We start from the raw sequence: 94991 nt of genomic DNA, 5'->3' as shown, positions 1-94991 counted from the left end.
TCCACCAAAATATGCTGTGTCAAAAGTGGTAGGATATATCAAGGGTAAGAGTGCCATATTAATAGCCAGGCAGTATGGAAACAAAGTAAGAAATTTTAAAGGAGAGAGATTTTGGGCGAGGGGCTACTTTGTATCAACGGTTGGTTTGGATGAAAAGCTGGTGAGGGAATATATTCGAAATCAAGATAGTAGGGATAAATATTTTGACCAGATGAACTTGTCGCTTTAGCGACTCATATATAGCCCCTTTGAGGGGCTCACCCGTATAAGCCACCGGCTTTGCCGGTGGTAATTTAACTGTACTGTGAGCAGTTTCATCAAAATGATGGTTGCAATATAAAAAGTGCCATGCCACAGTGAGTTATTAACCACTCTGGCTTAACTACTAGTGTCTTATTTGACGGTCAAATTATGAGTTTTCCTGTGTCACTTCAGCGTCCCCAAAAAAAGTCTATGGGTTCTACAGGCTTTTTCAAAACTATCCTACTATTGTCGCTATTCTTGCCACTTTCTGCAACACATGCCAAATTGCTTTCACTACAGGGAGATAGGACACAAGGTAGCTTATTATTGGGAAAAGTGACGCAAGGCAGTCAGGTTAAATACCAGGAAAAGCTGATCTCTGTGAATGATGGGGGGTATTTTGTCATTGGTTTTGGGCGTGATGCTGTATTGGATCAGCAGTTTATTGTTATAAGCCCTGATGGTAAGCCACAATCTCATAAACTTAAGTTAAAAAAACGCAAGTATAATATCCAGCGTATTAAGGGGGTGCCACAAAAAATGGTAACGCCTCCTGAGTCTTTTCTCAAACGAATAAGAAGAGAAAGTAAACTGGTCGCAAATTCAAGAGCAGTGGAAACTGATTATTCTTATTTTGCGCAGCCCTTTATTTGGCCACTCACGGGACGTATTAGTGGTGTTTATGGCAGCCAGCGGGTTTTTAATGGAGAGCCACGCCGTCCACACTTTGGTGTTGATGTTGCTGCACCTGTTGGTGCTAAGGTGGTTGCGCCTGCTGGTGGTACTGTTGTATTGGCTGAACCTGACTTATACTTCTCTGGCGGAACACTGATTATTGACCATGGGCATGGGGTTTTCTCAAGCTTTTTACACCTTAGTAAAGTGTTGGTTAACGTTGGAACTAAAGTTAAGCAAGGGGATGTTATTGCTAAGGTAGGCGCAACTGGTCGAGTAACTGGACCTCATTTAGATTGGCGTATGAACTGGTTTACAACCCGCGTTGACCCAGCACTTTGGGTTGGGCCAATGCCAAAAAAATAAGATATATCATGCCCGTTCTGGGTAAAGTAGCTTGCCATATTAAGTGCAAAATGAGTGCTTGATTTTTACACCGCAAGAAAAGTTGCATTTAGCTGGTGAGTTTGTATCATTGGGCCTCTTCAAAGGCTTTAAGTCCCTGTAGCTCAGTAGGATAGAGCAAGCGCCTCCTAAGCGCTAGGTCGGAGGTTCGATTCCTCTCAGGGACGCTCTTCTCATTTAATGATCTGCAATATACCACTGTTTTAATCTAAAAATGCTTAAAGGTGTCCTTTGCAGTCACATCACTGTGCAATTATTCGTTGCTCTACTCGGTCTCTATAGTTGATATGTTTTGCACCCTGGCTAGAGCCATGTCTTTAACAAAAGGCATACCGTTTAGGGTGAAGCAATGCGAGTGTTATGTGAGTGATATATTGAAATAAGACATCTCCAAGGAAAGTGGTAGGGTGTGTACAAGTGAAATTATCAATTATTGTACCTACATTAAACGAAGCAAAAGGAATTCAACCATTCCTAAGAGCTTTACAGCCTTTACGTCATCGAGGGCATGAAGTTATTTTGATTGATGGTGGGAGCCAGGATAAAACAGTAGATTATGCGAGATCGATGGTGGACTGTTTAACTTCTTGTGCACCTGGGCGAGCAATACAGATGCAGTATGGCGCTGAGTTGGCAACAGGTGATGTATTATTGTTTTTACATGCAGATACAGTCTTGCCTGATCTTGCTGATGAGCTGATTAAGCAGGTCTTCAGTTGCAGTAAAAATGATTGGGGGCGTTTTGATGTTCGTCTTTCTGGACAACATTGGCTTCTTCATTGTATTGCTTTCATGATGAATAAGCGTTCGCAACTCACAGGTATTGCAACAGGTGATCAGGCTATTTTTGTCAGGCGGGATTTTTTTGAAGCCATCGGTGGTTTCTTGGCTATTCCGCTTATGGAAGATATCGATTTATGCAATCGTCTACGACAACAAAGTAAACCTGTCTGTATTCATAGCCCAGTGACTACCTCCAGCCGACGCTGGGAGCAGGATGGTATTTTTCGCACGGTGTTATTAATGTGGTGGATTCGGTGTTGTTTTTATTTTGGTGTTGCGCCAGAAAAGCTGTGGCGAAAATATTATATTAGAGACAGTCATGATATAAAAATCAGTGATTACTCAACCAAAAATAATATTTCCCATAATAATGAGCATTAACGATTAATATGCAACAACTGGTTATATTATTTACCAAACCACCTCGAGCGGGTGCAGTGAAAACTCGCTTGATTCCTGCACTAGGAGAACAGAGAGCATTATCGGTTCATCAATGGTTGCTAGATCGAACATTGATGATGATGCAACAGCTACCAGTATCCATTAAAGTTCAACTTTGCCTGACAGAACCATTAATAGCATCTGATAAGCTCAGTCGTTATTATTCTGAGCAATGGCCACTATGTTTACAACAGGGGAATGACTTAGGCGAACGTTTGGCAAATGCATTAAAGTTAAACCTAACCCAGGCGAATCATGTTTTAATTATTGGCAGTGATTGCCCTGTCCTTACTTCAGACTATATTTTACGAGCGTTTAGTGCGTTAGAGCATAAGAGTGACGCGGTAATTGGCCCTGCGGCAGATGGTGGTTACGTATTACTTGGTTTAAGCCGCTTTATTCCCGAACTCTTCTTTAATATGCCCTGGAGTACTCCTCAGCTACTTAGTAATACATTGGTTAAGTTAAACCGTTTACAAGTGTCTTACCAGTTATTGCCTGAGTTATGGGATGTTGATGTGCCTGCTGATGTTAAGCGTCTGGAACGATTTCATCTTCGCGATTAGCCCAGCGCTGTAATTGATTGACATAAAGTTGTAGATAACGCTGATTAAGACCGGATAGCTGTAAAAACATTATGCCGATATTAATATGCTGTTGATCTTTAATGCTGACTTGCCGAATTTCTCCCTGACAATCAATGGGGTGATCTGTTGGGGTAATAAATTGTACATGATCGAATATATCACCGACGGCAAGTGCTGGATGTTCAGCAGGTGTTGTTATCAGTTGTAGTTGGCAGCCCGTTATTGATAAGTCCAGTAATTGACCACTTAAAAAAGTGGGTTTCGGTTGTTGAGCGATAAGGGTTACGCGTATAAATGTGTGAGCGGGAATGACAGCACGGTAAGCACTACGTCGTTGTAAATAGCGGACCCTTTCAGGAAATGGAATAATTACATCATGGGGGGCGGCTGTTGTAGTGTCTGCCATAATCGAGGAAGATAAAGCCGATAATTTTTGACAGATGACCTCAATACCCTGATAAATACATTGTAAATTAAATGACATATTCTTTTTTATCAGGCCTTCACCATGAGCAGGTGTAATATCAGACAACGTAAAGTGACACGCATCATCATTAACTGCAGTGATTGTTGCAGAAAATGTGCTGTTTTCTGATGGGAAATCAAGGCGAACTCGTTTCTTACTTTCACAGATTGCAAGTAGTTGACGATATATTTCTTGAGGTGTTTGTAGGACTTGATACTTCTCACTTGAATCCCAATCTGAAAAACTGATCATACCACCCACATCCCTGAATATTTTAATTATTAAAATAAGTTTTAAAGTAAACTAAAAGTATTTCTTTTTTATATCGTTGATTAACAGGTTACTTATTTCTCATGGCTTAATTATAAAGGTATCCCTAAAAAAGTGCATTTTTAGAGATGCTCATAAATAAATATATCTCGGTCATAATTTATGAACGACTGGCAGGAATTGATCAGTGGTAGGTATAAACTAGAGCTGGTGAATAAGCCAGCTCCCAAGTATCTATCTCTAAAATGTTAACAGACCCTAAGCAGTACCAATTAACCTTCCAGTTGCATCATTAATCGTTTGCCCTTGCTTGGCATATAGCGCTTTTTGCGTTAAAGGCTGGCCTCGATAAATACGGAGAAAACGTTCCACTACCAACTGTGTACGGCTAATGATTCGGTGATTGGTTTCATTGCAGTGTTTGCTTTCTTTCAACTTACTTTGTAAAGCATTCCAAAGTGACTCCAGGTGCTCTTTTTGGGCTTTATCACAAAAGGTGAGGAGTTGCTGAAAACCCGTGGCATCTGGGATTAAGCCGAGCGAAGCAAATAACTTGGATCGTTGATTTGCATTTTGGCTAATGGATGTTAGATATGACTGCTTTCGACTAATGTGAGCCTCAAGGTTGGAATAATCACGCTCTTTTAGTGCTTGACGTTCAGCCTTGAGGGTTAAAATTAAATGGTCAAAAAGCTGTAAGTCTGCAAGTAGTAATGTTTCAAACTGTTTGAGTGAGTGGGTAGTGGGCATAATGGTCATTCCAGTTGTCTAGCTTAACGTGAGGTTAAAACCCTTCAAAGTCTATGAGCTTATTAGCAACTTGCTCTGCATTAACCTGATAGCGTCCTGCAGCAATATCAGCTTTAAGCTGCTGGACACGCTCTGAGTCAACGCCGTCCTGCTGAGCAACTTGGTCCTGCAATTTCTTTAAGTCCTGAGCTTGTTGACTAAGCTCCACAGAAACAGGCTTTTTATCGGCACTAGCCTGTTCCCCAACGGACTGGTTGGAGGATTGCTCTAAAGACGTATTTTCGGGCCCACTGACCCGTTGCTGGGCTCGCTTTTGGGCGCCTATTAGGTCTGATGAAGACGTATTGGGACCATTGATATCATTAACCATGATGACTACCTTACCCTTAGAATGACCACTCACTATGAATAATAGCGGCCATCATTGAAATTACTTTAATAGCCATTTTGCAAAAAAATTCAGAACAAAACCTGTACTGTGTTGCTATCCTTGACGATGCCTTCGACCACGCGTTTGCTTCTGTTATTACGCACCTTTATTCGCTCACCAGGTTTACCATCGGAGAGTGCTATTCCAAATGATCTAACGGCAAAATGTGCTGCTGAAGCAATTATCGCAACTTTTGTGCCTTTAGTGATTATAGTCGCTGTGTCAATATGTCGACGACTAATCACTTGTCCTAATGTAATTGTTTTGGTTGCTATTTTACCGATAACAGGCGCTTGCTCGGTGAAATAGCCATGGCGTAATCTGCTGATATCAACGGTCTGCCACATTAAGTCTGCGTCAGTGATTTGTCGTTTTTTTGGAATGGTACGTCTGCTGGCAAGTACTTGCCGGAAAATGCTCACCTCTGAAGTGACATAAACTTGCCAGATATTTGGGCAGTCAATGGCCAGTGTAATTCGTCCATAGGACTTACTGTGTCTATTTTGGCTGACCAAAAGAGGTGCCTGGCATAAGGCTAACCTTAATCGCTGATCCAGCGGATTAATACGAATTTTATAGGTTATTGAAGGCGATTGCGCTAGTAGTGGCTGCAGCTTGTTTAGCAGGTATCGATGGGCTGCCTGTTGCACTTGGTCATTGAGTGGACTGGCTAAGCAGGTATATGAATATAGGTAGAGCAACAAGCCCAATGCAAAATACTGACGTATGAGACTAAATTGTCCTATGCTATTTGTATAGTTCATAAGCAGCAATAGGCCTTAGTGAAAATCGTAGATATGCAGCGGTTTATTAATTTAAAGCAACTGCTATGCCGGTTTCAGGCTTAAAGTGTTTGTTAATCATGTAGGAGTGGTTTCATGGCTGGTGTATTAGACAGTGTTAACCAGCGAACTCAACTGGTAGGGCAGAACCGACTTGAATTACTGTTGTTTAGACTGAATGGTGGTCAGTTATACGGCATCAATGTATTTAAAGTTAAGGAAGTATTGCAGTGCCCTAAGATGACGATTATGCCGAAAAGCAGTCCTATTGTAAGAGGTGTTGCCAATATCAGAGGAGGCACAATTCCTATATTGGATATGAATATGGCAACTGGTCGAAGTGCTCTGGAAGATGTTGAAAACTGTTTTGTGATCATTACTGAGTACAACATGAAAGTTCAGGGCTTTTTGGTGCGAATGGTCGATCGCATTGTCAATATGAATTGGGAAGAAATACATCCCCCACCCAAGGGAACAGGGCGAGATCATTACTTAACCGCAGTAACTAAGGTGGATGATAAGCTGGTTGAGATCATTGATGTTGAAAAGATTCTTGCGGAAGTTTCTCCAATGAATGAAGAACTTTCAGAGGATGTTGTTCGTCATGAGCCAACCGATGACTTAGCGAATAAGAAAATATTAATTGTTGATGACTCAGCAATAGCGCGCAAACAAGTACAACGTTGTATAGAGTCGTTGGGCATTGAGGTTGTGGCCAAAAATGATGGTCGTGAGGCTTTAGAATACCTTATGGACTTGATTGACAGTGGTACTAGTCCTACAGATGAACTCCTTATGATTGTTTCTGATATAGAAATGCCTGAAATGGATGGTTACACGTTAACCTCTGCTATTAGGAATGATCCGCGTATTAATGATATGCATATCGTGCTGCATACATCATTGAGTGGTGTATTTAATAAAGCCATGGTGGAAAAAGTGGGGGCGAATGATTTTATTGCCAAGTTTAATCCCGACTTATTAGCGGGGGCGGTCATGGAACGAATCCAAATATTAACGGGTTAATTACAGGTTAGCATCGAAATGGGGTAATTTCTGTGGCTGAATTTGGTTCTCAACCGAAGCGAACGGTCCCTACGAATGATTTCGAAGTGTTTAGTCTTTTTTTGGAAAAAAGTAGTGGCATTGTTTTAGGTAAAAATAAAGAATATTTAGTAAAAAGTCGTTTAAGAAAAATTTTAGCGGAAAATAATATCAACTCTCTCACAGAGTTGGTTTCGCAGATTGAAAAAAATCCTCGAGGCGATTTGCGTGGCAAAGTTATTGATGCGATGACCACCAATGAGACATTATGGTTTCGGGATAATTACCCTTATGATGTGTTAAAAAACAGAATATTGCCTGAACTTGTCAAGGAGCGACGTCAACAGAATATTCGTATTTGGTCAGCCGCTTGTTCTACAGGACAAGAACCTTATTCAATAGCAATGGCCATTGATGAGTTTGAGCGTAATAATTTAGGTATGTTAAAAGGCGATGTAAAAATTGTCGCAACTGACTTATCAAGTAAAGTCATGGCTGAAGCGATGGCTGGAGAATATGACTCTCTTGCATTGGGTCGAGGGTTGTCTGATGAGCGTCTGAATCGTTACTTTACCGCATTACAAGGAAAGCGTTGGGTAGTTAAACCCCATATAAAAGAGCGTGTTGAGTTTCGTATTATTAATCTGCAAGAAAGTTATACAAGTTTAGGCCGCTTTGACATTGTCTTTTGCCGGAACGTATTGATTTACTTTTCTGCTGAGCTAAAGCTGGATATTTTAAGCCGAATTTATAAGACATTAAAGCCTGGAGGCTTTCTATTTTTGGGGGCGTCTGAAGCTTTAAATGGCTTGTCTGATTTATATGAAATGGTACAGTGCCGGCCAGGTATAATGTACATGGCAAAATCTGATAAAACAGATGTATTTGCGCGTGCTGAAAAAACCACAAGCCGCATACAGTCCTCCTCTTCTGAGGCCAAACGGTCTACCACAAGAGCAACAGCTTCGGTTAAAGATCCGACAACAACACGAACTCGAACAATGACTACCTCTACCACAAAACCAACTTCCTCAATAAAACCTTCCTCGAATAAACCAGAGCCTTTTAAGCGGTAACGCTTCGTCTTGAATCGAAGGAAATGAGTTGCCGTTTGCCTGGTTACAGTGTGACAGATAGAGATTAACTGTCTGATAATCAAAGAAAAAAATTAGTGGCATGGGCTTTGCGTTTAGACCAAGTAGAAAATTACTCGGTTTGTTTGGCAAGGGAGTATTTATGGCTATCAGTTTTGATAATGCATTAGGTGTGCACCCTTATGCGCTACAAATTCGTGCAGCAAGAGCAGAAATCATCGCTAATAATTTTGCCAATGCAGATACCCCAGGTTTTAAAGCCAGAGATATAGACTTTAAGCAAGCTCTTAAACAAGCTGTCGATGGTTCACCCAGTGGCAATCAATTGCCGCTTAATACGACAAACGAGCATCACTTACAAACAGTACCTACAGAATATAGTGGACCTGAAGTACTTTTTCGAACGCCAATTCAACCTGCGATAGATGGTAATACAGTGGATACTCAACAAGAACACTCGCTATTTGCCCGTAATGCAATGGATTTTCAGGCCGGTTTTGAGTTTTTAAATGGTAGCTTTAAATCATTAAAAACAGCAATTAAGGGTAACTAGTTATGTCTTTAACCAATATATTCAATATTTCCGGAAGTGGTATGTCGGCTCAGTCTGTGCGTTTAAATACCATTGCCAGTAATGTTGCCAATGCAGAAACAGCCAGCAGTAGTATTAATGAAGTGTATCAAGGACGCAAACCATTTTTTAAAATCATGCAAACACGCGTTAATGAAGATCCATTTTGGCAAGGCTCTGTCTTTGATGATGAAAATACGTTGTACCAGCAGCAGGGACGAGGTGTGATGGTGCAAGCGATTGTTGAGAGTAAGGCAACGCCTCAGGCACGTTATGAACCTGATCATCCTAAGGCCGATGAAAAGGGGTATGTGTACTATCCAAACATTAATGTGGTTGAAGAAATGACAGATATGATTTCAGCGTCCCGTTCATTTCAAGTCAATGTTGAAATTATGAATACAGCGAAAACGATGTTGCAAAAGGTTCTGACGTTAGGTCAGTAATATGGCTGATCGTTTTGTGGTTAGCACTAAGGTGAGCGAGGTGCTCTCATGAGTACAATTAATCAGACCCAAAATACGACAGCTAACGCTGTTGTTGATAAATATACACTAGAGAATCCTTCATCGGCTAAAGGCAATAAGGAGCTGGGTCAGGATCAATTTTTAACATTAATGATTGAACAGTTAAAAAATCAGGATCCATTAAACCCGCAAAAAAATGAAGATTTTATCGCTCAGCTGGCGCAGTTTAGTACAGTGGAAGGGATTACTAATTTAAATCAAACTGTGACCAATATGTCTTCAGCGTTCACTTCCAGCCAGGCATTACAAGCGTCCGCGTTAGTAGGTCGTTCTGTTTTGGTTCAGACATCTCGCACACAACTAAATGCTGGGAGTGATGTACAAGGTGTTGTTGATTTACCTGCCTCAAGTCCTGTGAGAGTCGATGTTTTTAATAGCTCGGGTGTGTTAGTCAGACAGGTCGATTTAGGCTTACAGCCGGCAGGTGCAGTGGATTTTACATGGGATGGCAAAGACAGTAATGGTCAGGCTATGCCATCTGGAGTGTACAGCTTTAGAGCATCTGGCGTGTTAGATAATCAAGGAATTGCGTTATCAACAATGATGAGTACGAATGTGGATAGCGTAACCCTGGGTACATTTAATGATTTAACATTGAATTTAGCGGGTGTTGGCTCGGTTAAGTTAAGTGATGTTAAGCGGATACTTTAAATATGACGAAAGCTTATTGGTTATATTATTCGTTATTTATTTTGGAGTGGTGATTTTTTATGACAATAAAAAATCGTGCGAAAAATATCTAATTAAATAAAAAATAAATGAGTTGTTATCCTTTTTAGTCGGTGTTTTTTAAAAGGTTGCCAATTGCTGGGAAGAAAATTGGAGCAGCTTTGCTAACCCGTTAGGATTAGCGCTAGGGAGAGTGCGCATAACATGACGCATAAAAAATTAATGTTTCTTGCAAGATTCATTATGCATCCTTGACGGAATTAATGAATAAAGGAGCGCAATATGGCGTTTAATACTGGCTTAAGTGGGCTTAAAGCCGCTTCCACTGATCTGGATGTAATTGGTAATAACATTGCGAATTCTGCAACAATCGGCTTTAAAGCTTCACGCGCTGAATTTCATGATGTTTATGCACGTGAAATATTAGGCGGAAGTAGTCGCTCTCCTGGTAATGGTGTGTTAGTGCAAACTATTGCTCAACAGTTTAATCAGGGTAATATTAAGCCGACGGAAAGAAACCTGGATTTAGCCATTGATGGCACTGGTTTTTTTATTATGCGGGATAATACCGGGCAAACCTATACACGCCAGGGCATTATTGGCATCGATAAAAACGGTAACCTGATTAATAATCGCGGAGCATTTTTGCAAGGTTTTGCGGCAGATAGGCAAGGCAATATTATTCCAGGTATTTTATCGGACCTGCAAGTAGGGGATCAATTTCAGGACCCAAGGCAGACCAGTAATATTGATATTAGTTTTAATGTCGATTCGCGCGAGGCTGTTTTGGAGCGAAGAGGAAGCACCAGTGCTGCCAATGGGGCCATTATTGGCAATGCTCAAGCAGGTACGGCCAATGGCTATACTGCCGGTTCTTTGGATATTCAGGATATATCGACAACACCAGCTACCACTATATCGACAGTCGCTATTCCTTCTGCTGCTAATCGGTCTGCTCGAGCAATTGCAGCAGAGTTAAGCAACTTATCTCAAGTTATTACTGCCAGTGCCAGTACCAGAGTAAAAATTGACGTAAGCACTTTACCCTATGGAGGTGCAGCACCAGCGGGGGCTTCCATTACGATTAATGGTCAGGCGGTAAGTCTGGCCAGTGTGAATGATGCCAGTGAGCTTGCAACTGCTATTGCTAACTTGACAGATATTAGTGCTTCATTTGTTGCTCCTAGTGAAATCAGGGTCTTTAATAATTTAGGTGATGATATTTCTGTTGCAATTAGTAGTACCGGAACTAATGTCTCGGTACAAGGTGCTACAGGAACAACCTTTACTAATGCAGGTGCAGCTGTGGTCGTAGCAGATGGTGGAGCAGCTACAGTAGGAGGGGAAGTTGATTTTCAGGTTGAAGAAAGTTTTCAGCTAGTGACCCCAACAGCACCTGCAACAGCTTCTAATATTTTCAACTTTCCATTGGCTTATGTGCCATTTATAGAAAACTCTTTTGATCCCATTGATCCGGACACATACAACCATGCAACACAAGTAGAGGTGTTTGATAGCCTGGGTAATTCACATAACGCGACACTTTATTATGTAAAAGAGCGTGCCAGTACCGTCAACCCTAATGTGTCAGAGTGGAGCCTGTATGTGCAAGTGGATGGTCAGGATGTGGGTGACCCTGTGGTGCCAGGGGGGGCAGCAACCCGTGCTAGGTATTCTGTCCAGTTTGACCGAGAAGGTAACTTAATTGATCCGCCACCCAGTATTGTGATTACAAACTGGACTCCCCTTGATGCAGACGGTAATCCAATTACAGCGTTAGGACCGATAAATACCTCAGCAGGTGGTGATGTCTTGCCGTTACCTGATCCTCCGACCAGTTCCAACTTTGTGATTGATATTGAAAACTCCACTCAGTTTGGTAATGCCTTTGCGGTAGACAGTCTAACTCAAAATGGTTTTGCGGTAGGCAATATTACTGAGCTGGATGTCGATGATGAGGGGATAGTATTTGCCCGATACAGTAATGGACAAACATCATTGTTGGGTCAGGTTGCGCTAGCTAACTTTGCCAATAATCAAGGTCTTACGCCAATTGGTAATACCTCATGGGCACAGTCTTTTGCTTCGGGGGAGCCGGTCATAGGCTCGCCACAAGCTGGTGTGTTTGGAGGGATTCGTTCTGGTACTTTGGAAGAAGCAAATGTTGATATTGCTGAACAGCTGGTGAACTTAATTATTGCTCAACGAAACTATCAAGCTAATGCGAAAACCATTGAAACAGAAGATGCTATTACACAAACTATTATCAACCTCCGCTAATTCAGCCTTTAAGCAGAGTGTATCTAACGCTGCTTTTTAAGGCTCTTTTGCAAGCAAGGATGAGGCATGGTTTTGCCTCATCTGTCCTGCTTTACAGGATTTAATTTGTCCGTTTAACCCTTTCCCCTTTCTATCATTAGTTGTTAGAAGCTAGGCATGTCCCTTGCAGGTAATCGATATATATGAATTAAAGTGAAGCAAGTTGCCGCGGGAGGAGCCAATGGATAAAGCCCTTTATGTATCCATGACTGGAGCAGTACAAAATATGCTTGGTCAACGGATACATGCTAATAACCTCGCCAATATTACGACAACAGGTTTTCGCAGAGATTTTGAGCAGGCGCGCTCTATGCCTGTGTTTGGTGAGTTTTACCCAAGTCGAGCTTATGCCATGACTGAAAGCCCTGGTCAATCATTTGACCAGGGACCATTGATGGAAACAGGTAATGATCTGGATGTGGCTATTGGTGGCGATGGCTGGATTGCTGTGCAAGGGGCTGATGGCGAAGAGCGTTATACCCGTGCCGGGAATTTGACCATAGGTACTAACGGTGAATTATTTACAGGGTCAGGGTTGCCTGTACTAGGGGAAAACGGACCCATTGTCATACCAGAATTTGAAAAAATCGAGTTGGGGTTGGATGGTACGATTAGTATCCGTCCAGTAGGACAGCTCCCTAATGAGCTTGCTGAAGTCAACCGAATTAAGTTGGTCAATCCTGATGTTACCCAACTAATCAAAGGCACTGATGGTCTTTTTAAGTTTAAGGAAAATGAGGTTGCGCCTGCAGATGCTAATGTACGGTTAGTGCCGGGCTTTCTTGAAGGTAGCAATGTTAATGGAGTAGCAGAAATGATCAGCTTGCTGGCATTAACTCGTCAGTATGAAGTCAACGTTAAAATGATGCGTTCGTTAGAGGAAAACAGTGAATCGATGGAAAGTGTATTACGCATTAATTAAAAAAATTAGCGCTGTTGTAATTTATCGAGTGTGGAGGTTGTTATGCATCCAGGGTTATGGGTTGGAAAAACGGGGATGAGTGCCCAAGATCACCAGCTAACCGTTATCGCCAATAATTTAGCAAATGTTGCTACTGTTGGTTTTAAACGTGATCGTGCTGAATTTGAAGATTTATTTTATCAAATAAAACGTCAGCCCGGCGGGCAAGCAACACAAGATAATGTATTACCTTCTGGTTTACAGTTGGGCACAGGGGTGCGTGTGCACAGTACACAAAAAGTCTTTACTACAACGGGTTTCCAAACAACAGAACAGCCGTTAGATGTTGCCATTAATGGTCGGGGTTTTTTTCAAATATTATTGCCGGATGGCACTATTTCTTACACCCGTAATGGAGAGTTTCATTTAAATGCCGACGGTGATGTGGTCAATGGTAATGGTTTACCCTTAGAGCCTGCAATTAATGTTCCTCAGGATGCAACGTCTATTACGATTGGCGAGGATGGCACTGTCAGTGTAACAATTGCAGGACAAGCAGACCCTCAACAACAAGGACAAATTACGTTAGTGGATTTTATTAATCCTCCAGGGCTTCAAGCTATTGGAGGAAATTTATTTTTAGCCACGGGCGCCAGTGGTGATCCTGTTGAAGGTAATGCTGGTGAAGATGGCCTGGGATTTATAAAACAGCACACGTTGGAAAGCTCTAATGTGAGTATTGTGGAAGAAATGGTAAATATGATAACCACCCAACGTGCTTATGAAATGAATTCTAAGGTGATTTCCACTGCAGACCAAATGCTGCAATTTGTGACGCAGAATTTATAGACAGCAAGAGGTGTAAGGTCATGAATGTATTACGATTAGGCCTGATAACCCCGGTTTTTTTTGTTTATAGTTTTTTATCGGGCTGTGTATCATTACCGGCAGAGCCTAATGACCCGGCTTATGCGCCGGTATATCCACCCACACCAGTACCAACAGAGTTTACCAATGGTGCTATTTATCAAGAAAACTTTGCCATAAGTTTATACGAAGACCGTCGAGCACATAGAGTAGGTGACATCTTAACGGTTAGGCTTGATGAACAGACTAAAGCCAAAAAAGAAGCTGACACTGAAATTGATAAAAACAGTAATTCCACAATTGCGGACCCAACAATTTTGGGGAAAACCGTTAAGGGATTATTTGGCAATGATTTAAGTTTAAATACGCAAATTTCGTCAACCCGAAGTTTTGATGGTGAAGCAGAAACTAATCAGAGTAATAGCCTCTCTGGTATTATCACCGTAACTGTGGCAGAAGTGCTACCTAACGGTGTTATGAAAGTCCGTGGAGAAAAATGGTTAACATTGAATACTGGTGATGAATATATTCGGATAACAGGGTTAGTTCGGCCGGAAGATATCACTCCAGATAATATGGTTTCATCTCAAAAGTTAGCTGATGCACGTATTACATACAGTGGTCGAGGTGAGGTGGCTGATGCAAGTAAAGCAGGATGGATTGTCCGGTTTTTACTGAGTACCTTTTTCCCTCTTTAAATCAGGAATGACCAAAGCATCAGTATAAGGAGTATGTTATGTTAACGCTTCGATTCCTGCTGTTAGGCTGCTTAATATCATTAGGTATTTTAAGTCATGCGGAACGTTTAAAAGATCTTGCAACAATTTCTGGTGTTCGTAGCAACCAGTTAGTTGGATATGGACTAGTGGTTGGGCTTGATGGTACCGGAGATAAAACCAGTCAAACCAATTTTACGATTCAGTCATTTAACAGTATGTTAAAGCAGTTTGGTATTAATTTACCGCCAGGCGCTGATCCTAAATTAAAAAATATTGCCGCTGTAGCGATTCATGGTGAATTACCGCCGTTTGCTAAACCGGGTCAAACTATTGATATTACCGTGTCATCCATTGGAAATGCGAAAAGTTTAAGGGGAGGGAGTTTATTAATTACGCCGTTAAAAGGTTTGGATGGACGTGTTTATGCGATAGCCCAAGGTAATTTAGTCGTGGGTGGTTTGGGGGTGGAAGGTTTGGATGGCTCGAAAATTACGATTAATGTACCCAGCGTTGGGCGTATACCAAATGGGGCCATGGTCGAGCGGGCTGCTCCTAGTGGTTTTAATCACAGTAATAAAATTGTCTTGAATTTAAACCGTTTTGATTTTACTACCGCGAAGCGGGTAACGGATACCATTAATCAAGTACTGGGACCAGATATTGCGCAAGCTGTAGATGGTGGCACCATTGAAATTCAAGCACCTCTCCGTAGTAGCCAGCGTGTTACTTATATGTCTGTTCTAGAAAATTTAGAGATTGCACCTGGTGAAGCACCAGCACGTGTCGTGATTAACTCTCGTACTGGCACGATTGTGATTGGTAAAAATGTACGTGTTTCTCCAGCTGCAGTGACTCATGGCAATTTAGTTGTCTCAATTTCTGAAAATACTGAAGTCAGTCAACCTAATGAATTTGGTGCTGGAGACACAGTACAAGTACCGCAAAGTGATATCGATGTTACTCAAGAAAAAAATAAAATGTTTTTGTTTTCTCCAGGGGTAACGCTGGATGAAATTGTGCAAGCAGTCAATCAAGTGGGTGCTGCTCCGGGTGATCTGATGGCTATTTTAGAAGCTTTAAAACAAGCTGGGGCGTTAAATGCTGAACTGGTTGTCATTTAGTAAGGAGTTAAGTGATGAAAGCAGATCTATCGTCGGCACAGTTTTATACCCAGTTAGATGGCCTTGGTAAAATAAAAGCGCAGGCGAATAAAAACCCTCACCAGGCATTAACTGAAGCCGCAAAGCAGTTTGAGTCTTTGTTTTTAAACATGATGCTCAAAAATATGCGAAAAGCGAATGATATGATTGCGGAAGGTAATTATTTAAACAGTCGAGAGGAAAAATTTTTTAGGGATATGCTGGATAGTCAGCTGGCCATTGAAATGGCTCAAAGTAAAGGTATTGGTTTGGCTGACCAGATCATTAAACAAATGAAACCTTTGCTTCAAGCCCAAACAGATTCAGAAGCAGTATCAGAGCTACCTGAAGAAAAACGATTAGACACTATAAATAACGCTGAAATTATTAATCCATCTAATACTTCACGCGAAGATAATCCCGCTGTAAAAAGCCAAAAAAGCGAAGACGTTGTGAGTGGCTCACAGGCGCTGAATAGCATTTTAGGGAAAGAAGAAAGTGTAGAAAAAGCAGCTATATCCGCCAAGCCAATATCAATTCCAGAAATTTTTGATTCTCCCGCGACTTTTATTAAGTCGTTATATCCTATTGCAGAAAAAGTCGCCTCAGCGGTAGGGATTGACCCTCGATTTATGTTAGCGCAAGCAGCGTTGGAAACCGGATGGGGCAAACACATGATTCGTCAGGCGGACGGTAGTAATAGCCATAATTTATTTGGAATTAAAGCGCATAAACGGTGGCAAGGTGATAAAGCGAATATCGCAACGACTGAATTCCGGCAAGGAGTTGCCGTTCGCGAACGAGCCGATTTTCGTGCTTATGACTCCTATGAAGCGAGTATGCAGGATTATGTTGATTTTCTACAACAAAATCCACGTTATAAACAAGCTCTGTCGGTAAAACAAAATCCGGAACAGTTTTTGCTCGAGTTACAGAAAGCTGGTTATGCGACTGACCCGCGTTATGCAAAGAAAATTATCAATATTGCGAATAGCCAGGTGATGAGTCAGGCTTCACTTCAAGGATGATGGCTGTTGGCACGAGGAATGAAGGTCAACCACAATGGCAGGCAATTTACTACAAATTGGTACCAGTGGCTTACAGGCATATCAACGCGCGTTGAATACCACTGGACATAATATTGCCAATGTAAATACCCCCGGATACTCCCGGCAAGAGGCTGTTTTTACGACAGCACAGGAACAGCGAATAGCTAACTATTATCAAGGGAGTGGTGTTTTTGTTGAAGATATTCGTCGGTTTGCCAGTCAATTTGTCATTAATCAATTACGTCAAGATACGTCTACTCATTCCCAGTTAAGTTCCTTTGACCTTAATATACGACAGCTTGACTCATTATTAGCCGATGAAACGACAGGATTAAATGTTGGGCTAGATAAATTCTTTAACGCGCTTCAAGCAGCTTCCGAAAATCCAACATCTATTCCTGCTCGACAGTTAGTGCTTACAGAAGCCAGTGGATTAGCCAGTCGCTTTACGACAGTACAAAGCACGATGGAATCGCAAAATAGAGCAATAAACCAGGAAATTGAAGCACTGGTTGAGCAAGTTAATTCGTTGGCGGCAGGCGTTGCTGAATTAAACCGGCAAATTGTAACCCAGCAAGGCAGTGGTGGAGATCCTAACGACTTGCTGGATAAACGGGATGAATTAATAAGACAGTTATCAGAAATTGTTTCTGTTCAGGTCATTGAACAGGATGACAATACTCTGAATGTCTTTATTGGTAAAGGTCAGTCGTTGGTTGTTGGGGTAAGTGCAAATAACCTATCGACATTACCTGCAAAAACAGAAAGTGCTGGAGTGAATATAGTTTTACAAGGGACAGAGCAAGTACTGGATAATCAGATAACAGGTGGCATGTTAGGTGGCTTGTTGGATTATCGGGATAATATTTTGCAGCCAGCCTTTAATAATTTAGGACTGGTTGCGCTAGCTGTTGGTAAAACGGTAAATGACCAGCAACGCATGGGGCTGGATTTATCCAGTAGTTTTGGTGGAAGAATATTTAATGATGTTAATGATCGACAGGCGACATTGGATCGAGTGACGGCAAGTCCTAATAATACGCCACCTGTTGATCGAGTGATTAGCATTAGCATTGATGATGTTCAGAGCTTAAAAGCGACTAATTATACGGTAGAATTTATTGATAACTCGACATTTACGATACGGCGTGATAGCGATAACTCAATTGCACTGCAAGCTTCTTTAAGTGGTTTATTTCCTGAAACTGTTGAAGTGGATGGTATGCGCATTGCTTTCGAAGCAGGAAGCTTTCAGCGGGGGGATGAGTTTTTTTTAGAACCTACGCGGAATGCAGCCAGTGAGTTTGAGGTTGAAATGAACGATCCTCGTGAATTGGCCTTTGCTGCTGCGATCAGAACTCAGACATCGACCACGAATCAAGGCACAGGTTCTATTTCTCAAGGTGATGTATTCCAGGTGTATGATGCAGAGACTGGTAATTTTTTACCTGCATTTGCAACAAGCGGTCAATTAACGCCACCCTTGATTATTCGATTTACCACACCTACGACTTATGATGTATTAGATAACTCAGACCCCAGTAACCCAAAACAACTGGATCCACCGATTCGTAATCAGGTGTTTATTCCTGGCTCGCCTAAAGATGTTTTTACCCTGGACCAAGGGCAGACTATTGCGACCAGTCAAGCTCGGGGAACAGGTGATGTGGGATTAGTGAGTGCACCTGTAACAGTGGCACTGCCTGCTGTACCAAATCCAGTAAATGGTTATTCTGCGCAAACGATTACAGTGTCTAATCGTGACCCTGATACAGGAATAGTAACTACCTCTACAGTCAATACGTTGGCTAATGCCACGGCTCAGGAAATTGCAAACCAGTTGAGCCAGGTTGACGGAGTTTCCGCTAATGCGTTTAACCAAGTTGAGATCACCAATATTATTGGTGGTTCTGGCACGGCGATTGAGTTAAGCATTAATGGAGAAAGTCTCACCAATTCAGCATTAGGCACAGTGCCTGTGCCGGATGTAGACCCTTTAAAAAATGAGGATTATATCCAAGTCTTGGCAGACCGCATTAATAATAATGGTAATTTAACCAATCAGGGCATTTACGCGGTTGTTTCAGAAACACCTGGAGCACCTCCTGTACCTACCTTAAAAATCTATGCTACTACAGGTGTCGACTTAGATGTGCAAATGACGGCCGATGCTGCGGACAGCTTTGTGGTGAGTAATGGTCAAACAGGCGCAGCGTTGTCGACGCAAACTTTAACGGGGTCAGGCCCAGCTAATGCAACAGCTGTCACCATTGGTGGCAGTTTAGATGTGACTATGACAGAGGGTGTATCTTTCAGGACAACACCTTTTGTGAGTAGCATTTTTGGTGATACCTCAAGCTTTAGCTTTGCAAAGTCTTCATTCAAAGGGTTTCAGGTAACGTTACAAGGACGGCCAGAAGCGAATGATACATTTACTATTGATTTTAATGAAAATGGTACTTCAGATAATCGCAACGGTTTTAAAATGGCGAACCTGGCAACCCAAAAAACTATTTTGGGAGGTACTGCCAGTTACTCAGAAGGTTATGGTCAACTCGTTGAGTTTATTGGCGTTAATGCCAGCCAAGCTCGTATTGATTTGGATGCCAGTGAAGCCTTACTAAACCAGACAGTTAGTCTGCGTAATTCGGATTCTGGTGTGAATATGGATGAGGAAGCGGCGAACTTAATTCGATTTCAGCAGGCTTATAATGCTTCTGCGCAGGTGATTAATGTAGCACGAGAAATATTTGACACTTTGTTAAATGCATTTTAGACATTAAAACCTTTCGTTTTAGTTAACGTAAATGGTCTAAGCGTGAGAGTAAGACAATGCGAATTTCAAATATTGATATTTTTAAAGCAGGCTTGGATCAAATTATAAAAAACAATGAGCGGGTTGTTAATACCCAACAACAAGTTGCTTCGGGACGTCGCATTGTAAGTCCTGGAGATGATCCTGTTGCCACGACAAAAGTTTTAGCGGTTAATCAGGAGTTAGCAATACTCGATCAATATAAACGTAATTTGGGTGGCGCTGAAAATAATTTAAAACTGGAAGAAGCGGTATTAACGGGTGTCGTTAATATTATGCAGCGATTAAGAGAGTTAACTATACAAGCAGGAGATGGCATTTTAACGGAACAGGATAAACAGGCAATAGCGGATGAGGTTGAAGTGCGCTTGCAGGAGTTGCAAGACAGTTTAAACCGAAAAGATGCAGCAGGTGTTTATATTTTCGCAGGTTTTCAGGCAGACCAGCCTCCTTTTATTGAAAAAACGGGAGGAGGGTTTGAATTTACGGGTGATGAAGGACAGCGTTTCTTACAAATAGCCGCGAGCACTACGGTAGCTATTAATGATTCGGGCAAAGGGATTTTTGTGGATATACCGAGTGCGCAAAAAACCTTTTTAACTTCTGCAAGTGACTCAAATACTGCAAACCCTCCTGCAAGAATCAGTGTTGGTCAGATCGTTGATCAAACTGAGTTAGATGCATTTTACCCTGAAGATATCATCATTACTTTCAACCCAGAAACGGCAGTTGTACCGAATGGACCAAATTATACCGTTAAAACGGCCAATGGCGGGATAACATTGGTCTCCAATCAGCCATTTGCATCAGGTGATAGTATTACAATCAAGGGAATGACGGTAGACATTGATGGCGTTCCTAATCAAGGAGATAGTTTTTTTCTGAAAACCAGTGATAAGCAAGATGTTTTAACGACCACAAAACGACTGCAAGATGCTCTGAATAACTCAGCGAATGATGAACAAGGACGACAGTTACTTGCTCAGCTTGTTTCAGATACGCTGATCAATATTGATAATACCATTGAGAGTATTACTGATACGCAGGCTAAAATTGGAGGACGTTTAAATACAGTTGAGTCGACACGCAACTTACAAGAAGATGTTGAAATTGTCAGTGAAGAGCTGCTTGCAGAGTTACTCTATGTCGATGAGGCTGAAGCTATTAGTAGACTCTCATTTGAAAACTACTTATTACAAGCAGCACAACAGAGCTATGTAGCCATTACTAATTTGTCGCTATTTAATCAGTTATAAAAGTATTTTCTTGGCAGAAGGTTATATCATAAAAGTGCAATTTAAGAGGCGAAAAACCTAAATACCGTCTATTCTGATGAAGGGTATATATATTTGTTGTGAGTTGGCTGAGAGGGATTCAATAATATGATCAATGTAACACGATCACACCTTCCTTCCAGAGAAAAACTCGAAGCTTATATAAACCAATTATATGATACAGCGTATTTAACAAACTTTGGTCCCTTAGAGCAACAGTTAACCTCTGCGTTAGAACAATATCTCAATATTAATCACCTTGTACTCATGGCCAATGGTACACTTGCTTTAATGTTATTAATGCGAGGATTAGGGTTAAAAGGTGAAATAATCACGACCAGTTATACCTTTCCAGCGACTGCTGCGGCCATTCGATGGAGTGGTTTAGAACCAAAATTTGCAGATATTAATTTAGCAGATTGGACAATTGATCCTAATAAAGTTGAAGACTTAATTACCCCTCAAACTTCAGCGATTCTGGCGACACATGTTTATGGTAATCCTTGTAATATAGAAGCGTTAGCAACCCTGGGTGAACAATATAAACTACCGGTTTTGTATGACGGTGCCCATGGCTTTGGTATTCAGTATGGGGAGCAAAGCCTGTTAGGTATGGGCATGGGCACAGCTGTAAGTTTTCATGCGACAAAACTCTTTCACACGGTAGAAGGAGGGGGCGTTATTGTTGGTGACCCTGATTTAGCTGCGCGCTTGAAACGTTTAATCAACTTCGGTATTGCAGGGCCAGAACAGGTAGCAGACGTTGGCATTAATGCAAAAATGTCTGAATTACACGCAGCGGTAGGGCTTGCTAATTTGCAGGAAATTGATGATTGCATCCGGCTGCGGAAAAGTCACTTGCAGTACTACCAGCAGCGATTGGATCACTCTGGTATTAAATGGCAGCAATGGTGTATGAATGCTTCTACAAATGGTGCTTATGCACCAGTGAATCTATCAAGTGAGCACAGCTTACTTAATGTCAAGCAACAACTTGAAGCAAAAAATATTTTTCCGCGCCGTTATTTTTATCCGAGCCTGGATGTTTTGCCCTGTCATGGCGCTCCTAATAACACACCTAATGCACAACAGGTTGCTGCTACCACATTGTGCTTACCTTTATATGCGGAGTTAACGCAAAACCAGCTAGATTTAATTTGTGAAACTGTGTTGTCATCAATTTAACAACTCTACTATTTAAAGTGTCTTTGTTATTGACTACTCGCGGAACGTTGTAATAAATAATATGGATAACCTAGACTTAGATAAATTGACAGAGAATAATCAAGAGCGAGATTATTTTTATCAGTTTGACCGTCAAATGCATCAGTTTATGGTGCGTAAGTTTTTGCCATACTTTTCTGATAAGCCAAATACAGCATTAGAGTTGGGCTGTTTTGAAGGTGCTTTTTCCACGTTAATACAGCCATACTTTAGTCAGTTAACATTAGTTGAAGGTGCAGAAAAAGCTGCAGAAAAAACCCGTCACTTATTTTCTTCATATTCATTAGCGGCGACTGAGTCTATTGAGGTTATTTGCGAGCGGTTTGAGAATTTACAACTGAATCAGCAGTTTGATGCGGTCTTTTTGCTTCATGTTTTAGAGCATATTGAAGTACCCAGTGAACTCTTCCAACGTATAAAACAATGGTTAGCACCACAGGGAAGACTATTTATCGCTTGTCCTAATGCCATGGCTGCATCTCGACAAATTGCTGTAAAAATGGGTTTAATCTCGGAGCCAGAGGCTGTTACTGACGGTGAGCGGTTGCATGGGCATTATCGGACGTATGCTTTGCATACTCTCTCTGATGAAGTTGACAGGGTGGGACTAACCATTATCGAAAGTGGTGGTATTTGCTTTAAACCGTTAGCTAACTTTCAATTAGACAAAGCCTATGAGCAAAAAATAATTGATGATGCTTTTCTGGAAGGGTGTTTCAAATTAGGGGATGAGTATCCAGCACTGTGTGCTTCGATTTTTGTGGTTGCCACATTACCGAATTAAATATATTCAGCTATCAGGGCAACCATTGCCGTTATCCTTATAAAGGGGGAACTTTAACTGCGTAGAGTAAACAGTCTTCCACTGCAATAGTGGGATTTCGAGTTATCATAAATAGTTTTAAGCTTTGTGTTGGATAAAGGGTATGTTCTTTAATACAGAAGTATTCTTCAAAGGCATTCTTGCCTGCCGCATTTAGCAGTTGAAAAATACCTCGACTGTTATGCTTTGTCCAACCCAGTGGCATTTCTGGGGTAATAACACCAAAGTTAAACAGCTCAATATCTTCGCGTAATGTTAAGTCAGTATAAGAGCAATATTGACTTGCATAGTTGATGATCGTGTTTTCCTTCACCTGTAAACGGACAGGGTGGTACATGATTTCCAGTGCTTTGGGGATAACTGTACTATAAAGGTTTTCTTCCTGTAGATAGCGAATTAACCCTTGATAGGCAACAGCATGAGATGTATTACAATTTGCGCCACCACATTCTATGGTAACAGAAGGGACACTCCGCTCGCTTAATTCCATTAGTGCCCCTAGTTTTATTTCAGTAATAATCATTTGGTTAGTGAAGAGGGAAACAAGTTGTTGATGCTGCTGATCTGCAGAAATAGAAACAGAAAAATCAGGTCCTTTACCAGAGGTATTATGTATATCAATAATAGCTTCCGGTTGATAATGATCTAAGTGGGTTAAAATGCTTTCAGCTAAAAAGCCTGCTAAGTCATCGTAGGGACCATTAAAACAGCGATTCAGATCCCTTATATGAGGTAAGTGGCGGTAGCTAAATCGTGGTGATGTAAGTGCTGTTTGTACCGCGGCAATAATAATGATGGTATTCACTGCCGGGGTAAAGAACGAGTGGGTCAACCATTTGTGAATGGCAATCAGTCCAGAGGGTTCATTCCCATGAAGCAATGTCACAATTGCTCGATGACGTGAAGTATCTTTACCCTGAATCCAAAAAAGGGTGGGATAAGACAACTGCTCCAAAAATAATTCAGGTGTTGTTGGCCACTGTTGTAACTGTGGATTTTCAATAACATGTAATAGACGACGGTTTACTGGCATGGTTGTTCAGGCCACTCTACGATAGAAGCATAATTATTAAAGTTTTGGATATAGTGTTCAGTTAAGTACTTTAAGGCATCAGTCGTGTGATATTTGCGTTTGAGCTGGTTGAGCATTTTTAATTGCCATGAGGCGCCATTAATCTTTTGCTCTAACCTTTGCTCAATATTACCCAGTAACCAGCGTACTTCATCTTCCGCAATGCCTATTTGGTAAAGGCCTTTTTCGGCAATGGGTAGTAACTCAGTTGCTAAATTGACGACGGATATTTCCTTTAATTGATGATTTTTGGTATCGGGCCAAATCAATGCCGCATCGAGTCCTTGTTTAGCAGCTTCGTAAAAATTGTATTTAGCATAATTGAAGGGTAAACCGATGATAAGTTGTTCTATCGTATCATTCAATCCCTCGGCTATACCGATTAAAAATGCGGCATTGGCTACCATATCATCAATTGTCGGTCCTGCAGGAAGGGCGCGCATTTCAATGCGTAAATGGCCGTTTGCCGCTGGATCATAAACGGGACGGTTCCAAGGCCATACCGAGCTTTGATGCAATCGTAGTTCATCAAGGGCAGGTGTTATACCCTGGTTTAACTGTTCTTGGCTGTTATGATGACTGGTAATAGGTAATATGGGAGCATATAGATAGACGGCTTCTGCAAATAATTCAAATGCGCCTTCCCTAACCCAGCCAGTACCAAAATTGACACGTGCTGGATGATGCCACTTATGATGATTTCTGTTTTCAACGGAGTGTTTAAATAACGCAATACGGGTTTCTTGCCATAGAGCATGTCCAAAGAGTGTAGGAGAATTTGCCCCAAGCGCTAAAACAATAGGTGTCACCAGTTGTATAGCGTTAAAACGCCTCGCAAAATGTTCAGGTGATACTCGGTAGTGAATCTGGAAGGAGGTGTTAGCACCTTCCATTGTAATATCTGGACTTAGCATTTGCAGGGGGTGAGAACCATCAATGTTGATTTGAAATGGCATATCACCGATTGAGCGCAAAGCTTTGGATAACGCATGATAACGAGGGATATCTGTCATTGCTTCAGCACTGATATCCTTTTTTTCGAGCGTTGGTAAGATTCCAATAGGTAAAATTCGGGCATTTAGCGTTTGGCTGCAAAGATTAAGACGCTTTACTACACAGTTTATTTCTTTGGCTATATGTCTGAAGGGTTGATGCGTTATCTGAACCGGAGAAAGGTTATATTCAAGATTAAACTGATTAAGCTCTAAGGTAAGTTGAGGGTCGTTAATCAGGTTAGCAATGCGTTGATTAAGGTGGGTTGGACGACATTCATCATCAACTATATACATCTCCAGCTCTGCGCCAATGGAGCCTGGCCCTTGTCCAAAGTCTGGGTTTTGAAGCAGTTTTTGCAGTGTGGATAGGTTAGCGTGCAACCTTTCTGTGAAAAGAAGGTAGTCATTTGCAGTAAAATGATCATGGCTGATAGATAGTCCCATGAGATGATTTCCATATAATATTATTGTGATTTTAATGGCTCTACTGCTGTTAACCTAAGTATATACTGATTTGTTATGGATTTTTAACTAGGTTCTGTGTTATGGCGCCTTTTTTCCTTTAAATGGCAGGAAAAATTGCTGTATTTCCAAAAGATCTCTTTCAAAATCTCCTGTTGGCCAGATTAATGGGCCAAACCCTCCTCGTTTATTGGGGAAGTCTAAATAAGCTAGTTGTAAAGGGACTTTAGCACCTACAGCGATATAGTAGAAGCCTGACTTCCAGTGGGACACTTGAGAGCGAGTGCCTTCAGGCGCGATAGTAAGAATGAAGTTTTCTGAATGATGGAAAAGAGTCACAAGCTGTTGAACGCGATTATTGCGCTGGGTACGGTCGATAGGGATACCACCAAGCCAACGCATAATTGGACCAAGAGGTCCTTTAAATAAAGAGTGCTTACCAAGCCAATGTACTTTGGCACGATACAGGAAGGCCATTGCAATGAAGTAGAAAAAGTCCCAGTTACTGGTATGGGGGGCACCTATGAGTACATATTTAGCTAGCTGGGGAGGCTGGCCTTCGAACCTCCAGCCAGTTAGTCGTAATATAAGTTTGAAGAGCCAGTGAAAAAACCAGCTTAAAACAGGCGTGTCAAATATTGTAAAATGGTTCAATGCTTGTTACTACTTTAATAAAGGTTGCTACGAGTTATTAAAATGCTACCACCGTGCATCTTAAGTAACAATGCATATTAATAATGGTAGCGATCAGTATTTAACCTGCAAACAGATAAAAATGATTAAGCATGTTCAAATATACTTCTTGAAATTGTGTGTTCGTATTTTATTTATAAGTGATTATTGTTAAGACGGCTATTTATTTTGTATCTAACAACCCGATTAAGCTTATAAAAAGGGCACATCTAAAAATGCCTTTTTTGAAATCTTTATCAGTGCTGTCCTCGGTTCCCCATAAACTCTTTTATACAAATACACTATGGTTTTCCAGGCTGCGGTTAGTTATGCATAAGAAATCACTATTATTTAATAGGTGCCCTAAAGTCTAACATACGTTTATTTTAATTAGTTGATTAAAGTTGGGTCTAGCTTATGTGTTTGGATAAATGTATTTGCAATACTTCTCCCATTTATACTTTTTGCATACATTGAGGGTCTGATTTATGACCTGAATAAATCATTTAGTGTGCTAGCTATCTATACCTTTCAATTCTTATGATTTACTTTGGAAAGGTAGTACTAAAGTAAAAACAGTGTTTTATATTCTAATTAGTTATATTAAATATAAAACATGTTACATTAATTTATTTAAAAGTGTGATTCAATTAACATTTGTGTGCTAGCCGTTAGGGGTAGAAATGTGAAAAAATATGAACAAATGTACGATTTGAAGGCAGCCCACCTATGCAGCAGTATCATGTACTTGTAGTCGAAGATGAGCCTGTTACAAGGGCTAAACTCGTTGATTATTTCCTTCAAGAAGGTTATCGCATTAGCGAAGCTGCTGATGGAAATGAAATGCGGTCTATTCTTCAGAACGAAAAAATTGATCTCATTATGCTGGATATTAACTTACCAGGAGAAGATGGGCTTTTATTAACCCGTGATATTCGTAGCACCTCTGATGTCGGCATTATCCTTGTTACGGGACGAACAGACCGCGTTGACCGAATTGTCGGCTTGGAGATGGGGGCTGATGACTATGTGACAAAACCTTTTGAACTGCGTGAGTTGAGGGTTCGGGTAAAGAACTTACTATGGCGTATTAGTAAAGTTGATCAAGTTAAGCAGCAGTTACGACAAGAGTTTTCTGAAGAAAAACAAGCTGATCGCGGCGTGTTGTTTGGTCCTTGGACTTTTGATATTCCACGACGCATGCTTTCTAAAGGTGATTCTCCGGTTAAATTGACAAAAGCGGAGTATGAAGTATTACTGGCATTTGTAACTAATCCAAACAGTGTATTGGGGCGGGATCAGTTGTTGAGTTTAATAAGCCACCGCGTTGAGCAACCCAATGACAGAACCATAGATGTATTAGTACGCCGGTTACGGAGTAAAATCGAAGATAATCCTCGCAACCCCCGTTATTTTGTTACAATTCATGGTGAAGGTTATTTGTTTGCCGGTGATATTGAACAATAGTTGAATGCTTGTAGTTTAGTATTGTTAGTGGATAATGGTACTAAATTACACTCATTAATGAAGGCCTTTTCTGAAAAATAGCTTTACGCTTGATAAGAATCTAAGTACAAGTAATAATAAGCTTTTGTATTTTGAACCCTACCTACTTAAGTCTGGAATTTTCTTAATTATACTGACATCTATATATCCGGTCGCATGACGCGAATACCCTAAATTAGCTACCCTACAGGTTTGGCCTGTTTATTCACGAAAACTTATGAAGCAACAAAGCAGTATAGGCGTTCAATTATGGTGGGCTTTTGGCTGTATGATAACCTTATTGGTGTTAGCAGCCACCATAAGTTTTTATGGATTTTATAGAGTTAGTAAGCATGAGCATATTGTTATAGAGCATTCGTTGCCTACCATGACCGCGATGCATCAGCTCGCCCAGTCAACCTCACGCTTAGTCTTTGCCGCAAGTACCTTATCAGAAGTAACAGATCAACAAGACTGGCAAGAGCAAACAGATAACTTATTTCAGCAGGCTGAAGAACTCAACATCCTGCTTTTAAAATTACTAGATGTAATGTCTGAATCAGATGAGCTAAGGCAGGTACAAGAAAAAGTTGCAGAGATTGTCATTAATATGGAGCAGCAAAGTCAGTGGGTTGCTGCAAGACTAAATTTAACGAATTTAGTCAATAAAAATCAGGGACAGTTGATGAGTATTGCCAGGGAGATTGGCGATATAGCTTCTGAAAAAGTAAGTGATACCTCGCTTAAAGCATCTAATGATATTTTGTCACTATATGATCAGGTCGCGCAAAATAAATCGAAGCAACAGGTCTACTTATCTCTGGATAAGCTCCTTAAAGAGGACCTTAAGCAATTGAATCTGATGAGCGAGTTGCGTCTACAAGAGGTTCAATTAAGCCGATTATTAATTAAATTAGAACTCAGTACTGATCAAGATGAAGTATCATCACTTGAGAATCAATTTAAGGAAATTTTATCTTCCATTAAACAAATATTATTGAGCTTACAAGACCCTAAATACCATAATATGCTTGCTAAGCATATAGAAAAGCTTGAAGCTTCTAATAATTTATTTGCGCGGTATCGACAATTATTAAAAGTAAGAAACCATATTGATGAGCTAACGCTTAATAATATGGTGTTGTCAGGTGTCTTGGCGATGTTAGTCGCGGACTTGGTTGATGAAGCATCTGAGGCACAAGAAAACTCAATTCAACAAGTTAAAGATTCACTTCAAATTAGCCGGCTTATGCTGCTCATTGTGACTCTATTGGGAAGTATTATCTTAAGCTGGGTGATGTGGCGGATTGTTTATGGTCGTATTGTATGGCGTATCAACCAGCATATAGGGGCGTTGAAGGCTCTGGCGGCTGGTGATTTAAATATCCAGTTAACACCACAGGGAAATGACGAGCTTGCAGTAATGGCTCATGCGATCAATATTTTTAAGGATCAGGCGATTGAAAGAAATCGCTTGGCTGCGGCTGAGCAGGTAGCGAAAGAAGAATTGGAAAAGCATAAAAATAATCTTGAGTTATTGGTGGCTGATCGAACTGAACAGCTAACCAAAGCTAATCAGCAGTTGAATCAGGCAGTACAAAACCATGCTCGTGCTCGTCAGGATGCTGAAGCGGCTAACCGCGCTAAAACGGTATTTTTAGCAACAATGAGCCATGAAATTCGAACACCGATGAATGGTATTTTGGGTACCTTGCAGCTTTTATCTGATACACCTTTAAATGATCATCAGCAACACTATATAGCGGTTTTAAGTCGAAGCAGTGAAACATTACTGGCGATTTTAAATGATATTCTGGACTACTCTAAAATTGAAGCAGGACATATTGAACTTAATCCACAGCATTTTTATTTGCCTGATTTAATCTCATCAGTTATCGATTTATTACAAGTAAAAATTTCAGAAAAAAAATTAAATGTAAGTATTGATATAGCAAAAAAATGTTGTTGTTGGTATTTTGCAGATTTGGGAAAAATACGACAAGTTTTAATTAACCTATTAGCAAATGCTGTAAAATTTACAACACATGGTTCAGTCACTATTCAAATAGTTTATTTAGAAGAAGATACCCGACGTAAAACGAATAAAGTACGTTTTAATATTATTGATTCTGGGGTTGGGGTGCCTCTATTTAAGCAAGCTGAGCTATTTTCTCCCTTCAAGCAAGTTCATGACTCCGCTGGGGGAACGGGTTTAGGTCTAGCAATAAGCAAGCGGCTTGTTGAGGCTATGTCAGGTACGATCGGAGTCGCTAGTGAGCCAGGGCAAGGTAGTTGTTTCTGGTTTGAAATGGAACTTGCAACAGGTAAAGAAGTGAGGGCTTTGGTTAAAGCACAGCAAACACCAGTAGCGCCGCAACCCATTTTATTGGTAGAAGATAATGAAATTAATCGTATGGTGGCGGAAGAGTTGCTACAGAAACTGGGGCATCACGTAACCACTGCACGTGATGGTAAACAGGCTGAGCAGGTTGTAAGACAAAAAAAGTTTTCCATTGCGCTGGTAGATATTAATCTTCCTGATACTGAGGGCACGGCTTTAGCAAAACGTTTGAAAAGTATTACCCAGCTATTTCATCAGCAATCTTTATATACTATTGCCGTTTCTGCTCATGTTTTTAGAGAAGAAGTGTCTCATTACTTGTCTGCAGGCATGAATGACTTTGTCGCTAAACCATTAAAATTGACTGATTTACAGCTTGCCATTGCTCGTTTCGTTGAGTATGACGAAAATAAAACCGAAGTTAAGATGGCTTCAATGGTGAAAGAGGAGCCTGTTTCTGATGCGCTAAAAGAGTATCCGGTATTTTCTTTAGCCAGCATTCAAGAAGATATTGAGGTACTGGGGGTTGGCACATTGGAACGTATGGCGAGTATATTTTTGACTGCTTCAGTTGAAACGTGGGAGCAACTCATTGAGGCTGTTCAGCAGCATAAAATATCTCAAGTCACCCAACTATCTCATCGGTTAAAAGGTAGTGCACAAAGTTTAGGTTTACTTCGCCTTGCAACTACCTGTGAGCATTTAGAAATACAGAGCCGGAAACAAAAAGAGACGGATTACTCCTTAACATGTTTACAAAAAGTTTGGGATGAGAGCATTAGTGCACTTGAAAAGATAGATTGGCAGGAAATGGTTGAGCCAGGTTCTTCGCAATAACGAAACAGTGATTAGGATGCCACGAAAAAGGCTGCAAAAGCAGCCTATTAATGGGTATGGTATTGCTATCATGGGTAGTAAAAAATAGGTTCTCGATAGGGCATACCTCCAATCACCATCCATCCAGAGCACTTATCAGCTTGCCAGTTTTTATGTCTGGCATAGGCTGGATCCCAAGTACAGAAGTCTGCTACAAGCTGATCGACATGCTGACCATTTGTATTAATACGAAAATGTGCTTTATAGATTTTCGTTGTATCGCTCATCGAAGGGTCAAGAAGTTGTTCATTGTCGATAAGCACTTCATGATAGGGAAAGTTGGCATTAACATGTGTCCCATGATGGGGTTTATTGAATGTATATACCAGTAAACCATTTTTGTAATCATAGCAGGCGTGAAAAATAACACCACCTTCCGCGAAATCAAGACAATTATTCTCTTCTTCCGCGAAAACATAATTACCTGAAAGTGCAAAAACTAAGATAAGAAATCGTACGTTAACCATCGTCGCCTACTCCTACACTGCGAAATATTCTTAGTGTAGAATTAGGTGAATGAATATCAAATAAATAAACCGTTCATTTTTAATTAAATATTAGTTTTTTTATTGATATTGGTAGTTAATGACGAGGCTTATTATAGACAGTGATTGTTATTGGTGTATGTTATACTTTGGGGCTAGTATACCCCTCACGAATCATTTTTATGTGCGCTATCGATAGCGCTCACCCTAACGGGCCAGCGAAGCTGTTCTAATGTGTTCCCGACACATTAGTAGGGTTTGTTGACAGTGCTCTTGGCCACCAAGGATGGTGAGAATGCAGTTTATGCAGGAGCATTTAACGGCCACCCCAGTCACTTATTAATATAACCGCCCAGCAGCGCTGTTATATCAATTAAAGTGGCTACCGCAATTTTCACAGCAGTAAACTTGCCCAGGGGCTTCATCGCTTGATGGCCCAGCTAGCACCATTGAAAAACTGTTGATGCTATCGCTAGTCTTAACAGACCAGACTAGCCCCACTAAAAACCCTTCGTTTTGGGTATATTACTGTCTATTATTTAATACTGGATCAAGATGTTTTTTGAGTAAACTCTCTAAAATACTTTTAGATTTTAGGTTTTTAAGCGCTCTATTAAAAAAGTCTCTTAGTTTTTTACCTTGACTTGTCTTGGGGAAAAGCATATGAAATGACATCGGTTTTACATTAGGCAGTGGTGCATACAGTATTTCGTTATTCCCTAATAGATTTTCTCCAATGGCTGCGAAACCGGCAATGATTTCTATTCTTTCTAGATGAAGGTCTGCTCGGTTATGGAGTAGCATATAGAAAATTTTTTGTTGACTATTTTTATAGATGCTGATATCTGATTCTTTCAGACCATAGATAGCATAGTTATAGCCTTTCATACCTGCTAATCGATATTGTTTTAATTCTTTTAGTGAAGAAATGCTGATTCCTTTAGGATGGTGCGCTTTAGCATAAAAATAGTAGGTATGTGTGTCATAGTACTTATCGGTGTAGAAAAAATTTTTTTTACGCTGTTCATTTAATGAGGCATCAACCAACATATGATACCTTTTACTGTGCATGACATCATATTTACAACGATTCCAGTTTATCATATCGATTTTGTAGGGTTGGTTGATAGGGGTTAAGATGGCAGACAATACGTCAACTGAATACCCTTTAAGTTTAGATTTTTCACCAGCGACTCTTGAAAAGTAGGTGAAGGGCGGCCACTCTGCATCATCATTGCAGATATGTAAAGAGGAGGGAAGCTCTCGTGGCTCTTCAGCCAAAGCAATGGTTGAGGATATACAGGAATAAGCCAAATAGGTCAAAATTATATGCTTATTCATTACCCGTGTTTTCCAATATATTATTTGCTTATTCTTATCTTTCGCGACAGTCTATTTATATAAGGAAACGCTATACTGTCTGTCTATACCTAAAACTCGATTCCGAAGTTTTTAATGCTTGCAAAACTAAAAGCTCCAAGGATCAGTGTATACATAGTTAGTAAACACTTGTTGTTACATGGCAGCCTATTTCTATAACTTATTGATTTATTCAGCAATAAAAAAGTCAAGAAGAAAAAACTTCGGAATCGAGTAAAACGAAGGACTTTTAGGGGGGCAATTAAATACTCCTCAGTAATTGCTTCTGCATTGCTCTACTATATGGCATCCGTGTCACTATGAAACTGCATTGACACCATCCTTGGTGGTTGTAAAGAATGCCGATAACTAACCCTAAAATTGATTCGTGGAGAGTATAGTGAAAGATGTTCTGTAGTAAGTGTAGCCTGATATTAGACTACACTGTGAGATTATCCGATTATAATAGAGTCGAAGCCTTTATGTAGTTTTCAGGGCAGGGTATATTTTGCTACGGGTGTTGTTAAATATTCTCTGTTTCAACTAACTTGCTTTATACAGTGCCATGATTTTTTTTACATAATTAAGTGTTTCTTTAAACGGGGGGACTTTATAACCATATTTTTGAACATTACCATAGCCTGCATTATAGGCTGCAAGTGCTAATGGTACATTGCCGTTAATTCCACGTCGCGTCAGCATTTTTTTCAAATAACCTGAACCACCTTTAATATTCTCTCTAGGATTAAATACATTGCCTACACCCATTTCTTTTGCAGTGGCAGGCATTAACTGCATTAATCCTTTTGCGCCCACATGAGAGACAGCTCTGGGGTTGTAGTTTGACTCGGTTTTAACAACGGCATGAATAAGCACTGGGTTCAGTTTACGTTCTGCAGCTGCTTTACCAATGATTTTACGGAATGGCACCTTATATTTTTTTTCGGCATAGGTTGTGGATTTGAGCAGCTTTTGGGGTAAGGTGTAGTTGCCAGTCGCAAATGGGTTGGGTCCATTGCCAGCAAGCTTAACCAATTGCTGGTAATGACGGTAAGCCTTCTTTTGTGATGACTGTTTAGGAGGAGCATGGGTTGACCATTGAACAGGTTCCCATTCGTGAGGTGCTAAACGACAACTTGTGCCAAACTGTTTGGGTTGTGGTTTACCATTAATCTCTAGTCGAGTGAAGTAGTCACGACAAACCTGGTTAGCTTGCGAATATGTAATAAAGACTGCTAAGTAGCGTTCAATATTAGGTTCATCCTTATCGTGCCAGTTGGCAATTTTCCCATCTAACAGTTGTTCTTCTAACAAGCTATTTACATCTGATGTGAGGCGTTGCTCTTTAGTAAGTGGGATACAGCCTACTACTAGCAGGTAAAGGCTCATGACTAAAGTGTGCTTAAACACAAGTATGTCCTCGCTGCTTATTAAGTTTTGAGCTGCCTTTTTTACGACCATAAATGATGTAATCACGACAAACTTGATTGCCTTGCTTACTCTTATTGAGAGGCTTGATGGTAAAGCGGTTACCTGTTCTACTGTTTGTCCAGTTATAGTTTTTCTTATTAGGCGTTGAGCGAAGACCTTTTACGGCTCTATCTTGGTCTGAAGAGTCCATATAGGAGCCAATGTAACCGCCAATAATACCACCAATGATGCCTCCACCAATCATGCAAGCATTACGTTTGCTGGATTTTTTATCTTTACAGGCTGCATACCCTAGTCCTGCGCCAACTCCTGCACCGGCAACAGCTCCCCAGAAGCTGTTTGACTGATAGTAGCCATCATTACAGCCTGTGGTAAGAATCATCATTAATACTAAGGTACAATATCGCCAACATGTAGACACAGAGGCAGCCTCCTTAAAAGCGTTTGATTACATTCTTGAGGTGGTAAATTATGTTATCAGGCTGAAGATGAGGGTTACTTTTCACCACCACTCACTAACTTTGCTATACCCTAGTGTTATCGATATACACAACGTAATGTATACCCTTCACGAATGATTTCTAGGTTTTGTTATCTTCACTCCTCACCCCAATCACTTATTAATACAGGCTCATGGGTAATATAGGCTCATGTGGTTTCGTCACTCGATGGCCGCACCTAAAAACCATTCGTATTGGGTATATACCCTTCGCTTTGTGTATATTAATGGGTAATGAAACTCATGGTGTGGTGTGTTTTTACCTGTAAAGAGGGTGTTTTAAAAGGGTTTACATATTGCAAATGCAATCAATGTCTCTTTTAGTAGGTTGTAATTATTTATTTTTTTTGAGTGTGTAACAGGCTAACTGTAGTTTAATTCACATGACTATGGGCACTATTTGAAGGGCTTGATGTCTATTAATGCATTGCCATAATGTGAAATAATTGGCATTGAGTGTGTTTTACTTAACATGTCACTCGTTTTGGATCTATATGAGTGGACGTAGTAGCGTTTAACCTTTTACTAAAAATAGTATTGATTCGTAACACAGGGTTTGTAGGAGGTCATTGAATGAAAGTAAAGTGTTGGCAGTCGCTCATGGTAATCATAGCAGCCGTACTTATGTTGCCTACTGTATCGGCAGCAGCTTTACCTGCCAAGGATAGCCAGGGACAGCAGTTGCCTACGTTAGCACCACTGGTTAAAACAGTAACACCTGCTGTCGTCAATATTTCAACTTATGCTAAAACAACAGTACAAAACCCATTGTTGAGTGATCCGTTCTTTCGACATTTTTTTAATATGCCACCCTCTCAGCCCAGACAGCAACGGCAAACGCAAAGTGCTGGATCCGGCGTCATCATAAATGCTGAAGAAGGTACTGTAATTACCAATTACCATGTTATTAAAGGCGCTGATGAAGTCAGAGTGACCTTAGAGGATGGGCGTACCATTAAAGCTGAAGTTGTGGGTAGTGACCCTGATGTAGATATCGCTGTACTTGATATCAATGCGGACAACCTTAAGGCGCTGCCATTAGCTGATTCTGATAAATTAGCTGTGGGTGACTTTGTGATTGCTGTTGGTAATCCTTTCGGCTTAGGTCAAACGGTAACGACAGGTGTCGTCAGTGCTTTAGGGCGTTCAGGGTTAGGAATTGAGGGGTATGAAAACTTTATCCAGACGGATGCCTCTATTAACCCAGGTAACTCTGGTGGTGCACTGGTTAATTTGCGTGGTGAGTTAGTGGGTGTGAACACGGCTATTTTGGCACCTTCAGGGGGAAATGTTGGTATTGGTTTTGCCATCCCCACCAATATGGCTAAAGCAAGTGTTCAGCAAATACTTGACCATGGTGAAGTGAAAAGAGGGCAAATTGGCGTTTATATTCAGGATCTAACAGCGGATCTAGCTGAAGCATTTAATCTGGATGAGCAACAACGTGGTGTACTGATTAATGATGTACAGCCAGGTTCAACAGCTGAAAAAGCTGGACTGCGTGATGGTGATATAATTATTGCTGTTGAAGGAAAGTCGGTTGGAAATGCTGCACAGCTTCGTAATGAAATTGGACTGAGACGCATTGGTGATGAAGTCAAAGTGACCATTTTACGAGATAAAAAAGTAAAAGATCTTAATATTAAAATAGGTGGAGAAAAACTTACCGGAGCCAGCAAAGTACATAAAATTTTTGAAGGCGCAATTTTGCAAAACTCACAAAGTGAAGATGGTGTGCTTGTTCGAGATATTCAGGCTGGAAGTGCTGCAGCATATACTGGATTGAGACCTGGAGATCGTATTATTGCGGCTAATCGTCATTCAGTGAAAAACTTGCGAGATTTACAACAAGCATTAAGCAAACGTAGTAATAAAGTATTATTGAGAATAATACGTGGCAATGCTGCGTTATTCCTTGTTATCCAGTAATTCTATAATAATCTAGTTCTTTTGAGGTTTGCTGATTAGGTGTTAACTAGCAGCAAGCCTTTTCCTGCTTATTGGCTAGGCCTGGTAATTAAAGGTGTTATTTTCGAAAACTTATCCTTAATGGCTCCGCCAATGTCGTTTTTTTCAAAACTACTTTGATCAGATAAACTTCGTGTATCAAGTCTATGTAGGTGTAAATAGGGCGTTTTTGCTGCAAACTCCCGTAAATCACCATTGACCAATACGGGCAGGAACTCAATACCAATTTTTTTTTGATAAATACGGTTTAAAAAGTTTATTGCTGTTGTAAAGCTAAGATGACGCATGCGTTGTTCGTGACCAAGAGGAATACCAATAAAAAGACCTTTTTGATTAATGGCTGCTCCAGGGTAAAGTATTACACCTGTTTTTTTGATTGCTGCTTCATTTATATGATTAAATGTGTCGTGAAATGCATAAGGATCAGGTAGTACAATGATCCCTTCTCGTCCTGAACCGGCTAATAGTACTTCAAAATTGGAATATATTTTTTTTACAGTTGGACTATAGACGCAAAAAGCTCTTGCAACGCGCTTGAAAAACTCGGCTGCTTTATTTTTGTTGATAATTGATGATAAATCCCAAAACAGGTCTGGGTTATCTGGGTAGTCAGCAAGCTTTATTGGTGTTTTCACGCAATAACCTTTCAAAATTTTGTTGTTGGTTATTTCATTCCAATAGTATTAACAGGTCCTAACATGTTGCCATTCATGAATGTGCTTAGGCTCAGTTATAAAATATGTCAGTAAAATCGAAAAAATAATTGAATAAAAAATGTCGTAAAACTTAAACTTATAGTGAATGATTATTATGGACTTTAAGTTGTTATAGGCAGGCGATGCACTTCTGTCAATGGAGAAAATTTGGCTGTGTTTAAAGTTAAGGATGAGAGTTTGCTGTTTGATGGAGTTTAAGAGGAACGATATCCATGACAGTTTTATAGCCCATTTGAAAGAGGCATATTTTGTCATCATTCGTTAAGTTAAATTCGACGGGGGAATAACTACCAGTATTGACAATGACTGTCGATTGCCAGAATGAGTCGTTTATATACTCTCTTGACAATGTTGTCATGAACGTTCTAATAAGCATTGATAAGTAGTCTTTTATCGGTAGAAAAGAGGGGTTGCTGGAAATCTTCTTATGGTAGGTTTGGCTTCTTAAGCGAAAACATACGACAGGTGTACCGTCACCAGCCCAATCGCGATAGAGAGCATCTTCTGAGAGAATACTGCCATCAACCAAAATATGTTGATCAAAGTGTTGAAAGCTAAAGATAAGGGGGATGGATATTGAAAATAATACAGCCTTGGATACTTTTAAGTCAGGAGTTGTTTGAGCATTAAAAATGACAGGTTGAGATGTCACTACGTCTGTGGCAACGATATGTAAATCAACGGTTAGGTCTTTAAAGTAAACACCACCTAACTCGTTATCGAGCCACTTTTCAAAGATTGAACCATTTGACAGTCCTCCTGAGCGAATGAGGTTCATCAGTGACTGCCCTTTGAACTGTTGAAAGTCAACAGCCAGTACCAGCTTTTTTAATTCACTGACTGACTTACCCAAGGCATATAAAGCTGCAACAATACTTCCACCAGAAACACCAACAATACTAGTGAAACTAAGCCCTAACTCGTTAAGCCCAGTAAGAATTCCTACATGAGCAGGCAGACGGGTACCACCACCGGCTAGAATGGGTACGATCTTTCCCTCCTGGGTTGAAGGTGGCAAAGGGGCTGGCTCAGCCATTAGCGTCATGATAGTTAAATAGTTTAGTCATAATAGATTAGTGTAAAAGAATAATAGGACTTTGTTATTTTCAAAAACTATTAGTTTGTATTTGTTGATTATCTATAGTTATTGTCGTAATCGATATCCTTAAAAACGCCCTTGCAAATTGTTACTAAATCAGAGAGAATGCGCACCACGCTTGATACGGGGCATACCCGTAACCTGTAATGGAGGCCCTTGTTGGTCCCCTCGCAATGAATATCTGCGAACCCCGCCAGGCCCGGAAGGGAGCAACGGTAGTAGTGACTTCATGTGCCGAGGTGTGGCTGATGAGGGCCGCCGCCATTCCGAGTTCACTTCTTTTTACACGTCTAAAAAACGCAGTATCCCTTTATATGACAAACATTTCAAATGTGGTTTGGTTAATGGGTTACAGCTATTTCCACGTAAATCGTTTCTAAACTTATTTCACAGCATTTCAATACTCGACCAAGTTATTTGATTAATGACTATGAGTTTGGAAACAGAGGTTTTTATGGTAGGCAGAACTGAGCAGAACCGCATCCGTGCGGCAAAACAGAGAACGCTATTCCGTTTAAAAACTATACAGTTTTTGTTGGCTTAGTTGTTATTTTTCTCGGTACTTATCGATGATTGCTTCAATACGCCCTTCGTTTCTGAGCGTGCTTAAAGCGCTGTTGAGGAGTTCAATAGTTTCATCACTTGTAGATTTATTCATTGCCAGCCAGAGACCACTTTTACTGAATGTGAAAATACGTTCAATGTCGTCCATCTTTTGGCGTTGTGCAATAAATGGCCCAGATAAAGAGCTTGTGGCCCATAAGTCAATTTTGTCAATTTTCAATTTCATTGCGTTCACGACATCATTTTTGGCTTTGATGACGTTTATTTTTTTCTCTAGCAGGTAGTCGGTTATTGCGTCTGCTTCAAAGCTGCCTACAGCATATTTATTTAAATCTGCAAGCTGGTTAATGGTGATATTGCGGCTTTTCCTTGCGAGAATGATCCACTCTTCCTCGAATAATGGACCAACCCACTTAAACTTATTTTCCCGTTCGGCGGTTCTAAATGCAGAGTAAATACCTTTACCTGGTTCGTTAAGTGCCATATTTAACGCTCTATCCCAGGAGGCATAGAGGGTTAGTTCAAGTCTTAATCCTGCACGTTTAAATGTTTCTCTGACAATATCTGTGGCAAATCCAGTGACCTTTTCGTTTCGACCAAAGCTACTGTAAAGCACTGTCATATTAAGTGGTGGGAATGGTTCAGTCACCAAATGGAAGGTTTGTGCTTCAGCATTTAGCCAAAACAGCATGGTTAATGCAATCATAACCTTGCGCAGCATGGTAAATCCTCAACATATTAAAAATAGTAAACTGGTTGTAACAAAAAACTACCACAACACAGCAAGGAACGCCTTTAAGCCTTATTATTCTATTAATGTGTAGCTATAGCGTTTGTTGTTTTCTAATAATAAATAGAGTCTTTCTTAACTATATAGTGTAGTAGTCTGTATGTACCCGACAAATGTTTTGCAAAGCATACACTTGTCACCCAATACCTATTACTGCTTTTTGGTGCCCTTATTTTCGGTATTAACTAAGGTAACTTGTTTGATGACAATAGGCTTTACTGGGACGTTTTGCATGCCATTGATGTTATGAGTGGGCACATTCACAATTTTGTCAATGACTTCCATACCTTGAGTGACCCGACCAAAAACCGCATAACCTGCACCTCGAGCACCATGATTTAGAAATGCATTATTGCTGACATTGATAAAAAATTGAGAGGTAGCGGTATCTGGCGCAGGTAATCTTGCCATTGCTATAGTGCCACGCTCATTTTTTAAACCATTTTGCGCTTCATTTTTGATTGGAGTATGAGTTGGTTTGCGTTCCATATCGGTGTTAAACCCACCGCCTTGGGCCATAAATCCAGGAATGACACGATGAAAAATAGTGCCATTGTAGAATTTTTGCTCAATATAGCGGAGAAAGTTTTTAACAGTAATGGGGGCTTTTTCAGGGTAAAGCTCTAGCTCAATATTGCCTATTGAGGTTTCCACTCGAACATGAGAAGTAGTAGCCCAGCTTGCTGAGCTAAAAACTAACGACGCTGCAATAAGAAGGTATAGGCCTGGCAACTTCATTTTTATCATAATCATGAACCTTGAGTATTCCATTTTGTTTAGGACCACAGAATAACTATTTTACCGTTGTGTATACAACAGTTGTAAGATTGAAGTGGTTTACGTTTTTGTCCCCAGTCAAAGGCTAACCCGTGCCGGCTATATTTCCTACCAAATTAAGTCTTATGTCTCGTCAGAGCTGAGTGACAAGTTACTGGTATCAGGGGTGACAGCTTTGGGTTTAGGGATTTCTTCAGGGTTGACTAAATAGCCTTCCATCGGTTTCAGCGTAATGTCACTTACATCAGGCGCAGGAGGAGGAGGCGTGTTGTCAGCTTGAACCAAGTCTGCGCCAACGGGAGCCAGGGTCCAGTCATGATCATCTGCTGCTGGTTGTGAGCTACTTGGGTCATCAGTTTGCTCTGTGATTGAAGAGGCTGGCGCTGGAGTGGATGTCTCGGAAGAGGCTGTGACTGGGGAGGGAGCAAGCTCAGCTTCAGCTTGCCAAGGCTCCTTAGTGTTGGAATCCACGATTTGACAGATGAGCCCAGCTTTTAACAGAGTGCGCTCATACTTTTGTGCAGTGGTTATGTCTAGCTGATTTTTGATAATGACAGGGCGGCCGGAGAAAAATGTTTCAATCTGGGCTGCTGAAGCTTTGAATAACTTCGCTATGTTTTCCTTCGCCGTATCCTTGGAGGTTTCTGGGGTAAGACGCCCAGTGAATATAATTTCATACATAGTCATTGTCATAACAAAGATAGTTGATCTTTTTAAAGGCTATGAACTCAGAGTGTTATTGTCCAGACTCAATAGGCCAAAAGGTTGATTTTCCTTACTCATAGACGTAAATGAAGTTGTTGCAAGAGTATGTCGAAAAAGCTACACATAGCTATACTGATGATTATCTCCTGATGAATGGGTGCAGGGAGACTGAAAAGAGTATGATAGGTTTACAATAAAAATGATCGATTATCATTAAGGGGGTTCCTTTGTTTAGTTATCTTCAGCGCACTGGTTTTATGTCATTGGTGATACGTGGCATCATGGCTGGGATTTGCTGTTTTGCAATAACAGCTAAGGGACTTGAACCTTTTACTCGTTTTAGTGGATCCGGGGCAGACGCTAACCTGTTTAATATGGCTGGTTCAAATACCATTGGGGCAGAGCTTGGCCCTGAGTTGGTGAAAGCTTATTTACAAGCTAAGCAAGTGCAGCAAATTAAAATTGAAGAAACAGGTATTAATGAAGTTAAGGTAACAGGGAATGTACCCGCACTGAAAAAAACGGTAAGTATTAATATTTCTGCTCATGGTAGTTCTGATGGTTTTCGCCAGCTTGCGGCCGGGAATGTGCAGATTGGCGCAGCATCAAGGCCCGTTAGAGATTCTGAAGTGAGTAAGTTGGGGGGGGATGCTATTCGTAGTGTTGATCATGAGTTTATTCTTGCTTTGGATGGTATTGCGGTCATTGTCAGTAAAAATAACCCCCTGAAACAACTGCAAGTAAAGCAAGTGGCTGATGTATTCAGTGGTCGTATTTTTGAGTGGACTCAATTGGGCTGGGGGGTTGATCCTGTTAAATTGTTAGCGCGTGATGCTCAGTCGGGAACATGGGATACGTTTAACAGCTTAGTATTAAGCGGTCGTGGAGCATTAGTTGCGTCAGCTGAACGCTTGGAAAGTAATGAAGAGCTGTCAAGGAAGGTTGCCAATGACCCTAATTTTATTGGCTTTGTGAGTTTAAACGCTATAGGTCGTGCAAAAGCGTTGGCCATTGCTGATGGAGGTAATCATTACATTAAGCCTAGTGCTGCTTCAGTAGCTACTGAGGATTATCCTTTAAGTCGCCGACTCTATATGTATAGCTTGAGCGATGATGACTTCGTGAAAGAGTTTTTAGCATTTACTCAAAGTCCAGAGGGCCAGGCTGTAGTAGAAAAAACAGGCTTTATTTCCCAAAAAGTAGATCGCCTTCCGCAGACAAACCTTTCCACAATGCCCAAAGACTACCGAGATATGGTTAAGGGCTACCAGCGGTTATCTGTCAACTTTCGTTTTGTGGCAGGCAAAGCTGATTTGGATAATAAAGCGATTCGTGACCTTAATCGCTTAGTCGATTTTTATGCTCAGCAGGGAGGAAATAAAAAGCTATTATTGATTGGCTTTGCTGATGCTGATGTAAAAGGAGCTAAACGCGCTTTACTGGCTAAATTACGTGCAAAAGTCGTTTCGCGGGAGTTGACTAAGGGCGGGTTATCCCATGGAGCTGTTGAGGCCAAAGGGTACGGTGTGCTTGAGCTTGCATCAGGAGAGAGTTTAGCGGGTAAAACCAAAAATCGTCGAGTAGAGGTGTGGATAGAAAAGTAGCTCTAAAGCAGTTAGCTCTACAGTTGATTGCTGCACCAATATAACCGCTGCGCCAACTTAATAATTGTTGGCGCTTTGTAGGAACTATAACCCTTGCTAATTATCTCTAGTGTTTTTTCGGTTTTGCAGAGCCTGACTTGTTTGAAGGTTTTTTGATTTGGTCTTTTTTATCTTCTGGGCATTTATAAAACAAATAGAGTTCAGTCAGTAGCTCAGGGAGTTGTTCACTCATATCGGTAATGAGTGCTTCATCCTCAGACATTTCGGTAAACTCTGGTGCATCGCTAAACAGCCCAGAAAGTACCATTATGGGTAACAGTAACTCGCTTGATTCCTGCTCATCGGTGTCAAACCAGGCATCCTCATCCAAAAATACAGCACTCATGAAGCCAATACACCAGGCTTGTATATCTGAATCCTCAAGTTCTTCCTCTTCATCCCACTCAAAGGGAAGCTCCAGACCTTCGCCTAAAAACAAGGGCTGCTCAAGCTGCTGTTGTGCCTGTTGGATTGCATTTTTGAGTGTTTGGAGATTTTCTGGAGATAAGTCAGGACTACCATCAAAAATACAAAATATGATTTGGTCAATTGTGGGTTGGCGTGGGCTTATGGTTGCCGCCGTTAGTAAGCCATGTGTGGCGATACTATCTAGAATATCTTCATTGGTTGGGTCAGCTTCAAGAATGGAGGATAGTGTGGACCAAGGTTCATTCATGTAAATTGCCATTTCATTGCTACAAAATAAATGAATTTTAGCCTGTCCTGAAAAGGATGGCGAGGAAGGTTTAATTCACAAGGAGTCTAATTGCATGAGAAGCTGTTGTGCTCGCTGTTTGATCTTAGCAATTTCACTTTTTGATTTACGTTGAAGTGAACTTAACACGAGTTTCATTCTTGGGTTGCTTTTGAGCGTGTCATAGTGAGTAATTAGAAAGAACCAGTACAGTCCATTAAATGGACAGCTATCATCTTCAATCTGAGTTTTCACGTTGTAGTGACAGCTTTTACAGTAGTCTGACATTTTTGCAATATATTTGCCGCTGGCAGCATAAGGCTTTGAACCTAATAAACCACCATCAGCGTGCATAACCATACCAAGTGTATTAGGCAACTCAACCCACTCAAAGGCATCAGCATAGACAGCTAAATACCACTCACAGATTTCAGTAGGGGTAATGCCTGCCAATAATGCGAAATTGCCTGTAACCATTAACCGTTGGATATGATGAGCATAAGCATGTTCATAAGTACTTTTTAAGCACTGGTGCATACACTGCATTTTGGTTTCAGCATTCCAGTAAAAAGAAGGAAGGCTACGGTCATTATTAAAAGCATTCTCTTTTGCGTAAGAAGGCATTTTTAACCAATAAATGCCTCTAACATATTCTCGCCAACCAATGATTTGTCGAATAAAGCCTTCTACAGCGTTGAGTGGCACTTTACCTTGCTGATAGGCATGTTCAGCCATTTTACACGTTGTTATTGGGTCCAGTAGGCCAATATTTAAATAGATAGAGATAAGTGCATGGAATAAAAACTCATGCTGGTTGCTCATTGCATCCTGAAAGTCACCAAAATAAGCTAACTTGTGCTCAATAAAATGTACTAAAGCCGCATTGGCTTGCTCTGTTGTTACAGCAAACCAAAAAGGCTTGAGCTGGCCAAAGTGTTCGGGAAAATAATGAGCAACGTCGTTAAGAACACCTAGAGTAATTTTGTCGGGCTTACATTGATAGACAGGTGGAACAGGAGGGTCATTGCTATATGACTTTCGGTTTTTCTTATCAAAATTCCATTGGCCACCAGTGGGGCTGTTACCCTCCATCAACAGTCCTGTTTTTTGGCGAATATAACGATAGAAATACTCCATTCGTAGCTGTTTTCTTCCTGCTGCCCACTCTTTAAACTCGGCAAGGCTGCAAATAAAGCGGTCATCTTCAAGAATATGCACTGGTGTTGCCAGGTGTTTTGACCACGTTTGCATCGCATTATGTAGTCGCCACTCTCCGCAGTGGGTTATGAGTATTTGGTGAGGGGAGTAATGCTTTACAGCACTCTTTAAGACATCAAGTAATGATCGATAGGGACTATCTGGGTCGTACTGATAGTAGTGTACAGGCCATTTTTGCTTTTTTAACTGGTTAGCAAAGTGGCGCATGGCTGAGAAAATTAATGCTATTTTTTTTTGGTGATGGGAAACATAGTGAGCTTCCTCCCATACCTCGGCCATGATAACTTGATCATGTCGGGGATCAAAATCTCTTAAGCTACTTATGTCTAATGAAAGTTGATCACCTAGGACCAAAATTAAGCTACGTTTGTTAGCCATAATTTTCTGCGTTGAGTTTATGCGTAAAACGTAGTGTAGCGCGACATTTTTGACAAAGGTAATCAGTACCTCGAAGAGATCGTTTATGGCGTATGGCGCTTAAAAAATGTGGGCGCTCACAAGCACAGGAGTAAACATAAGGATAATGGCCTGTTTTGGAAATATCATAACGATGACAGCGACTGGCTGTTACGCCAAAAACGCTTTCCATAACAAAGCGCCACTCCCTGCCATGGGGCTTAATTCTCTGTCCATAAACATTGGGGGCAACCAAGTGAGCAACCTCATGGGCAACGGTATGCTTTAGAAAATGTTCAGTATGCTGCTGAAGAAGTGCTGGATTAAAGCGTAATGTGTTGGTTTGCCAATTCGCTTGCCCAGCAACACTGCCACGCAAATCTAAAAAAAACTCAGGAAAAGCAAAATAACACTGATAGTGTGTTTCTGCCTGCTTAAGTAATGAATTAATTCTTTGGGCAATGGCTTGGTAGGGCATATGTTTAAAGCGATAGTGTGTGATTTAAGTGGCTCGCGTTATATCCTTGGTTATTGTTATGGTAAAGACCATTATGTACTAATAACACTATATCGTTTTTTATACACCCTAGCCAACGCATTCTAGTTTAGCCCTGTTTTTATAGTAATAGGTTGACGCCTGGTCCAATCCCGGTGGCTAATAGTAAAACGGCAATAACGAGTAGTGATACAAATGCGACCAAGCCAACACAAAGGATTGAGCTGGCAAAGAAAAACCCTTGTTCCTTAGGAATATTCATAACAATAGGCAGCCCTGCATAGAGTAAGTAAGTGGTGTAGGCTGCTGCGATAATACCGGCAATAAGGTATACCCAAATGGCTGGGTATAAACCGGCAATTCCTAAAACAAATAAGGGGGTTGCTGTGTAGGCAGAAAACACAACACATTGCGCCAGTGAGGTTGATGCACTGTAGGTCTGTGATAGCTGATGGATCAGCAGCCCGACAACAAAAACACCACCAAGTAATGCGAGATAGCCCATTATGGCTATTGTTGCGGCATTGTCTGAACTTAACCTAATGACTTTATCTGGGTTGAAATACCAGCCAATCTGTGTGGTGCCAATGTAATTACATAGTATAGGTATTGCGGCGAGTAAAAAGATGTAAGTAAGATAAATACGGGGAATTGATGTCGACTCCAGCCGTATTTTTTGCCATTCTTTTTGTGGGTGAATAATTAACCCAATGACATGCATTATTCTCATAAGGTTCCTCCTTGAACGTGTTGCTTAACCAGGCTATGCAATACACTTATCCTTGATGTATCGACAGCACAATATGTTTGGCCTGATAGCAACGGTCCTTATTATTATTTCCTTGTTTTTATTATGGTCTTTTGCCAAGTAAAGTATAAGAAGAAAAAATTGAAGGTTATATGATAATTTTCAAAATGAAATAACGTATGAACTGTGTTTTTAGTCTCTATAGCTAATACGAATGTTTCTAGTTATTACACTGTCATGGTCATGTAAATTATGAAAATGAATACTTTTCAGTAAAGATAAGGGTCAAAGTGATTATGGGAGTGAGTCGCTTTAGCTTCTACTGAGGTGTAAAGCAAAAACAAGATGGCAAAGGGTAAAGAGCTTTGCAATAAGCTAATGAGTATAAATGACGCTATGTTTACTATACGTTTACTGATCACCCTATTGAGTTTTTGGCTAATACCTATCGTGTATGCTGCTCCTAAAGCAGATTATTGGGCATACTGGGATAAAGCTACCCAAAGTAGCAGCAAGATAGATCACCAGTTATGGCAGAACTTTCTGGATCAGTATTTAGTGCTTGATAAAGAAAAAAATATTTATTTGCTGAACTATAAAGCAGCAGCTAAGCAGGGTAGCTTGTTACTTACGGACTATATTAATCAGCTTAAACGGATAGATCCACGGCAGTACAACCTTAATGAGCAGTTTGCTTACTGGGTTAATTTGTATAATGCATTAACAGTCCAGCTAGTGCTGAAGCACTACCCTGTTACTTCAATAACCAAGCTAGGTGAAGGTTTTTTTAGCTTTGGTCCCTGGGATGACCCTATTGTGACCATTACTAATCAATCCCTTACACTCAACGATATTGAGCATCGAATTTTAAGGCCCATTTGGAAAGATCCACGTATTCACTATGTGGTGAATTGTGCCAGCATAGGTTGTCCGGATTTACAACCTAAAGCGCTAACAGCGAAGCTTATTGAACCGCAGCTGGAAGCGGCAGCAAAGCGCTTTATCAATCAGCCTAAAGGCGTCAGCTGGCAACGTGAGGAGCTAGTTTTATCAAAGATATATGATTGGTATAACGATGATTTCGGTCGCAGCGAGGCAAAAATTATTGCTCATCTAATACGTTACGCTGAAAAAGGCTTAGGCACTCAATTAAGACAGTACCAAGGTGATATAAGCTATCAGTATGACTGGCAGCTTAATGAACACCATTAAACTGCCATGACTATAAACAGTGGCTGATGCCTTAATTGGGATGAATGAACTTCACGGTTTCTACAGCAGTATCATTACTGTCTGATTTGCTTTGGTGAAAAGGATTCATTTGGGGGCGATCAAATGCCTGATCACCGTCTTCACGAGGTGTACCATCTGCGTTGATATGCTTAAAGGGATACAAGTTTGTGTCTGCCAGGTGAGAAGGTACGACGCTTTGTAAAGCACTGAACATGCTTTCAATTCTTCCAGGGAATTGCTTATCCCACTGTCTTAACATCGCTTTTATATTTTTACGCTGTAGGTTTTCCTGAGAGCCACAGAGGTTACAAGGGATAATAGGAAAGTTCATTGCAGATGAGTATTTTTCAATGTCTTTTTCTCGGCAGTAAGCTAGGGGGCGAATGACCATATGCTGACCATCATCACTGACTAGCTTGGGAGGCATGCCTTTTAATTTTCCACCATAAAACATGTTTAATAGCATGGTCTCTAGGATATCATCACGATGATGACCTAAAGCTATTTTGGTCGCTCCCACCTCTTTTGCCGTTCGGTATAAAATGCCGCGGCGTAAACGGGAGCAAAGTGCACAGGTCGTTTTCCCCTCGGGCACTTTTTCTTTGACAATGCTGTAAGTGTCTTCTTCTACAACTCGGTAGTTTATCCCTAAGCTTTTCAGGTAATCGGGCAGAATGTGCTCAGGAAAGCCTGGTTGTTTTTGGTCAAGATTAACGGCAATGAGATCAAACCCAACAGGTGCATATTTTTGCAGGTTGAGTAAGATATCAAGCATGGTATAACTGTCTTTACCCCCAGACAGGCAACACATAATTACATCACCATCTTCAATCATATTGAAATCAGCGATAGCGCGTCCGACTTCGCGTCGCAGACGTTTTTGTAGTTTGTTTATATTGATTTGCTGATGGGGGGGCAGGTGTGTCATGGTGTTTACATTACTTCCAAGCTGACAAATAGCCGTACATTATACAGAAACCCTTTTAAGCTGATAAGTAGCCCTACAAGCTTTACGTGATAGCTGGCTAATACACTTCTTTTCTAGCTTTGAAGGTAAGCAGGAGACTTTAAGGAGAAAGTCAATGGATTATCACTCACTAAAGCAGCGGTTGAAAACGCGAGAAAATGAGCTAACACAGCGCATTGAGCGGATTAAACAAAACATGCAACAAAGTGCGAATAAAGACTGGTCTGAACAGGCTCAAGAGCGTGAGAATGATGAAGTTATGGAGGCACTGGGGCATGAGGCTGTGCAAGAGCTTCGCCAAGTCAAGCAGGCAATACAGCGCATAGATGAGGATGAATATGGCACCTGTGAGCACTGTGGCCAAGCTATTCCTGAGGCCCGGCTGGAAATCATGCCTTATACTGCGCGCTGTATTCGTTGTGCGGACCAACAGCAAGCGATGAATCGCTAGTTATAAAGAACGTTGAGTTTGCAACCCATCTTTAACTTTTACTTTTTAAAAAAGTTATCAGCCCTTTTGACCAGAAGCTTTTTCGGTATGAAAAGCTCGCACTAGTCGGAAAATTTCACGCATGGTTTGGTGAAGAAGTTCATCAGCATGCGTGACAGCATGCTCAAGAGGCATAGGTTGGTTAATAATACTAAAAATACTGGTGATACCTTGTTCATGTGTAAGCTCAGCACCTTTACCAATACTACCGACGAGGGCAATGACGGGGATATTGTACTGACTGGCAAGTTTGGCTACGCCTACAGGAAGCTTCCCTTGAGAGGTCTGCTGGTTGATCTGTCCTTCTGCAGTGATCACTAAGTCAAGCTCACCATGTTTAAATAAATCGGTTAAGCTTAAGTATTGTGCGATGACTTCGAAGCCTGAATGAATTGATGCGTTGGGCAAACTGGTCAGTAAGCCTGCTCCCATTCCTCCTGCTGCGCCAGCTCCTGGCTGTTGAATGATCTCAGCAGCGGGTATATCAAAGTGCTGGGCGAGTAGTTGAATAAGGTTGTTGACCGCAAGATCCAGAGTCGGAATCATTTCAGGGGTTGCGCCTTTTTGAGGCCCAAATACACTGGCTGCACCATGCTCTCCCAAAAGAGGATTTTTTACATCACTCGCAATGATAAACTCTGTGTTTTCAACTCTAGGGTCTAAGTTGGCTGTGTTAATAGAGCATAGCTTAAGTAAGCCTTCGGCCCCGGCTGGAATAGGCTGCTGCTGCTCATCAAGAAACTCATAACCTAAAGCACTTAAAGCACCTGCACCGCCATCATGGGTTGCGCTTCCCCCCAGCCCTAATATGACTTTATTACACTGCCTATCGAGCGCATTGAGTATAAGCTCGCCAACACCTTTAGTTGTGGTATAAAGTGGGTTTTGTTGTTCTGGGGTAAGAAGAGGTAGTCCTGCGCAGCTTGCCATTTCAATAATAGCTGTTTTATTGTCAGCCAAAATACCGTAAAAGGCATCAATAGGTTTATTTAATGGACCTGTCACTGTCAGGTTGATTTTTTGTCCTCCAGCATTATGTAAAAAGGCATCAACAGTCCCTTCACCACCGTCTGCAAGGGGAAATGAAGTAATTTGAGTATTAGGCGCTATTGAGAGAATTGCAGAGGTACATGTTTGACATATTTCTAAGGCTGTCAGCGATCCTTTAAATGAATCCGGTGCAATTAAAATATGCATGGATCAGTCCCCGTGATAGCTGTTATGCTGCTTCGCTGTTATTTAAAATTAAAGTCTGATAATGCTGTATAAACGACTCTAGATGGGCTTGGGGTCTAACATGATAAAAACGTCGCCAGCATTTGGCTAGCATATAAATGTTACTGGGCTCAGACTCAATAAAATTTTGGTTTCGTTTATATATTAACCAAGCTATTGCCGTGGCATAGGACAAATTTGTGGCAAGTTCGGCATGAGGATTAGCAAGAAACTCGTGCTGGCTGGCCAATCCACGAATTTTACTCGCTAAGTCAGAGTGCTTAACTAAGTACCGGTCCCAAATATTTTTATGCATCATTGGTGTAATACAGTAGATGCCTAATGAACGTTGCTTATGACGCTTTAAGTAGAAGCCTAAACCACTTTCTTGAGCCGCGGTGCCCAACAACAGGTTTTCGGCAAAAGGGGACCACATATCGATATAGTCTAATGTGGGTTTAATAACATAGTGGCGAAGTTCATCTGGACAGATTCCCATGGTCTCACTCTCTTATCGCAGCCCAAAATCTATATGGGAAGCCATGCATAATATTGACCAATCTACAGATAGGGCTGTTTATGGAAAGTAATAACTTGTTTTTATAATTACCTTTCCCATTAACCTAGCCTATTTTTTAAAAAAGTCACTGTAACGTATTGAGTTTACGATTTTTGCTCATGTGCATAGCAAAACTAGCCATTGAATTTACTCCTGTAAATCAAACAGCATTATTTTAGCCATGACCTCTTTGGATGATGGTGTCAATTATTCAAACAAGTATGTTTTTTTAAAGACAAAAGTATGACGGAAAGGTGAAGATTTGGATGATGTGGAGCTAATTTGCCAAATGATACGATGACTGTTTTGCTTATTAAAAGGCTGGAAAACAGCTACCTACCAGGCTATTTGCCTGGCAGGGTCGACTTTGGGTTGAGATAGGGGGCGGCTAAAATTTAAAATGCGCAGAGTGTAAACGTTGGAATATTGGCATCTTGCAACTTTGTGCTGCCACCTAAGTCAGGTAAATCGATAATCGCTGCGGCTTCATATACGTGAGCACCTAAACGCCTGATTAATGTAGCGGCAGCGAGTAGAGTTCCACCTGTTGCAATTAAATCATCAATAAGCAAGACAGAGTTGCCTGGATCCAAAGCTCCGCGCTGCACCTCAATGGTAGCTTGTCCATACTCTAGGTCATAAGTTTCAGTTTCTGTTTCTGCAGGAAGTTTACCTTGTTTACGAAGCAATACGAGTGGTTTGTTCAATGCATAGGCGATAACCGCTCCTGGCAAAAAACCACGCGCATCAAGGGCAGCAATATGGGTTATTTCTGTGTCAACATAGCGTTGTATCAAGCTATCGATGACCATTCGTTGTGCTTTAGGTGACTGGAAAAGAGGAGTGATATCACGAAAGATAACTCCAGGCGCAGGCCAGTCATGTACACTACGAATCAGTGACTTAATGTAATATTCGTCAAAAATCATGAGGAGCGGGTTACTTATTGTTAGGTGTCAGTGCTGCCATTTTTTTTAACTTCAACAGGCTTTCCCCCTGCTAAAGAGCATAAGTTGATAGGATCAACAACTTTGACTTCTTTACCGTTAGCGACAATTAAGCCATTTTTTTGGAAGCGGGTGAAAACGCGACTGACTGTTTCAACAGCAAGCCCTAGGTAGTTACCCATTTCATTGCGGGACATGGGAAGTCGAAAGGACTGAGAGGAGTACCCACGACGTCTAAACCGTGTTGCCAGATTGACTAAAAAAGTAGCAATACGCTCATCAGCATTTTTTTTGCTTAACAACAGCATCATTTGTTGATCTTCACGAATCTCTTTACTCATGATGCGCATTAATTGGCGGCGTAATTCAGGCAAAGATTCCGCAAGCTCATCTAAACGATCAAATGGAATTTCGCAAACAGTCGTAGTTTCAATAGCCTGAGCAGAAACGGGGTAGGCATCACTGTCAACGCCACTCATTCCCACTAACTCACTAGGCAAATGAAAGCCTGTGATTTGCTCATCACCGTCATTAGTAGAGGTATAGGTTTTTAGGGCGCCAGAGCGAACAGCATAAATGGAAGCAAACTTATCTCCTTCAAGAAACAGGTGTTCTCCCTTGCGCAAAGGGCGTCCCCGCTTGATAATTTTATCAAGTAAATCAATATCTTCAGTGTTTAAAGCAATAGGCAGGCAAAGAGGCTGCAGGGCACAGTCTTTACAGGCCACCTGATTTAAGTGTTTTACAGTAGGTTTCGACGTCATGCTGTGAGGGCCTCTAATCAACTTCCGTCGTCATATATGTTTAATGCTAGTATCTGATTAGAGGCTATTGTAGGGGAAACTACTAAAAACTCCAACGGGAATTACTAAGATGCGTTCATATTACTTTTGAAAAGCGTGTTGTTTCATTATTTCTGGTTAAGTATTGGTCAAATACCATACATATATTGCGAATTAATAGTTGGCCTTTGGGGTTAACAGTAAGATTATCCTCACTAATAGTCAGCAAGCCATCTTCTGCCATCAGTTGTAAAGCGTCTAGCTCATAAGCAAAATGCCGGTTAAAATCAATCCCAAACTGCTGCTCAATTTGCTGAGTGTTTAGCTCAAAGTGACAAATCAGCTGACTGATGACCTCTCTTCGCAGTGAGTCTTCTGTAGATAAAACAAAGCCTCGCTGAAATGGAAAGGTGTTTTGATTGACCTGTTGGCTGTAGTTATCTAGCTTACTGTGGTTTTGCCAGTAAGTATCACCAACCTGGCTTATTGCAGAGCAGCCTAAACCAAGTAAGTCACACGCTTTATGCGTCGTATAGCCTTGAAAATTGCGGTGCAGTTGCCCTGTGACTTTAGCTTCTGTCAGCTCATCATCAGGCAGTGCAAAGTGATCCATCCCGATATACACATAACCAGCATCGATAAGGTGCTCAATGGTGTGCTTCAGAATGGAAAGCTTTTCAGCTGGTGAGGGTAGGTCTTTTTCACTGATACGACGTTGTGGTTTAAATCGCTCAGGGAGGTGTGCATAATTGAAGATTGAGAGACGATTAGGTGCCAGTTCAAGGACCTTATCTAAGCTTGTCAAAAAGCTTTGAGTGCTTTGATGAGGTAACCCATATATCAAGTCTACGTTCACTGACTTGAAACTTAATGTACGGGCAGCATCAATAACTGCTAATGTTTCTTCTTCGGTTTGAACTCTGTTTACTGCCTGTTGCACGACAGGGTTAAAATCCTGAATTCCCAGGCTAATTCGATTGAAGCCTAACTGACGCAAGTGGCCCATCGTTGCCCAGTCAGCTTCTCTTGGATCTATTTCTATTGAGTAATCAGCACTCGCATCATCAACAAGTTGGAAATAATCGTTTGTTTTTTCCATTAACTGTTGCATAAGTTCTAAGCTTAAGTAGGTAGGTGTTCCTCCTCCCCAGTGTAATTGTGTTACTTCTCGTTGACCAAAATATTCTGCATGAAAATGCATTTCGCGAATCAGGTTTTTAATGTAACTGACAGCCTGAGAACGTTGCTTTGTAACAACTTTATTACAAGCGCAGTAGTAACAAATATTAGCGCAAAAAGGTATATGAAAATAAAGTGAAAGAGGTGTATTTAGCTGCTTGCTTTGCTTTGCAGCATTCAAATAGTCAACCTCAGAGAATGGTGCAGTAAATTCAACGGCAGTAGGGTACGAAGTATACCTTGGACCGTTTACTGCATAGCGGTGAATCAATTGACTGTCCCACTCAAGCGCTTGCACCATAATTAAAGCTGCCTCTCCTAATCATATTCAGGAGGTCAGTTTAGGTACGTTTGGTGTGGTTTGTCTTGATGTGCATCAAGCGCAATCTAGCTAGGTGCCAGTTAAAACAACTAATGCGACATATGATGTGTAATGGGGGTGTCATTATTTGGTAATAATGATTGAGTAATTGACATAAGCCAAGCTTGGTGAGGGCCGGGTATAGTCCAGCAACCAAAAAGAATAACAGAAATACCCAATAGCTGGCGAACACCATGGCTATCGAGCAAACGATGAAGCTGTTGAGCAAATAAACCTGAGGCTATCATGACAGGAAGTGTACCTAGTCCAAAGGCCATCATTAAGGTAGCAGCGTTCCAGGCACTGCCACTGGCAGCAGCCCAGGTTAGTGAACTATACACCAGTCCACAGGGCAACCATCCCCAAAGTCCACCCAAAACAAACGCGTGTTTGAATGATTTAAGAGGCATGAATTTTTGAGTGAGAGGTTTAATCTTCTGCCAAAGACGTCCACCAGCTTTTTCCAAATAGGTTAATCCACGCCACCAGTTTGCCAGGTATAGCCCCATTGCAACTAATAACAGTCCGGCTACAGTGCGTAGGCCTGTACCCAGCCCTAGCGACTGAATAGCCCAGCCCAATGAGCCAAGTAATAAACCGGCCAGGGCATAGCTGATAATTCGGCCTAAGTTAAAAAGTGCAAGATAAATGCTTGAAGAGCTTCCTGAGGGAGTTGATAGTGCAAGTGCTCCCATTAAACCACCACACATGCCTAGGCAGTGACCTGCGCCAAATACCCCTAGCAGGAAGGCTGTGGTGAAACTACTAGCGTCAATCATTCGCTTTGTTTTCTGATGTTGATATTGATGTTGTGGTTTTTTGAGCAGAAGGTTCTTGATCAAAAAGGATGCTATGGCTTGGGCTTTCTAAGTCATCATATTGTCCATCATCAACTGCCCAGAAAAACGCCCACACAGCAACAGCTACAAAAATGAGTGCGAGAGGCATAAGTAAATAGATAATGTCCATAAATACACTTGTTCTCTTATCAGGGGACAGTCTCCAAAGGTGGTATTTGAGATGGTTGAGCTTGAGCAGTGCTGACGTTCAGAGAGCTGGTTGTTCGCGTCAAACGTAAAGCATTTGCGACAACAAGCAGTGAGCTGCTTGCCATACCAATGGCGGCCATCCAGGGCTGGATAATACCACAAGCGGCTAAAGGTAAAGCGACAATATTATAACTCAGTGCCCAGATTAAATTGGCTCGAATAGTATTACGGGTTTGTTTGGCAGTATCAAATACCGTGAGGAGACTGCTTAACTGGTTGTTTAGCAGGACAATATCAGAGGTATTTTTGGCTAAATCACTACCACACCCCAATGACGCTGATACGTTTGCAGCTGCAAGAACGGGGACGTCGTTGATTCCATCGCCGACCATTAATACATTTTCACCCTGTTTTTGCAGAGTTTTTAGTTGGGCAAGCTTATCTTCTGGCGTCATATTAGCTTGCCAGGATGATATTGACAGGGATTCTGCAACACGCTTAACGACAAGTGATTGATCGCCACTAAGCAAGCTAAGTTGCATGTTTTGCTGATGTAAACCACTAATGGTGTGGGCGCTATCTGGCCGGAGGGTATCTGCCAGCTTTATCCAGCCTAACACTTCTTTTCTACTGGCAAAGAGAAGCCATTGTCCTGTTGGTTCTGGAGGCTCAAGTAAGGGAATGTTTAGCCATGAGCAAATGAATGCAGGTTTACCAACCCGGTATCGCTGTTCTGCTTGTGATTCGATGCGCTTACTATGCATATTTGTTAGAGGGTAAGCGATACTGCCTTCAATACCATACCCTGGATGATTTGTGACATTTTGTGCACGAATCGGAGTTGTTCGTTCTGCAAACGTTTTAGCGATTGGGTGTTCAGAGTGGGCCTCAAGCGCAGCAACATAATCCAGGATTGCGTCTGCCGACAATGTCTTACTTGTGGGAATAACTTGCTCCAGAGTAAGCCTGCCTTCGGTAAGCGTACCTGTCTTATCAAAAACAATATGGTTCACATGAGTCAGTGACTCTAAGACGCGGCTGCCAGTAATTAATATCCCTTGCTGGTAGAGCTTTCCGGTAGCTGCAGTGAGTGCAGTTGGGGTGGCGAGTGAAAGTGCACAAGGGCAGGTAACCACCAGGACCGCGAGTGTAATCCAAAAGGCATCATCAGGAGTATGCTGTGACCAGTAGCTGTACACGCCTATCGCGATAAGTATCACTGCGCTCACAAAATGGCTAGCCACTCGGTCAGCGAGTTGTGCAATCAGTGGTTTTTGCTGTTGAGCTTGCTCCAGTAAAGAAACTATATGAGCCAGTCGAGTTGTTTGTCCGGTTGCTGTTACTTGAATATCAATGGCGTGCTCGACATTGAGAGTACCTGCTAACACGGTATCATTTACTTGCTTTGTAACTGGCAAGTACTCGCCGGTCAGCATGACTTCATTACAAGTGGTTCTTCCCTGGGTGATAACACCATCTGCAGGGATCGGCTCGCCAGGCTTAATACGCAAGGTGTAACCTTTTTCAACCTCTATTGCTGCTATGGTCTGTTCCTGACCACTATCAACACGTGTCGCTTTGTCTGGTAAAAGCTTTAAGAGTCCTGAGCCATGCTGTGTTGTATGATGCCGTGCACGCATTTCCAGAAAACGACTGACTAATAAAAAGAAAGTGAACATACAAACAGAGTCAAAATACACTTCACCAGTACCTGTGAGCATAGCCCAGGTACTGGCTGTATAGGCTGCACCAATAGCTGTCGCTACAGGGAAATCCATGCTTAAGTGACGTGCTTTGACATCTCGCCAGGCAGCTTTAAAAAAGGGTTGTGCAGCGTAAAATACGACAGGTGTTGCTAATAGAAAGCTAACCCAACGAATAAAATCACGGTAGCTGTCTTCCATTCCTTGCAAAGCACCAGCATAAAGTGCAATAGCATACATCATGACCTGCATTGTACCGATTCCCGCAATAGCTAAACGGCGAATAGATTTACGGTATTCCTGCTGGGCAAGCTGTTGCTGCTTATCCATAGAAAAAGGGTGTGGTAGGTAGCCAATATAAGCGATATGCTGCATGATTTCGCTTAATTTCAGCTGTTCTGGCTGGTATTGGATAAAGGCACGATGTGTCGTTAGGTTAACCGAAGCCTGTACAACCCCTTGCAGTTGACTTAAGTGTTTTTCCAATAGCCAGATGCATGCAGCACAAGTGATTCCTTCTATGCTTAGACTCACATGGTATTGACCGTCAGCCAGCTGCTTAACGAGCTGTGTTTGAAGCGCTTGACGATCATAGACAGTGTAATCGTTGACTAGGGACTTTTTTTGATCTGGTTTTAGCGCTTGCTGTGTACGATATTGGTAATAATGAGCAAGTCCTTCACCCGCTATAGCCTCTGCAACAAACTGGCAGCCAGGACAACACATCGGTTGTTTTTCGCCATCAATTTCAGCTGAGTAGGGTGGTGTTCCAGAAATAGGTGTACCACAGTGGAAGCATGCTAATTGAGATGGTATTGGGTCCGCCATACTACACCTGATAACTTAATCGCTTGCCGTTTTCATAGTGGCAGGCTGAAGCGCAACAGTGATCGAGGGGGTATCAATATAACTGCTACCAATTAAACGCCAGCCTTCTCGTTGCTCCTGTATATCTAGTGCTTTAGGCGTTTCCAAATGAATATAGCGCTTACCTTTTACCTCATGCGGTAAAAAGCCTTCATACTCATTATCCGGGTTGAGCTGTACGGGAAGCGTAATATCTTCATCCGGTAAAGTTGGAGAAATGAAGCTTAAGGTTAAAGCTCGTGGTGCATTGGTCTTGGCAGGGGATAAAGTGACGCTTACCCGTTTCCGGCTGTTATCCAAGCTCACTGTTGCGGTGAGTCCCAGCGCTTGGGCATGGCGATCTCGTTCAAGCTCTTTTTCGATGGCCAGGCCTTCTTTGTAGTAGTCATCGACTACCAGCGAGTCCGCATGTTTAACGGCAATAACAATATAGGAGCTACCCAAAACGATGGCCAGCAGAGGAATAGCCAATAAAAAGCCTAGCCAAAAACGGCTATGCTTTTTATCTTCAGGAGAGAGCGATTGATTTTGTGCCATGGGGTTACTCTTTACTGCGAATTGGGAGCGATAAAGCGACTTTCTTGCGTAGTTCTGACTGTTTCATCATCCTTTGCCTGAACAGAAAAAACAAATGAACTGTTGGGTCGCTCTATCGCATCAGCTTTAACTTTGACGCGGATAGTGAGCTCTGCAACTAAACCACTTTCAATAAGCATGTTTTGTTTGGGTTCAATAACTGGACTATTTAAACCCTCAATATTTAACACAAATTGATGGGATTGATTGTCCATATTGGCCACTTTGACAGTGTATAGATTTTCAATATAACCATCTGAGGTAGTGTTGTATAAAGTGCTTCGGTCGCGGATGACTTCAAGTCCAACCGGTATACGGTCAGTAACGGTATAACTAAACATGCCAATTATGACAAGCAAGGCAACTAAATAGCCAATTAATCTGGGACGAAATAGGGTTGATTTTTCTCCTGCTAACGTATTTTGGGTGGTATAGCTAATGAGTCCTTTGGGGTAATCCATGCGCTCCATAATGTTATCGCAAGCATCAATACAGGCTGCACAACCAATACACTCGTACTGTAGGCCATCACGAATATCAATGCCTGTAGGACAGACTTGTACGCACATCTGGCAGTCGATACAGTCACCTAAACCTTTTTGTTGGTAATCAGCACCTTTTTTACGCGGACCTCTTTTTTCACCTCGCTGTGGGCTGTAGGAAACGATCAACGTATTGCTGTCGAACATGACGCTTTGGAAGCGAGCGTAGGGGCACATATAGATACAGACTTGCTCGCGCATCCAGCCTGCATTGCCGTAGGTTGCCAGGGTAAAAAAGGCAATCCAGAAATAAGCCCAGCCACTGGCTTCGCCATAAAAAAAAGCAGGGATCAATTCACGAATGGGTGAAAAGTAGCCAACAAAGGTAAAGCCTGTCGCTAAGGCAATAAGAAGCCAAAGGATATGCTTGGCAGACTTTTTCAAAAATTTCTGGCTGGTAAAGGGCGCTTTATCAAGTTTTATGCGCCTATTGCGATCACCTTCAGTGACTCGCTCAACCCACATAAATACCCAGGTAAAAACACTTTGTGGACAAGCATATCCACACCAAACCCGACCAGCCCACACTGTGATGAAAAACAGGCCAAAGGCACAAATAATAAGCAGCCACGACAGCAGCATAAAATCCTGTGGCCAAAAGGTCATTCCAAGAATATGAAATTTCCGTTCTGGCAAGTCAAACAGAATGGCTTGTCGATCTCCCCAGCTTAGCCAGGCCGCACCAAAGTAAAGGAGGAATAATAGCGTGCCACCGATGATGCGATAATTTCGAAAAACACCTTTGAACGCACGTGGGTAGATCTTGTCTTTTTTCTGATAAAGATCAACCACCTCGATCATTTCAGGTGCTTCACGGTCTTTTACATTATCTTGCGACATATCCTTGAGCCTGCTAAGAAACAACGTGATATAGGATGGTTTGGACCAGACACTATGATTTGGCCAAGCTGTCTGACAATCTTAGAAATTGAACAGACAGCTGAGGAGGAGGCTTTCTTACTTAGCTTGTGTGGGTGTAGTACTTTCAGCTTCTTTAGCTTTTTGGCCCAAGCTGTAAACGTAAGTGGCTACTAGGTGCACTCGGTTTTCACCCAGTACATCTTTCCATGCAGGCATGGCTCCATTTCGGCCATTGCGAATGGTGTACTCAACTTGATGCTGGGCACTACCATACAACCAAATGTCATCTGTCAAATTGGGGGCGCCAATATCATTGCTGATGTTGGCATTTAGGTAGCTGCCACGACCCTCAACACCATGACATGCAGCGCACTTACCTATATAACTTTCTTTACCTTTAGCTAGCTGATCCTCACTTGCTTTAGTGTCGATTCCGCTTAGGGCGCGTACGTAAAGTGAAACATTCGTCACTTCCTGATTAGACATAAACTGGCCCCAGGCAGGCATTTGCCCACGCCGACCTTCAAGCAAAGATTTTTTAATGGCATCTGCGTCACTGCCAAACAACCAGTCATTATCACTTAAGTTGGGGAAGCCGAAACGACCTTGCGCCGCAGAGCCATGACAAATCGCACAGTTGTTGGCAAAGATACGTCTTCCAATAGTGACAGCAGCTTCATTTTGAGCGAGCTCTGGGATAGGTGTGCTGGTGTACTGGTCAAATATAGGGCCATACTGCTCGTCAATACGTTTGACTTCATTTTTATACTGCATGGTTGACGACCAGCCTTCAGGATATTGCTCTTTGGCGACCAAACCAAGGATACCATTGAACTTGCCAGGAAGAATGCCTGGGTAAAGCACCAGATAGGCAGCACCAAACACAATAGTGGCTACAAATAAATAAAACCACCACTGAGGTAGAGGATTGTCATACTCTTCAATCCCATCAAAGCTGTGTCCCATCGTTTGTTCAGTGAGGGTGGGGCGCTGTCTGCGGCGCGTAGCAAACAACAACCAAACAATTAGTCCTAGGCAAGTCAGGGTGAGCACAAAAACCCACCCAGTCCAGAAATTACTCATGATGTTTTAGCTCCTGGTTGGCAGAATTTGGGCTAGCTAATTCATCCGCAAAGGGTAAATTGGCGGCTTCATCAAATTGTTTTTTTCGCTTACTGCTATAAGCCCAAAAGCACACCGCTAAAAAAGCGATCATGGCAAATACGGTTGCCAAACCGCGTAGTGTATTGATATCTATCATTACTCAGCTACCTCTTCAGTAGGGAGTGCTGAAGCGGGTTTTACACCACGTATGCCCCTTGGTACATAAGTGCCCAGGACCTGAAGATAGGCTACCAGGGCATCAAGCTCTGTTTTTCCTGCAACGTTAGCCGCCGCTGAGCTGATTTCATCATCAGCATAGGGAACCCCCACTTTACGCAGCGCTTCCATTTTAGCAGCAGTGTGTTTGCCATCTAGCACGTTCTCCGCGAGGAAAGGATAAGCAGGCATAACGGACTCAGGAACAACATCCCTAGGGTTGATTAAATGAGCCCGGTGCCATTCATCAGAGTAGCGGCCACCGACCCGAGCCAAGTCAGGCCCTGTGCGCTTAGAGCCCCATAAGAATGGATGGTCATAAACACTTTCAGCCCCTAGTGAGTAATGCCCATAACGCTCTGTTTCGGCACGGAATGGACGAATCATTTGTGAATGACAGCCTACGCAGCCTTCACGAATATAAATATCACGACCTTCAAGCTGCAATGCTGAATAAGGCTTGACGGCGAGCTGAACGACCTCTTGTTTACCATCAGTGAGCTTTTGCTCATAGGCCATTTTGTTTTCTGTCAAAGCCTTATCAAAGAACAGTGGAACGATCTCAACCAGGCCACCAAAGCTAATGGCAACTATGATTAAAATCACCATCAGGCCAACATTTTTTTCAACAATGTCATGGTTTTTCATTGGTGTACTGCTCCCTTAAGCCATTTGTGCTGCAGCACGAACTTGTTCTGGATCAGACTCACTCACGGTGCGCCAGGTGTTGTAAGCCATAAAGAACATGCCAGCCAGGAAGAAGAGTCCACCTATTGTTCTGACAATGTAACCAAATTCACTGGCCTCAACAGACTCAACGAAGCTATACATCAATGTGCCGTCTTTATGCACAGCACGCCACATGAGGCCTTGCATAATACCGTTAACCCACATTGAGGCGATGTACAATACGGTGCCAATCGTAGCTAACCAGAAGTGAACATTAATAAGGTCTGTGCTGTACATTTTTTCCTTACCAAATAGACGTGGGATAAGGTGATACACAGCACCAATTGAAATCATGGCAACCCAGCCTAGCGCGCCTGAGTGCACGTGCCCAATGGTCCAGTCGGTGTAGTGGGATAGTGCGTTAACCGTCTTTATGGACATCATCGGACCTTCGAACGTTGACATGCCGTAGAAGGAAAGCGAGACCACTAAAAAGCGAAGAATAGGATCAGTCTGCAGCTTATGCCATGCGCCAGAGAGTGTCATCATGCCGTTAATCATGCCGCCCCAAGAGGGTGCTAGCAGGATAAGTGACATGATCATGCCCAGGGTTTGTGCCCAGTCAGGCAGGGCAGTGTAGTGTAAGTGGTGAGGGCCAGCCCAGATGTAAATAGCGATCAATGCCCAGAAGTGAACAATAGATAGGCGATAAGAGTAAACAGGGCGACCTGCTTGCTTAGGCACAAAGTAATACATCATGCCCAGGAAGCCTGCAGTCAGGAAAAAGCCTACCGCGTTGTGGCCATACCACCATTGAATCATGGCATCTTGGGCACCAGCATAGACAGAGTATGATTTCCACAGGGTCACAGGAATTTCCATATTATTCACAATATGGAGCAGGGCAATCGTGACAATGAATGCACCATAAAACCAGTTAGCAACATAAATATGTTTGGTTCGGCGCTTCATGATGGTGCCAAAAAAGACAATTGCATAGCAGACCCAGACCACGGTAATAAGGATATCGATGGGCCATTCCAGCTCCGCGTACTCTTTAGAAGTGGTAATGCCCAGTGGCAAGGTAATGGCGGCGGCGACAATAACCAGTTGCCAGCCCCAAAAGGTAAAGGCAGCTAGTGCGTTAGAAATCAAAGGCGCTTGACAAGTGCGCTGTACGACATAATAGGATGTCGCGAACAAGGCGCATCCACCAAATGCGAAGATGACGGCATTGGTATGTAAGGGGCGCAATCGACCAAAACTTAACCAGGGAATCCCTGCTGATAAGTCTGGAAAGACCAGCTCGGCAGCAATGAATACACCCACGGCCATACCAACGATCCCCCAAATGACCGTCATAATGGCAAACTGGCGGACGACCTTGTAGTTGTACTCTGTGTGGTTGGTTGCTGTGCTCATGTTACGGTTCCATAAGTTGCGACTTCCGGAATGAATACGGTGAAGTTGTGGCAGGTTGGTGAAGTGAAGGCAATAGGATGCGCTGAAGTCAGCTGTTGGTGTGACTTCAAAGAGAAGTTGGCAATTGTTGACTTACAAAGCAGGCACCTGAACAAACATGTGTTCAGCTTGTGTACCTCTACCAAAGCGCTCATCAGGTATATTATGTTGCTTGTTCTTTGCTAATAGTTTAGCCGTTGTTTTTGTGTATAGAGGGTCGGCTGATAATCTAATGGGCAACAGATTGTGTACGGTTACCGTTTTATTTCTTAGAGGTGACACGTACGTTAGCTAACAAAGCTTTTCTTAACAGCGTTAATTCTGGCTATTGATGTAACATAAGTCACAATGCGAATAGACTCGCTAAATAAGTATATAGGTCAGACTAGGTTCACTGTTTTAGTTGTTGCTAATTATTTCAAACTTCCCCCGGCGAGGCGCGAGGATACGCGCTGAGTACATTCTATGTCAATATGGTGACGCTATTGCGACACTTTTTGGTAAGAATGACCTGTATTATATTGACATAAATCAAGACGTGACTATTGTGCCATAATTACCGCCTGTTGACAGTTTAAAACGCAGAAATATGAATAAAATATTTCCACTAAATGTTTTGTTGCTGTTGCAATGGTGTGCCAAATTTTGGCTTTAAATAACGGCAATGAAAGTCTAAGGCTATTGCTAAACAATCGGACGTGCATAATGTTTTCTGAAATACCCGCGTATTGGACTTATTCTCAACAGGAAAACGCGCCTTGTTTTGTTTTTGCTCATGGTGCAGGCGCACCTATGGATAGCCCATTTATGGCGTATTTTGCTGAGGCGATAGCCGCTCTTGGTGTAAATGTTATGCGTTTTGAATTTCCCTATATGGACCAGCGTCGAATCTCTGGTAAAAAACGTCCTCCAGATAGGCAGCCGAAGCTTCTTGAGTGTTGGGAGCATATGGTGCAACGGTTGCACGCTCAGCAAAAAGTAATCTTGGGGGGCAAATCAATGGGAGGGAGAATGGCAACACTACTAGCGTCTAATGACAGTTTGCCTGCTAATGTTTGTGGTGTAGCCTGTTTAGGGTACCCATTTTATGCAGCAGGAAAGCGCGATAAACCTCGTATTGAGCATTTACAGACACTTACAACTCCAACGTGCATTGTGCAGGGTACCCGTGATTCCTTGGGCAATAAGCACCATGTACAAGACTACAGTTTGAGTCCTGCTGTAAAGATTCACTGGTTAGCTGAAGCCGATCATGACTTAGTTCCTAGCAAACGCAGTGGTTTTTCAAAAGAAGCGTATTGGCAACAAGCTGCTAGTTGGGTAGCGCACTTTTGTCATGAAGTAGAACGCTATTAAAGACAAGCTATTCGTCATTGGTTAACAGCTATCAGCGATTTTGTCATAATGCGGGCTTAAGCAAACCTACAGGGTGATGCTCCCCTGGTCATTAAACCATAAAAAGTTAAAGCCATAATTGTAAGGTGTTATGAAGTTAAATTTACCTGAACCTTTTACCCATCTGGTGTTGTATTGCCGAGCTGGCTTTGAAAAAGATTGTGCTGCAGAAATTTCAACTGTAACCGCTTCGCTAGGCGTTGCTGGCTACGTTCAGGCAAAACCACAGCAAGGGTTCGTCATATTTCATTGTGTGGGAGATGACGGCAAAGATGCGTGCTGGTTGCAGTCCAAAATTAGCTTGAATGCATTAGTGTTTACTCGGCAGTGGTTGGCAGCAGGCCCTTTCTTAGATGACCTGCCACCAACGGATCGCTTAACCCCAATTCTGGATGCGGTCGATGGGTGGCCTCAGGTCGGAGAGTTATGGTTGGAATATCCTGATACCAACGAAGGAAAGCAGTTACATCGCTTTTGTAAGAAGTTAACCGTGCCGCTTCGTAAAGCACTAAAAGCTAAAAAAGTGTTATCAGCGCAAGAAAATCCCGCGTTACCCCGTTTGCACTTGTTCTTTTTAAATGGTCAGCAGTGTTATGTGGGTATCAACTTGGTAGGAAAAGGTGCTCGTTGGTTGAATGGGATTCCACGGCTGAAGTTCCCTAGCCAAGCACCCAGCCGTTCTACATTAAAGTTAGCTGAGGCTTGGCACAGCTTGCTCTCAAAAGAAGACGAAGAGCGATTGCTACAGCCTGGCATGAAAGCGGTTGATCTTGGGGCTGCACCTGGTGGTTGGACTTGGCAACTCGTGAGTCGTCATATACGCGTTACAGCAGTAGACAATGGTCCAATGGATACAGCACTGATGGAGTCGGGTTTGGTAGAGCATCTACGGGCAGATGGCTTTACTTTTGAGCCGTCTAAACCGGTTGATTGGCTGGTATGTGATATTGTCGATAAGCCTGCTCGGGTAACGGATATGATTATTCGCTGGCTAACCAGCGAGTGGACACGTCATGCGGTTTTTAATTTAAAATTACCAATGAAACAGCGTTACCAGGCTGTCGCCACGGCACTTGATCGACTTCATGCTGCCTGCCAGGAAGCGGGTTTTAACTATCGTATAGTGACAAAACAGCTTTATCATGACCGGGAAGAAGTAACTGTCGTGGTTTTGCGAGACTAGTACTTTACAAGCTAACAATTTGTCCTTTAGGACCATCATGATGTCTTTAACACCACACAAGGAACATTAGCGGTGTGGTGTTACGGACACTAATCCTAAATGCTGTTCACTGTGTATATAAATCTTAACTTCTTCTTCATAACAAAGCATGGGCCGTATTTGTCCAACCAGATTTTTACGAGCCTCACTGTATAACCATTTTTGCCAGGATTGGATGTCTGTCCAGTGGCTAATGAGTAGCCGATGATTTGCATCATTAACATCAACCAGCGACTCAGCAGAAATAAACCCAGATGCAATAACAACGGTTTGAAGTGCTTCTTTTAACAGAATTTCATAGTTAGGCTCAACGCCTTCAGAAAGCTGACGGCTCACAATCACCTTTATCATCATTTAACCCCTTTGGTTTACTCAGACTGCTTTTTTAGATAAAAGCACGCAGCAAAGATTGCGCTATACAGAAGTTTGGGCTTGCTTAGAACAGTATAGTCAGTACATTTCTCTAAGATCATTAATCAAGCCTTCGTTAATGTAAGTGACTAAAACAGCCATAGAATAATAAAAATGACAAAATGATGATTTTTTTTGCGATTTTTTATGACTTCTGCTAATCCTGAAGATAGGCCAATACCCGTTGGGTGATGTAGGTTGTTGGTATTGGGGAGAGGTAGATCGATGACTAAATCTGTAAGCACTTCCGTGACTTCAATATACCCCTGGAATTATGCTTTGCAGCTTTGGCACAGTCGGCAGCAGCCTACCCGACCGGTTATTGGCATGAGCTGGTACAACCAGCCAGTATCAGCCACTCAGTTAAGGGAGTACTTAACCTGCTGTGGTTTGGATGTGGTGGAGGCTTTTCGTGCAGCAGAGTGGAGTGGTTACTTTGAAAACCAACTGCCCCCACTTTTTCCCTTAGTGATGAGTTTTCCGCTTCATACGCAGTTATTACTCAGTGATCATGCTAGTCAGTTAGCGGTTTGGTTACGTATTGTGTCTTGCCAGGTGCGCGTTAACCAAGCCTTAAGCCCACAGCATAGCTTTGACTTTAGTATTCACTATTACGCTTCAGATAGTGAGTTTCCCTGGGTAAGAATACTGGGTTATCAGTTGGAACAGCTGGTCTGGGAGTGTGAGCTGGCATTTAGTAGCAGCAGTAAAGAAGTCTTTCCAAAAGAGGTAGTTGAGCAAAGGCAAGCGCTTTTGGGCCAGGCCACACAATCAGTCGAATCCAGTTATAATGTGGGGCGTTGGTATTTACATACTACTCAGGCGAAGGCGTTTTCACAGTTAGTTCGTGATTTCCATCCAGCGCATTTATCCAATGTGATGGCAAAATGCCTAGGTTATCAGCGTGCTACAGTCAATGCCGTGTGGTTACTGTCGGCAGCATTGAGCTATTTACCCCTGCCACGCTACCCCATACAAATACAAAGTTACTTTCCTAGTCCCGCTTATGTTGACTCGGTGGTTGAGCTCAAAGCCACTCAAGGTCCACAAGGTCATGATTTTCGGATTGTCTCGGCAATGACGCCACGACTAGCTTTAGGGCAGCTAGTCGCTTTGCATTAGTCAAATATCACCAGCGCATTTGGCTGAACTCGTCGTATACAAACCAAGCGAACTAACGACGATTAGAGTCTATGGCTTGATTTTGTTAAAGTTGTGTTTTATTGACTCGACAAAACGTACTCACTATGAATCCACACCCTGACCATATTCTTGATACCTGTGGCCTAATGTGTCCAGAGCCTGTAATGTTGCTTCACAATAAAATCAGAGAGTTACAGACAGGAGAAGTACTACAGGTAGTGGCTACGGACCCATCCACAACGCGTGATATTCCTAAATTTTGTATTTTTTTACAGCACGAGCTGATTGCTCAGGAGCAAAATGACACCCAGTATATTTACTATATCCGTAAGGGTTCTGAAGGTGAGTAAATAATAGATGGAGCGTTTTTTTAAGCATAGTTAATAAGCTTTCCCCCCTTTACTGTTGATAAAAAAGGGAAAGCATATTTAATGTGTAATTACCCTTAATTTAAGATTAAGGGTCTACCAATAACGAAAAAGCGGCTATGGCATCGGGATCGTTAGCTTTAATTTTATTAGCAATGCGATGATGAAAAAAATATTTAAAGCCGTCATGTTGCTGTGCGGGAAACAAACAAGGGTCTCCTTTTAATACGGGCGTAGATTTAACTTTATTTTTATCAATAATCATCGCAAAAACCATTCCGTTATTGAGTAATTGCCAGCTGATCACTTCTTCTAAGGAAAAAGAGGCGAAGTTGTCAGTCGTGATAATGGCATGGGTGCCAATACTGTCAGGAATTTCATGGACGATATCATCTGGGCTTTGGAACGCAGTCTTGTAGTACTCTGCTGCTGTTTCCAGCTCGACGACTTTGTGAATAGGAGCTTGATAAAAGATTTCATCAATACCCTGATCATAGTAGCCTTCCCAGTGGCCATTCAACGGATCCCGTAGTTCATCGCAAGCAACAATGTCATTTAGCCAAGGCACTAAAGCTACCACTTCACCGTTAGTACGTAAGGCCCAGCATAGGATTTTCATACTAAACAGTTTGTTGGGATTTGCATCATTGCTGTACAGCATTTCCAAGCCATCAAGCTCGGGGGACAGGCGAATAATGCGTTTAGACTCTTCCGGTGAGATGGGCTTCCGTGTGAACATGTCAATGACATTATCTGTGCGCTTACGAGCGTGCACGTTACTCATAGCTAACCCCTCTCAGTTCGTGGTGCCTAATTATTGTTGTTATAGCCAGGTAAACGGGCACCACAAAAAAGTGACTTCACTTACTAGTATAGTTAGTGGGTTTTTAGCAACGCAAATCTGGATAGTCATTAAGGTTATATTGGGTCTGTTTGAAGGGCGCTGACAGGAATAGCACATTGCTCGAGAATTTGTTTCCAGTACGCAATATGTCGTGTGGTTTGCTGTTTAAGCATGGCATGGAGTCCAGAATTTTCGGCAATGGTCTTGGCGAAAAACTGCTTCATGGCAGGAGGGATTTGCTCGCTGGGTAAAGTACTCAGTAAATGCTGATGGGTTGTTTGCCATTGCACAAGTTGCTGATTAAGCTGAGCGAGATAGGGCTGAATCTGTTGTAAATAATATTTTTGTAATACTTGGCTGAGTATGCGTGATTGGGGAGTAGGGCGGCGTTGTGGACATATCTGCTGAGCATCCACCTTTGCCATTAACCGATTCGCTGCTTTTAACATGGTATTGGCTAACATACTTGCGCGTATCAGTTCACCACCTGTGGCGCGTTGTTGGAGTTTTTGCAGATGTTGGTTGAGTGTTAATGTCAGTATTTTTAAGTCATTTATAGGCGTGTCGCGTTGCTGGCTAAAAGTGATTAGGAAATTAAGAGCCTCCAGCGTGGGGGTTAGGCTGGGGGGATGGGCAGACAGAGGAGGGGTTGCCAGGCTGAAATGATGCTGCATTTCACTAGAACTATAAAGCGCATTCCAATACGTCAACGGTAGTTGTGCCTGTTTAGCGTGAATCCATTGCTGGAGATTTTCTTGCAGTTCAGCGGACGTGGTCTCTGGATGGTGGAGACAGGCGGAAAGTTCAGGGAGTAATTGTCGCTCATAAATAGCTTGTTGGGTAATGGGCATCACTTTGCCCAATGCACTATTTCGTTCAGCAATTCGCTGAGTGAGAGTGTGGCAGTGTTTGATCGAAAGGATGGCAAGAAAATTTAGCCGAATTGCTTCAGGCTCTACCCAGCGTGCTGTTCGGCTGGGATATTGCCATAATGTCCAATCAATGTCAGTCGTTGGTGTTGCTTGTTCTAGACTGCGCGCCAAGCGCTCTAAATAGTCATCGAGTTTTGCTGCAGGTGAGTCACTCTGGCAACCTGCCAATGGCAGGCTGCCTATTAATATCAGGCAAAGCAATATTGACTGGTAACACCATTGTTTTACGGTCACTAACTCACCTGGTTGGCCGCGGCGGCAGGAGCCGCAGACGTTATGTGCTGTTGGCTAATATAAACGACTCGGGCAAGCAGTAAGATAGCAGCAGCCGTCAGCCCGCTGACTAAACCGATCCAAAAGCCTGCCGGACCCATAGCGGGGGTGATAAAGTCAGTTAAGCCAAACAGATAACCTATTGGTAAGCCAATACCCCAATAAGCAATGATGACGACCATCATAGGGATTTTGGTGTCTTTGTAACCGCGCAGAATGCCATTGGCTGCAACCTGCAAGCCATCAGAAAACTGGAACACCGCGGCATACCATAACAAGCCAACAGTAAGCTCAATAACCGTAGAGTCACTGGTATAAACCTCTGCGAGAAAATGAGGGAATGCCAACATACAGCTTGCGGAAAAAACGGCATAACCTAAGGCCAGCATAATACCCAGCTGCCCAGCTTTTTTGGCATTAACAGGTTGCTGTCCACCTAGCCAGTGGCCAATCCGAATTGTCACAGCCATAGCGATACTAAATGGCACCATAAAGGCAATCGAAGAAATATTGATGGCAATCTGGTGGCTGGCAACAATTTCTGCACCCAGTCGGCCTAATAGTAAGCTCACGATAGAAAAGATACTGGCTTCGGCAAAGATTGAAATCCCCATAGGCAAGCCTAATGCTAGTAATTCCTTTATCATTCCAAGCCTTGGTAGTGACCAGTGGCGAAACAGTCCAAAATGCTTAAGAGATGGAGCTAAGTGGGTATAGATAGCAATTAGCACCATCATTGTCGCTGCCACTGTTGCGGTAGCCCAGCCACAGCCAACAGCACCCATGGCAGGAAAACCAAATTTACCGTACATAAAAATATAGTTGGCTGGAATATTTAACATTAAACCAATTAGCATGAATGTCATGCCGGGTTTAGTTTTTCCTACACCCTCACAGTAACTGGTAAATACATTAAATAAACTCAAAGCAGGCATACCAAAAGCGAGTGCTGTTAAGTATTGGCTAGAGAGTGGAATGATGTCAGGATCAACGTCAAGCCAATGCAATAATGGTTTGATATTCGCTAATAAAACAGCCAGTAATAGACCACATACCAGGCCAATCCATAAACCTTGTTGGCCGTAGGTGCCTATATCATCATTACGCTTGGCGCCAAATAAGTGGGCGACAGTGGGGGTCAGCGCCATGTAGGTGCCTTTAGCGAATAAATACAGTGGTACCCATACGCCTGCGCCAATGGCAATAGCTGCCAGGTCCAAAGCACCTAGCTGGCCTGCCATGATTGTATCGGTTAGCCCCATACCAGAAGCTGCCAGTTGGGTAATAATAATCGGGTAAGCTAAGTGCAAAATATGCCTTGCTTCCTGAAGTATCCCTTTGCTCATGAAACTCCTACTTAATAAACTGCGTGAAGCGATATATCTCGGTAGCGGCCATAGTGAGGCAGAGAAGTTGCCAGAAATGGTGTGTTGTGACGTGGTGGCCGGCTAAGGATAACAATAAGAAGCGCGTAAAAATGTAGAGCCGGTATTATATCATTTTTTAACAGAAAGCCCAGTATTTAGCGCTGGCAAAGTAAAAGGAAAACAGCCGATAAAGAGGGCTTCACTGTTTATTTTATAGGGGATAAATAACTAACAATGCTCTGTTGAAAATAACGTCAAATTAATCGTTTTTTCTGTATTATAAAATTGACTGAGTGCTTGCCGAAAACGTTCTGCTCTGGCGGGAAGTCCACATTGAGCATATACCAGGACTTGTTGGTAAATAGCCTGCTTAAAAGGCTGGGGATTAATGTATTCATTATTGATGAGGTTATCAACACTCACTTTAAATGGATAACCTGCCGCTACTGATAAAATCCATTCGATAGCTTGAGGTTTAACCTCTACTTTTTCGAAAAGCTGTTGTTGCGCTTTGGTTCGGCCATCAGGTTTGTACCAATAGCCATAATCAATCTGTTGGCGGCGCTGTTCTCCTGCAATAAACCAGTGGGCACACTCATGAAGGGCACTGCTGAAGTAACCATAGGCAAAATAAATCCCATGATAGGCGCGCCGCTCATCAGCGGGTAAATAAATGGGTTCATCATCACCTTTGATAAGATACGTATTATGAGTTTTGGCAAAACACTGATTAAACAGGTTAATAAGGTCTTGGTAATGGTACTGCGTACAACTCAAATTTCTCTCTCCAATAGTAGTAAGTGGACAATGCAAGAGATGCGAGTTATTAACCCAGTGATTATAAGTGAATGGAAAAATATCATCAAAATGTCATGGCGGTTTGGCAAGGGGCTACGTATTCTTTAACAGATAAACCACGTTGCGGGTTACGTCGTTGATTGGGGGAAATTAAGCTCTTTATGGTTGTCCAATGACATAGGTTGCAAGTGATGGGCTTTGTTGTTGGGTGATATACGACTTTGGAGAGGTGTTTTTATGTGCTTCACAGTCAAAACGTGATTTAATTTATGTTTTTCAGTGTCTATAATCTGCGGTCATAGTTGTTGATAAAAATAGAAAGAGCGCATTATGTCTAATGATCATTTAGCCAAGTTAGAAGAAAAAGTACAACATGTGGTTGATACGGTGAGTATCCAGAAAATGGAGCTGGAAGAGCTGCGTGAACAGAAGGCCAAACTAGAGGAAGAAAATGCTACGTTAAGGGAAGAATTAGCCAATTGGAGCGACCGTTTAGGGAGTTTGCTGGGACGTCTGGAAGGTGTTGCTGAAGAAGTCTGAGCGACTGACTATATCAGAGACAAGTTCTGGCTAAACGGATTGTATTGTCTTTTGCGTTAATGCGATGCCAGCATTCAGCATAATTTAAAGCAGGCAGGTTAATTGGTTACACCCTTGCGATGTAGCAAACTGTCCTTGTTTTAGTGTGTCCATGTTAGGTAGCTTGCTACCTAACATGTGTTGTACGCTATGTGAATTATATGGACCTTGATCCAAAAAAATCACAATAGCAAATTAAAATTTAAAGCGGTTTATTTTTCCGCTTAACTCGTCTGAAAGATGACTTAATTGCTCACTTTGCTTGCTTGAGTTATCAGCGCCTTCTGCTACTTCTCCTGCCACATCACTAATTGTCGTGATATTTTTAGTGATATCTTCAGAGACAGCATGCTGTTCTTCTGCTGCACTGGCAATTTGGGTTGCCATATCATTAATACGGCTGATGGCATGAACAACTTCTTCTAGCCGTTTGGCCGCCTGTTGAGACTGCTCAACAGAGGTATGTGTCATCTCACTGCCCCGACTCATGGTTTGCACGGCTTGCTCAGTTCGATCTTGAAGGGCATTGATGGTTTGACGGATTTCATCGGTTGAGTTTTGAGTCCGGCTGGCCAGGGTTCTAACTTCATCAGCAACCACAGCGAAACCTCGTCCTTGCTCACCGGCACGAGCTGCTTCAATTGCGGCATTTAAGGCCAGCAAATTGGTCTGTTCTGCAATCGAAATAATGACATCTAATATACTACTGATGTTTTCACTATCTTCTTTAAGCTGTTCAATTACCTTGACGGCGTGCTCTACTTCATCTGACAGTTGCTGTATGGTAGATGCACTGCGATTAACGATTTCCTGCCCTTCTAAAACAGATTCATTTGCTGCGCCTGCTGATTGGGCAGTTGCAGCGGCGTTACTCGCTACCTCATTGGCTGCGCATGACATTTCATTGATCGCGGTGGCTACTTGATCTATTTCAGCGCGCTGACGTTGTACACCATTACTGGTTTCTTGAGCAATTTGCGAGCTTTGCGCAGCAGAGTCATCAACTTGATCAATGGTTTGTGCTACGTCTTTGACCATGTTCTGGATTTTTTCAATAAATAAATTGACGCGATTAGCTAGGCTGCCTACCTCATCGCGTCGGTTAATTTCAATTCTACGGGTTAGGTCACCATCACGTTCTGCCAGGTCATCAACCAGGCTAACAACTTCTTTAAGTGGTTTCGATATTGATGCGGCTACACGCCATAGCACGATTAATGCGAGAGCTGTAATAAGGGAACCCGTAATTAATTGCCCAATCAGGCTTTCGTTGAACTGCTCCGTAACCTGTGTAGACATGGCATGCACATCTGCAAACGCAACACTTTTGGGAACAGAAATAACCAGAGCCCAAGGGGTTTTAGCCTGACCTACCGAGAATATGGCAGTACTGGTAATTAGCTCCTCATTTTCAGTCACCACACTGCTGCCTTGTTTAATAGCATCAATAACAGGCTTCCACTCACTTAAGGCAGCGACCGGCTTACCCACTAAAGATGGATCTCCAGTATTGGCAACCATCACGCCATGATAACTAATGAGTGCAACACTACCACTACCTTCATAAAGTTGGCTGTTAATTTCGGTGCTAATTTCCTGTAAGAAATTAAGTGAGTAGTCAATACCTGTGATTCCAAGAAACTTACCATTAACAACGATCGGTGTGACAAAGGAAGAGAGTAGTGTCATTACCCCTTGGATATCATAAGGCGCGGGATCAATAATACATTCATTGAGGGTTTCTTTGGGGCACAAGTAATACTCACTTTCACGTATACCTGATACGGTTTGTTTGGTGGCGTATAGATTCATCAGTGGACGACCGTCAACCTTGCCGGAGGGGCTGCGATTCCAATAAATAGCAAATTGACCTGATGATGGCATTGAGTGAATAAACTCACCATCTTTATACATCGCATCATTGCCATCAAAAGCATTTGCTTCCCAGCCGGTATAAGCACCTAGAAAGTCACTATTTGCTTCTATTAAATGTTTAGTTATTTGGCTTACTAACTCTCGGCTATTTGCAATCTGCATGGAAGCGCCACTTTGATAATAGGCTTCTAAACTTTGTGCAAACGTCCTGGCGGCTGTTATGGCTTTTTCCATGCGGCGCTGCATACGTTGAGCTTTGCCAGCAGTGAGTGATGACAGGCTTTCTTTAATTTCATTTGACATTAAAGTCTGCGAAGTGTCACTGACATACTTTTGAGTATTCAGTGCCGTGTATAGTGCAAACCCCACCACTGCAAATAAAGAAATAATCAAGCAAATGCTAGTGTAAACGAGGATACTCGTTTGAACTGAGCGAAACTTCATACTGATTGCTCCACATCTCTAATTACACTTTATACCCTCTACTCCGCAGCATTTTGTTGGGAGAGTTCTTTGTAAAGTTGTTGATTGTATGATTAAAAAAAGATAAGTAAGGGTATACATTCTTTCAGTATGGCAGAAGAATTCTAAAATCACCTAAAAAACTATGTTTTGAAGAGTGACGACAGCAAATCCAAAGAAATGATTCGTGAAGGGTATAATTGAGTAAATCTTCAAAAGATTATAAATCAGGCATAAATGAATAATTACTAAAAATATAAGGGAATAAAATGACCACTCAATGGGGACAACGTATTGCAACATCAGTACTTGAAGGTTTTGCAAACTATCGATCAACATTTACTTATATTACATTAGGCGCAAAGAAGCGCTTTGAGGAAGCGTGTTGGCTTGATGTTCAACAAGCTTCTATGGACCGTATTAATCTTTATGATGATGCGGTTGTGGCAGTGACGGATTGTTTGACAGAAGAAGTTGCGCATGGGTATGACTCGTTGAGTGTCTGGAAAGAAGCGAAGCGCTGTTATGCAGCGTTAATTCGTAGCCGAACTGATGGTGAATTAGCTGAGACATTTTTTAATTCGATTTTTTGTCGTATTTTTAGGCATTACGAAATAAAGCCAGAAAATTTATTTGTTTTTTCTACTCAGCCAAAAGTTAAAGCAGCAGATGAAGCTTCAATTATTTTGAGTTATCGACCAGCTTTTGGCCTGGTGAAAATGGTTGATAGGATTTTGGTTGATTGTAACTTCAATATCCCTTATGCCGATCGACGTCAAGATGTGGTCAATATTATTCGTACTGCTCAACAGCAGCTAGGATTTGTTTTTGCTGATAGCAAAGATATGGAAATTGATATTATTCGCTCTGTTTTCTTTCGTAATAAAGCAGCATATCTCGTGGGAAGAATACGCATTCGTGAGAATACCAAACCTTTCATCATTGCACTAATGAATAATGAACAAGAGGGAATATATGTTGATGCATTAATTACAGACCCAGATGAGGTCAGTATCATTTTTAGCTTTACGCGCTCTTACTTTATGGTTGATGCGCCAGTGCCTGCTGCTTTTATCGCTTTTTTACAAGACCTTTTACCTTGGAAGCAACGCTATGAACTGTATAATTCCATCGGTTTTTATAAGCACGGTAAAACGGAGTTTTATAGAGATTTTGTTCAGCATTTAACAAAAACAGATGATCAGTTTGTTATTGCGCCAGGGGTGAGAGGCATGGTGATGATTGCCTTTACCCTGCCATCAAGCCAAACAGTCTTTAAAGTCATTAAAGATAATATTGCACCACAAAAGGAAGTGAATAAAGAAACCGTTAAAAAGAAATATTATTTAGTAAAAATGCATGACCGTGTTGGTCGCATGGCAGATACTCAGGAGTTTTCGCACTTTGTTTTTCCTAAAGCACGTTTTCATCCAGAATTATTAGCGGAGTTACTGGCGGAAGCACCTTCAGTTGTTCGGGTTGTTGGTGATTCAGTCATTATTGATCATCTTTACACAGAACGACGGATGATCCCCTTAAACTTATATATAAAGGATGCGACCGAGCAGCAGTTAGAGGCTGTTTTAGATGACTTTGGTAATGCGATAAAACAACTTGCGGCAGCCAATATTTTTCCCGGTGATATGTTATTGAAAAATTTTGGTGTAACCCGTCATGGGCGTGTGGTTTTTTATGATTATGATGAAATTTGTTATTTAACGGAGTGTAATTTTCGCCAGATACCACCGCCACGCTTTCCTGAAGATGAGATGGCGGCAGAGCCTTGGTACTCTGTTGGTGCTAACGACATTTTTCCCGAAGAGTTTGCTATTTTTATTTTTGCTGATGTACGCATTCGCAAGTGTTTCACTGACCTGCATGGTGAGCTGTTTGCAGCCAGTTATTGGCAACGCATTCAAAAGGTTATTCGTGAAAATCAGGTGGTAGATGTCTTTCCTTATCGGCGTAAGCAGCGGCTGGCACGACGTCTTAGTTAATAACCGTGGTAAACAACAGGTTGTAGGATGGCGTTCAAAAAGGCTTAATCATTACGATCCTCTGTAATCTCATTGAAGCGGCTAAACTTAGTTAAAACTATAACTTTATGGTGGCTTGATTGAGACGAGAGGTTATGCTGAAGCAAACCAGGAAAGTACTAAAGCATACTTGCCTTTATCTCTACCTCACAATGCTCTATGAGATGGGTTGGGCACTGCTAAGTGTGCAACCACTCTATGGTAATGAGCAGCCAGCGTTATCTGTAGTAGGTACGTCTTTTCCAATTCAGGCCTCAGCCACTGGAGGAAGTCATCTAACACCTGATTTATCGCTTAGTGTTGTTGAGCAGCAATGGGTTGGTCTTCATAAGCGTCTAAATGTTGGGATGCTGTGGTCACCAGAGCCATTAATGAAGTTTGATAAAGAATCTTTACAAGGACTATTGATTGACTATTTAATTGCGGCACAAACCAGTTTAGGTATCACTCATCTGAACGTTAGACTTTATCCTGATGTGCAATCGTTACTTCAGGCCTTCGAGCAGAGCAAACTACATATGGTGTTGGTTTCAACGAATCACCAGCCATTGGTTAAACATAAGAAACTATTGATGACGATACCGGTGATTAATAGCTATCCGGTGCTGGTTGTTCCTCGTTTTAACCGGGGCTTTAGTGGACTTGCTGAGCTTAACAACAAGACGCTTGCGTTATCCGATGATTTTCCAGGGCTAACGAGCATTAAGCAACAGCTTCCCCAGGCTCAGATTCAACAGGCACCCTCTGTTAAAGCAGCACTAGAGCTGGTAAAGCAAAATCAGGCTGATGCGTTTGTCGGTGAACTGATTCGAACAACCTATTATTTCGAAACACTAGGGCTTGAAGGCTTCAATGTATTGGGTCCCATAGACGTAAACGCTGGGCAATACGTTTTTCTGGTTCGCCAGGATCTTTCCATGTTGCATTTTTTGCTCATGAAGTGGTTGCAAGGGCTGAATACGGAGCATCATCAGCGTTTTCTAAAACCCTGGGTATCACCCACAGTCGCATTAGCATTGGAAAGCCCGCCATTAAATCTCACAGATCACGAGAAAGCCTGGTTAAAAGCACATCCAGTGATAAAGGTCGGTGTGGATCGCAGTTGGAAGCCACTCGATTTTATCAACAAGAATAATCAACATGTGGGTATTAGTGCTGAATATTTAAGATGGTTGGAAAAACAGATAGGTGTGCAGTTTGAGGTGGTGGGTAGTGATATCTGGCGAAGGCTATTGCAAGGCATCCAGTATGGTAAAGTGGATATGCTGTCAGCTGTTATGCTCACAGAGCAGAGAAAACTCAATATGCTGTTTAGTCAGCCCTACTTGCAAATGCCTTGGGCTATTGCAACACGGGTTGATACTCCATTTATTACTGATATTAATGATTTAATTGGACAAACTGTGGCAGTAGTAACGGATTATGCTATCCAAGAAAAACTGCAGCGTCAGTACCCACTTGTAAACTTAATCATTACAGAGAGTTTAGAAGAAAGCTTAGCCATTCTGCTGGATGGTGAAGCTCATGCCATTGTTGGAAGTCAAGCTGTGCTGGCGGACTATATTCAACGTGAATATTTAGGCAAGCTTAAGCTGGCAGCGTTGCTCAAGGATGATCCTGCGTCTATACACTTTGCAATTCGATTGGACTGGCCTGAGCTAGAAAGCATTATTAACAAAGCTTTATCCAGTATGAGTCAGCAGCAGCATTTACAGATTCGTGAAAAATGGTTGACAGACCGCTATCAAGCTCAAGCAAATTTTCCGCTGTGGACTATATGGTTAATGCTTCTCATCAGTTTGGCTGCTGTCTGTGGTTATCTATTTTATCGTGTTCGCCAACTCCAACGGAGTCGTGATGAGACCTGGCAGCGTTTACAGTTCGGTCAAGAATTGAGGGAGCAGCTGCTTGAAAGCTTACCCTTGCCCGTTGCATTAATTAATAAGCAAGGACACTGCTTACACATGAACTATGCCTGGCGTCAACTGTTAGAGGATGAAGTTGATGATAGGGAGGCTTCTGTAGCTCACGAAGGTTCTGCCTCAAGTCATGAGGAAGCAGCGCAGCTGGCTTTTTTACCGAACTTGCCTGACTTGCAGCCTTGGCCAAATGTGCGAGATTTAATTGATCATCTTGCTGAGTGTGAAAAAACCTGTTTTGAGCTGCAGGGGATTCGTGAAAAAGGTCAGCCTTGGCGCTGGCAAGTTTCTTTGCATGGATGCTTTGTTAATGGCGCGCTTGAAGAAGCATTATTAGCCATTGAAGTCTTTGATAAGCTGGAGCAGGCACGGCAACGTTATCGTGAAGCAGAGTCTCTTTTAACTCAGGTGACAGAGCACTGTCCGGTCGTACTTTTTCAGTGTCAAATTGATCAAGAGGGCCAGTGGGCGTTTTCGTTTATTAGCAATAATGTGTCGAGAGCATACGGAGTGAACCGCTTGGCTGTGCTTCAGGATAGTATCTTATTGCTGCAACATGTCGTTGCTGAGGACCGAGAGGCACTGAAAAACTCATTCGAAATTGCTGGGCAACGTATGAGTCGGTGGCAGCACTGCTTCAGATTGCAACTACCTGATGGTCAAGTGCGTTGGATTGAAGGTCAGGCATTACCAAGAAATGATCAAAATAAACAGTTGATATGGGTTGGCTACTGGTCTGATATTACGGCACGTTATTTGGCAGAGCAGACATTAAAGGAAAGTGAAGCACGATATCGTTCTTTAGTGGATAACTTATCCTGTGTGGTTTATCGCTGTAAGCTGGACACACATTGGACCATGGAGTTTATTAGCGACAATATCAAAGCCTTAACGGGTTATTCTGCTAAAGGTTTGATGGGCAATGCACTGCACAGTTTTAAGGAGATTATTTTTGAGCAAGACCGGGAAAAGGTTGATCACACCGTTTGGCGCGCTGTTGCCATGAGAAAACCTTATGAAATTGAATACCGGTTAAAAACAACACGAGGTGAACCTTGCTGGGTGTATGAACAGGGGGGGGCATTTTTCTCTGAAACAGGAGATGCTTTACACCTCGATGGTGTAATCGTTGACATTGACCAGCGCAAAAAGCAGGAGCTAGCCTTACTTGCGGCAAAGCAGGCCGCAGAAGAGGCTACTCATCAACAGCTAGAATTATTGACTATGTTGACCCAAGAAATTGCCTGTCCCACTGACCGGCTAAGTGGCTTGGCAGAAATGCTTCAGCAGACACATTTAAATGCCCGCCAACGTTATATTACTGAACGTCTGTTAAATACGATTCATGCACTCCAAAAAAATGTAAACGATATGCAAGACTTCGCTGCGTTAGAAACTGAACAGGTGGACATTCAACGCAAGCCCGTTAGACTGATACCGGTGTTGGAGGCTCTGATTGTTGAAACCTATGAGGCCTGTCAGCAGAAAGGTCTGCAATTTAAGTCTTATATTGACCAAGGTATTGCTTTTGAGGTGTGGGCTGATCAACAGCATTTGGTACAGATCTTACGAAACTTATTGAGTAATGCGGTTAAATATACCTGTCAGGGTCATGTGTCGTTTTCAGTTAAGCGGCTTTGGGCCAATGATAAGCAGCAGCAAATAGCTTTTTCAATCAAAGATACTGGCCCTGGTATACCAGACACCCTACAGGAAGCACTGACAGGACCTTACTTTTACTTGTCACAGAATGACCAGAAATCGACTTCAGGTATTGGCCTTGGTTTGGCAGTAAGCGGAAAGCTTGCACAGCAAATGCAGGGTGAACTTTGTATCAGAAACTATAACCCTATGGGTTGTCATGCGACCTATAGTCAGCAGTTTGATATCAAACTGCCTAGTTTATTACCTGTATTTTCAGGGCAAGCGGTAGCTGCTTTACTTTGTCACGAGCGCTGGTTTAGTCAGACTTTGCTGGATTATTGTCACTGTTGGGGATTACACGCCATTCAACCTGCTCTTATTGTTAGTAAGGCTGAACAGTTGGCTGACTTTCTGTCATTACAGCAGGCTTCATTACTCATTGCGACGAGAGAAAGCATTGATGTGTTGATTGGGTTGACACCCTATGAATTACACACAGTTTGCCAGCTATTAAAGGTAAGTTTGATTGTGCTTGATGGGCATGAGGAGCCACCATCGCCTGTGGCTGATGCTCATCATAAGGCTGATGCCCCTCTTATATTTGTGAAAACCAAACCGTTCTTATCCAGTGAGCTGCTAGAAGCTTGTGAGCAGGCATTAGGCGTTAAACCGCCTGCTCAGCTATCACAGGAAGCCTTACCTACCCGTCTAGACTTGGCAAAAGTAACAACGATGTTGGTTAACCCTATGGCCTTAACGCGATTATTTGGAACAGGCCAACGTTTACAGCTGGAGCTTTTTGAGTTTCAGGAGCTAGGTGAGCTTTGTATGTTAGCCCTCGAACAAGCCATCAAAGCAGGTGATATGGTGCAGATTAAAAAGATGGGAGGGAAGTTTAAAGCGGCTGCAAACGTTATTTCGGCGGGTCCACTGGCGGAAGCTTGTCAGGCACTAGTTGAAGCCGCTGAGCATGATAGTAAAGAAATGGAAGGGATATGGGATGACTTGCAACAAGTATGGTTACGGACACAGAAAGCAATGAAGCGCTTATTAGAACAGCCTGCTTTTCCTCAGCAGGCGGGTTCTTGACAATATTTTAGGTCCCAAAAAAATGCAGCCCGAAGGCTGCAAAGGTTGGGTTTGTTCATAAGAGAGGTTGGGACGTGGGTTTATATTTTGTGGGTTAGATTTTAAAGCGGCTCATCATGTCTTGAATATTATTGGCCAACGTTTCGACTTCACCGCTTTTCTCTCCGGTTTCTTTGGCTCGCTCAGCGGTTTCTTCAGCAACCATTGATATGTTAACAATGTTTTCATTGATCTCACTGATGACAGAGCTTTGTTCCTGGGATGCTTCAGCTATGTGCGAGTTCATTTCAGCAATGGTATTGACAGCATCCAAAATTTTATTAATGGCTTCACCTGCATCAGATACCTTGGTTACGCCACTTGATGCATGGTGTTCTAGGTTGACAATGCCTTTTTCAACGGTTTCGCTACAAGAGCGAAGGTTGAGAATACTCTGATGAATTTCATCGGTAGACTCATTGGTTTTTTGGGCAAGTGTGCGAACTTCATCGGCAACGACAGCAAAACCTCTTCCTGCTTCTCCAGCGCGGGCAGCTTCAATCGCGGCATTGAGTGCGAGTAAGTTGGTTTGCTCAGAAATACTCTTGATGACATCAAGTACTGTACCGATATTCTCACCTTCAGTAATGAGCTGTTGTGTGGCCTGGGTGACTGAAGTGATCTCATTGGCCAGAGACTGAATAACGGTAACAGCCTGGTTAACGATGTGATTACCTTCTTCTGCTTTGTGATTAGCATCAGAAGCTGACTCTGAAGCGGCATTGGCATTATTGGCAACATTACCAATGGACTGGGACATCTCGGACGTTGCTGTGGCTACCATATCAATTTTGGTTTGCTGATTGAGAACCCCTTCAGAGGTTTCATCAATAATCTGGCGACTCTCAAGTGCGGTTGACTGGAGCTTTTCAGAGAGTGAAAACAGCTCGGTAACGATGGTTTGCAGGTTTTCAACAAAGCCGTTGAAGCCTTGAGCCAGTGCACTGATTTCAGTCGCAGAATTAGTGTCTAAGCGCTGTGTGAGATCACCTTCACCACTAGCAATATCATTAATAGCGGTACCAATTTGATTGAGTGGTTTAAGGACAATACGCATGATGATGAAGAAAATCAGGAGTGCAATGAGTACATCCAGAATTAACGCCTGAATGACTTGGCGCATCAGTACGCCCTGCAGTATCTCTTGAACTTTTGAGTCGTCTATGAATATTTCAACGGTCCCTACTTCTTGCAGCTCACCATCATCATTAAAAAGTAAGGTTTCACTCAGCTTATCAGAGAAGTCTTTGGGTAAGGCCTTAGACTTGCCGATTTCCCCAGCATCATCTTTGATAAACAGGGCTAAAACCTCAGTTTTAGACTTAACACTAATGCCGCTGACAAAATCAGCCTGCATCTCTGACATAACATTTTTATCAATAAATTCGGGCTCATAGTTCCAGATAGGACCAGGTAAGCTGACAGAGAGACGTTCAATCGTGGCTTTAGCTTGCTGGGTTAAATTTTCTTCCAGCTGGGAAGCGGTTCGGCTGTAGTTATAGTAACCAAACAGAGCTAATACAATAGTTACTACAATAGTAAACTCTAAAATAAGTCGTGCGCGAATACTTTTTGGATATATGGACATAGCCTACACCTAGCGAACATTGCCTCAAATTCAATTGTGGCTATTGGGGGTTATGTCCCTGTCCTTAGGTGAATCAAATGGCTGACTACCAATCCCCTGTTAAGCGTAATCCCCATGAGCACGATGGCTATTATTGCTCTTATCGTCAATCTAGCTAAATCGTTCGTTTTTTCCCATCATCACCAATAAGTGACTTTGTATTCCAGTCTAGTACAAAAACGCTTAAGTGAAATAAAAATAATACAGGGATGAAAACTAATGATAAAAAGGGGAGGGGAATGCCTGATCAGGTAATAAGCAATTAATGATCAGGCACTCAGAAAGTAAATAGAAGTTTAGTATTAATATTTTTCAGCAATCTCGGTCATGATTGCATTATCTTCACGAATACGAGCAATTTCACTCCATATTTGGTTCATTTCATCCACGGTGAGTCGGCTTTGTTTAGCGAATGCTAAAAAGTAGGATTTAGATTTAATTGGAGTTTTACTGATTTTTAGTTTTCCAGAAAAGGCCGGTGATTTACTTAGGTGCTGAATCACATTGGGGATGGTGACTACCGAGCCTTTATTGTCCCGCAGCAGGTTTTGTAAGGTTTGCTTATCACCCAATGCCGTTGAGCTGACAAAGAGTCCCGCTTTTTCCAAGTCTTCAGCTATAGAGTAACCTTTTGGTGTTCTGACAGGCTGTGGGATGCTTTTTAGCTCGCCATCGTACTCATAGGGGTTATCTGCCGTGGTGACAACGACATACTCGACCTGAGAGACGCGAAATTGCGATTTCACCGCTGTCTTGGCATCAGGGGGATAAATCAGAAACTCTGCTCGCTCGTCTTTATAAGATGCAGTCGCTACGCCATCATAGCGTCCTTTCTGTGCATCACGTAAACAGCGACTCCAGGGCAGGGGGGGTATTTCTAGTTTTACATCCATGTTTTTCATGGCCATGCGGATAATATCGATATGCATGCCTTTCGCCTCACCACGTTCAGTCATCATGAACGGGTACCAAAGGCCTCGATCAGAACAGATTCGAACTTTTCGAATAGCCCACGCGTCATTGCAGGTGATCAAGATTAACAAAAAGGTGGCTAAAAACTTCATTGCCAATAATGCTCCAAAGGGTAAATTGTATGCCAAGCTTTCTTTGTTGCATCCCGCTGGTGGGGAGTCCTATCACCCTGATCCCTAACTCGCGCTGAGTTACTTCCTGAAGTTACATGCTGGCGAATAGGGCGAGAAGGTTGATAAGGTTTCTTCCCTGTACACCTTCGCTCTGCATGTAGCTTGATAAATTTAACCTATCGGCAAAAGTAGTGGATCAAGATAGTTCTATAAAATGTGAACTATTTTGCAATACTTTTTGTGTAACACCAACAGTTCAAGGACTACTTAACAAAATACTCTGTGTTCTAGTTACAGCTTAGCTTATCTTACAGGTGACGAGTGTAGTTGAGCTGGTTAACATGGCAACGTCAAAGGCAGACATTAAGATTGTCAATATCACTATGACTTTAACTTCATCAATGACCACTTCAACAAAGCCTACTCCTCCTACACCTAAACAGCTCCATCATTTATTTCAGCAGGGCGCTTTACCACGCCAGGCTTACTATCAGGCGCTGGATATGATCAGGCCTGATGATTACTGGCTGCGCTGGGCTGAGCGACATTTAATGCTGATTGGTAGCATACTTCTACTGGCGGGTATTATGTTCTTTTTTGCCTACAATTGGCAGGAACTTCATCGCTTTGGCAAGCTAGGACTACTAGAAGCCGGTGTAACGTTAACTGCACTGCTGTCTTTAGTTTCACGTTTTTCCCTTGCTGCACGACAGGTGTTGCTAACCTCGGCGGTAGTGCTTACGGGGATACTTTTCGCTGTCTTTGGGCAAATTTACCAAACGGGAGCTGATGCTTATACCTTGTTCTTGTCGTGGGCTGTAGTCACCTTACCTTGGGTCGCATTAGCCCGGTTACCGGCACCTTGGGCGATATGGTTTGTGGTGAGTGAAGTTGCTTGTTGGCTAGTTTGGGAACAAGTGTTGTCTATTCAGTTTACCGCTTGGATTGATTTACGCTGGGTAAGTATGGCTTTATTAGCTGGCTTTATATTATTAATTAATTATAAACAGACGCGTACTTCTGTGCTGGCGAGTAAATTTCATTGGCTATATGTAACTGTTATGCTCGGTGTGATGGCTATTCCTGCCTTAAAAATTGCCATAGATGATTACCATGTTACTCCCCAAACCTGGGGCATCGCAATTACCTGGTTAGTACTGTCGTGTATTTTGATTGTTTTTTATCGCTTTATCAGTCAGCAAATTTATGGACTAACCATAACTTCACTGCAACTAACTGTTGTTTTATTAGTTTGGTTATTACATCAAGTGTCTGATATGCGATTAACGGATACTTCTACGCTGTTTATATTTGGCTTATTGATTGTGACTACCATTTCACTGCTGGTGTTTATTTTACGCAGTCAGGCACAGCTGATGCGCAAGGAGGCAAAAGAGTGAAAACCTACGACAGTGTGCAGGCGCTATTAGCATCACCAGAGATTAGTACTCAGCTTTCAGTAGAACAGCAGCAACATGTATTAAGAGTGTTTGAGCAACGTCAGCAGCCTCAAGATCCTCTGGTTTTTCGCATTTTAATTGCGGTGAGTGGCTGGGTGGCAGCATTATTTTTTCTAGCCAGTTTGCTCGCTGCAGGTTTGTTCGATAAAGGCATGAACGCCATGGGGTATGGCTTCTTGTTGTTAATGGGCGCTATTTTTTGGGTTAATTCTACACAACGTGTTTTTTTTCGGCATTTAGCTTTAGCTCTGGGGATTGCTGGGAATGGGCTTGTACTTTTTGGAATGGGAGAGTTTTGGGGAACTGATACTTTACTACCCATTGTGGTAATGCAAGCTTTGCTGACTGGGATGAGCTATCCATTTGTGGCAAGCAATTCATTTCGTTTTATACAGTGTATGTTGCTGGGGATTTTAGTCTTTATCTGGCTTTATGATGAACCAAGTCATATCGGGATTATAATGTGGACATGGTCACTATTATTATTGCAATTATTATTTTTTGTTGGCTTAAGGCCGCTGCCAGCGCTATTGCCCTTGGCTTATGCAGTATCAATATTATTACCCATAAGTGTACTTCTGCCTATTTGGGTACCCGGTTTTGATGCTCGTTTAGTAACCATTATTGCGGCTGTTGAGCCTGCATTTCGAGTTGGAATGGCTGTAGGGTTATTATTACTGGCATTGCATATCAGTACTGACACACCTTGGAATCAGCCTTGGTTTTATATTGTCGTTATTTCATGTGTTATTTTGGCGCTTTTTGCGAACTCTGGATTGTTGCTTTCACTATTTATACTGATATTGGCTTATATTTTAGCTGACAGGTTTTTAAAAGTGATTGCTTATCTCTTTTTAGTCGTCTTTTTAAGTATTTTTTACTACAACCTGCAAATTTCGTTATTGGATAAGTCCTACTTATTAATGGCTAGTGGCAGTGCTATGTTGTTAGTACGCTGGTTATTAGGTCTTTTTTTCAAGGAGCATGATGTATGATCAGTCCGCTTCAGCGCTGGGGCATCGTGGCTGGCTGGTTGCTGGTCATGGTAGCAATTAACTGGAGTATTTTTCAAAAGGAGCATGTACTAGACTCTGGGCAACAGGTTCGATTAGCGCTAGCACCCGTTGATCCACGTTCTTTGATGCAGGGAGACTACATGCGCTTACGCTATGCAATAGTCAATGAAGTACCGGCCCATCAGTTAGCAGCAGAAGGACAGTTGATTATCCAGCTTGATAAACAACAGGTAGCATCTTTTGTGGGTATCCATCAGCCAGGAAAACCATTGAAAAAAGGTGAATTACTCTTACATTATCGTCGTTATGGCGAACATGTAAAACTAGGTGCAGAAAGCTATTTATTTGAGGAAGGCAAAGCGAGTTTACTCAGTGAAGCTGCATATGGTGAGTTTCGTGTAGCTGCAGATGGCAGGACTGTATTAGTAGGACTGCTTGATCAAAACTTTCATTATTTGGATACACTCTTTTAGGAGTGAACACAGGTCAATTGCACTTATTACTTGAAAGTACGCATCAAAAATTATTTTGAACTGCAATTGTCCTGGGTATAAACATTAAACAGATATATCCGTTAACCACTTAGTTTGATTTTCAATATGTTCTAATAGATTGGGTAATGCCGCGCCAGCAAATGCAATGGTCATTTCGGGTTTACCGGGTGTATACATTATGTCTTGAAAGGTGGTAAGCAGTGGGTCAACTATCAAGGGTATTTCTCTCGGTAGACCAAAAGGGCATAGGGCGCCTGGAACACAACCAGTGACTTCGGTCATTTCTGTATCGCTACCAATAGCTGGGCGCTTACCAATGATATTTTTGATGAGTTTGGCATCGAGTCGCTGGTCTCTGTGCGTTAAAAAAACACAATAATTGCCACCTTTTAGTTTGAGAAATAAGCTTTTGGTAGGAGCTGCTGTCCAGCCAAGTGCTTTTGCAATACGAGCATCCGTTTCAAAGTCTAAAATAGGCTCATGCTCCGATTGTTCAAATGGGACTTGTGCTTTTTTGAGTAGGCTAATGTTGTACTGATATATTTGTTCTAGCGACAACACGGTTTTGACTCCTTTATTTCCTGACTTATCGCGTCATAGCCTATTGCAGTCAGAACCACTTAAGCTACGATCTGATTATAATAGTGCTATCATTAATCAACCATTAATGAGCGACCAATCATACCTGCTGTATAAAGTACTCTTGATGGTCCGAATACTCGAGTTGGTGTCCAAGCTGCACTTTTGGTGACGGCAACAGAACTATTTAAAATACTAGGAACACTACTTGCTCTTCTTGACTGTGGAGCAATGGCTGCCCCTCGGCGTGCGAGCTCTATCACCTGTTTTCCTGTATGATTTGATAATTGCTGAGCATAAGACTGAGTGATAAAACTAGAACCTTTAAATAATGAAGGTGCTTTTTCACCTGAAATAGCTATTCTATGAAATGGCAGTTCATTGTGAAAAGTTTTATTGAGTGCTTTAGCAACAAATCTTGGGTTATACCGTGCAATACTATCTGACAGTTTTAGCGTGACTTGGCCTGTGCTTCTTGAGCCTAATAGCCCGGAGCTGAGAGGTGTCCGTATAACACGTGTTGCTGCTGAAGCTACTCTTGCTCCTGCAAATAATGACCCTATTCCTGTCACAGCAGAGGTTATCCCAAATGCAAGGGCAGCATAACCTAAATTAGTTGAAAGCATAGGGTGTGTTTCACTTAAAACCCCAGAAGCAATACCTAAACCACCACTGATTATGCCTGATAGTCCTGATGCAACACCTAGTCCTGCTTTCAGCACACCTGCTGTTGTAATTGCTGCCGCTCCAGTAACTAACCCCGCAGAGGCCGCTATTCCAGCCCCCAAGGTAACAATACCAATTAATATTGCGGCAATACCTAAACCTATTGCAACCCCTGCCTGCCAGCTGATATGGCCTGTAGGATCCACTAAGTTTAATGGGTCTCCCAGACAATAACTATATCCATTAATCCCTCCATCTCCAAAAGGGCTTAAACTATCAATTGAATGAAAACGCATTAATCTTGGATTATATATACGATAACCATTACCTAAATGGTAAACGTTCGTAATAGGGTCTATATACTCTCCATTAAAACCAATTCTATCGTGCAAGATAATTAATGAAAGATTATCAGATGATGTATTATTTAATGAAATAGCTGCTTTAGCAGGAATATTAAGTGATAGTAGGGATGTAGCAGAAAGCAAATAAGAACTCTTGATTAAAAAGCCTCGCCTGGATAGGCAAGGCACATTAATTAAGTTCGCTTGATGCAAAGCGATAGTTTTTTTATCTTTTATTCTCATGTTCATTACTCATCATTAGCAATTTGGTAATCATCCCACCCCAAGCTATCTACAGTATTGCTGTCGACAAGTTTTAAACGTGCAACGTTCCCAAACTGATCATATACTCTAAACTTTGGACGTAAGTTGTACAAATAGGAATCATTACTTGTGGTATTTACATAGTTACCATCCTTTTTAACGCGACTACAAATATTTTTTGTTACATAAACACATACCGTATAATCACTATAACTTCCTTGGCCCTGAATAAACTTGAGATTATCTGTCGATAACTCAAGATCATATGAGTAATCCTCACGTTGATTTCCTTCAATATTCCAAATGCGAACATAATCACGTATAGTTCGCGGCTCTACAGAAGGCTTATAAGGGTATAAAATCAGTGATTTTGCAGTTGTATTTCCGCCTGTAAGACTTAAGTGACCACCAGCTGGACGAAAATAATCCATGGCTCTGAAAAAATTTGAGCCTTCCTGTAATGGGGTTTCCCATTCTAACCCAAATAATTTTATTTGTTTGTTTTTGGGGGTAAGCTGCCAGTAACCAACATACCAACTATCAGTTTTCTTTAAATAATGAAAACTAAAAGTAAAATCATCAGCTCGATAGTGCAATGCGTCTATAGCATTCAGTGTAGCAAACTCATCATATAACGTATCACAACTATTTATATTATTCCCATCATTCATAGCAATTTCCACACAAATATTTTTACTATAGTGAGTTTCCTTACTTGATACCCAATAAGTTAACTGGCTCCATCCCTGTCCAATATGCCGGTTCCTGTACACACTTATGGAGGTGGAGTTAACAGCACTTACAGCATATCCAGCAGACCTTGGAACTGTATGTTGGTACTGATTTTGAGTTGCACTATAAATCCAATTTGCGTCATGCTCATTACTAAAGTAATTTTTATAAGTTAAATTAATTCCTGTTTGCTTATCAAATAGATAGGTCGCAGATATAAGTTCATCATTAGGAATTACCACAGGTTTTCTCGTTTCTGAATCTATTGCTTTAATTTTTACATAGACAGGTGCCTGCATTTTTCCATTTGCATATATTTGATAGGGTTGACCGTGACCTAAGTCTGTTTCGACGCGAATATCTTGAATATAATAACGTGAAGAGTCTAAAACTCCAGCAAAAGAAGAACAAGTAATAAAAGCGGAAAATCCTAAAAAGGTGTTGCCGAATAAATTTAAAAGTTTCATTAATAGATCTCGATTGAATGTTTGATTTAAAAATGGCTACCAAACGGTTGATAATTTTTTTTTCTGATAGTTTTGTTTTGAATAGAGTAAATGGGGCTATACTGATGATTGGTGACAAGAAAATCTATACGCTGTTTTTCTCCTTCATTGTCAATCGCTCTAAATAGTATTCCATTGTTTCCATTAAGTGAATAACTAACATATTCACCTTGACTTTCATTTATTAAATCTTGTTGATCAAAATAACGATGGTGAGGTGGTTTATCATGTCCAATACAAGTTATTTGATTGCCAAGTCCATCATAACGATAACTTGCTAGTTTATCACCTGATGCACTTAAAACTTCACTAACTTGGTTTAGTGAGTTATATTTGTATTGAAAACCTTTTTCATCACGAATTAAATTTCCATTTAAATCATACTCAATGTTTATAATTTCACTGTTGTTATACTGTAAAGATGTAATTTGCCCTTGGTGATCTTCATGATATTTGAACTCTTGTATATCTTTACATAAAACTCCATCTTTTAAGTAAGTTGTTGTAGTTGACTTAATATCACCTAATTCATTATATGTATATTGCTGCGTTTTTATAGGTTCATTATTATCCCTAAAACGAGCAGCATCAACACCTTCAGCACTATATTCAGTTAACCTTCCTAAATTATCATAGACATAAAATTCAAGTGTTTTATCTCCTGTTTCGTTTATAACACTTTTACCTACTAATTGGCTATACTTATCGTATATGAATGCCTGTTGACAAATTATTGTATTATTCAGCAGTGAAATCTTCTTTTCAAACCGTAGTTCACTATCATAATATAGCTGATGATTAAGTCTCTCTCCATCAGAGACTATTATTAATTCTTCAGATGGAAGATCAAACTCATTATAACGGAAGTAACATTTCTGCAGTCCGGTGTTTATTTCAGAGAGATACCCTGAAGTATTATATAATCTGTATTCAGTATTCCCAAAAAAATCTGTTCTTTTTAAGACATTACCTTGTCTAGAATAAACATATTCTAGACATCGGCCATCCTGCTGTATACTCTTTAATAACCCATTATTGTAATATGTCAAATTTTTTTGGGAGTGACTGTTTTTTACTGATTTTAACTCACACTCTGGTAAAGTATATTGATATTCAATAGCAATGTCACCAGTATTACTATTCTCATGAACTACCTTACCAAATGACTTGTCCAACGTTCTTTGTATTGTTATATTGTTATATTTTATTGATATAGGTTCTAACCAGCTATCTTTATAATTATAATTTGTCTCAGGTAAACCGTACTTAGATTCAACTATAACTCTTCCTAAATAATCATAACTTCTTGAGCCTACTAATACATTATTAACTTTTAACTCTGTCACGTATTCATCAAGTGAGTCAGTATCATAGCATTTTTTTACCGTAAAATTATCACCAATTGTTTCACTAACTACTCGACCGATTTCATCATACTCATATCTGACAACCCCTTCATAAGTTCCACTTTCCTCAACTAGTAAACCTGTACCATTATATTTTCGATAACTAGTTTTACCCTGCGATTTATTCGTTATCTCTTGATTATCTTCATTAAATTGGCATGCCTCAATTTCGACTTTATTTCCATTTAATGATTTTAAATATACTGTTTTTGTTTTGTTTGGCTTGTCATGTACGGTTTCATAAATTAAACCTGAGGGAAGTATCTTTTTGCATTGATTTCCCCATATATCATACTCATACTGTGTTGTATATTGATACTCATCTTGGTTTATATCAGTATCATATTTAGTTACAGATGATACATTCCCTAGATAATCATATGTCATACTTTGATATTTTTCTAATCGACATCCAATGCTATTTTTATAAATGCATATAACACGTCCAAGACAATCTATATTATATTGCTCAATACATCCTACACTATCTGTTTTACGGATATATTTTTCTTTAGCTCCAAATGAATAATTGTAAACAATCTCAGATTGATATGATGTTCCAACATATGTTCTTTCAATAGTTGGACGCATAAATATATCATACTCAAACTGTGAAATAATGCCATTTCTATCTCTGGTTTCTACTTTATTACCATGTGAAAGATTAAATACAGTTGACTCTTGATACTTTTTGTTATCATTTATAGAGTATATGTAAGAAATTGTGATTTCATTATTTCTGATTGTGTATTTATAATTATCCTTGGCTATACGTAATCCAACTTGTACTGTTTCAGACTTTATTTTTCCATGAATTCCATTAGTGGTATCGGCGGTGTAATAATCAGTTTTTCTCTTTAATATTATCTTATTATTAATTGTTTTAACCACCTCAGTATCTAGTAAAGGGTATGAATAATCATTTGTATAACGTTGGTATGCCTTATATGTATAGCAGTTCATTACTACATGTTCTGATCCATCCAAATATTTACTTGAAGGATAAGTAACTCTTTGTTTAATGAATATTGGAACATTAGTTGGTGATGGCGGACATCCCGATTCTCCTTCTGCTAAGTAATAATCAATACATTCAGTTCTTCCAAAAGGATCAGTTGATTTTGTTATATTCCCATAATCATCATATTCATAAGTATAACTTTCAGAAAAACTATCACCATTCTGGTTATAATATGTTGTTTTATCTTTTACGGGTAATGAATATGTTGGAGGTTGCTGAGAAAATGGTACTTGCGGATCACATAAATAACTTATTTCTCGGTTTGAGATAGTGATGTTTTTATGATAGTCAGTCACCTCTTCCTGAATCAATAAATGGAATCTATTATAAGTCCTAGAAATTTTTTTATTTTCTGTGTACTCATAAGATGTATATAAATAGTCTTGTGAACGCTCGTACAAGTTGTCTCTTCCTTCTACATACTTTGCTCCAGCAGAAAACCCTAAATAGTTATGTCGACTATACTCATAACGTTTGTTTTGCTCATTAATATCACTACCATAGATACGATGGTTGATGATGGCAGGAAGTGTACTCATAAGGCATCCTTCTGGCGTTCTTAACCCTTCTAGATCATATGTTAATGATTCTGTAGCACCAGACGGATGAATAATACTCTTTAATACATAATATGAATTTATTTTTCGATATTGAAATATAAATTTTTCTTCATCTGATAATTTAACACTTTTAAGCTGTTTATCACTAATACGAACTGCAAGCTGTTTTTGAGTGTTTTTTTCGACTAAAACCTCGCCAGCCATGTATGTGAATGATATAGATTGTCCCTTATTGTCAGAAATTGACTTTATCTTACCTCTATCACTTGGCATTTTATATTCAATAATTAAAGAGCGACCATCCAGTTGCTCTATTTTTTCCAAAAAACCATAACAGTTTAGGTATTCTTTGATGCCTGATTTATAGGAAATAACGATTCTGCCATCAGGTTTAACGTGTGCTCTAAATTCATTTGAATTCCCATATCTAATATTAAGCTCTTCACCTACTTGATACGTATCAACATGATAGCTTTTTCCATAACCTAAAATCAGAGTCTTCAATCTATGATTATATCTACTAAGATTACTTAACCACCCTTTACCAAACCCAAAATCTTCATTGGATAAAAAAGAGTATCTAATACTAAACTCCAATTCTGGACCTTCTAAAAATGAACCAATTATTTTTCCAAGAATTATTTGAAAACTATATATGCCAGTTCTAGGATCAACGGTTCCACTAAGAAAATCTGAATAGTTGTAAGCATTTGTTATTATCATATTTAATTACTCTCTCTTTACTCTGATTTCAACAATAAATTATTTTTGTTGATCATTGCTGAGAATTGATATGGTTATTAGTTAATATGATTGCAGTCATTTCTGTTCATTGAAGATGATTTTTCAATGAAGAGTTATAATTAATCGACATCATTATTAACTAGTATGTGGCTTGTTCTGTAAAGGTTTTATGTAATTATCTAATTTCTTATATAAAAATTCCCTGATTTTTTATAGTTTTTCTAAATTATATATTTATGTTTATTCAAATAGTTTTTTGATAGCTAGTGCGCGACACTTCTATAAGCTTATTTGAATGGAGATTAGGGGGTAATTTAAAACAATATTCCCAAAATCTATTTTTTAAAGTTTTGCAAGTAATCCTTTAAACACTCGTGCAACATATAATATGAATAGTTAATATTATGTCCTTTTGATATACATATGTTGATGTATGTCAAAAATTTTTTGCAAGTATAATATGATCAGTATCAAAGTAAATGATAATGTCTATCTATAGTTTTATATATTGTAATAATATGTGTATCAATTTGTAACAATCTTAAGCAAGTGTGCAACAATTAAAGTAATTATATAAAGCTCAGGCAAGAATTTTTTGAACGCTAGAAGTTAAAAAAATTTTTGTTTAAAACCAAGCAGTTTCAGCTGAGAAAAAGCCTGCTGAATTGATTTGGTTTTTTTGGTTGAATTTTAGTCAATTTAATCTAGAGAGAAACTCTAAAAATAGTAATTTTTTTGGCTCTATATGGATTCCTAGGGGGTAGCATATAATACAACCAAAGATGTATTATGCACGTCTATTTGGGTAAATTAAGTCAGTAATAAGCAAAGAATGATCAATATCAAACAACTGGTAAATGATGAGCAATGCTACCAGTTTATTCGTCAGAGACGTTGGCCTGATGGCGTCAGCTGCCCTCACTGCCAGTCTCAACAAGTAGAAGGCAATGGTAATCATCAAAAGCAAATTGCCCGAAAACGTTATCGCTGCCTAGCGTGTCATCGGGGATTT

Annotated in this window: 83 protein-coding genes, 1 tRNA gene and 1 other RNA gene; 38 read left to right on the top strand and 47 right to left on the bottom strand. The window is 41.4% G+C overall.

The window, feature by feature from the left end; genetic code table 11:
* The 5 genes from tnpA to F607_RS0102425 all read left to right on the top strand — a co-directional run.
* Positions 1–229 (top strand): IS200/IS605 family transposase (tnpA, locus tag F607_RS27845; protein WP_038289710.1); only part of this gene is annotated, 229 nt, incomplete at its 5' end.
* 182 nt (positions 230–411) lie between these two features.
* Positions 412–1284, top strand: coding sequence for a M23 family metallopeptidase (locus tag F607_RS0102440; protein WP_230400357.1), 873 nt, complete (start codon positions 412–414; stop codon positions 1282–1284).
* A gap of 132 nt (positions 1285–1416) precedes the next feature.
* Positions 1417–1490: transfer RNA gene (locus F607_RS0102435), tRNA-Arg, on the top strand.
* Positions 1491–1740: 250 nt separating this feature from the next.
* Positions 1741–2487: a TIGR04283 family arsenosugar biosynthesis glycosyltransferase gene (locus F607_RS27840; protein ID WP_051310748.1), complete on the top strand. Its 747-nt coding sequence runs from the start codon at positions 1741–1743 to the stop codon at positions 2485–2487.
* 8 nt (positions 2488–2495) lie between these two features.
* On the top strand, positions 2496–3113 hold the full coding sequence (locus F607_RS0102425; RefSeq protein ID WP_038289666.1) for a TIGR04282 family arsenosugar biosynthesis glycosyltransferase: 618 nt from the start codon (positions 2496–2498) through the stop codon (positions 3111–3113).
* Here F607_RS0102425 and F607_RS0102420 read toward each other — a convergent pair.
* The 4 genes from F607_RS0102420 to flgA form a co-directional block, all read right to left on the bottom strand.
* The gene (locus tag F607_RS0102420) at positions 3079–3852 is read right to left on the bottom strand and encodes a flagellar brake protein (RefSeq protein WP_027706768.1); all 774 of its coding nucleotides are present in this window, start codon (positions 3850–3852) and stop codon (positions 3079–3081) included. The genes F607_RS0102425 and F607_RS0102420 overlap by 35 nt on opposite strands.
* Before the next feature lie 276 nt (positions 3853–4128).
* The gene (locus tag F607_RS0102415; protein ID WP_169719753.1) at positions 4129–4620 is read right to left on the bottom strand and encodes a flagella synthesis protein FlgN; all 492 of its coding nucleotides are present in this window, start codon (positions 4618–4620) and stop codon (positions 4129–4131) included.
* A 34-nt stretch (positions 4621–4654) separates the two neighbouring features.
* The gene (flgM, locus tag F607_RS0102410) at positions 4655–4990 is read right to left on the bottom strand and encodes a flagellar biosynthesis anti-sigma factor FlgM (RefSeq protein WP_027706766.1); all 336 of its coding nucleotides are present in this window, start codon (positions 4988–4990) and stop codon (positions 4655–4657) included.
* 89 nt (positions 4991–5079) lie between these two features.
* Positions 5080–5814, bottom strand: a complete 735-nt coding sequence (gene flgA, locus F607_RS0102405) for a flagellar basal body P-ring formation chaperone FlgA (protein ID WP_027706765.1) — start codon at positions 5812–5814, stop codon at positions 5080–5082.
* Positions 5815–5928: 114 nt separating this feature from the next.
* Between flgA and F607_RS0102400 the strand changes: the two genes are divergently transcribed.
* From F607_RS0102400 to F607_RS0102330, 15 genes are all read left to right on the top strand, one after another.
* The gene (locus F607_RS0102400) at positions 5929–6858 is read left to right on the top strand and encodes a chemotaxis protein CheV (RefSeq protein ID WP_027706764.1); all 930 of its coding nucleotides are present in this window, start codon (positions 5929–5931) and stop codon (positions 6856–6858) included.
* A gap of 32 nt (positions 6859–6890) precedes the next feature.
* Positions 6891–7952 (top strand): CheR family methyltransferase, encoded by a 1062-nt coding sequence (locus F607_RS27835; RefSeq protein ID WP_157365358.1) that lies wholly within the window; start codon positions 6891–6893, stop codon positions 7950–7952.
* 160 nt (positions 7953–8112) lie between these two features.
* The gene (gene flgB, locus F607_RS0102390; protein WP_027706763.1) at positions 8113–8523 is read left to right on the top strand and encodes a flagellar basal body rod protein FlgB; all 411 of its coding nucleotides are present in this window, start codon (positions 8113–8115) and stop codon (positions 8521–8523) included.
* Between the two features lie 2 nt (positions 8524–8525).
* Complete coding sequence (gene flgC, locus F607_RS0102385) at positions 8526–8987, top strand: flagellar basal body rod protein FlgC (RefSeq protein WP_027706762.1); 462 nt, start codon at positions 8526–8528, stop codon at positions 8985–8987.
* Positions 8988–9035: 48 nt separating this feature from the next.
* Complete coding sequence (locus F607_RS0102380; protein ID WP_027706761.1) at positions 9036–9719, top strand: flagellar hook assembly protein FlgD; 684 nt, start codon at positions 9036–9038, stop codon at positions 9717–9719.
* Positions 9720–10019: 300 nt separating this feature from the next.
* On the top strand, positions 10020–12017 hold the full coding sequence (locus F607_RS0102375; protein ID WP_027706760.1) for a flagellar hook protein FlgE: 1998 nt from the start codon (positions 10020–10022) through the stop codon (positions 12015–12017).
* Positions 12018–12237: 220 nt separating this feature from the next.
* Positions 12238–12978, top strand: coding sequence for a flagellar basal-body rod protein FlgF (flgF, locus tag F607_RS0102370; RefSeq protein ID WP_027706759.1), 741 nt, complete (start codon positions 12238–12240; stop codon positions 12976–12978).
* 42 nt (positions 12979–13020) lie between these two features.
* The gene (gene flgG / locus F607_RS0102365; protein WP_027706758.1) at positions 13021–13806 is read left to right on the top strand and encodes a flagellar basal-body rod protein FlgG; all 786 of its coding nucleotides are present in this window, start codon (positions 13021–13023) and stop codon (positions 13804–13806) included.
* Between the two features lie 20 nt (positions 13807–13826).
* Positions 13827–14522, top strand: coding sequence for a flagellar basal body L-ring protein FlgH (flgH, locus tag F607_RS0102360; RefSeq protein ID WP_027706757.1), 696 nt, complete (start codon positions 13827–13829; stop codon positions 14520–14522).
* Between the two features lie 38 nt (positions 14523–14560).
* On the top strand, positions 14561–15664 hold the full coding sequence (locus tag F607_RS0102355) for a flagellar basal body P-ring protein FlgI (protein WP_027706756.1): 1104 nt from the start codon (positions 14561–14563) through the stop codon (positions 15662–15664).
* 14 nt (positions 15665–15678) lie between these two features.
* Positions 15679–16710, top strand: a complete 1032-nt coding sequence (gene flgJ, locus F607_RS0102350; protein WP_027706755.1) for a flagellar assembly peptidoglycan hydrolase FlgJ — start codon at positions 15679–15681, stop codon at positions 16708–16710.
* A 34-nt stretch (positions 16711–16744) separates the two neighbouring features.
* Complete coding sequence (flgK, locus tag F607_RS0102345; protein ID WP_027706754.1) at positions 16745–19507, top strand: flagellar hook-associated protein FlgK; 2763 nt, start codon at positions 16745–16747, stop codon at positions 19505–19507.
* Positions 19508–19563: 56 nt separating this feature from the next.
* On the top strand, positions 19564–20802 hold the full coding sequence (gene flgL / locus F607_RS0102340) for a flagellar hook-associated protein FlgL (protein ID WP_027706753.1): 1239 nt from the start codon (positions 19564–19566) through the stop codon (positions 20800–20802).
* 126 nt (positions 20803–20928) lie between these two features.
* Positions 20929–22005, top strand: a complete 1077-nt coding sequence (locus tag F607_RS0102335) for a DegT/DnrJ/EryC1/StrS family aminotransferase (RefSeq protein ID WP_027706752.1) — start codon at positions 20929–20931, stop codon at positions 22003–22005.
* Between the two features lie 61 nt (positions 22006–22066).
* A complete protein-coding gene (locus tag F607_RS0102330; protein ID WP_027706751.1) occupies positions 22067–22828 on the top strand; it encodes a class I SAM-dependent methyltransferase in 762 nt (253 codons plus the stop codon).
* A gap of 37 nt (positions 22829–22865) precedes the next feature.
* On the opposite strand, the gene F607_RS0102325 is transcribed toward F607_RS0102330, so the two are convergent.
* The 3 genes from F607_RS0102325 to F607_RS0102315 all read right to left on the bottom strand — a co-directional run bounded on the left by F607_RS0102325 (position 22866) and on the right by F607_RS0102315 (position 26050).
* Positions 22866–23900: a M14 family metallopeptidase gene (locus tag F607_RS0102325; protein ID WP_027706750.1), complete on the bottom strand. Its 1035-nt coding sequence runs from the start codon at positions 23898–23900 to the stop codon at positions 22866–22868.
* Entirely contained in the window at positions 23891–25378 is a 1488-nt protein-coding gene (locus tag F607_RS0102320) for a glutamate-cysteine ligase family protein (protein ID WP_027706749.1), read from the bottom strand. The genes F607_RS0102325 and F607_RS0102320 overlap by 10 nt, the downstream gene beginning before the upstream one ends.
* Before the next feature lie 99 nt (positions 25379–25477).
* Complete coding sequence (locus F607_RS0102315) at positions 25478–26050, bottom strand: lysophospholipid acyltransferase family protein (protein WP_027706748.1); 573 nt, start codon at positions 26048–26050, stop codon at positions 25478–25480.
* Between the two features lie 747 nt (positions 26051–26797).
* Here F607_RS0102315 and torR point away from each other — a divergent pair.
* Together torR and torS are read left to right on the top strand one after the other, a co-directional pair.
* On the top strand, positions 26798–27535 hold the full coding sequence (torR, locus tag F607_RS0102310) for a two-component system response regulator TorR (protein ID WP_027706747.1): 738 nt from the start codon (positions 26798–26800) through the stop codon (positions 27533–27535).
* 256 nt (positions 27536–27791) lie between these two features.
* Positions 27792–30731 carry a TMAO reductase system sensor histidine kinase/response regulator TorS gene (gene torS, locus F607_RS0102305; RefSeq protein WP_027706746.1) on the top strand — a complete coding sequence of 980 codons (2940 nt, stop codon included), beginning with the start codon at positions 27792–27794 and terminating at the stop codon, positions 30729–30731.
* A gap of 68 nt (positions 30732–30799) precedes the next feature.
* On the opposite strand, the gene F607_RS0102300 is transcribed toward torS, so the two are convergent.
* From F607_RS0102300 to F607_RS0102280, 4 genes are all read right to left on the bottom strand, one after another.
* Positions 30800–31237, bottom strand: a complete 438-nt coding sequence (locus tag F607_RS0102300; protein ID WP_027706745.1) for a hypothetical protein — start codon at positions 31235–31237, stop codon at positions 30800–30802.
* Between the two features lie 543 nt (positions 31238–31780).
* Positions 31781–32596, bottom strand: a complete 816-nt coding sequence (locus F607_RS0102290) for a substrate-binding periplasmic protein (RefSeq protein ID WP_027706744.1) — start codon at positions 32594–32596, stop codon at positions 31781–31783.
* A 561-nt stretch (positions 32597–33157) separates the two neighbouring features.
* Positions 33158–34024 carry a transglycosylase SLT domain-containing protein gene (locus tag F607_RS35885; protein ID WP_051310746.1) on the bottom strand — a complete coding sequence of 289 codons (867 nt, stop codon included), beginning with the start codon at positions 34022–34024 and terminating at the stop codon, positions 33158–33160.
* Positions 34017–34466: a hypothetical protein gene (locus tag F607_RS0102280; protein WP_038289661.1), complete on the bottom strand. Its 450-nt coding sequence runs from the start codon at positions 34464–34466 to the stop codon at positions 34017–34019. Before F607_RS0102280 ends, F607_RS35885 begins: the two co-directional genes overlap by 8 nt.
* A gap of 651 nt (positions 34467–35117) precedes the next feature.
* On the opposite strand from F607_RS0102280, the gene F607_RS0102275 reads away from it, so the two are divergent.
* On the top strand, positions 35118–36473 hold the full coding sequence (locus F607_RS0102275; protein ID WP_027706742.1) for a DegQ family serine endoprotease: 1356 nt from the start codon (positions 35118–35120) through the stop codon (positions 36471–36473).
* Positions 36474–36541: 68 nt separating this feature from the next.
* On the opposite strand, the gene F607_RS27825 is transcribed toward F607_RS0102275, so the two are convergent.
* Positions 36542–37147 (bottom strand): motility-associated ABC transporter substrate-binding family protein, encoded by a 606-nt coding sequence (locus F607_RS27825; protein WP_051310744.1) that lies wholly within the window; start codon positions 37145–37147, stop codon positions 36542–36544.
* Positions 37148–37391: 244 nt separating this feature from the next.
* Positions 37392–38264 (bottom strand): patatin-like phospholipase family protein, encoded by an 873-nt coding sequence (locus tag F607_RS0102265; RefSeq protein WP_051310749.1) that lies wholly within the window; start codon positions 38262–38264, stop codon positions 37392–37394.
* Between the two features lie 220 nt (positions 38265–38484).
* On the opposite strand from F607_RS0102265, the gene ffs reads away from it, so the two are divergent.
* Positions 38485–38581: signal recognition particle sRNA small type (gene ffs / locus F607_RS33405), an RNA gene on the top strand.
* A 293-nt stretch (positions 38582–38874) separates the two neighbouring features.
* Here ffs and F607_RS0102260 read toward each other — a convergent pair.
* From F607_RS0102260 to F607_RS27820, 3 genes are all read right to left on the bottom strand, one after another.
* The gene (locus F607_RS0102260; RefSeq protein ID WP_027706740.1) at positions 38875–39612 is read right to left on the bottom strand and encodes a substrate-binding periplasmic protein; all 738 of its coding nucleotides are present in this window, start codon (positions 39610–39612) and stop codon (positions 38875–38877) included.
* A gap of 219 nt (positions 39613–39831) precedes the next feature.
* Entirely contained in the window at positions 39832–40428 is a 597-nt protein-coding gene (locus F607_RS0102255) for a peptidylprolyl isomerase (RefSeq protein WP_027706739.1), read from the bottom strand.
* A gap of 153 nt (positions 40429–40581) precedes the next feature.
* Positions 40582–41139: a hypothetical protein gene (locus tag F607_RS27820; protein WP_051310742.1), complete on the bottom strand. Its 558-nt coding sequence runs from the start codon at positions 41137–41139 to the stop codon at positions 40582–40584.
* A gap of 251 nt (positions 41140–41390) precedes the next feature.
* Between F607_RS27820 and F607_RS27815 the strand changes: the two genes are divergently transcribed.
* On the top strand, positions 41391–42767 hold the full coding sequence (locus F607_RS27815) for a substrate-binding domain-containing protein (protein ID WP_051310740.1): 1377 nt from the start codon (positions 41391–41393) through the stop codon (positions 42765–42767).
* Between the two features lie 106 nt (positions 42768–42873).
* Here the strand turns inward: F607_RS27815 and F607_RS0102240 are convergent, their stop codons facing one another.
* The 4 genes from F607_RS0102240 to F607_RS0102225 form a co-directional block, all read right to left on the bottom strand.
* Positions 42874–43482 carry a YecA/YgfB family protein gene (locus F607_RS0102240; protein WP_027706738.1) on the bottom strand — a complete coding sequence of 203 codons (609 nt, stop codon included), beginning with the start codon at positions 43480–43482 and terminating at the stop codon, positions 42874–42876.
* A gap of 75 nt (positions 43483–43557) precedes the next feature.
* Positions 43558–45096, bottom strand: a complete 1539-nt coding sequence (locus tag F607_RS0102235) for a cryptochrome/photolyase family protein (protein ID WP_027706737.1) — start codon at positions 45094–45096, stop codon at positions 43558–43560.
* Entirely contained in the window at positions 45089–45592 is a 504-nt protein-coding gene (locus F607_RS0102230; RefSeq protein WP_027706736.1) for a SprT-like domain-containing protein, read from the bottom strand. Before F607_RS0102230 ends, F607_RS0102235 begins: the two co-directional genes overlap by 8 nt.
* Before the next feature lie 139 nt (positions 45593–45731).
* Positions 45732–46340 carry a Yip1 family protein gene (locus F607_RS0102225; protein ID WP_027706735.1) on the bottom strand — a complete coding sequence of 203 codons (609 nt, stop codon included), beginning with the start codon at positions 46338–46340 and terminating at the stop codon, positions 45732–45734.
* A gap of 396 nt (positions 46341–46736) precedes the next feature.
* On the opposite strand from F607_RS0102225, the gene F607_RS0102220 reads away from it, so the two are divergent.
* Positions 46737–47570 (top strand): DUF547 domain-containing protein, encoded by an 834-nt coding sequence (locus F607_RS0102220; protein ID WP_230400356.1) that lies wholly within the window; start codon positions 46737–46739, stop codon positions 47568–47570.
* Positions 47571–47601: 31 nt separating this feature from the next.
* On the opposite strand, the gene ttcA is transcribed toward F607_RS0102220, so the two are convergent.
* On the bottom strand, positions 47602–48519 hold the full coding sequence (gene ttcA, locus F607_RS0102215; protein WP_027706733.1) for a tRNA 2-thiocytidine(32) synthetase TtcA: 918 nt from the start codon (positions 48517–48519) through the stop codon (positions 47602–47604).
* 154 nt (positions 48520–48673) lie between these two features.
* On the opposite strand from ttcA, the gene F607_RS0102210 reads away from it, so the two are divergent.
* Positions 48674–49009 (top strand): TraR/DksA family transcriptional regulator, encoded by a 336-nt coding sequence (locus F607_RS0102210; protein WP_038289659.1) that lies wholly within the window; start codon positions 48674–48676, stop codon positions 49007–49009.
* Between the two features lie 57 nt (positions 49010–49066).
* Here the strand turns inward: F607_RS0102210 and F607_RS0102205 are convergent, their stop codons facing one another.
* The 14 genes from F607_RS0102205 to ccoN form a co-directional block, all read right to left on the bottom strand.
* A complete protein-coding gene (locus F607_RS0102205; protein ID WP_027706731.1) occupies positions 49067–50245 on the bottom strand; it encodes a glycerate kinase family protein in 1179 nt (392 codons plus the stop codon).
* A 22-nt stretch (positions 50246–50267) separates the two neighbouring features.
* Positions 50268–50762, bottom strand: a complete 495-nt coding sequence (locus tag F607_RS0102200; protein ID WP_027706730.1) for a hypothetical protein — start codon at positions 50760–50762, stop codon at positions 50268–50270.
* 455 nt (positions 50763–51217) lie between these two features.
* Complete coding sequence (locus F607_RS0102195; RefSeq protein WP_027706729.1) at positions 51218–51751, bottom strand: adenine phosphoribosyltransferase; 534 nt, start codon at positions 51749–51751, stop codon at positions 51218–51220.
* A 20-nt stretch (positions 51752–51771) separates the two neighbouring features.
* On the bottom strand, positions 51772–52533 hold the full coding sequence (gene fnr, locus F607_RS0102190; RefSeq protein WP_027706728.1) for a fumarate/nitrate reduction transcriptional regulator Fnr: 762 nt from the start codon (positions 52531–52533) through the stop codon (positions 51772–51774).
* 115 nt (positions 52534–52648) lie between these two features.
* Positions 52649–54031: an oxygen-independent coproporphyrinogen III oxidase gene (gene hemN, locus F607_RS0102185; protein WP_027706727.1), complete on the bottom strand. Its 1383-nt coding sequence runs from the start codon at positions 54029–54031 to the stop codon at positions 52649–52651.
* 110 nt (positions 54032–54141) lie between these two features.
* Positions 54142–54870 carry a sulfite exporter TauE/SafE family protein gene (locus F607_RS27810; RefSeq protein WP_051310738.1) on the bottom strand — a complete coding sequence of 243 codons (729 nt, stop codon included), beginning with the start codon at positions 54868–54870 and terminating at the stop codon, positions 54142–54144.
* Positions 54863–55060, bottom strand: a complete 198-nt coding sequence (gene ccoS, locus F607_RS27805; protein ID WP_038289657.1) for a cbb3-type cytochrome oxidase assembly protein CcoS — start codon at positions 55058–55060, stop codon at positions 54863–54865. Before ccoS ends, F607_RS27810 begins: the two co-directional genes overlap by 8 nt.
* Positions 55061–55079: 19 nt before the next feature.
* On the bottom strand, positions 55080–57611 hold the full coding sequence (locus F607_RS27800; protein WP_051310736.1) for a heavy metal translocating P-type ATPase: 2532 nt from the start codon (positions 57609–57611) through the stop codon (positions 55080–55082).
* Between the two features lie 15 nt (positions 57612–57626).
* The gene (locus tag F607_RS0102165; protein ID WP_027706726.1) at positions 57627–58187 is read right to left on the bottom strand and encodes a FixH family protein; all 561 of its coding nucleotides are present in this window, start codon (positions 58185–58187) and stop codon (positions 57627–57629) included.
* Between the two features lie 11 nt (positions 58188–58198).
* Entirely contained in the window at positions 58199–59608 is a 1410-nt protein-coding gene (ccoG, locus tag F607_RS0102160) for a cytochrome c oxidase accessory protein CcoG (protein WP_027706725.1), read from the bottom strand.
* A 117-nt stretch (positions 59609–59725) separates the two neighbouring features.
* Entirely contained in the window at positions 59726–60712 is a 987-nt protein-coding gene (gene ccoP / locus F607_RS0102155) for a cytochrome-c oxidase, cbb3-type subunit III (protein WP_027706724.1), read from the bottom strand.
* Positions 60705–60890 (bottom strand): cbb3-type cytochrome oxidase subunit 3, encoded by a 186-nt coding sequence (locus F607_RS0102150; RefSeq protein ID WP_233468168.1) that lies wholly within the window; start codon positions 60888–60890, stop codon positions 60705–60707. Before F607_RS0102150 ends, ccoP begins: the two co-directional genes overlap by 8 nt.
* Positions 60890–61597 carry a cytochrome-c oxidase, cbb3-type subunit II gene (ccoO, locus tag F607_RS27795; RefSeq protein ID WP_051310734.1) on the bottom strand — a complete coding sequence of 236 codons (708 nt, stop codon included), beginning with the start codon at positions 61595–61597 and terminating at the stop codon, positions 60890–60892. Before ccoO ends, F607_RS0102150 begins: the two co-directional genes overlap by 1 nt.
* Before the next feature lie 15 nt (positions 61598–61612).
* Positions 61613–63040, bottom strand: a complete 1428-nt coding sequence (gene ccoN / locus F607_RS0102140; protein ID WP_027706722.1) for a cytochrome-c oxidase, cbb3-type subunit I — start codon at positions 63038–63040, stop codon at positions 61613–61615.
* 744 nt (positions 63041–63784) lie between these two features.
* Between ccoN and F607_RS27790 the strand changes: the two genes are divergently transcribed.
* Positions 63785–64435 carry an alpha/beta family hydrolase gene (locus F607_RS27790; RefSeq protein WP_051310732.1) on the top strand — a complete coding sequence of 217 codons (651 nt, stop codon included), beginning with the start codon at positions 63785–63787 and terminating at the stop codon, positions 64433–64435.
* A gap of 130 nt (positions 64436–64565) precedes the next feature.
* Positions 64566–65657 carry a 23S rRNA (cytidine(2498)-2'-O)-methyltransferase RlmM gene (rlmM, locus tag F607_RS0102125; protein WP_027706720.1) on the top strand — a complete coding sequence of 364 codons (1092 nt, stop codon included), beginning with the start codon at positions 64566–64568 and terminating at the stop codon, positions 65655–65657.
* Between the two features lie 66 nt (positions 65658–65723).
* Here the strand turns inward: rlmM and F607_RS27785 are convergent, their stop codons facing one another.
* Positions 65724–66050 (bottom strand): antibiotic biosynthesis monooxygenase family protein, encoded by a 327-nt coding sequence (locus tag F607_RS27785; RefSeq protein WP_084611068.1) that lies wholly within the window; start codon positions 66048–66050, stop codon positions 65724–65726.
* A 282-nt stretch (positions 66051–66332) separates the two neighbouring features.
* Here F607_RS27785 and F607_RS0102115 point away from each other — a divergent pair, with 282 nt between their 5' ends.
* Both F607_RS0102115 and tusA read left to right on the top strand, forming a co-directional pair.
* Positions 66333–67229, top strand: coding sequence for a hypothetical protein (locus tag F607_RS0102115; protein ID WP_027706719.1), 897 nt, complete (start codon positions 66333–66335; stop codon positions 67227–67229).
* Between the two features lie 125 nt (positions 67230–67354).
* Positions 67355–67600 carry a sulfurtransferase TusA gene (gene tusA / locus F607_RS0102110; RefSeq protein ID WP_027706718.1) on the top strand — a complete coding sequence of 82 codons (246 nt, stop codon included), beginning with the start codon at positions 67355–67357 and terminating at the stop codon, positions 67598–67600.
* A gap of 106 nt (positions 67601–67706) precedes the next feature.
* Here the strand turns inward: tusA and F607_RS0102105 are convergent, their stop codons facing one another.
* From F607_RS0102105 to F607_RS0102090, 4 genes are all read right to left on the bottom strand, one after another.
* Positions 67707–68402, bottom strand: coding sequence for a hypothetical protein (locus F607_RS0102105; protein WP_027706717.1), 696 nt, complete (start codon positions 68400–68402; stop codon positions 67707–67709).
* 134 nt (positions 68403–68536) lie between these two features.
* A complete protein-coding gene (locus tag F607_RS0102100) occupies positions 68537–69628 on the bottom strand; it encodes a DUF3080 family protein (protein ID WP_027706716.1) in 1092 nt (363 codons plus the stop codon).
* Positions 69628–71013: an MATE family efflux transporter gene (locus tag F607_RS27780; RefSeq protein ID WP_038289654.1), complete on the bottom strand. Its 1386-nt coding sequence runs from the start codon at positions 71011–71013 to the stop codon at positions 69628–69630. Before F607_RS27780 ends, F607_RS0102100 begins: the two co-directional genes overlap by 1 nt.
* A 249-nt stretch (positions 71014–71262) precedes the next feature.
* Entirely contained in the window at positions 71263–71811 is a 549-nt protein-coding gene (locus F607_RS0102090; RefSeq protein ID WP_027706715.1) for an elongation factor P hydroxylase, read from the bottom strand.
* 351 nt (positions 71812–72162) lie between these two features.
* Here F607_RS0102090 and F607_RS0102085 point away from each other — a divergent pair, with 351 nt between their 5' ends.
* Entirely contained in the window at positions 72163–72372 is a 210-nt protein-coding gene (locus F607_RS0102085; protein ID WP_027706714.1) for a cell division protein ZapB, read from the top strand.
* Between the two features lie 234 nt (positions 72373–72606).
* Here the strand turns inward: F607_RS0102085 and F607_RS0102080 are convergent, their stop codons facing one another.
* On the bottom strand, positions 72607–74730 hold the full coding sequence (locus F607_RS0102080; RefSeq protein ID WP_027706713.1) for a methyl-accepting chemotaxis protein: 2124 nt from the start codon (positions 74728–74730) through the stop codon (positions 72607–72609).
* A 287-nt stretch (positions 74731–75017) separates the two neighbouring features.
* Between F607_RS0102080 and aceK the strand changes: the two genes are divergently transcribed.
* A complete protein-coding gene (gene aceK / locus F607_RS0102075; protein WP_027706712.1) occupies positions 75018–76745 on the top strand; it encodes a bifunctional isocitrate dehydrogenase kinase/phosphatase in 1728 nt (575 codons plus the stop codon).
* A 134-nt stretch (positions 76746–76879) separates the two neighbouring features.
* A complete protein-coding gene (locus F607_RS0102070; RefSeq protein WP_084611067.1) occupies positions 76880–81436 on the top strand; it encodes a transporter substrate-binding domain-containing protein in 4557 nt (1518 codons plus the stop codon).
* A 94-nt stretch (positions 81437–81530) separates the two neighbouring features.
* Here F607_RS0102070 and F607_RS0102065 read toward each other — a convergent pair whose 3' ends face one another.
* Positions 81531–83063 carry a methyl-accepting chemotaxis protein gene (locus tag F607_RS0102065; RefSeq protein WP_027706710.1) on the bottom strand — a complete coding sequence of 511 codons (1533 nt, stop codon included), beginning with the start codon at positions 83061–83063 and terminating at the stop codon, positions 81531–81533.
* 341 nt (positions 83064–83404) lie between these two features.
* Positions 83405–84061: a substrate-binding periplasmic protein gene (locus F607_RS0102060; RefSeq protein WP_169719752.1), complete on the bottom strand. Its 657-nt coding sequence runs from the start codon at positions 84059–84061 to the stop codon at positions 83405–83407.
* A gap of 467 nt (positions 84062–84528) precedes the next feature.
* Between F607_RS0102060 and F607_RS32465 the strand changes: the two genes are divergently transcribed.
* From F607_RS32465 to F607_RS0102045, 3 genes are read left to right on the top strand one after another with little or no spacing between them, the layout of a single operon-like run.
* The gene (locus F607_RS32465) at positions 84529–85587 is read left to right on the top strand and encodes a DUF2157 domain-containing protein (RefSeq protein WP_051310728.1); all 1059 of its coding nucleotides are present in this window, start codon (positions 84529–84531) and stop codon (positions 85585–85587) included.
* Entirely contained in the window at positions 85584–86642 is a 1059-nt protein-coding gene (locus F607_RS0102050; RefSeq protein WP_027706708.1) for a DUF4401 domain-containing protein, read from the top strand. The genes F607_RS32465 and F607_RS0102050 overlap by 4 nt, the downstream gene beginning before the upstream one ends.
* The gene (locus F607_RS0102045; RefSeq protein WP_027706707.1) at positions 86639–87136 is read left to right on the top strand and encodes a GDYXXLXY domain-containing protein; all 498 of its coding nucleotides are present in this window, start codon (positions 86639–86641) and stop codon (positions 87134–87136) included. Before F607_RS0102050 ends, F607_RS0102045 begins: the two co-directional genes overlap by 4 nt.
* 84 nt (positions 87137–87220) lie before the next feature.
* Here the strand turns inward: F607_RS0102045 and F607_RS0102040 are convergent, their stop codons facing one another.
* The 4 genes from F607_RS0102040 to F607_RS0102025 all read right to left on the bottom strand — a co-directional run bounded on the left by F607_RS0102040 (position 87221) and on the right by F607_RS0102025 (position 93958).
* Complete coding sequence (locus F607_RS0102040; RefSeq protein WP_027706706.1) at positions 87221–87718, bottom strand: YbaK/EbsC family protein; 498 nt, start codon at positions 87716–87718, stop codon at positions 87221–87223.
* A 92-nt stretch (positions 87719–87810) separates the two neighbouring features.
* Positions 87811–88989: an RHS repeat-associated core domain-containing protein gene (locus tag F607_RS0102035; protein WP_211233585.1), complete on the bottom strand. Its 1179-nt coding sequence runs from the start codon at positions 88987–88989 to the stop codon at positions 87811–87813.
* Between the two features lie 5 nt (positions 88990–88994).
* Complete coding sequence (locus F607_RS0102030; protein WP_027706704.1) at positions 88995–90209, bottom strand: hypothetical protein; 1215 nt, start codon at positions 90207–90209, stop codon at positions 88995–88997.
* A 26-nt stretch (positions 90210–90235) separates the two neighbouring features.
* Entirely contained in the window at positions 90236–93958 is a 3723-nt protein-coding gene (locus tag F607_RS0102025; protein WP_027706703.1) for an RHS repeat domain-containing protein, read from the bottom strand.
* An 853-nt stretch (positions 93959–94811) separates the two neighbouring features.
* Here F607_RS0102025 and F607_RS0102020 point away from each other — a divergent pair.
* A partial coding sequence (locus F607_RS0102020; protein ID WP_027706702.1) for a transposase occupies positions 94812–94991 on the top strand: 180 nt, incomplete at its 3' end.

The sequence above is a fragment of the Zooshikella ganghwensis DSM 15267 genome (assembly GCF_000428585.1).
In the GTDB taxonomy this organism is placed as follows: Bacteria; Pseudomonadota; Gammaproteobacteria; order Pseudomonadales; family Zooshikellaceae; genus Zooshikella; species Zooshikella ganghwensis.
This window is presented reverse-complemented; position numbering and strand designations above follow the sequence as displayed.

Coding starts and splice junctions, on each gene's coding strand:
- F607_RS0102440 (WP_230400357.1), top strand. CDS start 412: ATGAGTTTTCCTGTGTCACTTCAGCGTCCCCAAAAAAAGTCTATGGGT.
- F607_RS0102425 (WP_038289666.1), top strand. CDS start 2,496: ATGCAACAACTGGTTATATTATTTACCAAACCACCTCGAGCGGGTGCA.
- F607_RS0102420 (WP_027706768.1), bottom strand. CDS start 3,852: ATGATCAGTTTTTCAGATTGGGATTCAAGTGAGAAGTATCAAGTCCTA.
- F607_RS0102415 (WP_169719753.1), bottom strand. CDS start 4,620: ATGCCCACTACCCACTCACTCAAACAGTTTGAAACATTACTACTTGCA.
- flgM (WP_027706766.1), bottom strand. CDS start 4,990: ATGGTTAATGATATCAATGGTCCCAATACGTCTTCATCAGACCTAATA.
- flgA (WP_027706765.1), bottom strand. CDS start 5,814: ATGAACTATACAAATAGCATAGGACAATTTAGTCTCATACGTCAGTAT.
- F607_RS0102400 (WP_027706764.1), top strand. CDS start 5,929: ATGGCTGGTGTATTAGACAGTGTTAACCAGCGAACTCAACTGGTAGGG.
- flgB (WP_027706763.1), top strand. CDS start 8,113: ATGGCTATCAGTTTTGATAATGCATTAGGTGTGCACCCTTATGCGCTA.
- flgC (WP_027706762.1), top strand. CDS start 8,526: ATGTCTTTAACCAATATATTCAATATTTCCGGAAGTGGTATGTCGGCT.
- F607_RS0102380 (WP_027706761.1), top strand. CDS start 9,036: ATGAGTACAATTAATCAGACCCAAAATACGACAGCTAACGCTGTTGTT.
- F607_RS0102375 (WP_027706760.1), top strand. CDS start 10,020: ATGGCGTTTAATACTGGCTTAAGTGGGCTTAAAGCCGCTTCCACTGAT.
- flgF (WP_027706759.1), top strand. CDS start 12,238: ATGGATAAAGCCCTTTATGTATCCATGACTGGAGCAGTACAAAATATG.
- flgG (WP_027706758.1), top strand. CDS start 13,021: ATGCATCCAGGGTTATGGGTTGGAAAAACGGGGATGAGTGCCCAAGAT.
- flgH (WP_027706757.1), top strand. CDS start 13,827: ATGAATGTATTACGATTAGGCCTGATAACCCCGGTTTTTTTTGTTTAT.
- F607_RS0102355 (WP_027706756.1), top strand. CDS start 14,561: ATGTTAACGCTTCGATTCCTGCTGTTAGGCTGCTTAATATCATTAGGT.
- flgJ (WP_027706755.1), top strand. CDS start 15,679: ATGAAAGCAGATCTATCGTCGGCACAGTTTTATACCCAGTTAGATGGC.
- flgK (WP_027706754.1), top strand. CDS start 16,745: ATGGCAGGCAATTTACTACAAATTGGTACCAGTGGCTTACAGGCATAT.
- flgL (WP_027706753.1), top strand. CDS start 19,564: ATGCGAATTTCAAATATTGATATTTTTAAAGCAGGCTTGGATCAAATT.
- F607_RS0102335 (WP_027706752.1), top strand. CDS start 20,929: ATGATCAATGTAACACGATCACACCTTCCTTCCAGAGAAAAACTCGAA.
- F607_RS0102330 (WP_027706751.1), top strand. CDS start 22,067: ATGGATAACCTAGACTTAGATAAATTGACAGAGAATAATCAAGAGCGA.
- F607_RS0102325 (WP_027706750.1), bottom strand. CDS start 23,900: ATGCCAGTAAACCGTCGTCTATTACATGTTATTGAAAATCCACAGTTA.
- F607_RS0102320 (WP_027706749.1), bottom strand. CDS start 25,378: ATGGGACTATCTATCAGCCATGATCATTTTACTGCAAATGACTACCTT.
- torR (WP_027706747.1), top strand. CDS start 26,798: ATGCAGCAGTATCATGTACTTGTAGTCGAAGATGAGCCTGTTACAAGG.
- torS (WP_027706746.1), top strand. CDS start 27,792: ATGAAGCAACAAAGCAGTATAGGCGTTCAATTATGGTGGGCTTTTGGC.
- F607_RS0102300 (WP_027706745.1), bottom strand. CDS start 31,237: ATGGTTAACGTACGATTTCTTATCTTAGTTTTTGCACTTTCAGGTAAT.
- F607_RS0102290 (WP_027706744.1), bottom strand. CDS start 32,596: ATGAATAAGCATATAATTTTGACCTATTTGGCTTATTCCTGTATATCC.
- F607_RS0102275 (WP_027706742.1), top strand. CDS start 35,118: ATGAAAGTAAAGTGTTGGCAGTCGCTCATGGTAATCATAGCAGCCGTA.
- F607_RS0102265 (WP_051310749.1), bottom strand. CDS start 38,264: ATGGCTGAGCCAGCCCCTTTGCCACCTTCAACCCAGGAGGGAAAGATC.
- F607_RS0102260 (WP_027706740.1), bottom strand. CDS start 39,612: ATGCTGCGCAAGGTTATGATTGCATTAACCATGCTGTTTTGGCTAAAT.
- F607_RS0102255 (WP_027706739.1), bottom strand. CDS start 40,428: ATGATAAAAATGAAGTTGCCAGGCCTATACCTTCTTATTGCAGCGTCG.
- F607_RS27820 (WP_051310742.1), bottom strand. CDS start 41,139: ATGTATGAAATTATATTCACTGGGCGTCTTACCCCAGAAACCTCCAAG.
- F607_RS0102240 (WP_027706738.1), bottom strand. CDS start 43,482: ATGAATGAACCTTGGTCCACACTATCCTCCATTCTTGAAGCTGACCCA.
- F607_RS0102235 (WP_027706737.1), bottom strand. CDS start 45,096: ATGGCTAACAAACGTAGCTTAATTTTGGTCCTAGGTGATCAACTTTCA.
- F607_RS0102230 (WP_027706736.1), bottom strand. CDS start 45,592: ATGCCCTACCAAGCCATTGCCCAAAGAATTAATTCATTACTTAAGCAG.
- F607_RS0102225 (WP_027706735.1), bottom strand. CDS start 46,340: ATGAGAATAATGCATGTCATTGGGTTAATTATTCACCCACAAAAAGAA.
- F607_RS0102220 (WP_230400356.1), top strand. CDS start 46,737: ATGAGTATAAATGACGCTATGTTTACTATACGTTTACTGATCACCCTA.
- ttcA (WP_027706733.1), bottom strand. CDS start 48,519: ATGACACACCTGCCCCCCCATCAGCAAATCAATATAAACAAACTACAA.
- F607_RS0102210 (WP_038289659.1), top strand. CDS start 48,674: ATGGATTATCACTCACTAAAGCAGCGGTTGAAAACGCGAGAAAATGAG.
- F607_RS0102205 (WP_027706731.1), bottom strand. CDS start 50,245: ATGCATATTTTAATTGCACCGGATTCATTTAAAGGATCGCTGACAGCC.
- F607_RS0102200 (WP_027706730.1), bottom strand. CDS start 50,762: ATGGGAATCTGTCCAGATGAACTTCGCCACTATGTTATTAAACCCACA.
- F607_RS0102195 (WP_027706729.1), bottom strand. CDS start 51,751: ATGATTTTTGACGAATATTACATTAAGTCACTGATTCGTAGTGTACAT.
- fnr (WP_027706728.1), bottom strand. CDS start 52,533: ATGACGTCGAAACCTACTGTAAAACACTTAAATCAGGTGGCCTGTAAA.
- hemN (WP_027706727.1), bottom strand. CDS start 54,031: ATGGTGCAAGCGCTTGAGTGGGACAGTCAATTGATTCACCGCTATGCA.
- F607_RS27810 (WP_051310738.1), bottom strand. CDS start 54,870: ATGATTGACGCTAGTAGTTTCACCACAGCCTTCCTGCTAGGGGTATTT.
- ccoS (WP_038289657.1), bottom strand. CDS start 55,060: ATGGACATTATCTATTTACTTATGCCTCTCGCACTCATTTTTGTAGCT.
- F607_RS27800 (WP_051310736.1), bottom strand. CDS start 57,611: ATGGCGGACCCAATACCATCTCAATTAGCATGCTTCCACTGTGGTACA.
- F607_RS0102165 (WP_027706726.1), bottom strand. CDS start 58,187: ATGGCACAAAATCAATCGCTCTCTCCTGAAGATAAAAAGCATAGCCGT.
- ccoG (WP_027706725.1), bottom strand. CDS start 59,608: ATGTCGCAAGATAATGTAAAAGACCGTGAAGCACCTGAAATGATCGAG.
- ccoP (WP_027706724.1), bottom strand. CDS start 60,712: ATGAGTAATTTCTGGACTGGGTGGGTTTTTGTGCTCACCCTGACTTGC.
- F607_RS0102150 (WP_233468168.1), bottom strand. CDS start 60,890: ATGATAGATATCAATACACTACGCGGTTTGGCAACCGTATTTGCCATG.
- ccoO (WP_051310734.1), bottom strand. CDS start 61,597: ATGAAAAACCATGACATTGTTGAAAAAAATGTTGGCCTGATGGTGATT.
- ccoN (WP_027706722.1), bottom strand. CDS start 63,040: ATGAGCACAGCAACCAACCACACAGAGTACAACTACAAGGTCGTCCGC.
- F607_RS27790 (WP_051310732.1), top strand. CDS start 63,785: ATGTTTTCTGAAATACCCGCGTATTGGACTTATTCTCAACAGGAAAAC.
- rlmM (WP_027706720.1), top strand. CDS start 64,566: ATGAAGTTAAATTTACCTGAACCTTTTACCCATCTGGTGTTGTATTGC.
- F607_RS27785 (WP_084611068.1), bottom strand. CDS start 66,050: ATGATGATAAAGGTGATTGTGAGCCGTCAGCTTTCTGAAGGCGTTGAG.
- F607_RS0102115 (WP_027706719.1), top strand. CDS start 66,333: ATGACTAAATCTGTAAGCACTTCCGTGACTTCAATATACCCCTGGAAT.
- tusA (WP_027706718.1), top strand. CDS start 67,355: ATGAATCCACACCCTGACCATATTCTTGATACCTGTGGCCTAATGTGT.
- F607_RS0102105 (WP_027706717.1), bottom strand. CDS start 68,402: ATGAGTAACGTGCACGCTCGTAAGCGCACAGATAATGTCATTGACATG.
- F607_RS27780 (WP_038289654.1), bottom strand. CDS start 71,013: ATGAGCAAAGGGATACTTCAGGAAGCAAGGCATATTTTGCACTTAGCT.
- F607_RS0102085 (WP_027706714.1), top strand. CDS start 72,163: ATGTCTAATGATCATTTAGCCAAGTTAGAAGAAAAAGTACAACATGTG.
- F607_RS0102080 (WP_027706713.1), bottom strand. CDS start 74,730: ATGAAGTTTCGCTCAGTTCAAACGAGTATCCTCGTTTACACTAGCATT.
- aceK (WP_027706712.1), top strand. CDS start 75,018: ATGACCACTCAATGGGGACAACGTATTGCAACATCAGTACTTGAAGGT.
- F607_RS0102070 (WP_084611067.1), top strand. CDS start 76,880: ATGCTGAAGCAAACCAGGAAAGTACTAAAGCATACTTGCCTTTATCTC.
- F607_RS0102065 (WP_027706710.1), bottom strand. CDS start 83,063: ATGTCCATATATCCAAAAAGTATTCGCGCACGACTTATTTTAGAGTTT.
- F607_RS0102060 (WP_169719752.1), bottom strand. CDS start 84,061: ATGATGACTGAACGTGGTGAGGCGAAAGGCATGCATATCGATATTATC.
- F607_RS32465 (WP_051310728.1), top strand. CDS start 84,529: ATGGCAACGTCAAAGGCAGACATTAAGATTGTCAATATCACTATGACT.
- F607_RS0102045 (WP_027706707.1), top strand. CDS start 86,639: ATGATCAGTCCGCTTCAGCGCTGGGGCATCGTGGCTGGCTGGTTGCTG.
- F607_RS0102035 (WP_211233585.1), bottom strand. CDS start 88,989: ATGAGAATAAAAGATAAAAAAACTATCGCTTTGCATCAAGCGAACTTA.
- F607_RS0102030 (WP_027706704.1), bottom strand. CDS start 90,209: ATGAAACTTTTAAATTTATTCGGCAACACCTTTTTAGGATTTTCCGCT.
- F607_RS0102025 (WP_027706703.1), bottom strand. CDS start 93,958: ATGATAATAACAAATGCTTACAACTATTCAGATTTTCTTAGTGGAACC.